This window comes from Pseudoalteromonas sp. 20-92, from assembly GCF_030847595.1.
GTDB lineage: Bacteria > Pseudomonadota > Gammaproteobacteria > Enterobacterales > Alteromonadaceae > Pseudoalteromonas > Pseudoalteromonas fuliginea.
Genome location: NZ_JANJGQ010000003.1, coordinates 173,014 through 288,356 on the forward strand (window position 1 = coordinate 173,014; position 115,343 = coordinate 288,356).

The 115,343-nt window shown below is 38.7% G+C and carries 112 protein-coding genes, 1 tRNA gene and 1 pseudogene (2 of these 114 only partly in view); 23 read left to right on the forward strand and 91 right to left on the reverse strand.

Features of this window, described 5'->3' with window-relative positions; all coding sequences use genetic code 11:
- From NRL14_RS04525 to NRL14_RS04640, 24 genes are all read right to left on the reverse strand, one after another.
- On the reverse strand, positions 1-1,478 hold the 5' portion of the coding sequence (locus NRL14_RS04525; RefSeq protein ID WP_008136743.1) for a chemotaxis protein CheA. It extends 727 nt beyond the left edge of the window; the window shows 1,478 of its 2,205 coding nt (coding positions 1-1,478); it begins with the start codon at positions 1,476-1,478; its stop codon lies beyond the left edge, outside the window.
- A 15-nt stretch (positions 1,479-1,493) separates the two neighbouring features.
- The gene (locus NRL14_RS04530; RefSeq protein ID WP_007377942.1) at positions 1,494-2,261 is read right to left on the reverse strand and encodes a protein phosphatase CheZ; all 768 of its coding nucleotides are present in this window, start codon (positions 2,259-2,261) and stop codon (positions 1,494-1,496) included.
- Positions 2,262-2,278: 17 nt separating this feature from the next.
- The gene (gene cheY / locus NRL14_RS04535) at positions 2,279-2,662 is read right to left on the reverse strand and encodes a chemotaxis response regulator CheY (RefSeq protein ID WP_007377943.1); all 384 of its coding nucleotides are present in this window, start codon (positions 2,660-2,662) and stop codon (positions 2,279-2,281) included.
- Between the two features lie 40 nt (positions 2,663-2,702).
- Complete coding sequence (locus NRL14_RS04540) at positions 2,703-3,413, reverse strand: RNA polymerase sigma factor FliA (protein WP_033015920.1); 711 nt, start codon at positions 3,411-3,413, stop codon at positions 2,703-2,705.
- A 26-nt stretch (positions 3,414-3,439) separates the two neighbouring features.
- Positions 3,440-4,300, reverse strand: coding sequence for a MinD/ParA family protein (locus tag NRL14_RS04545; RefSeq protein WP_007377945.1), 861 nt, complete (start codon positions 4,298-4,300; stop codon positions 3,440-3,442).
- Complete coding sequence (gene flhF / locus NRL14_RS04550; RefSeq protein ID WP_306724106.1) at positions 4,293-5,777, reverse strand: flagellar biosynthesis protein FlhF; 1,485 nt, start codon at positions 5,775-5,777, stop codon at positions 4,293-4,295. Before flhF ends, NRL14_RS04545 begins: the two co-directional genes overlap by 8 nt.
- Before the next feature lie 20 nt (positions 5,778-5,797).
- Complete coding sequence (flhA, locus tag NRL14_RS04555) at positions 5,798-7,909, reverse strand: flagellar biosynthesis protein FlhA (RefSeq protein ID WP_007377947.1); 2,112 nt, start codon at positions 7,907-7,909, stop codon at positions 5,798-5,800.
- A 73-nt stretch (positions 7,910-7,982) separates the two neighbouring features.
- On the reverse strand, positions 7,983-9,113 hold the full coding sequence (gene flhB / locus NRL14_RS04560) for a flagellar biosynthesis protein FlhB (RefSeq protein WP_033031473.1): 1,131 nt from the start codon (positions 9,111-9,113) through the stop codon (positions 7,983-7,985).
- Between the two features lie 9 nt (positions 9,114-9,122).
- Positions 9,123-9,902 (reverse strand): flagellar biosynthetic protein FliR, encoded by a 780-nt coding sequence (gene fliR, locus NRL14_RS04565; protein WP_033023775.1) that lies wholly within the window; start codon positions 9,900-9,902, stop codon positions 9,123-9,125.
- A gap of 2 nt (positions 9,903-9,904) precedes the next feature.
- On the reverse strand, positions 9,905-10,174 hold the full coding sequence (locus NRL14_RS04570) for a flagellar biosynthetic protein FliQ (RefSeq protein WP_007377950.1): 270 nt from the start codon (positions 10,172-10,174) through the stop codon (positions 9,905-9,907).
- 40 nt (positions 10,175-10,214) lie between these two features.
- Positions 10,215-10,955 carry a flagellar type III secretion system pore protein FliP gene (gene fliP / locus NRL14_RS04575; protein ID WP_007377951.1) on the reverse strand — a complete coding sequence of 247 codons (741 nt, stop codon included), beginning with the start codon at positions 10,953-10,955 and terminating at the stop codon, positions 10,215-10,217.
- 4 nt (positions 10,956-10,959) lie between these two features.
- Positions 10,960-11,343 carry a flagellar biosynthetic protein FliO gene (fliO, locus tag NRL14_RS04580; protein ID WP_007377952.1) on the reverse strand — a complete coding sequence of 128 codons (384 nt, stop codon included), beginning with the start codon at positions 11,341-11,343 and terminating at the stop codon, positions 10,960-10,962.
- Positions 11,340-11,738, reverse strand: coding sequence for a flagellar motor switch protein FliN (gene fliN, locus NRL14_RS04585; RefSeq protein ID WP_007377953.1), 399 nt, complete (start codon positions 11,736-11,738; stop codon positions 11,340-11,342). The genes fliO and fliN overlap by 4 nt, the downstream gene beginning before the upstream one ends.
- A gap of 20 nt (positions 11,739-11,758) precedes the next feature.
- Positions 11,759-12,847: a flagellar motor switch protein FliM gene (gene fliM / locus NRL14_RS04590; RefSeq protein WP_007377954.1), complete on the reverse strand. Its 1,089-nt coding sequence runs from the start codon at positions 12,845-12,847 to the stop codon at positions 11,759-11,761.
- Positions 12,848-12,856: 9 nt separating this feature from the next.
- A complete protein-coding gene (gene fliL, locus NRL14_RS04595; RefSeq protein ID WP_033031477.1) occupies positions 12,857-13,387 on the reverse strand; it encodes a flagellar basal body-associated protein FliL in 531 nt (176 codons plus the stop codon).
- A gap of 57 nt (positions 13,388-13,444) precedes the next feature.
- Positions 13,445-15,370, reverse strand: coding sequence for a flagellar hook-length control protein FliK (locus NRL14_RS04600; protein ID WP_306724107.1), 1,926 nt, complete (start codon positions 15,368-15,370; stop codon positions 13,445-13,447).
- Positions 15,371-15,463: 93 nt separating this feature from the next.
- Positions 15,464-15,910, reverse strand: coding sequence for a flagellar export protein FliJ (fliJ, locus tag NRL14_RS04605; RefSeq protein ID WP_007377957.1), 447 nt, complete (start codon positions 15,908-15,910; stop codon positions 15,464-15,466).
- Positions 15,910-17,244 carry a flagellar protein export ATPase FliI gene (gene fliI / locus NRL14_RS04610; RefSeq protein WP_007377958.1) on the reverse strand — a complete coding sequence of 445 codons (1,335 nt, stop codon included), beginning with the start codon at positions 17,242-17,244 and terminating at the stop codon, positions 15,910-15,912. Before fliI ends, fliJ begins: the two co-directional genes overlap by 1 nt.
- Positions 17,245-17,262: 18 nt before the next feature.
- The gene (gene fliH / locus NRL14_RS04615; RefSeq protein ID WP_007377959.1) at positions 17,263-18,069 is read right to left on the reverse strand and encodes a flagellar assembly protein FliH; all 807 of its coding nucleotides are present in this window, start codon (positions 18,067-18,069) and stop codon (positions 17,263-17,265) included.
- 3 nt (positions 18,070-18,072) lie between these two features.
- Positions 18,073-19,113, reverse strand: coding sequence for a flagellar motor switch protein FliG (gene fliG / locus NRL14_RS04620; protein WP_007377960.1), 1,041 nt, complete (start codon positions 19,111-19,113; stop codon positions 18,073-18,075).
- Complete coding sequence (gene fliF / locus NRL14_RS04625; RefSeq protein WP_007377961.1) at positions 19,106-20,821, reverse strand: flagellar basal-body MS-ring/collar protein FliF; 1,716 nt, start codon at positions 20,819-20,821, stop codon at positions 19,106-19,108. The genes fliG and fliF overlap by 8 nt, the downstream gene beginning before the upstream one ends.
- 20 nt (positions 20,822-20,841) lie before the next feature.
- On the reverse strand, positions 20,842-21,174 hold the full coding sequence (gene fliE, locus NRL14_RS04630) for a flagellar hook-basal body complex protein FliE (protein ID WP_007377962.1): 333 nt from the start codon (positions 21,172-21,174) through the stop codon (positions 20,842-20,844).
- A 155-nt stretch (positions 21,175-21,329) separates the two neighbouring features.
- Positions 21,330-22,769: a sigma-54 dependent transcriptional regulator gene (locus tag NRL14_RS04635; RefSeq protein WP_007377963.1), complete on the reverse strand. Its 1,440-nt coding sequence runs from the start codon at positions 22,767-22,769 to the stop codon at positions 21,330-21,332.
- Positions 22,766-23,878, reverse strand: a complete 1,113-nt coding sequence (locus tag NRL14_RS04640; protein ID WP_008136714.1) for a PAS domain-containing sensor histidine kinase — start codon at positions 23,876-23,878, stop codon at positions 22,766-22,768. The genes NRL14_RS04635 and NRL14_RS04640 overlap by 4 nt, the downstream gene beginning before the upstream one ends.
- Before the next feature lie 130 nt (positions 23,879-24,008).
- On the opposite strand from NRL14_RS04640, the gene NRL14_RS04645 reads away from it, so the two are divergent.
- On the forward strand, positions 24,009-24,605 hold the full coding sequence (locus NRL14_RS04645; protein WP_007377965.1) for a DNA-3-methyladenine glycosylase I: 597 nt from the start codon (positions 24,009-24,011) through the stop codon (positions 24,603-24,605).
- A 242-nt stretch (positions 24,606-24,847) separates the two neighbouring features.
- Here the strand turns inward: NRL14_RS04645 and NRL14_RS04650 are convergent, their stop codons facing one another.
- Together NRL14_RS04650 and NRL14_RS04655 are read right to left on the reverse strand one after the other, a co-directional pair.
- The gene (locus NRL14_RS04650) at positions 24,848-26,284 is read right to left on the reverse strand and encodes a sigma-54 dependent transcriptional regulator (protein WP_007377967.1); all 1,437 of its coding nucleotides are present in this window, start codon (positions 26,282-26,284) and stop codon (positions 24,848-24,850) included.
- Between the two features lie 161 nt (positions 26,285-26,445).
- A pseudogene (locus NRL14_RS04655) lies at positions 26,446-27,229 on the reverse strand (flagellin).
- Between the two features lie 186 nt (positions 27,230-27,415).
- Here NRL14_RS04655 and pseB point away from each other — a divergent pair.
- The 3 genes from pseB to NRL14_RS04670 are packed head-to-tail and all read left to right on the forward strand — an operon-like array spanning position 27,416 to position 30,438.
- Positions 27,416-28,417 carry a UDP-N-acetylglucosamine 4,6-dehydratase (inverting) gene (gene pseB, locus NRL14_RS04660; protein WP_008135978.1) on the forward strand — a complete coding sequence of 334 codons (1,002 nt, stop codon included), beginning with the start codon at positions 27,416-27,418 and terminating at the stop codon, positions 28,415-28,417.
- 15 nt (positions 28,418-28,432) lie between these two features.
- Positions 28,433-29,584, forward strand: a complete 1,152-nt coding sequence (pseC, locus tag NRL14_RS04665) for a UDP-4-amino-4,6-dideoxy-N-acetyl-beta-L-altrosamine transaminase (RefSeq protein ID WP_008135977.1) — start codon at positions 28,433-28,435, stop codon at positions 29,582-29,584.
- Positions 29,581-30,438 (forward strand): aldo/keto reductase, encoded by an 858-nt coding sequence (locus tag NRL14_RS04670; protein ID WP_008135975.1) that lies wholly within the window; start codon positions 29,581-29,583, stop codon positions 30,436-30,438. Before pseC ends, NRL14_RS04670 begins: the two co-directional genes overlap by 4 nt.
- On the opposite strand, the gene NRL14_RS04675 is transcribed toward NRL14_RS04670, so the two are convergent.
- The 31 genes from NRL14_RS04675 to NRL14_RS04825 all read right to left on the reverse strand — a co-directional run bounded on the left by NRL14_RS04675 (position 30,430) and on the right by NRL14_RS04825 (position 60,937).
- Positions 30,430-31,173, reverse strand: coding sequence for a WbqC family protein (locus NRL14_RS04675; RefSeq protein ID WP_306724108.1), 744 nt, complete (start codon positions 31,171-31,173; stop codon positions 30,430-30,432). The two genes, NRL14_RS04670 and NRL14_RS04675, sit on opposite strands and share 9 nt — an antisense overlap.
- Positions 31,164-31,808 (reverse strand): class I SAM-dependent methyltransferase, encoded by a 645-nt coding sequence (locus NRL14_RS04680; protein WP_138950654.1) that lies wholly within the window; start codon positions 31,806-31,808, stop codon positions 31,164-31,166. The genes NRL14_RS04675 and NRL14_RS04680 overlap by 10 nt, the downstream gene beginning before the upstream one ends.
- Positions 31,789-32,724 (reverse strand): DegT/DnrJ/EryC1/StrS family aminotransferase, encoded by a 936-nt coding sequence (locus NRL14_RS04685; RefSeq protein ID WP_306724109.1) that lies wholly within the window; start codon positions 32,722-32,724, stop codon positions 31,789-31,791. The genes NRL14_RS04680 and NRL14_RS04685 overlap by 20 nt, the downstream gene beginning before the upstream one ends.
- Positions 32,715-33,383 carry a class I SAM-dependent methyltransferase gene (locus NRL14_RS04690; RefSeq protein WP_008135968.1) on the reverse strand — a complete coding sequence of 223 codons (669 nt, stop codon included), beginning with the start codon at positions 33,381-33,383 and terminating at the stop codon, positions 32,715-32,717. The genes NRL14_RS04685 and NRL14_RS04690 overlap by 10 nt, the downstream gene beginning before the upstream one ends.
- Positions 33,376-34,338, reverse strand: coding sequence for a glycosyl transferase (locus NRL14_RS04695; RefSeq protein WP_306724110.1), 963 nt, complete (start codon positions 34,336-34,338; stop codon positions 33,376-33,378). The genes NRL14_RS04690 and NRL14_RS04695 overlap by 8 nt, the downstream gene beginning before the upstream one ends.
- Entirely contained in the window at positions 34,331-35,701 is a 1,371-nt protein-coding gene (locus NRL14_RS04700) for an NAD(P)-binding protein (protein WP_306724111.1), read from the reverse strand. Before NRL14_RS04700 ends, NRL14_RS04695 begins: the two co-directional genes overlap by 8 nt.
- 2 nt (positions 35,702-35,703) lie before the next feature.
- Positions 35,704-36,759, reverse strand: a complete 1,056-nt coding sequence (pseI, locus tag NRL14_RS04705; protein WP_008135962.1) for a pseudaminic acid synthase — start codon at positions 36,757-36,759, stop codon at positions 35,704-35,706.
- 17 nt (positions 36,760-36,776) lie between these two features.
- A complete protein-coding gene (locus NRL14_RS04710; protein ID WP_306724112.1) occupies positions 36,777-37,529 on the reverse strand; it encodes a glycosyltransferase family protein in 753 nt (250 codons plus the stop codon).
- Positions 37,529-38,854 carry an aminotransferase class III-fold pyridoxal phosphate-dependent enzyme gene (locus tag NRL14_RS04715; protein WP_306724113.1) on the reverse strand — a complete coding sequence of 442 codons (1,326 nt, stop codon included), beginning with the start codon at positions 38,852-38,854 and terminating at the stop codon, positions 37,529-37,531. The genes NRL14_RS04710 and NRL14_RS04715 overlap by 1 nt, the downstream gene beginning before the upstream one ends.
- 119 nt (positions 38,855-38,973) lie before the next feature.
- Positions 38,974-39,453 (reverse strand): GNAT family N-acetyltransferase, encoded by a 480-nt coding sequence (locus tag NRL14_RS04720; RefSeq protein WP_008135957.1) that lies wholly within the window; start codon positions 39,451-39,453, stop codon positions 38,974-38,976.
- A gap of 5 nt (positions 39,454-39,458) precedes the next feature.
- A complete protein-coding gene (locus tag NRL14_RS04725; RefSeq protein WP_306724114.1) occupies positions 39,459-41,654 on the reverse strand; it encodes a 6-hydroxymethylpterin diphosphokinase MptE-like protein in 2,196 nt (731 codons plus the stop codon).
- A complete protein-coding gene (locus tag NRL14_RS04730; RefSeq protein WP_306724115.1) occupies positions 41,572-41,847 on the reverse strand; it encodes a hypothetical protein in 276 nt (91 codons plus the stop codon). The genes NRL14_RS04725 and NRL14_RS04730 overlap by 83 nt, the downstream gene beginning before the upstream one ends.
- Positions 41,837-42,265 (reverse strand): flagellar export chaperone FliS, encoded by a 429-nt coding sequence (fliS, locus tag NRL14_RS04735; protein ID WP_008135950.1) that lies wholly within the window; start codon positions 42,263-42,265, stop codon positions 41,837-41,839. The genes NRL14_RS04730 and fliS overlap by 11 nt, the downstream gene beginning before the upstream one ends.
- Before the next feature lie 44 nt (positions 42,266-42,309).
- Entirely contained in the window at positions 42,310-43,716 is a 1,407-nt protein-coding gene (gene fliD / locus NRL14_RS04740) for a flagellar filament capping protein FliD (RefSeq protein ID WP_008135948.1), read from the reverse strand.
- 26 nt (positions 43,717-43,742) lie between these two features.
- Entirely contained in the window at positions 43,743-44,159 is a 417-nt protein-coding gene (locus NRL14_RS04745; RefSeq protein ID WP_008135947.1) for a flagellar protein FlaG, read from the reverse strand.
- A gap of 85 nt (positions 44,160-44,244) precedes the next feature.
- Positions 44,245-45,213: a flagellin gene (locus NRL14_RS04750; RefSeq protein WP_008135945.1), complete on the reverse strand. Its 969-nt coding sequence runs from the start codon at positions 45,211-45,213 to the stop codon at positions 44,245-44,247.
- Positions 45,214-45,377: 164 nt separating this feature from the next.
- Positions 45,378-46,349 (reverse strand): flagellin, encoded by a 972-nt coding sequence (locus tag NRL14_RS04755; RefSeq protein ID WP_008135943.1) that lies wholly within the window; start codon positions 46,347-46,349, stop codon positions 45,378-45,380.
- Positions 46,350-46,854: 505 nt separating this feature from the next.
- On the reverse strand, positions 46,855-47,823 hold the full coding sequence (locus tag NRL14_RS04760) for a flagellin (protein WP_008135941.1): 969 nt from the start codon (positions 47,821-47,823) through the stop codon (positions 46,855-46,857).
- A gap of 321 nt (positions 47,824-48,144) precedes the next feature.
- Entirely contained in the window at positions 48,145-49,377 is a 1,233-nt protein-coding gene (gene flgL, locus NRL14_RS04765; protein ID WP_306724116.1) for a flagellar hook-associated protein FlgL, read from the reverse strand.
- A 2-nt stretch (positions 49,378-49,379) separates the two neighbouring features.
- The gene (locus tag NRL14_RS04770; protein WP_306724117.1) at positions 49,380-51,383 is read right to left on the reverse strand and encodes a flagellar basal body rod C-terminal domain-containing protein; all 2,004 of its coding nucleotides are present in this window, start codon (positions 51,381-51,383) and stop codon (positions 49,380-49,382) included.
- A gap of 1 nt (position 51,384) precedes the next feature.
- The gene (flgJ, locus tag NRL14_RS04775; RefSeq protein WP_306724118.1) at positions 51,385-52,380 is read right to left on the reverse strand and encodes a flagellar assembly peptidoglycan hydrolase FlgJ; all 996 of its coding nucleotides are present in this window, start codon (positions 52,378-52,380) and stop codon (positions 51,385-51,387) included.
- A 133-nt stretch (positions 52,381-52,513) separates the two neighbouring features.
- Positions 52,514-53,608 (reverse strand): flagellar basal body P-ring protein FlgI, encoded by a 1,095-nt coding sequence (locus NRL14_RS04780; RefSeq protein ID WP_007378703.1) that lies wholly within the window; start codon positions 53,606-53,608, stop codon positions 52,514-52,516.
- Positions 53,609-53,620: 12 nt separating this feature from the next.
- The gene (flgH, locus tag NRL14_RS04785) at positions 53,621-54,304 is read right to left on the reverse strand and encodes a flagellar basal body L-ring protein FlgH (protein ID WP_007378704.1); all 684 of its coding nucleotides are present in this window, start codon (positions 54,302-54,304) and stop codon (positions 53,621-53,623) included.
- A gap of 16 nt (positions 54,305-54,320) precedes the next feature.
- Positions 54,321-55,109, reverse strand: a complete 789-nt coding sequence (gene flgG / locus NRL14_RS04790) for a flagellar basal-body rod protein FlgG (RefSeq protein ID WP_306724119.1) — start codon at positions 55,107-55,109, stop codon at positions 54,321-54,323.
- 21 nt (positions 55,110-55,130) lie between these two features.
- Positions 55,131-55,874: a flagellar basal body rod protein FlgF gene (locus NRL14_RS04795; RefSeq protein ID WP_008135926.1), complete on the reverse strand. Its 744-nt coding sequence runs from the start codon at positions 55,872-55,874 to the stop codon at positions 55,131-55,133.
- Between the two features lie 176 nt (positions 55,875-56,050).
- On the reverse strand, positions 56,051-57,412 hold the full coding sequence (gene flgE, locus NRL14_RS04800; RefSeq protein WP_008136000.1) for a flagellar hook protein FlgE: 1,362 nt from the start codon (positions 57,410-57,412) through the stop codon (positions 56,051-56,053).
- A gap of 60 nt (positions 57,413-57,472) precedes the next feature.
- The gene (locus tag NRL14_RS04805; protein ID WP_306724120.1) at positions 57,473-58,150 is read right to left on the reverse strand and encodes a flagellar hook assembly protein FlgD; all 678 of its coding nucleotides are present in this window, start codon (positions 58,148-58,150) and stop codon (positions 57,473-57,475) included.
- Positions 58,151-58,163: 13 nt separating this feature from the next.
- Entirely contained in the window at positions 58,164-58,595 is a 432-nt protein-coding gene (gene flgC / locus NRL14_RS04810; protein ID WP_306724121.1) for a flagellar basal body rod protein FlgC, read from the reverse strand.
- Between the two features lie 5 nt (positions 58,596-58,600).
- Positions 58,601-59,008 (reverse strand): flagellar basal body rod protein FlgB, encoded by a 408-nt coding sequence (gene flgB / locus NRL14_RS04815; protein ID WP_306724122.1) that lies wholly within the window; start codon positions 59,006-59,008, stop codon positions 58,601-58,603.
- A gap of 142 nt (positions 59,009-59,150) precedes the next feature.
- Positions 59,151-59,984, reverse strand: a complete 834-nt coding sequence (locus tag NRL14_RS04820) for a protein-glutamate O-methyltransferase CheR (RefSeq protein WP_007378711.1) — start codon at positions 59,982-59,984, stop codon at positions 59,151-59,153.
- A 20-nt stretch (positions 59,985-60,004) separates the two neighbouring features.
- On the reverse strand, positions 60,005-60,937 hold the full coding sequence (locus NRL14_RS04825) for a chemotaxis protein (protein WP_007378712.1): 933 nt from the start codon (positions 60,935-60,937) through the stop codon (positions 60,005-60,007).
- Between the two features lie 141 nt (positions 60,938-61,078).
- Here NRL14_RS04825 and flgA point away from each other — a divergent pair, with 141 nt between their 5' ends.
- The 3 genes from flgA to flgN all read left to right on the forward strand — a co-directional run bounded on the left by flgA (position 61,079) and on the right by flgN (position 62,607).
- Complete coding sequence (gene flgA, locus NRL14_RS04830) at positions 61,079-61,786, forward strand: flagellar basal body P-ring formation chaperone FlgA (RefSeq protein ID WP_306724123.1); 708 nt, start codon at positions 61,079-61,081, stop codon at positions 61,784-61,786.
- A 76-nt stretch (positions 61,787-61,862) separates the two neighbouring features.
- Positions 61,863-62,183, forward strand: coding sequence for a flagellar biosynthesis anti-sigma factor FlgM (gene flgM / locus NRL14_RS04835; RefSeq protein WP_306724124.1), 321 nt, complete (start codon positions 61,863-61,865; stop codon positions 62,181-62,183).
- A complete protein-coding gene (flgN, locus tag NRL14_RS04840) occupies positions 62,176-62,607 on the forward strand; it encodes a flagellar protein FlgN (protein ID WP_306724125.1) in 432 nt (143 codons plus the stop codon). The genes flgM and flgN overlap by 8 nt, the downstream gene beginning before the upstream one ends.
- Positions 62,608-62,652: 45 nt before the next feature.
- Here flgN and NRL14_RS04845 read toward each other — a convergent pair whose 3' ends face one another.
- Positions 62,653-63,111, reverse strand: coding sequence for an LPP20 family lipoprotein (locus NRL14_RS04845; protein ID WP_033032085.1), 459 nt, complete (start codon positions 63,109-63,111; stop codon positions 62,653-62,655).
- Positions 63,112-63,241: 130 nt separating this feature from the next.
- On the opposite strand from NRL14_RS04845, the gene NRL14_RS04850 reads away from it, so the two are divergent.
- Entirely contained in the window at positions 63,242-64,435 is a 1,194-nt protein-coding gene (locus tag NRL14_RS04850; RefSeq protein ID WP_306724126.1) for a flagellar assembly protein FlgT, read from the forward strand.
- Here the strand turns inward: NRL14_RS04850 and NRL14_RS04855 are convergent.
- The gene (locus NRL14_RS04855) at positions 64,432-65,334 is read right to left on the reverse strand and encodes a LysR substrate-binding domain-containing protein (protein WP_007378718.1); all 903 of its coding nucleotides are present in this window, start codon (positions 65,332-65,334) and stop codon (positions 64,432-64,434) included. The genes NRL14_RS04850 and NRL14_RS04855 overlap by 4 nt on opposite strands.
- A gap of 112 nt (positions 65,335-65,446) precedes the next feature.
- Here NRL14_RS04855 and NRL14_RS04860 point away from each other — a divergent pair, with 112 nt between their 5' ends.
- From NRL14_RS04860 to NRL14_RS04880, 5 genes are all read left to right on the forward strand, one after another.
- On the forward strand, positions 65,447-66,175 hold the full coding sequence (locus NRL14_RS04860; protein ID WP_007378719.1) for a glutathione peroxidase: 729 nt from the start codon (positions 65,447-65,449) through the stop codon (positions 66,173-66,175).
- 54 nt (positions 66,176-66,229) lie between these two features.
- Complete coding sequence (locus NRL14_RS04865) at positions 66,230-67,678, forward strand: dihydrolipoyl dehydrogenase (protein WP_306724127.1); 1,449 nt, start codon at positions 66,230-66,232, stop codon at positions 67,676-67,678.
- A gap of 147 nt (positions 67,679-67,825) precedes the next feature.
- A complete protein-coding gene (locus NRL14_RS04870) occupies positions 67,826-68,758 on the forward strand; it encodes an exopolyphosphatase (protein ID WP_306724128.1) in 933 nt (310 codons plus the stop codon).
- Between the two features lie 676 nt (positions 68,759-69,434).
- Positions 69,435-69,932: a GNAT family N-acetyltransferase gene (locus NRL14_RS04875; RefSeq protein ID WP_306724129.1), complete on the forward strand. Its 498-nt coding sequence runs from the start codon at positions 69,435-69,437 to the stop codon at positions 69,930-69,932.
- A gap of 192 nt (positions 69,933-70,124) precedes the next feature.
- Positions 70,125-71,555, forward strand: coding sequence for an MBL fold metallo-hydrolase (locus tag NRL14_RS04880; RefSeq protein ID WP_306724130.1), 1,431 nt, complete (start codon positions 70,125-70,127; stop codon positions 71,553-71,555).
- A gap of 256 nt (positions 71,556-71,811) precedes the next feature.
- Here NRL14_RS04880 and NRL14_RS04885 read toward each other — a convergent pair.
- The 11 genes from NRL14_RS04885 to rppH form a co-directional block, all read right to left on the reverse strand.
- Positions 71,812-71,886 (reverse strand) — tRNA-Arg (locus tag NRL14_RS04885).
- Positions 71,887-71,957: 71 nt separating this feature from the next.
- The gene (locus NRL14_RS04890; protein WP_007377505.1) at positions 71,958-72,629 is read right to left on the reverse strand and encodes a FlgO family outer membrane protein; all 672 of its coding nucleotides are present in this window, start codon (positions 72,627-72,629) and stop codon (positions 71,958-71,960) included.
- A gap of 7 nt (positions 72,630-72,636) precedes the next feature.
- Entirely contained in the window at positions 72,637-73,332 is a 696-nt protein-coding gene (locus NRL14_RS04895) for a FlgO family outer membrane protein (protein WP_306724131.1), read from the reverse strand.
- A gap of 13 nt (positions 73,333-73,345) precedes the next feature.
- On the reverse strand, positions 73,346-73,939 hold the full coding sequence (locus NRL14_RS04900; RefSeq protein WP_306724132.1) for a FlgO family outer membrane protein: 594 nt from the start codon (positions 73,937-73,939) through the stop codon (positions 73,346-73,348).
- A gap of 139 nt (positions 73,940-74,078) precedes the next feature.
- Positions 74,079-74,756 (reverse strand): SPOR domain-containing protein, encoded by a 678-nt coding sequence (locus tag NRL14_RS04905; RefSeq protein WP_306724133.1) that lies wholly within the window; start codon positions 74,754-74,756, stop codon positions 74,079-74,081.
- A 550-nt stretch (positions 74,757-75,306) separates the two neighbouring features.
- On the reverse strand, positions 75,307-76,185 hold the full coding sequence (gene galU / locus NRL14_RS04910) for a UTP--glucose-1-phosphate uridylyltransferase GalU (RefSeq protein ID WP_007377510.1): 879 nt from the start codon (positions 76,183-76,185) through the stop codon (positions 75,307-75,309).
- A 21-nt stretch (positions 76,186-76,206) separates the two neighbouring features.
- Positions 76,207-77,058 (reverse strand): thymidylate synthase, encoded by an 852-nt coding sequence (locus NRL14_RS04915; protein ID WP_007377511.1) that lies wholly within the window; start codon positions 77,056-77,058, stop codon positions 76,207-76,209.
- 10 nt (positions 77,059-77,068) lie between these two features.
- Positions 77,069-77,872: a prolipoprotein diacylglyceryl transferase gene (gene lgt / locus NRL14_RS04920; protein WP_306724134.1), complete on the reverse strand. Its 804-nt coding sequence runs from the start codon at positions 77,870-77,872 to the stop codon at positions 77,069-77,071.
- Positions 77,873-77,884: 12 nt separating this feature from the next.
- Complete coding sequence (locus tag NRL14_RS04925) at positions 77,885-78,694, reverse strand: sulfite exporter TauE/SafE family protein (RefSeq protein WP_033029013.1); 810 nt, start codon at positions 78,692-78,694, stop codon at positions 77,885-77,887.
- 90 nt (positions 78,695-78,784) lie between these two features.
- Positions 78,785-81,049: a phosphoenolpyruvate--protein phosphotransferase gene (ptsP, locus tag NRL14_RS04930; RefSeq protein WP_306724135.1), complete on the reverse strand. Its 2,265-nt coding sequence runs from the start codon at positions 81,047-81,049 to the stop codon at positions 78,785-78,787.
- Between the two features lie 30 nt (positions 81,050-81,079).
- Positions 81,080-81,598, reverse strand: a complete 519-nt coding sequence (gene rppH / locus NRL14_RS04935; RefSeq protein ID WP_033029011.1) for an RNA pyrophosphohydrolase — start codon at positions 81,596-81,598, stop codon at positions 81,080-81,082.
- Positions 81,599-82,024: 426 nt separating this feature from the next.
- On the opposite strand from rppH, the gene mutH reads away from it, so the two are divergent.
- Positions 82,025-82,696: a DNA mismatch repair endonuclease MutH gene (gene mutH, locus NRL14_RS04940; RefSeq protein ID WP_007377516.1), complete on the forward strand. Its 672-nt coding sequence runs from the start codon at positions 82,025-82,027 to the stop codon at positions 82,694-82,696.
- Positions 82,697-82,895: 199 nt separating this feature from the next.
- Here mutH and eno read toward each other — a convergent pair whose 3' ends face one another.
- From eno to rlmD, 5 genes are all read right to left on the reverse strand, one after another.
- The gene (gene eno, locus NRL14_RS04945) at positions 82,896-84,194 is read right to left on the reverse strand and encodes a phosphopyruvate hydratase (RefSeq protein WP_007377517.1); all 1,299 of its coding nucleotides are present in this window, start codon (positions 84,192-84,194) and stop codon (positions 82,896-82,898) included.
- Between the two features lie 276 nt (positions 84,195-84,470).
- Entirely contained in the window at positions 84,471-86,105 is a 1,635-nt protein-coding gene (locus NRL14_RS04950; RefSeq protein ID WP_033015319.1) for a CTP synthase, read from the reverse strand.
- 154 nt (positions 86,106-86,259) lie between these two features.
- Positions 86,260-87,054 carry a nucleoside triphosphate pyrophosphohydrolase gene (gene mazG, locus NRL14_RS04955; RefSeq protein ID WP_306724136.1) on the reverse strand — a complete coding sequence of 265 codons (795 nt, stop codon included), beginning with the start codon at positions 87,052-87,054 and terminating at the stop codon, positions 86,260-86,262.
- 2 nt (positions 87,055-87,056) lie between these two features.
- Entirely contained in the window at positions 87,057-89,213 is a 2,157-nt protein-coding gene (relA, locus tag NRL14_RS04960; protein WP_008134814.1) for a GTP diphosphokinase, read from the reverse strand.
- Between the two features lie 8 nt (positions 89,214-89,221).
- Positions 89,222-90,547, reverse strand: coding sequence for a 23S rRNA (uracil(1939)-C(5))-methyltransferase RlmD (rlmD, locus tag NRL14_RS04965; RefSeq protein ID WP_007377522.1), 1,326 nt, complete (start codon positions 90,545-90,547; stop codon positions 89,222-89,224).
- A 124-nt stretch (positions 90,548-90,671) separates the two neighbouring features.
- On the opposite strand from rlmD, the gene barA reads away from it, so the two are divergent.
- Positions 90,672-93,458, forward strand: a complete 2,787-nt coding sequence (gene barA, locus NRL14_RS04970) for a two-component sensor histidine kinase BarA (RefSeq protein WP_306724137.1) — start codon at positions 90,672-90,674, stop codon at positions 93,456-93,458.
- Between the two features lie 27 nt (positions 93,459-93,485).
- On the opposite strand, the gene pdxJ is transcribed toward barA, so the two are convergent.
- The 10 genes from pdxJ to rpoE form a co-directional block, all read right to left on the reverse strand.
- Positions 93,486-94,217, reverse strand: coding sequence for a pyridoxine 5'-phosphate synthase (pdxJ, locus tag NRL14_RS04975; RefSeq protein ID WP_007377524.1), 732 nt, complete (start codon positions 94,215-94,217; stop codon positions 93,486-93,488).
- Between the two features lie 22 nt (positions 94,218-94,239).
- Positions 94,240-94,932 carry a DNA repair protein RecO gene (recO, locus tag NRL14_RS04980; RefSeq protein WP_007377525.1) on the reverse strand — a complete coding sequence of 231 codons (693 nt, stop codon included), beginning with the start codon at positions 94,930-94,932 and terminating at the stop codon, positions 94,240-94,242.
- Positions 94,933-94,952: 20 nt separating this feature from the next.
- A complete protein-coding gene (era, locus tag NRL14_RS04985; RefSeq protein WP_007377526.1) occupies positions 94,953-95,885 on the reverse strand; it encodes a GTPase Era in 933 nt (310 codons plus the stop codon).
- Positions 95,875-96,552: a ribonuclease III gene (gene rnc / locus NRL14_RS04990; protein ID WP_007377527.1), complete on the reverse strand. Its 678-nt coding sequence runs from the start codon at positions 96,550-96,552 to the stop codon at positions 95,875-95,877. The genes era and rnc overlap by 11 nt, the downstream gene beginning before the upstream one ends.
- Positions 96,553-96,554: 2 nt before the next feature.
- Positions 96,555-97,490 carry a signal peptidase I gene (lepB, locus tag NRL14_RS04995; protein ID WP_033040038.1) on the reverse strand — a complete coding sequence of 312 codons (936 nt, stop codon included), beginning with the start codon at positions 97,488-97,490 and terminating at the stop codon, positions 96,555-96,557.
- Between the two features lie 16 nt (positions 97,491-97,506).
- Positions 97,507-99,294: a translation elongation factor 4 gene (gene lepA, locus NRL14_RS05000; protein ID WP_007377529.1), complete on the reverse strand. Its 1,788-nt coding sequence runs from the start codon at positions 99,292-99,294 to the stop codon at positions 97,507-97,509.
- A 275-nt stretch (positions 99,295-99,569) separates the two neighbouring features.
- Entirely contained in the window at positions 99,570-100,019 is a 450-nt protein-coding gene (locus NRL14_RS05005) for a SoxR reducing system RseC family protein (protein WP_306724138.1), read from the reverse strand.
- Between the two features lie 20 nt (positions 100,020-100,039).
- Entirely contained in the window at positions 100,040-100,990 is a 951-nt protein-coding gene (locus NRL14_RS05010; RefSeq protein WP_033040040.1) for a MucB/RseB C-terminal domain-containing protein, read from the reverse strand.
- Positions 100,991-100,994: 4 nt separating this feature from the next.
- Entirely contained in the window at positions 100,995-101,609 is a 615-nt protein-coding gene (locus tag NRL14_RS05015) for a sigma-E factor negative regulatory protein (protein ID WP_033028990.1), read from the reverse strand.
- Between the two features lies 1 nt (position 101,610).
- The gene (gene rpoE, locus NRL14_RS05020; protein ID WP_007377533.1) at positions 101,611-102,192 is read right to left on the reverse strand and encodes an RNA polymerase sigma factor RpoE; all 582 of its coding nucleotides are present in this window, start codon (positions 102,190-102,192) and stop codon (positions 101,611-101,613) included.
- A gap of 246 nt (positions 102,193-102,438) precedes the next feature.
- Between rpoE and nadB the strand changes: the two genes are divergently transcribed.
- A complete protein-coding gene (gene nadB / locus NRL14_RS05025) occupies positions 102,439-104,049 on the forward strand; it encodes an L-aspartate oxidase (protein WP_008134820.1) in 1,611 nt (536 codons plus the stop codon).
- Here nadB and NRL14_RS05030 read toward each other — a convergent pair.
- A complete protein-coding gene (locus NRL14_RS05030) occupies positions 104,024-104,380 on the reverse strand; it encodes a hypothetical protein (RefSeq protein ID WP_007377535.1) in 357 nt (118 codons plus the stop codon). The two genes, nadB and NRL14_RS05030, sit on opposite strands and share 26 nt — an antisense overlap.
- Before the next feature lie 55 nt (positions 104,381-104,435).
- Positions 104,436-104,687, reverse strand: coding sequence for a succinate dehydrogenase assembly factor 2 (locus NRL14_RS05035; protein WP_008134821.1), 252 nt, complete (start codon positions 104,685-104,687; stop codon positions 104,436-104,438).
- Positions 104,688-104,851: 164 nt separating this feature from the next.
- Here NRL14_RS05035 and ygfZ point away from each other — a divergent pair, with 164 nt between their 5' ends.
- Both ygfZ and NRL14_RS05045 read left to right on the forward strand, forming a co-directional pair.
- On the forward strand, positions 104,852-105,763 hold the full coding sequence (gene ygfZ / locus NRL14_RS05040) for a tRNA-modifying protein YgfZ (RefSeq protein ID WP_306724139.1): 912 nt from the start codon (positions 104,852-104,854) through the stop codon (positions 105,761-105,763).
- 12 nt (positions 105,764-105,775) lie between these two features.
- The gene (locus NRL14_RS05045; protein ID WP_007377538.1) at positions 105,776-106,261 is read left to right on the forward strand and encodes a peptidylprolyl isomerase; all 486 of its coding nucleotides are present in this window, start codon (positions 105,776-105,778) and stop codon (positions 106,259-106,261) included.
- A gap of 41 nt (positions 106,262-106,302) precedes the next feature.
- Here NRL14_RS05045 and NRL14_RS05050 read toward each other — a convergent pair whose 3' ends face one another.
- Genes NRL14_RS05050 through NRL14_RS05060 form a run of 3 tightly spaced genes read right to left on the reverse strand, consistent with a single transcriptional unit; the run spans position 106,303 to position 107,998 of the window.
- On the reverse strand, positions 106,303-106,791 hold the full coding sequence (locus tag NRL14_RS05050) for a hypothetical protein (protein ID WP_306724140.1): 489 nt from the start codon (positions 106,789-106,791) through the stop codon (positions 106,303-106,305).
- A 26-nt stretch (positions 106,792-106,817) separates the two neighbouring features.
- A complete protein-coding gene (locus NRL14_RS05055) occupies positions 106,818-107,630 on the reverse strand; it encodes a DUF481 domain-containing protein (RefSeq protein WP_007377540.1) in 813 nt (270 codons plus the stop codon).
- A 47-nt stretch (positions 107,631-107,677) separates the two neighbouring features.
- Positions 107,678-107,998: an HI1450 family dsDNA-mimic protein gene (locus NRL14_RS05060; protein ID WP_007377541.1), complete on the reverse strand. Its 321-nt coding sequence runs from the start codon at positions 107,996-107,998 to the stop codon at positions 107,678-107,680.
- 254 nt (positions 107,999-108,252) lie between these two features.
- Here NRL14_RS05060 and NRL14_RS05065 point away from each other — a divergent pair, with 254 nt between their 5' ends.
- From NRL14_RS05065 to NRL14_RS05080, 4 genes are all read left to right on the forward strand, one after another.
- Positions 108,253-109,050, forward strand: coding sequence for a crotonase/enoyl-CoA hydratase family protein (locus NRL14_RS05065; RefSeq protein ID WP_306724141.1), 798 nt, complete (start codon positions 108,253-108,255; stop codon positions 109,048-109,050).
- A gap of 63 nt (positions 109,051-109,113) precedes the next feature.
- Complete coding sequence (locus tag NRL14_RS05070; RefSeq protein ID WP_007377543.1) at positions 109,114-109,467, forward strand: CidA/LrgA family protein; 354 nt, start codon at positions 109,114-109,116, stop codon at positions 109,465-109,467.
- Positions 109,460-110,203, forward strand: a complete 744-nt coding sequence (locus tag NRL14_RS05075) for an LrgB family protein (RefSeq protein WP_306724142.1) — start codon at positions 109,460-109,462, stop codon at positions 110,201-110,203. The genes NRL14_RS05070 and NRL14_RS05075 overlap by 8 nt, the downstream gene beginning before the upstream one ends.
- A 38-nt stretch (positions 110,204-110,241) precedes the next feature.
- The gene (locus NRL14_RS05080; protein WP_306724143.1) at positions 110,242-111,078 is read left to right on the forward strand and encodes a mechanosensitive ion channel family protein; all 837 of its coding nucleotides are present in this window, start codon (positions 110,242-110,244) and stop codon (positions 111,076-111,078) included.
- A 54-nt stretch (positions 111,079-111,132) separates the two neighbouring features.
- Here NRL14_RS05080 and NRL14_RS05085 read toward each other — a convergent pair whose 3' ends face one another.
- Positions 111,133-111,615 carry a winged helix-turn-helix transcriptional regulator gene (locus NRL14_RS05085; protein ID WP_033015324.1) on the reverse strand — a complete coding sequence of 161 codons (483 nt, stop codon included), beginning with the start codon at positions 111,613-111,615 and terminating at the stop codon, positions 111,133-111,135.
- A 170-nt stretch (positions 111,616-111,785) separates the two neighbouring features.
- Here NRL14_RS05085 and putA point away from each other — a divergent pair, with 170 nt between their 5' ends.
- Positions 111,786-115,343 carry the 5' portion of a bifunctional proline dehydrogenase/L-glutamate gamma-semialdehyde dehydrogenase PutA gene (putA, locus tag NRL14_RS05090; RefSeq protein ID WP_306724144.1) on the forward strand. It continues 246 nt past the right edge of the window, so only the first 3,558 of its 3,804 coding nucleotides appear in the window; its start codon is at positions 111,786-111,788; its stop codon lies beyond the right edge, outside the window.

The window sequence follows — 115,343 nt, forward strand, 5'->3', positions numbered from 1 at the left end:
GATGCTGATAACGTAACAGTACCTGTTCTTGGTTTTCCAGCAGCCTCACGAAAATCTGGCATTTCAATACCGTGATCAACAGAGTTACGCACTAAATGCACTAAAGGGTCGGCTAATGCCTCAACCAAATTTTTATCTAAATCAGTCTCTTCACCAACTAATAATAGATTAATGTCTTTATTTAAGCTGCGTGCTAAATCACGAACAACTCGAGGAAATCGGCCAAACACTTTTTTAATTGGTTGCATGCGGGTTTGCATAACCGCACCTTGAATATCAGCAGTAACAACATCTAAGTTAGATATAGCTTTACCCATTGCTTCGCTTTCAGAATTCGTAGCCAAGCTAACTAAGCGGTTACGAACAAGTACCAATTCACCGACCATATTCATAATTTGATCTAAGCGTTTAGTGTCAACACGCACTGTCGTTTCAGCAGTTGGTGCAGTAGCCTTTTTTGGAGCTGCAGCAGGTGCTTTAGCAGCTGTTTTTTCAGCAGGTTTTGCAGGTACTGGTTTTGATGCTTCAACTTTTGGTACTGGGGCTGCTTTGGGCTTAGGAACAGCTTGTTTTGCGGCTGGTTTTTCAGCAATCGCAGGAGTGCTTTCTAAAGATTTAGGTGCAGTTCCCTTACCATGAAGTTCATCTAACAGTGATTCAAATTCATCATCACTGATATCATCGTTCGATGAATCTGTATTGTTAGTCGAAGGCGATGGCTTTTGTACATCAGGTGTAACATTACTTTCTTGCGCTGCAACAGAGCCGAAACTGCCAACACCATGAAGCTCGTCTAGTAAATTATCAAACTCATCGTCTGTAATATCACCATTCAAATCATGACTATTTGTGGGGGCTTTTACTGCCGATTCTTGGCTTGTACCATGTAATTCATCAAGTAGGTTTTCAAACTCATCCTCTGTAATTTCATCAATTTGAGAGTCAGTTTCAGATGAAGTTGGACCACTAAACAGCTCATCAAAAGCAAAAGGGTCCGCACCATCAGTACTGGGAGTTTGTGCTTCAGCGGCTTCTTCTTGAGGCTGTTCTACAACAACTTCAGGAGAAGTACCTGATAACTCGTCTTCTGTGGGGGGGAGACCTAACTTATGTAAAACTTCAAGTAGTTGAGGATCCGCAGGTTCTGGTTTATCACGATTTTGAATCGTCGCAAACATTTCATTGATAGTATCAAGTGCTTGTAAGATAACATCCATTAGCTCAGAATTAACAGAACGAACGCCCTGCCTTAACAAGTCGAATACATTTTCTGCGCCGTGACATGCGTCAACAAGCTCAGTCATAGCTAAGAATCCAGCACCGCCTTTTACGGTATGAAAGCCTCTAAATATAGCATTTAGCAACTCGGTATCTTCTGGATTGTTTTCCAGTTCAACTAACTGTTCAGATAAAAGCTCAAGGATTTCTCCTGCTTCTACAAGAAAGTCTTGTAAAATATCTTCATCGACTTCAAACATGCAGTTACTCTCCTCTTAGAAGCCCAAACTTGATAAAAGATCATCGACTTCATCTTGATCAGACACAACATCATTACGTGATTCTTTATCAATAATAGGCCCTTCAGGACCTGCTAATGTTTCTGGGTCAACTGGGTCATCTATTTTTTGTGGTTTTAGGGTGACTGCTTTACTGATATCTTGTTCAGAAAAAGCAGTTAAAAGATGAAGTAAGCTTTCTTCAACTTCCCTAACAAGTTCTATAATTCGGCGAATTACTTGACCTGTCAAATCTTGATAATCTTGGGCCATTAATATGTTAGTCATGAAGCTTTGTAACTCATCAGTTTTATGATGAGAACTGCTCATGAATTTATCAATGCTGTGGCACAGTACTTTAAATTCACCGAGTTCAATTTCACGACTCATTAGACGGTCCCATGTCGGTTTGATATGGGATATTTCATCCGCTAACTGTTGTGCTATCGGTAAACTCGCCTCAACCGCATCCATGGTTTTATTTGCAGCATTTTCTGTCATCTCAATGACATAATTAAGCCGTTTTTTAGCATCAGGTATAGCGTCGTTAGTGAGATCTGTTAGGCGCGTGTCTAGCTCAAAGCCTTTTAAAGCTTCATGTAGTTGACGCGTCAACTTTCCCACTTCGTCAAATATTTCTGACTGCTCTTTAGATGCAGTATCTAAAATTAGTTGATCAGCTTTATCATGTTCGCCATTTTCTAAAAAAGTGACGAGCTGACGAGCTTGTTCTAACGTTATCCGAGGCGCAGCAGGTGCTGGCATAAGCCTTTCCCCTATTATTAACCTAAGCGTTCGAACACTTTTTCTAATTTAGTTTTTAATGTGCCAGCTGTAAATGGTTTTACAATATAGCCATTAACACCAGCTTGAGCCGCTGCTATTATTTGTTCTTTTTTAGCTTCAGCTGTCACCATTAAAACAGGAAGGTGTTTTAATTTATCGTCAGCCCTTATCGCTCTCAAAAGATCAATACCTTGCATTCCTGGCATGTTCCAATCTGTTACCACAAAATCAAAAACTTGATTTTGTAACATGGGTAAGGCTGTAGAGCCGTCATCCGCTTCTTGGACGTTGGTAAAGCCTAAGTCGCGCAATAGATTTTTAATAATACGTCTCATTGTCGAAAAATCATCAACAACAAGAATTTTCATGTTTTTATCCAAAACATCCTCCAGTGAGGTCTTAACCTGTATTTACTTACTACTAGTTTATCCAGTCATTGATTTTTGCTTTTAGCTTAATCATCGCCTGACCATGTATCTGACTTACACGCGATTCACTTACATCGAGTATATGTCCAATTTCTTTTAAATTCATTTCATCGTTATAGTACAAAGAAAGTACCATTGCGTCTCGCTCTGGTAATGACTTGATAGCATTTAATAATGATTCATTAAATCGTTCATTTTTAACGTTATTAAACGGTTTGTCTAGCGTTAAATCTTGGCCCGCCGTGGTAATAACATCTTCATCGACCCCGAGGTCTTCGATGCCTAACACTTTACTTGTGTTTACATCGTTTAAAATATGATGGTACTCATTTAACGAAATTTCAAGTTTTTCAGCAACTTCTATATCGGTTGGTTCACGATTCAAGCTACTTTCTAATCCAGCAATCGTCTCGGCTACAAGACGGCTTTTTCTATGAACCGACCGAGGAGCCCAGTCACCACGGCGCATTTCATCAAGCATGGCACCGCGAATTCGTATTCCCGCGAACGTTTCAAAACTTGCGCCTTTGGTTGCATCAAAGTTTTTTGATGCTTCAATTAGGCCTATCATACCCGACTGAATTAGGTCATCGAGTTGGACACTTGGAGGCAAACGAGCAATTAAATGACATGCCACTTTTTTGACTAGCGATGCATGTTTTTCAACAATCACATTTAAATTTTGTGTTGATTGATATCCCATAGCTCTATTTACCAATGTTGTCATAATTAGCCGTTAACTAGCTTCTCAATAAAAAACTCTAAATGTCCTGAAGGTTGGTTAGGTATAGGCCATTTCACTGCTCTTGTCGCCAGTGCTTTAAAGGCAACTGAAGCAGGAGAACTAGGAAAAAGTTCTACAATCACTTTTTGACGGCGAGTTGCCTTACGCATATTTTCGTCATAAGGGATTGTTGCAACCAACTCCATTGACACATCTAAAAATCGGTCCGTTACTTTTGAAAGTTTTGCAAATAACTCATGACCTTCACGCATACTACGAACCATATTAGCTACAATTTTGAATTTATACACCCCATGCTCACGACTTAACACTTTAATAAGTGCATAAGCATCTGTGATTGAAGTCGGTTCGTCGCACACTACAACCATTACATCTTGAGCAGCACGAGAAAAGCTCAGTACCATATCTGAAATACCCGCAGCGGTATCTACAATTAAGATATCAAATTCGGTATTTAATTCGCTAAAAGCGCGTATAAGGCCTGCATGTTCAGACGGTGATAATTCCACCATACTCTGAGAACCAGAGGTCGCTGGTACAATTTTAATTCCTGCAGGACCTTCAACTAAAATCTCATCGAGTTCACACTCACCAGAAAGTACATGTGATAAATTACGTTCAACCCGTAATCCGAGCATCACATCACAGTTCGCTAGACCTAAGTCGGCATCAAGTACTAAAACTCGATTACCTTGCTGGCCTAATGCTATTGCCGTGTTAAGTGAAACATTTGTTTTACCTACACCACCCTTGCCACCAGTAACAGCGATAACTTTTACGCCGTTGTTATTGTTTTGACTCATTTTGCGCAGGCCGCTTGCTTGATCTAATACTGTGTTAATCATACATCCCTACTGTGCTCGACGCCACTGCTTGGTGTCGTGAATGTTGTGCTTTTATTCTTTTCAAATACAATTGCTCAGCTTTTTTTACTAGTTTTTCTGCATTTGCAACACGAATGTCTTCTGGAACTCGTTGACCATTAGTAAGATACCCTATTGGAAGGCGATTTTGAATCGCAATACTAATAATCTCACCTAAACTTAAAGATTCATCCAACTTGGTGAAAATACAACCACTTAACTGCACTTTTTTGAAATGTCGTACTGTTTCTTGCAAGACATTTATTTGCGCTGTTGCACTTAATACTAAATAACTACGAATATCAACACGTTGATTGCGCATAAGCGTATTCAATTGCTCTGTTAAACGTAAGTCTCGTTGACTCATACCTGCTGTATCAATTAATACTAGACGTTTATTTCGTAAATGGTATAAAACTTCAGCTAATTCATTAGCATCTTTAACCTGCTTTACTCCACAACCGATAATTCGACCGTATGTTGCAAGTTGCTCATAAGCACCAATTCTGTATGTATCGGTGGTTATTAGCGCCACTTTATCTGCACCGTATTTCTGTGCGCCTAAAGCAGCCAACTTTGCAACTGTTGTCGTTTTCCCCACACCAGTAGGGCCTACCAAGGCGTAAACACCACCTTGACGTAGTATTTCATTATTCGTAGTTTGCATCTGGTCTTCGACCATTGTTAACAAAGCCTTCCAACCTTGTTGGCGAGATACGTCATCAGGTACAAAACACGCCATTTGTTCTGCAACTTCTTTATCGATTCCCATACCAACTAAACGGTCAATCATACAAGCACGTGTGGGGTCACGGCGTGCCATATCTTGCTGCATTAAACCTGACACTTGGTGCTCTAGCAATTGACGAATAGCGTTCATTTCTTCACGCATTGACGTCATTTCTTCACTTTCATTATTTTTAACGTGCGCTTGAGGTGTTACGGGGCTATCTAGATCATCAAAATCACGATCTAGGTCATCAAAACCTAAACTATCGGCTTGGGTCTGTGGACGTGTTGGTGCAATATCTTCGCGAGCAAACATATTCGCTGAGCGAGGTTTGACAACTGGCTCTTGATAATTATCGGTCGTTTCAATACCCGATTGAGAAAACATTGATGCTAATTCAGGTGAACGTGGGCGAGGAGATTGACGCTCTAGTAAAGCTTCTAAACTATCTGCAACCCTAGCTTGGGGGGCTGCTTTAGCGCGTTGAGGCTCTGGCTTTACAAAATTATGTATACTGTGTGATTGTGCTGAGTCATCCGCACGCGCTAAAATATTTTGCGGCTGTGCAGCTGATTTAGGGGCCGCTTTTTCATAATCAACTGCGGCTACAATCTCAACGCCATTAGCCAGCTTTTTGTTAGACATAATAACCGCATCAACACCAAGTTCATCTTTCACTTCTTTAAGTGCTGTACGCATATCTTTAGCAAAAAAACGTTTAATTTTCATTATTCAACCTCTTTAAAATCTTATTGTTGGCCTACAGAGCTGACAATTTTTATCTGTCTTTCGTCTGGCACCTCTTGATAAGACATCACCCTTAATCCTGGTATGGTGTACTTAACAAAACGAGATAACACAGTACGTAACATTCCTGACGTTAACAGTATTGAAGGTTCACCGGCCATTTCTTGATTTTGATGCGCTTCATTCAATGACACTTGAAGTCGCTCTGCAAGTCCTGGCTCTATACCGGCACCTTCATCGCCTGCATTTTGTAATGACTGATGCAACATCTGTTCCAACTCAGGCGCCAAGGTTATGACAGGTATTTCAGATGACATTCCAACCGCATCTTGAACAATTAATCTACGCAGAGAAATACGCACTGCAGCCGTTAATACATCAGGGTCTTGGCTACGAGGACCATACTCAACAAGGGTTTGTACAATTGATCGCATATCGCGAATAGCCACCCCTTCATTCAATAAGTTCTGTAGTACTTTTACAATAGCGGTTAACGGCAATACATCAGGGACAAGTCCTTCAACCAAACGAGGATGACTCTTTCCAAGCATATCAAGTAAGTTTTGAACTTCTTCATGCCCTAGTAACAACGCTGCGCTGTTAGTTAACAACTGACTAATATGAGTTGCAACCACTGTGGCAGAATCAACAACGGTATAGCCTAAAGATTGAGCTTCGTCTTTTTGATCAGGTTTAATCCAAACCGCGTCTAATCCAAATGCAGGATCTTTAGTTTCAATTCCTTTTATTGGACCAAATACTTGCCCTGGGTTAATAGCCAGCTCATCACCATGCTTAAGCTCCCCCTCACCAGTAGATACTCCCATTAGCGTTATTCTGTAAGCATTAGGGTCTAGTTCTAAATTATCGCGAATATGAACAGGAGGAACTAAAAATCCAAGCTCTTGAGAAAGCTTTTTACGCACTCCTTTAATCCGGTTGAGTAGTTCACCACCTTGTGATTGATCAACCAGCGGAATTAATCTATACCCTACTTCTAATCCTATTACATCAACTTGCTGAACATCATCCCAACCAAGCTCTTTTTGCTCTTGTTTATTCGCAACACCTGTCGCGGTGCTTCCGCCATTTGCAGCCTCTTCAGCTTCGGCTGCAGCAGCTTTGATTTTACTTTGCTGCGTGTAATAGGCTAAGTAACCAAGTAGTGCGCCTAAACTCAAAAAAGCAAAATGCGGCATACCAGGGACTAACCCCATGATGATCAAAATACCTGAAGCAATAAAGAGTGACTTTTCGTTACCAAGTTGTTTCTTGAATTGGTCACCCATATTAAGCGACTCATTTTGACGTGTTACTACAATTGCCGTGCCAATTGAGAGCAATAATGATGGAAGCTGAGCAACCAGACCGTCACCAATGGTTAGAAGTGTATATACTTCCATTGCATGGCTAAAACTTAAATTATGCTGGATCATCCCAACAAATAAGCCACCTACAATATTAATAATTAAAATAACGATACCGGCTATTGCATCGCCTTTTACAAACTTACTCGCACCATCCATTGAACCGTAAAAATCGGCTTCGCGAGTTACTTCCTCGCGACGGTCACGCGCTTGCTCAGCACTAATAAAGCCCGCATTTAAATCGGCATCTATTGCCATTTGTTTACCTGGCATTGCATCAAGGGTGAAACGTGCAGATACCTCAGAAATACGTCCAGCACCCTTTGTTATTACTACAAAGTTGATAATGATAAGAATTAAAAATACAACTAAACCAACTGCATAGTTACCACCAATTACAACTGAGCCAAATGCTTCAATGACCTTACCTGCAGCATCACCACCGTTGTGACCCTCAAGTAACACAACTCGAGTACTTGCAACGTTGAGCGCTAAGCGCATAATCGTAGCGATAAGTAATACAGCGGGGAACATACCAAATTCAACTGGTTTCATCGTGTAAACAGTCACGAGTAATACAACTAATGCGAGCGCAATATTAAACGAAAAAAGGATGTCGAGTAAAAATGGCGGTAATGGTAAAATCACCATTCCCAGTGCAGCAAGCACAAGCAAAGGAGTCCCTACTCCTTTGGCATATTCTTTTTTGTCTCTGTTAAGTTGTTGTAATACCGCTTTAAAACTCATAATTCTACAATTTCAAAAAATTGACACTATATAGAATTAGCAATAACTATTCCAAGTTAGTAAATTTGCGATATTAATACTTGTAGGCGTCAGGGATGGGGAGTTTATTACTAAGCTTTGTAGGGCGTTTTCCTCGTCCCTTGTTAAAACGTTTTAGCTGAAATACATACGCTAGCACTTGTGCAACAGCCGTAAATAACTGATCAGGTATTTGATCGCCAACTTCAGCCGTATGATAAAGTGCTCTAGTTAGCATGGGGGACTCTACAATGGGGACTTCATTACCAATTGCTACTTTACGAATTTGCATTGCCATCTCGTCAATACCTTTGGCTAGTACAATAGGCGCTCCTGCACGCTCCGTATCGTACTTTAAAGCGACTGAGTAATGAGTTGGGTTAGTAACAATAACATCTGCATCAGGCACATCTTGCATCATGCGTTTTTGCGACATTTGCCTTTGTGTTTGCCTAATACGTGCTTTTATTTGTGGGTCACCTTCCGAGTTTTTATACTCATCTTTAACCTCTTGCATTGTCATTTTAAGTTGCTTGTTATGGTTATAACTTTGAAATGGCGCATCAATTGCTGCAATAATAATTAAAGTGCATGAAAGCCCTAAAAACATCCACGCTAAAATCTCTAAGGCATGAATAATATTACTCGGTGCACTTTCTAAGCTTAAGTGCAGTATTTCATCAAAAAAAGTATCAATTAAAAACACTGCAAAACTTGCAACTAAACCAAATTTTAAAAGTGACTTTATAAGCTCAACAGCCGCTTGCGGGCCAAACATTCGCTTAAAGCCCTTCATTGGTGACATTTTGCTTGCTTTAGGCGCGGCAGCTTCCCAGCTAAAATTAAAACCACCTAACAATGTATTACCAATAAATGCGGCTAAAACAATAATTAATACAAACATGGCCATCGGGAACATTAAAGCGTCAGCAACTTCTCCCCAAACGGCAAACATTTTAGTTGTATCAAATGCTTCGTTACGGTTTAAGCTAAGTGTACGGCCCATCACATTATATAAACCTTTGCCAATTTCTGGTCCATACATCAAAAGAGATATAGCCGAAAAAATAAGCACAAACATGGTACCTAACTCTTTTGAGCGCGCTATTTGACCTTTCTTTTTAGATTCGTCAAGTTTTTTGGATGTGGGTTCTTCTGTTTTTTCCTGCCCTGAGTCTTCAGACATGACTTTCTCCTAAGGTGAACAACCAACTAAAGTACACATTAGCTCAATCATTTTTAACCATTGAAACTCAAACTGAGTAACAAAGTTGCCTAGTGTCGCCCAAATAATAATAAGTCCCGCTACCAAGGTAAACGGAAAACCAATAGAGAAAATATTTAATTGCGGCGCTGCACGCGTCATAATACCAAACGACATATTAATAACGAGCATAGCTGTGAGCGGTGCAAGTGAGAGTACAAGTGCTGTAGTAAACATCCAGCCGCCCCAGGTCACTATGTCCCAGTAATGATCTACAGACCACCACGTGCCATCAATCGGTAACACTTGAAAACTATGGACCACCATCTGAATCATCATTAAGTGGCCATTAAAAACAAAAAATAGAAGTGTCGCTAAAATCAGAAAAAACTGTCCAACAGCAGGCACACTTGCACCATTAGAGGGATCAATAACTGAAGCAAAACCTAAACCTGTTTGCATTGCTAATATTTGCCCAGCTAACACAAAGGTGTTTAATAAAAGTATAGATGCAAAACCAATCGCAATACCAATCAACATTTGCTGGATAACAACTAAAATCATTTCAAACGAAAACAAATTAGTGAAGGTGGCCGGAGGTAATACAGGTATAACAACGAGAGTTACTACAACCGATAACCCCATTTTTATCCGAGTAGGGACGTTTTTAGCACCCAAACCAGCCATAATCATTATCATTGAGCTGATGCGAACTAAGGGCAACAAAAAATCACTCAACCATTGAATTACGACTGAAAACGGATACTCCACTTTTAACCTGCTATTTCAGGAATGAGCAATACTAAACGAGTGAAAAAATCCATTAACTCTTGAGTAAGCCAATGGCCACCCACAATTAGCGCACTTATAGTGATTAATAAACGAGGTAAAAAACTGAGTGTTTGTTCATTGATTGATGTTGCAGCCTGAAATACAGCAACAATTAAACCAATAATTAGGCCTGGTACTACAATTGCAGACACCAACTTAATAACCAAAAACAAGGCATCACTTAGAATATCAACAAAAATTTCCGGTTCCATGTTGTACTCCTATTGTTGAATTACATTAATACTTTGCATACTAAGTCCCTAAGCCAAAGCTTTTGGCTAAGGTACCCATCACTAAGCTCCAACCGTCAACAAGTACAAATAACATAATTTTAAACGGCAAAGACACTATCATAGGAGAGAGCATCATCATACCCATCGCCATTAATACCGAGGCAACGACTAAATCAACAATTAAAAATGGAATAAAAAACATAAACCCGATTATAAATGCGGTTTGCAGTTCACTGGTAACAAATGCAGGGATCAATACAATTAATGGTGTATCTTTTGGCGAGTTAAGCTGGTCGTACCCGGCAATTTTAGCAAACGTTTCTAGATCTTTAAGACGAACTTGAGATAGCATAAAGGCTTTCATAGGCTCTTTTGCAAGCTCTAAAGCTTGCACTGAAGTAACTTGCTCATTTAAATAAGGTTCTATGGCCTGCTCGTTCACCTGCTGGTAAATAGGAGACATTATAAAAATACTTAAAAAAAGCGACATGCCTAGTAACACTTGATTCGACGGTGTTTGCTGCAAACCAATTGCTTGGCGTAAAATAGCAAGCACAACAATAATACGTGTAAATGAGGTCATCATGATTATAGCGGCTGGTATAAAACTCAGCGCCGTCATAATCGCTAAAACTTGTAACGTTACTGAGTAATCTTGTGTGCCATCGGCGTTTGTTGTAATGGTTAGCGCATCAATACCCTCAGCACTGACACTTGGTACAAATACCATGGCGAAAATAATAAGCAGCCACTTTGTCATAGGTCTAATTCTTTTTATTTTGGTTTGATTGCGGGTTTAAAAGTTTACCAAATCGTTTAGCTAATTCAGGAAGTTCTTTTTCGCTTAATGGGGTTTCTAACTTGTGTAAGTAATTAATACTGTGAGGCGTTACACCAAGCAAATGCTGCGCATTGTCTATTTCAACAACCATTAAACGCTCACGAGAACCCAAAGGTAGGCTTCTAACTACTTTAAACTCATCGCTGTTTGCTAGATTTGGATTAAGCTTCTTTACAAAAAATGCCAGCACGATGATAAGTACTAGCACCATTACGAGTGACAGCACCATAGAGAGTATATCTCCAGTTGGTGTTGCCACATCTGCTTTTGAAAAAACGGAACTCGTTAAAGCAACTAATAAGCTCATCGTAATTTTTTGATCCGCTCTATTTGGCTTATTACATCAGTTAAGCGAATACCAAACTTGTCATTTACTACAACAACCTCTCCATGAGCAATCAAAGTGCCATTAACCAAAACATCCAATGGCTCACCCGCAACACGATCGAGCTCAACAACTGATCCTTGGTTAAGCTGTAGTAAATTACGAATATTTATTTTAGAACGGCCAACTTCCATAGAAATGGTAACGGGGATATCTAAAATCGTATCGAGTTTACGTTTTTCATCGCCGCTGATTTCGTGCTTTGAATCACTTAACTCGTCTAATTCTGCAACATGCGCCTCAGCACCTTCATCTGGGGTATCGGCTTCTGCAAGCGCAGCAGCCCACTCGTCCATAGTATCTTGATCATCACTCATACTTTTAACCTTTTAATCAATTACCAGTCTAAATCTACACCATCAGAAAGGTGTAAATCATCCTCTAATTCTGCTAATTCTGCATCTGAGTCAATTTTCTTGCCGCCTTTGGTAAATACATGCAGCTCAGATTTAACTGAATCAGGTCGTTTAATTTTTTCGCTAATCTGTAGGGCAACACTATCACGAGAGCGGCCCATTTTGGCTCTGAATGTAGGTAACTCTTCGACAAATACTGTAATGTGCTCAGGCATTTCAACAGGGATTATATCGCCTGCTTTGAGTTCCATTATTTGCTTTAAAGACAAATCAACTTCAAGTAATTGAGTTGATAATCCAACTTCTACATCCATAATCTCATCGCGAAGCGCTTTACTCCATCGTAAATCGGTATCTTCAGTATCCGACTGCACACCAGCATCTAACAGCTCTCTGATTGGCTCAAGCATGGAGTAAGGTAATGCTATGTGAAAATCACCACCACCACCATCAAGCTCAATATGAAAAGAGCTAATAACTACAACCTCTGTGGGGCTCACAATATTAGCCATGGCAGGGTTGACCTCTGAGTCGAGGTATTCAAAAGATACATCCATGACAGGCGCCCATGCTTCTTTATAATCTTCAAAGATTATTTTAAGTAGCATTTGTACAATACGACGTTCTGTTGGTGTGAACTCGCGGCCTTCTATTTTTGCATGATAACGTCCATCGCCACCAAAAAAGTTATCAACCAGAATAAACACAAGTCGTGCTTCCATGGTGATTAGTCCGGTGCCTTTTAGTGGTCGAAAGCGGACCATATTTAAGCTGGTAGGTACAAAAAGGGTGTGAATATATTCACCAAATTTAATCATTTGCACACCATTTATCGATACTTCAGCAGTACGGCGCATCATGTTAAATAGGCTAATTCGCATATGCCTAGCAAAACGTTCGTTAACAATTTCAAGTGTCGGCATGCGACCACGCACGATTCGATCCTGCGAAGAAAAGTCGTACTGAAGTGTACTACCTCCGCCGTCTTCACTATCGTGCTCTTCCTCTTCGACATCATCAACACCGTGTAATAACGCATCAATTTCGTCTTGGGATAATAAATCGCTCACGCTAACCCCTTATTGCATCACAAAGCCGGTAAACAGAACCCGCTCAATTACTTTACTACCTTCAACGCCAGCTAAAGCTGTTTGTACTTTTTCAAGCGCAGAAAAACGCAATGTTTCTTTGCCTGCACTCGTACTTAATTCATCAGCTGTAGTTGTAGAAAATACACTTAATAACGTGCCTTCTATAAGTGGGATATGTTTTTTTGCAGTTTCTTCATTGACTTCACCACGTACCAATAACTGCACTTTAATTTGTACAATCCTATCACGACTTGAACCTGGTACATTAAATACAAAAGGTCTGGGCATAGCAACATACAGTGCACTGCCAATCGAAGCAGATGAGCCAGAAGCAACAGGAGCCTCAGCCACTATGGCTGTTTCTTCATCTAACGTTTCTGCGGGGACCTCATCAGAACCTGACATTAAAAAATAACCTGCGGCGGCACCAACAACAAGTACAACGGCAACAATAATAATTATCAGCTTCTTTTTACTTTTACCTGTTTCTTCAATTTCTAAATTAGTGTCTTCAGCCATTGTATTTCCTTTATTTGCAAAGGTACTTACTTGTTTTAGTTATTATAATAGCAGTACTTAGGCATAGTAATCTATTGCTGATGAAGTTTGTTGTCGAGAACTTTGTAGTTGAGCCTCTCCTGAATCGGCATTTTCTTCGTTAATGGTATTTTTATTAACCAAACCGTTTTTTGAATCATCGTCATTTTGTTCTGTGGTTTCGTTCTTAGAATCGCCATATGAAATACTGCTATCGCCTAATTCAATACCTTGTTGTGCGAGCATTTCACGCAAACGAGGTAATGATTGTTCTAACGCCTCTTTTGCTTGCTGATTTTGTACTACAAAATTAATTTGGGCTTGCTCAGCATCACTTCTAATACGTATTTGCATACTGCCCATTTCAGGTGGATCTAAGCGTATTTCAGCTTCTTTATTGTTAATACTTAGCATTGAACTGACGCGCTCTTGCAAGAGCTTAGCGGCATCACTTTTAATAATATTAACCGCCTGCATAACACCCGGATCAATACTCATTTGCTTACCTTGCGCAGTGCTTTGTAATTGTTGAGATTGCAACACTTGCGTATCTAGTATTGCTTGTTCATAGCCTAAAGTATCGTAATTACTTAATCCGCCCCTTTGCAAGGTATCAAGTGCGCCTGTGATTTGTGTAAATAGCTGCATAGAACGCGGGGTTAGCTGTTCTGCATTATTGATTTTAGAGCCATCTTTTTGAATCATGTCTAGTTGTTTTATCAAATCATCGTCCGCCTCAGCTAATTGGTCTGGCGGAATACTATTTTCATTTATTGTCGATTTCACACTCTGCTTCTGCGGATTGTAAACAGTATTTGGAGTTTCACCTGCAACAAAAGTAGTTATTTTATTATTTGGTTGTTCTAAATTGATTGATGTTTCAAGCACACTTACCGCTTCTTTGAGATAAGTTAACTGAGCACCTTGTGGCTGTTCGGTTTTAATATAAGTTGTTAACTGAGACAATAACGCTTGTTTTTCAGTCGTCGTTAACGCGCTAATTTCTGCATTAAAAGATTGTTTAGGTACTAAAGCTTGTGGTTTATTATTTTCAGTCACAAACGCATTAAGCATTTGTTTTAAAGCCGTAATATTATCATTGTTAGTTGATTTATTTACGGTTTGAGATTGAGTAATTAATTGTTCACGCTGCTCAGGAGTCAAACTTGACAATATTTTATCTAACTTTATTGCACTATCATCTTTACTTAACAACGTTTCAACTGCAGCACTGTTACTGCTTTGAGAATCCACATTACTTACACGTTGAGTATTCGTGATTTCACCTTTTGGCGTTTGCTTGTTGTCTACCAAGGCAGGTTTAATTTGTGATTCATCAGCAGCAACACGTTTGGCGACGCCTGGTTTATCTATAATAGGCCCCTCTTTATCGTGTTCATTTTTATCAACGACTGGATTTAATTGCTCATCAAGCTTCTCTGCGGCAAAACCTTTATTTATATTACTTTTATTTAATGCTGGAGCATCTCTAGTACCTTTGTCAGTAGCTTGCGATTCAGTACTTTTTTGTTCAGCGGCCTTTTGCCCGATGTTTTGTGATGCACTTGAAATTATATTATCAGCGGATTTACTTTTAGTTTTATCTAAATCAGTCTCAATAGTATCAGAACTCTGTTCAGAGTGTTTTTTAACTGATATATCAATAGCTTGTGCAGAGTTAATTTGAGCCAGCATACTATCTCCAGATAAATTAGTATTATCTTGGTTTTCTTGCTCATTTTCTACAATATCGGTTTTGGCCTGTTTAGGCTCAGCGGCACGAATCGAATCTTTCGCATCACCTGAAGAGCTACGTTTACTTGCCGCTTCAATTGAATTATGCGCACTGTGTAACTGATTTAGAAACTCGGTGTCATTGCTTTCTTTATCTTTAGCTAAACGATTGTCTTTAGAGGCTAAATAAGAATCTTGCTCAGACGCAACCAAACTAGAAATATCATTCATCACCATAAACCACCTAACATTATTGCGGCAACACGCCACCGCATATTGCCAAAAATTAAAGACTGCCTAAATAAAGCAATTTACGTGCCTAATTTATAAAACTTTACGACGCTGAAAAAATTGGTTGGATGAAAACTCATCTAACATTTTTTGCTCACTTTTCGCAATAAGCACATCAGCTTTTAATTTTTGGTTTTCAATTAACTTCGCAACAGCTTTAGCTTTAATTTGTTGCTTTAACCAAATTGCTTTTCGTTGACTGACTACTTGCTTAGCCGTATTAACTGTACTTGCCTGTTGGCGAATTGCTTCTTCTATTTTTGCTATAAAAGCATGATATTGACTAAATCCTGCACTTGATAAACCTGACTGGCCTTTTACATGTAACTGTTGCATGTATTCCATTCGAAAATCATTCAGACCTTGTAATTTTTGTTGATTGGCCTGCAAATTCTGATTTGCTTGTAGGTAACTCATGCGCAAGTTTTCTTCTTTGTCATTTTCAAGTTTGAGCAACAAATGCAGCTTATTCTTAGCCATTATGCTTGTCCTAATAGTTGTGCTAAGCCTTGTAAGCCATCATCGTAACTAATCACATCACGCATACCTTGCTGTAAAAAAGTATTAACTCTGGGCATCATATTAATAGCTTGATCAAGCATTTGGTCAGTGCCTTTTTGATAAGCGCCTAAAGTGATCATATCTTTATTTTGCTGATACATAGAATATACCTGCTTAAGCACACGAGCTTGTTGCATATGCTTTTGTGAGACAACTTGAGGCATCACTCGTGAAATCGACTTTTCAATATCAATTGCCGGATAATGACCACTGTCAGCTAAATCACGGGAAAGTACAATATGGCCATCTAAAATAGCCCGTGCAGCATCAGCAATGGGATCCTGCATATCATCACCTTCGCTTAATACTGTGAAAAAAGCAGTAATTGATCCCTGCCCTTCCCCGCCGTTACCGGCGCGTTCCACCAGCGCCGGTAATTTAGCAAACACTGATGGCGGATAACCTTTTGTAGCTGGAGGCTCGCCAACAGCAAGTGCAATTTCACGTTGTGCCATTGCATATCGAGTAACTGAATCTAGTAGCAACAATACATTTAAACCTTGATCACGAAAATACTCAGCAATTGTTACAGCACTTTCACAGCCTTTTAAACGCATAAGAGGAGATGAATCAGCCGGTGCAGCAACAACAACTGAACGTTTTCTCCCTTCTACACCAAGAATCTCTTCAATAAATTCTTTTACTTCTCGGCCACGTTCACCTACTAGTCCAACAACAATAACATCGGCCTCACTGCCGCGTGTCATCATACCTAAAAGCACCGACTTACCGACACCAGAACCTGCAAACAAGCCCATGCGCTGGCCTTGACCTACAGTAATGACCGAATTTATAGCACGCACTCCCACATCCATAGGCTGGCTTATCGGACGTCGAGAAAGTGGGTTTATAGTATTTTGTGCAAATTTTAAATAATGTTCCGCATTTATTTTACCAAGACCATCAAGTGGGCGACCTAATCCATCAACAACGCGGCCTAACAAACTCATTCCAACGGGTAAACCTAAGTTATTGACCTGAGGGATCACTCGAGCACCAGGTAATACTCCTGAAATATGATCATTAGGCATTAGGTAAAGAGTTTGCTCATTAAAACCTACTATTTCAGCATCAACAAAACCATTCATAGTTTCTATTTTGCATTGGCTTCCAACAGGCGCACGTAAACCTTTTGCTTCAAGTGTGAGGCCTACGACACGTGTTAAAATACCCGCTACCGCGAGGGCTGGTGTATTAATATGCTGTTTATATTGAGATAAGCGTTCGCTTAAAGATGCACATTGTTCAGACATGACATGCCAATAAAGTAGTTAGATACCACTATTATGCAAAAAACTATCCAATGTTTCTTTGACGCGAGTTTTCAAGGTCATATCGAGTGAGGATTGGGCTGTTTTAACCTCGCAACCGCCACGTTCAAGTGTAGGTTCAGCGATTAGTTGCCAATTATTATCTGCGATGGTTTGTTCTCCATAGCTGTTTTTTATGAGTTCTAAATCTTCTGGGTGTAAATGTATACGTACCTTTTCTTGCTCAGCATTAAGCGAATCTATACTTAGTTTAAGTGTATGTAAAATAACATCAGGAGAGGTTTTTACTTCTTGATAAATTATTGCTTCAGCAAGCATTACTGTCAATTGGACTAATTGTTTTTCAACTTGTTCATCCACTTTATTCAAAGGAGTAGTTAAATTATCTAATATGCTACGCAAACCCGTGAGTTGTTCTTCAATTAATGGTTTTACGTCCTCATGACCTTGAGTTTTACCTAGTTCAAGCCCCTCTTTATAACCGGCCTCTTTTCCCTCTGTAACGCCTTTATCAAAACCATCAATATAACCTTGCTCATGCCCTTGTTTAAGACCTTCTTCATAAGCATCTTGTCGAATTCGCTCAAGTTCAGCCATAGTAATAGAAGGTAATTCAGGTTCCTGAGGTTCCTCTACAGGTACCTCTTCGGCCATTTCTTTTTTGTATAAATCCGAAAGTGGTGTGCCAAAAGCAGTTGAACGATCTCCAAAACTTCTTTCGTCCGGAGCCATATTGGGCACTGACCAGTTTCTTAATAATTCATCTGCTTCTTCTGCATTGAGTGGACGACCTTTTAACTTACTCATGCTTTACAGGAACTCCTCACCACCACCGCCACCTAGCTGAATCTCGCCAGAATCAGATAAACGACGTGCAGTTGATAAAATTTCTTTTTGCGCAGCTTCAACTTCACTAATTCTTACAGGTGCCATTGCTTCTAAATCATCAGCAAGCATTTCTGCTGCACGTTTAGACATGTTACCTAATATTTTCTCTTTAAGAGCATCGTCTGTGCCTTTAATCGCTTTCATAAGTACATCTTGTTGTACTTCACGCAAAATTGCTTGAATGCCACGGTCTTCAACATCCATTAAGTTTTCGAATACGAACATTAAGTCTTGAATTTGCTGTGACATCTCTTCATCGTGCTCACGAATAGAGTCCATTAACTGCCCTTCTACATTTGTATCAAGGTAGTTCATAATATCAGCTGCAGCTTTTAAACCGCCCATTTTAGCTGCTTGCGCACCCGCTTGACCTGCAAATTGTTTTTCCATAATCTCATTGAGCTCTTGCAATGCCGCAGGTTGCACTTCTTCAAGATTAGCAATACGCATAGTTAAATCTAAACGTACTTTTTCAGGAAACTGTGCCAATATTTCAGCAGACTGCTCTGGCTCTAAATAAGATAAAACAATGGTTTGAATTTGCGGATGCTCATTACGAATAATATTCGCTACCTGCTTAGAGTCCATCCACTTAAGAGAATCAAGTCCCTTAGCGCCTGATCCCATAACAATTTGGTCAATAAGGCTGGCTGCTTTATCTTCACCCAATGCAGCTGTAAGTGCTTTTTTGATAAAATCTTCAGATTGGAAGCCTATCGTACTAAAACTCTGAATTTGTTCAATAAACAAATTATGCACGGCACTTATTTTAGCTTGAGACAAGTCATCTAAGCCCGCCATTGCCATACCCACTTTTTGTACCTGTTTAGGTTCTAAATGCTTGAGTATTTGCGCCGCATCTTCTTCTGATAAACTCAAAAGTAATATAGCCGCTTTATCTACACCATCGAGCTTATCAACATCAAATGCTGTTGGCAGTTGTTTTTGTTCTTGATCAGTCATCTTCTGTTAACCACGCTTTCACTACTTGTGATGATAGTTCTGGTTCGTTAGCTACAAGGGCACGAATTGCTTTTAATAAGTCCTCGTCACCATGTAGGTCTGGTAACTGTAGTGTACCATCGCTAGAGAAGCCAATTGAAGCAGAATCAAAGTCTTTATTTAGCATATCAAGTGTACTGTCACCAATATCAACCCCTGAACTCAATGCATCTTCATCATACTCTTCCAAGGTATTATCTGGGTAAATTAGACGTTTAAGCATTGGTTTAACAACGGCCATAATAAGAACAATAATTACTAAGGCACCTAGACCCAGACGCACATACTTCACAAACCAATCTTGCTCCCACATTGGGACTTCAAGGTCTAAACCTGTCGTTTCACGCACAAATGGCACTGTTACCACTTCAAGTGCATCGCCACGCTGCATATCAAACCCTACACCGCCTTGTAATAAACGACGAATATTTGACAATGCCTCCACTGATCGTGGTGTCATGGTCGTTTCGCCGTTTTCATCCACTTTTGGAATATAATCAACAGCAACCGATACACTTATTCTGCGTATTACCCCCGTTTGCTGGCGTTTATGCGAAATAGTAGTATCAAGCTCATAGTTTCGCGTAGATTCTTTGTGATTACGAGTTGGCGAAGTGCCTGTTCCTGCACCACCTTGTCCTGCTACTTCTGGAATATTCGAGTTTAGTGGAGGCTGATTCGTAAGCGCACCTGGAATACCAACGGCTAAACCGCCTATGTTATTTTCTTCAAATGTGGTTTCACTTCTCACTGCAGGTAAATCTGGATTGTAGCGTTTTTGTGTTTCTTCTATCGCACTAAAGTCCATACTTAAATCAACTTGGGCTGTGTAATTTGCAAGCCCTACGACAGGTATTAAAATGCTGTCTATTTTTTCTAAATATTCTTGTTCTCGTTTACGTTCTAAGTCGTACTCTTTACGAGAGCGTGCTGCTAATGAGCTTTGCGAACCTGAATTTAATAAGCGACCATTTTGATCTGTAACAGTCACCCTAGCTGGCTCTAAGCCTTGTACTGCTGAAGCAATCATATCAACAACAGAGTCTATCTCTTCACCATTAAGAGAGCGCCCACGTTTAAGTGTTAACACAACGGTGGCAGATGGCTTTTTCTCTCTGCGCGCAAATACGTTCTCTTTTGGTATCGCAAGCAATACTTTCGCACGAGTAATATTATTAAGCTCTTCTATAGTACGTGCTAATTGCTGCTCTCTGCCATGTTTGAGGCGCTCACGTTCAAGACGCTGACTAACCCCAAACCCCATATCTTGCATGATAATATCTGATCCCGAAGTAGGTCCTTGGTCTAACCCTTCGCGAGTCATTAATAATTTTATATTTTGATATTCACTTTCATCAACCGATACGACATTACCATCAAGTTGATATTCTATCTTTTGTGCATCTAAAAAATCGAGGGTTTGAATTAACTCTTCTGTTTGCATTTTACCCAATGGGCGCATATCTGGCTGACGTGCCCAAATAATGATAAAAATGGCAATAGCCAAACAAATAGCCAGAGCTATAACCAGTGTCACTTGGCGTAATACATCTGTACCATTTAAAGCACTTAAATAGCCTGATTTCTGTTCTTGTTGATCATCACTATCACTTTGGTCGATATCACCACTAGCAAGTGCAAGGTCTGTAGATTGGTTAGATTGCGCCACGATAATTCTCCACTACCTAGTTAAACAGGCATGTTCATGATTTCTTTGTAAGCTTCTACAAGTTTATTACGAACCTGTACTGTAGCTTCAAATGCAACCGAAGATTTCTGAGAAGCAATCATCGCCTCAGCAAGCGATACACTTCGGTCACCCATTTCAACTGCTTTTACTTTTTGGCCTGTATCTTGTTGTAACTCATGCACTGTATTTAGCGCATTACTTAGCATATCGCCAAATTGTGCAGTAGAAGTAGACTGCACTTGAGTTGGCAATTTATTAATTTGATTATTACGGCCAGCTTCAAGGGCCATTGATTGCATTTCTTGAAAGACAGCGCTATTTTGAATTTTCATAATTTTTCTCTGACAATGCAGTTAAGCTTATAAAGATAATAAAGCACAAACCATGCCAACTAAAAACACAATAAAAACAATTGGTTACAGTTAACTTGTGAGTCAGAGTTTTGACAGCCCCGAATTAAATTAATTAAATTTGGGGCTTAGAGGGATTATGCAGGAAGTGAAATACCTAAATCGCGCATTTGCGCTAGCTTATAACGTAATGTTCGAGGGCTAATACCTAATGTTTCTGCTACATCTTTGCGCTTACCTTGACAGCGAGCTAATGTTTCTAAAATAATACTATGCTCTTTGTCTTTAAGTTCATCTTTATAGCTCCCGGTGTCAACCGCAAGTAAATCTTGCTTTGGCTCACCAACCATAGGCATTTTTTCATCGTAATATGCCGTGCTTAAGCTATTTATAGCTTCGTTTGACGTTGCTGTTTCCAATACTTCTGTTGGTGTAATTACAAAATCGCTTGCTACTAAGTTTTCGATAAAAATAGCATGTTCATTTATTGTATTACCACTTCGTAGTATCAGTGCTCGCTGAATTACGTTATCCAGTTCACGAACATTACCAGGCCATGCATGAGCAAGTAGTTTTTGCTCTGCTGCTTTATCTAAGTAGGCCATAGGCTCTTTACTTTTATTTATATGGCGTTCTATTAAATGCTTTGCGAGTATAATTATATCACCAGGGCGCTGGCAAAGAGGTCGCCACATTAATGGAAAAACATTAAGTCGGTAATATAAGTCCTCTCTAAATTGGTTCTTAGCGACCGCTTCTTTTAAGTCACGATTACTCGTTGCTAATACACGAACATCTAGTTGGATTGTCTTACGAGCACCTAAACGCTCTACTTCCCGCTCTTGTAGCACTCGTAGTAGCTTTGCCTGTAATCCTAAATCCATTTCAGTGATTTCATCTAGTAAAATTGTTCCGCCTTGCGCTTGTTCAAATTTACCAGGGCATGCTTGAATAGCACCTGTAAACGCCCCTTTTTCGTAACCAAATAAAGTGGCCTCAAGCATATTTTCAGGGATCGCAGCACAATTTATAGCAACAAAGGGTTCATTGCATCGACTCGATTTATCGTGAATATAACGCGCGAGCACTTCTTTACCTGAACCACTAGGCCCGAGCACCATTACACTCGCATCAGAGCGTGCAACTTTACTTGCAAGTTCGAGTAATTGAATGCTACTTGGGTCGGCAACAATAGGGCCATCTGTCTCTCTCGCTTTTTCAGGCAAATAGCGACTCACCATATTTAGCAGCACTTCAGGTGCAAATGGTTTAGCCATATAATCAATAGCACCTAAACGCATAGCTTCAACAGCATCATCAATCGTGGCATAGGCCGTCATCATCAATACAGGTAAATCGGGATAATTTAATTTAATACTTCGCAGTAAGTCCAAACCACTCATGGTTCCCATTTGCACATCACTTACGACTAATGAAAATTGCTCTTTTTTAAGCAATAACATCGCTTGCTCTGCGCTATTAGCTGAAACGCATTCAATACCTGACATCTCCAGCGTATCAATTAAAGCTTCACGGAGCCCCGCATCATCTTCTACGACTAAAATAATATTACTCATAATGATTCCTCTAATTTAGATGTCGCGCGTATTGGCAACAGTAAACTAAAACAAGCTCCACCATGAGCATTGTTACTAACGTCAACACGTCCTTGATGCGCATTAATCACCGAACTTACAACAGCAAGCCCTAGACCAGTGCCTTGGCTTTTTGTAGTAAAAAAGGGTTCAAACATTTTATCAGCCTGACTTAAATCAATACCGGGACCATTATCGCTTACACTAATACGCACAAAATCGTGATCTTGTAAATCAGTCGCGGCACTCAAATGCACTTTAGCCCCAGAACCAATCACTTGAATGCTATTGTGAATAAGGTTTTGAACAGCACTGGCTAGCGCTGTCTTATTCCCCACTATTACAATATCTGGTTCAGGAAGACTTACATCCAGCTCGCTTTCATTAAGTGCGACCATGGCATCAGCACCGGTTTTCACTTCTGTTAATAATTGCTGCATAGAGACTTGTTCAACGACTTGCTGCTCACCGCTTTTAGCAAATAACAGCATGTCATTAACCTGCGTTTCTAAATCTTTTAATCGTGACATCAATTTAGTTTGGAAATTATCGCGAGATGCTTCTGGCAAGCGCTTTGAGCCTAAGTTAGCAGCATAAAGCATTGCTGCAGATAGAGGCGTGCGTACTTGATGCGCAAGAGACGCCACCATTTTACCCAGCGCACTTAATCGCTGCATATGTGCAACACGTTTTTGTAAACGTCGCGTCTCAGTTAAGTCCGTCATTAAAATAAGTTGTCCCGGCTCTGGGGCCAAAGCGGTGATATCGAGCTTAATTAAACGCCCGTCTTTTAATGATACTTCGTGTCCATCATCTTGATGTGGTTTGAAAGACCGCTGAATAACATAAAACCACTTTTCACCTTCAAGTGGTTCACCAAGCATATCAATCGCAATTTGGTTCGCTTTAGCAACCATGCCTTTACCATCAAGTACAACAACACCAGTGGGCATTGTATCAACCAAGTGCGAAAGCCAACTTGCCTGCTTACGAAGATCACTTAGCTCACCAATGTACTCCTCTTGAAGTAAACATGGGTTATACTTATTTGCAGAAATAAACTGTGGTTTTAGCACGCTTGCAAGGGCCATAATCAAATCTCAAACTAATGTAGATACAGAGTTAAATGCACAATTTGTACCAAAGTTTATTTATATATTTATCATTAAGTTACATAAGAAAAACAAGCGACATAAAAATGACGCACGCTAAGGAATAATAATGAGTGAGCAAATAGAATGCCGTTGTCCATGGCTAGACACGACTAAACCTGACTACGTTACTTACCATGATGAAGAATGGGGGGTGCCACTTTATGATGACCAAAAACTATTCGAATTTATAACTCTTGAATCAGCACAGGCGGGTTTGAGTTGGTACACCATATTAAAAAAACGCCAAGGTTATAAAAAGGCATTTGCTAATTTTGATGTAAAAAAAGTAGCTGAATTTACATCAGATGACATTGAGCGTCTAATGTTAAATAAAGAGATTGTTCGTAACCGTTTAAAAATTGCAGCAACTGTTAATAACGCAAAATGTTTTATCGATATTCAAAAAGAGTTTGGTAGCTTTAGCAACTATCAATGGCAATTTGTGAGTAATAAGCCGCTTGTTAGTCACGTGAATAATATTGAGGACTACCCTGCTATAACTGAACAATCAACTGCATTTGCTAAAGACTTAAAAAAGCGAGGATTTAAGTTTTTAGGCCCAACAACAGTCTATGCACACATGCAAGCCTGCGGTATGGTTAACGATCACAGTAATGACTGTTTTAGAAAAGAAGAAATTATTAAGGCTTTTAGTGGTGAGTAAGCAGGTAAATAGGTAGGTAATTAAAAGCTTCGCTTTTCACGCGAGCAAGCTCAGCGTCTACGCCAAAGTTTTGATTTGAGGTTGCTTTGTAGACGCGCTGCTTACAGGCGTTCAAAAACGTAGTTTTTTGGATGGGTGTTTAAATAATTAAAAGCTTCGCTTTTCACGTGAGCAAGCTAGACGTCTACCACCAAAGTTTTTGAGGTTGTTTTGTAGACGCGCTGCTTGCAGGCGTTCAAAAACTAATCTCTTGAAAGGTTATACTTTTTCATTTTTTCAACTAGCGTGGTTCTGCGTACACCTAATATTTCTGCTGCGCGAGCCACAACGTAATCAAAGCGCTCTAACGCTTGCGTTATTAAGCTAATTTCAAGCTCGGCTAAGTAATCTTTAAGTTCAATACCATCATCGGGCAACAACCCACTTCCAACTTGGTTAAACTCTGCTTCAGGTTCGTTTTCGTAATCACTGAATCCTGTGCTAAATATATCGTTAAACGCGTCTTTTTCCATTAACTCTTCTGGGTACTCAGGCTCATATGCTTCTACCTCAATATAGCGGTATTTATTGGGTAAATCGGGAATATCGACTACCTTTTCAGGAAACATAATAACCATTCGTTCCACTAAATTAGCTAGCTCACGAATGTTACCAGGCCAAGCATGCTCTTTTAAGCTCTCCACTGCGCGCTCAGTAAACTTAGCGGTAGAACCTGTTTGATCGTTAACACGGCGCATCAGTTCTTTTAAAAGCAGTGGAATATCATCTGCGCGCTCACTTAATGACGGGTTTTCAATAGGAAATACATTTAATCGATAGTACAAATCTTCACGAAAACTACCTTCCTCAATCATATTTTCTAAATTTCGGTGCGTTGCAGCAATAACACGTACATCAGCTTGAATCGCCTTTGTACCGCCAACTCGCTCGTAACTGCGTTCTTGTAATACGCGCAGCAACTTAACCTGCATTTGCAACGGCATATCACCTATTTCATCTAAAAACAGCGTACCACCTTGTGCAAGTTCAAAGCGTCCTTTACGAGCGGATATTGCTCCTGTAAATGCCCCTTTTTCATGGCCAAATAACTCACTTTCTAATAACTCCGCCGGAATAGCACCACAGTTAACAGGCACAAATGGCCCATTGTTACGCTTAGAAAGCAGGTGTACATTACGAGCAACGACTTCTTTACCGGTTCCTGACTCACCTAAAATTAAAACATTAGCGTCCGTTTTTGCCACTTGCTCAATTAAAAAGCGTACATCTTTTACTGCATCTGTTTCACCCACTAGCCCGTCAAAGGTTTTAAGGGGTTTGGTATGTTTATGTCCATTTGGTAACATTCGCTGATATTGCTGACAATCGTGAAGCAACTGTGTTGTTACTTCATGACTAAACGGTTCGCAAATGAGGCCAACCACATTAGCAATGCTTAGTAATGGTTTAAGGGTTTCGCCTATTAATAAAAAAGGTAAGGTTGGGTAGCGCTTAATTAAACCTTCGTGATCAAGAAACTGCAATGCACCTAAAATGATCATGCATTCTTTTTGTTGGTACTTTTCACACTCTTGTTCAAAATTTGTTTCATTTAACAATTGTACTGCTTCACCAATAAAAGTAAGCGATGCATTTAAACCTATTGCGCGATTGTTATTATTATCTAAAATCAAGATCATATTTAGCGAGCCGTACTTTCACTCATTTATTTAATTACCTAAATTGTAAGCCAGTTCGCCATGGATGCAAGCGATAGCGGCATTTTTTTGACATAAACGCCAAAAAACAGACAGCTAGTTAAAATAACAATACTTAAGAATTAATCATTAAGTATCAAAAATTAAAGTAATACTAAAATAGCCTCAGCGGATTGGTTAGCTTGTCCACGAAGCGCAATTGACGCTTGCGTTAGAAAATCGTTAGATATCTGCTGAGAAATTGCCTTTGCGTAGTCAGTATCTTGAATTCGGTTTTTACTAGCGGAAATATTTTCATTTTTCTCATCTAAACCACGGATTGTATTTGATAGCGTATTTTCAAATGCCCCCAGTTCAACACGCTGATTATTTATTTCAGCACCCACTTTATCGCTAATATCAATTGCTGCCCGCGCACCATCTTGAGTCGAAATATTGATGCCAGAAATAACACTTGCAATACTACGATCAATAGCTGTGAAACTATGTACTGCATTTACATCTTGTCCAATTTGAAATGACACAGATTGCCCATCAAAAAGAGTTTTACCGGCGAATGATGCATTCTCAAACGTGTCTGTTATCTGGCTTTGTAATTGTGCTACTTCATCTTGTAAAGCATCACGGTCATTATTAAATGCACCATTACCCGCTTGAATAGACAACTCACGTATACGTGAAACCGCATCATTAACCCCCAATAGATTAGAATTCAGTAACCTGCGAATAAGAAATCCCATCGTGAGCATTGCTTACTGCTTGCCCGTAACCATTTTGTTGGGAGATCAATCTATCTATAATTTGCAATGTTGCAACGTTATCGGCCCCGGAATTTACTTTTTTACCAGAGGCAAGTTGCTCAGACCGCTTATTACTCGCTTCCAGTGCTTGGTTTAAAAAACTAGCTGTGGGCCATTCAATCTTCATAATAGGCTCCGACAAACTTATTGATTAAAATTATAGCTTAATTTGCGAAATTTTGCGCTTTGTACCATGGTTAGACTAAATTAACTTGGCACTTTGCTTGCTTAGTGGTTAAAGTATTGAGGTGTGTATTAAAAGATCACGTTTGCGTGTCATAAAACGCTAATAATAAATAATTTGGGTAGCACTATGTTCGATAACAAAACAATTTTAATCACCGGTGGTACCGGTTCATTCGGAAAAAAATACGTAAAAACGCTACTTGAGCGTTATAATCCTAAAAAGATTATTATTTTTTCGCGCGATGAACTAAAGCAATTTGAAATGCAACAAGAGTTCGACCAGCCTTGTATGCGTTATTTTATTGGCGATGTAAGAGATAAAGACAGATTAATACGTGCCATGCGAGGGGTGAATTTCGTTATTCACGCTGCGGCATTAAAGCAGGTACCGGCCGCTGAATACAACCCTATGGAATGTATAAAAACAAATATTAACGGCGCTGAAAACGTGATTGATGCAGCCCTTGATAACGACGTAGAAAAAGTGATTGCTTTGTCTACTGATAAAGCCGCGAACCCCATTAACTTGTATGGCGCCACTAAATTGGCGTCAGACAAACTTTTTGTTGCCGCTAATAATATTGCAGGTGGCAACCGCACTACTTTTTCTGTTGTGCGCTATGGTAATGTGGTTTGTTCTCGAGGTTCTGTTGTGCCAGTTTTTCAAAAATTTATTGATGAAGGGCGCGACCATATTCCAATAACACACAATGAAATGACTCGTTTTTGGATAAACCTTCAACAAGGCGTCGATTTTGTACTAACCAATTTTGAACGTATGTTAGGCGGTGAAATATTCGTTCCTAAAATCCCTTCAATCCGTATTACAGACCTTGCAAAAGCGATGGCTCCTGACTTACCACTAAAAATAATTGGTATTCGTCCTGGTGAAAAACTTCATGAGGTTATGTGTCCTGCCGATTTATGTTTTGAAACCTACGAGTACAACGACCACTTTGTTATTGCTCCTGGCATTAAATTTAGTAGCCGTAGTAATGACTTTACCGTTAACGCAATTGGCGAAAAAGGCAAAAAGGTAGAGCAAGGATTTGAATATAACTCTCTTCATAACTCGCATTACATGACGATTGATGAGATTAAAGAATTTAACACTCAGGCATTAAGTTAAAGCTGAATTAAATAAATGATTCCATATGGTAAACAACTAATAAGCCAAGCAGATATTGATAGCGTTGTGGCTGTTTTGCAGTCTGATTGGCTAACTCAAGGGCCAAAAGTACCCGCTTTTGAGGCTGCTATTGCAAAATACTGTAATGCTCAATACGGTATTGCTGTTAATAGCGCGACTTCTGCTCTACATATTGCATGTTTAGCATTAAATGTAAGCGAAGGCGATACTGTTTGGACATCGCCAATTTCATTCGTAGCCTCAGCCAATTGTGCGCTTTACTGTGGTGCTGCAGTGGACTTTGTAGATATTGACTTGGCAACTGGCAATATGTCAGTGTCTGCCCTTGCTGATAAGCTTATTAGCGCAAAACAAAATAATTGCTTACCTAAAGTCGTTATCCCTGTTCACTTGGCAGGTCAATCGTGTGATATGGAAGCTATTTACGATTTATCAAAGCAGTATGGTTTTAAAATCATTGAAGATGCATCGCATGCTATTGGCGCACAATATAATGGTAATAAAGTCGGTTGCTGTGAATTTTCAGATATCACTGTATTTAGTTTTCACCCGGTAAAAATAATTACCTCTGCCGAAGGCGGTATGGCGGTTACTAATAATCAACAGCTTGCAAAAAAATTACAACGCTTAAGAAGTCATGGGATCACTAATGATCCAAATGAAATGACTGAGCAAAGCCATGGTCCTTGGTATTACCAGCAAGTAGAGCTTGGCTTTAATTACCGAATGACAGAGCTACAAGCTGCACTTGGCCTCAGCCAACTTGATAAACTTGATGAATTTGTGACTACCAGAAACGCACTCGCTATTTCATATTCTAATGCGTTTGAAACTATGCCTCTTTCGCATTTAACACAACTCACAAAATGCTATTCAAGTTACCATTTATACGTAGTTAAACTTGCTGACGAACATAGCTACCTTCATAGGCATATTATTGAGCAATTGAGAAATAAAGGGATTATTAGTCACCTTCACTATATTCCAATACACACTCAACCTTTTTATAAAAAAATGGGCTTTAAAGACAGCGACTTCCCCAACGCAATGAAATATTATAAAACAGCATTCACTATCCCTTTACATCCTCAACTTACAGAGCAAGAGCAAAGCTATATTATTGATGAGATTGGTAAATTACTGTGAAGCTAGCGCTAGGTACTGTTCAATTTGGTGTTGACTACGGAATAAGCAACACACTAGGCAAAACACATCAGAAAGAAATAAAAAAAATACTTAACCTTGCCAAAAGCGAAAATATAACGACCATTGATACTGCATCAGCCTATGGTAATGCTGAAAAAGAATTAGGCCAGTGCCCACTAAGTTCATTCAATATAGTTAGTAAAATTCCTCCTATATCTAATTTAAGCAATGTTAATGATTTTATAACAGAAACTGTTAAACAGTCTCTTCGCGACTTAAATTGTGACGCTTTATATGGATTACTACTTCATCGCTTTGAAGATTTTAGTCAATTCCCTATTGCACTTGACTGCTTAAAGCAAATTAAAGCAGATAATAAAGTAAAAAAAGTGGGAGTATCTTTATATTCCCCCGAGCAGATCAATAATGATGTATTAGCATTTGCAGATCTAATTCAGTTACCACTTAATATTCTTGATCAACGCTTCGTTCAATCAAATTCATTAAAACAACTAAAAGCTGCAGGTATAGAGATTCATACTCGTTCAGCCTTTCTTCAGGGATTATTGCTAATGCAAAGTGGCACTTTCCCAGATTATTTTAAACCTATTGCTCCTTTATTAGAAAAGCTTACCACGCTGAGTAATCACTTAAATGTCTCAAAGTTATCGCTAGCATTAAATTACGTGGTTAATATTAATGAAGTAGACAAAGTGGTTGTAGGTGTCAACAACGAACAACAGCTTAATGAAATTTTAAGCTGCTTAACTTCAAGCTTATCCAATATTGATTTATCTGAGTTTAACCTACCTGATGAGCGCTTTATTAATCCAGTACTTTGGCAATCAAACTGATAGAGATTGATAGTGAGTATGTGCTCTCGTGCATGTATTAATTAATTTAACTGTTTCAACAGGCCCAACGTTAAATAAGCAGTCAATCACACTCAAATGAGAGATAAACTCCCCCTTAACTTGTGGGTATTTAGGGTGGATAAAGTTTTGATAAAAAACATCAATGCCATTTTTAACTAATGCCCCGCCTGGGGTCTCTTGTTCAATGTAAGCCTGCGCGCCTACTGGTGATAAATAAGTATTACATTCTAGCTCATTACAAATAGATACTAGCCGAGCATCTTTAACACCAGACACGTCTTTAAGCTGAGAAGCTATAAATGTTGGTGTGGTTATATTCATGAACACCATCAATACTCTAATGATTTTAATATTCATTTGAGCCAAGCAAGTAATGCTCTCATCTTTATAAATGGAATCTAATAGGGGAAATAACGAACTAAAAAACGGTGCTTTTGCGTAGCTTTCAGCAATGCTTTTAAGGTGCTTTCTTCGCCAAGGATTTTCACTAACAAATTGAGTATTTTCAATTGTTGCTGTCATTCTTCCTTTAGGGGTACTTACCGGACAAGTCAGCATAAGTTCTTGCTTACCCGATTTAATTTTATTTCTAACATGCCAATCACTTTTTTCAAGCTTTACGTTGTCTAAAAATACGAATCTATCGGCGCTATTAATTAACCCAAAATAACCTAACCAAGGTAAGTAAGTAGGCTGCATTATACTCAGTAACATGTTATTTCGCTTTTACTTAATTGCATTGTAAATTCATAAGGGTAACCACCTGGCTTAGTAACGTAGTCATGCTTTAGGGAAACAAAAGGTGTCATTGTTGTTTTGCATAATTCAAATAATTCTAGGGGGGAGACATAAAAAAGAGCCTCATTTTTAAATTCTACAAATGTCGATAACGCATTAAAAATAACCGACTGCTTACACTGCTGAATACTTTTTTGTAGGGTAAGTGTTAGAAAGCCCATGTTATCAGTCATTTTATTATTGAACACACCGCTAATAAGCACATGGTCATAGCCTTGTGCTATCTCATCCTCATATATATCAAACACTTTGAACTGAGCTTTTGTATCAGAGCTAAACTTGGCATTTGCGGCGTCTATAAACTCCGGCACAAAGTCATAACCTAAATACTCACCGGTAAAACCGTTATTTCTTAGATACAAAAGCATATCACCCAGCCCACAGCCTAAATCAATAACTCGGCTACTTGATGAAATCATATTCAGAAATATCGCAAATCTTACATTTTGTGATTCTTTTGATACATGCTGTACTGATTTGTGGCTGTCACCATACTCTTTATACAGAGACTGATAATACGACTTTAAAGTATTACTTGTCTTGGAAGTCATTTATAAACATTACCATATTGGTTAATTGCTCTTGAGGTGTTTCGGGACGGACAAATAAATTTATAATTTGATCATCAATCAATGACGCATTTGGATAATGTCCATTGGTTTGTAATTCACCTAACGATTTATAATGCTTAGTAAAAATAATGCCATTCTCTTTTGCCTTAGCTAAAAAGTGAGTTCTATTTTTTATGAGTAAAGGGTAGCGCCAATACGTTACTTCAGCATCAAAACTTGCTTTTACAAAAAGCGAATTAGTGATGTGATTTTGCAGGTAATCTACATTCTCTTTTCGCACTTGCATTTGCTTATTTAAATTTAAAAAGCGCTCATTTAATATTTCTAACTGTTTTACGTCACTAAATTGAGCCATTTTATTCTCGTTTAAAAACCCCTTAGCGCATTCAAATAACCGCTCAGAGTTAGTTAAAATAGCTCCACCATATTGATTATCAATAGGTTTATCATACCCAAAACTTAAAATAGAGAAGTCGCCAAAGCTACCTAACGGTTTGCCTTTGTATTTACTGCCATACGCCAAACATGCATCTTCTATTAGTGTAATGTTGTTGTGTTTTGCAAACTTTGCTATTTCATCAATTTTACAATAGTGTCCGTAACCATGAACGGCCACTATTACTGATACAGAATCATTAAAAACAGCCTCTATATTAGTGACCTCCATAGACAAAGAGCACAACGAAACATCAGCCAAAATAACGTTGTAACCTGCCATTTGAATAGCAAAAAAAACAATCGGGCAACAGCTTGCTGGCATTATTACTGAGCTACCCTTTGGAGCCGGTGAGGCGTTGAGTGCAGTTATAAGCGCAAAGCTGCCAGAACTAGTCAATAATGCATGCTGGCGGTCAAATGCAGTAGCAATAAGGCACTGTAATTGAGTTAAACCCATAACCTCAAATCCTTGCGATAACGAGATAAAGGAAAGTCTTCTGGTTGAATAAGTATTTCTACTTTCTTAACACAGTGCTGTAAATCGGTTTTTAATTGCTCAAAAGAAAAAAAGCGCCACTGAGAATACCGATGTATTAACGGGATCGTTTTTTCATATTCTAGATCACTTGCACTTTTTATATCATGCTCAAAGTGTTTATCGAGTATATCGCCAATCAAAATTACACCACCTGGCTTGCATACCCGTATCATTTCTTTAATCACATCAAGTGCATATTGATAGCTTGGGAAGTAATGAAAAATACTGTAACTGAGTACTCTTTCAAACTCATTGTTGTCAAACTGAAGAACACTCGCTTGTGATTGATAAAAAACGCCTTGAGGAAGTAATTTTTTTGCTTCATCTATCATTGCTTGAGAGTAGTCAACACCTGCATACTGCGAGCATTTGTGTAATTTTGATAATAGTAAGCCGTTGCCACACCCTACATCTAAAATACTATTACCTTGCGCTGAAAACATGAGTTTTTGCTCAACATCATCGATGAGCGCCTGCCAAAGTGTATCGTCAAAGGGGCGCCCGACCTGTGCTTTAAAATCACTGTTTATACGAGCAATTTCATCCCACTCTACTTGTTTAGAATTAAACTCACTCATTTGATACCTTTATAATTTCTTGTGCGAATTGCTCGGTCGAATCGAGATAATATGATGATAACATTGCGTCTCTTTGCGCTAGAACACCGGTGTGTAAAAACCCCTCAATGTTTAATGTTAAGCTTTCTATCGTTGCATCTTCAGCAAGACCCAAATCAAAGGTTAAATGTGCTCTGGCAAGTTCTAAAGTGTCTGTATGTTGTTCTCTCGTTTGTGAAATAGCACAGTTAGGTATAAGGCAAAAACCAGCTTCATACTTTGTTAATCCCCCACCATTAATGATTAAATCGGCTTGTTTGTAAACAGCAGACATATCATCAACAAACTCTAATGCTTGGTAAGTATTATTTTTTAAACTAATAGAAGGGGCTTTTTGATCTAATAAAATAATTTTTTTACCTACCACTAGCTTATCTAAGGCATTTACAACATGCGTAGCGACATCAAATCGATCATTACCGCCAATAAAAACCAAAATAGTATTAATACTATTTTGAAAGTGCTCCTGTGAGCGACTTCGCCTTAATGATAATAACTCTTGGGCAAATGAAAAGTAACGCAGCCCTAATCTATGTTTGGTTGTTGAGCGAAAAAACGCCTCTGCGTTAAATCTAAAATTCACAATAAGATCTATAAAATTGTAATTGTATTGATCAAAATCGTCGATGATGCATAGCTTCAACCCTATTTTTTTTAACTCAAATAATTGCTCACAGGTAAAATGATAGCTATCAGCAAGCACCGTCATATTTGGCTCAAAAATAAAGTCACTGCCTGCTACGGTGAACCCAAAATGATTAATTCGCTGGGTAGAAAATTGGTCAAAGTCGCCAAAAAAAACAATATTACTATAAGGCTGTAATGCAAAAGTCGCCCTTGCAACATTTAAACACCTTGATAAATGCCCAAAGCCTGTTTTTATAGTTCCATTGCAATAGAAAATAAAATTAGCCAACAGTGCAATACTCTTTTAATTCTTTATGAGCAAGAACAAGCACATCAGATAACAACCAGCAACGACCACTAAACCTACCCGACACAATAATATTTTTAAAAGAATTTGTTAATGTTTCATAATTAATCTGTGTTGTAGTACAAAAATCATGTGTAGGCACAGGAAAAGTATTATCAATTATTTGTACACATCCACTTTTCATTTTGGTATTAGACGTTATGATTCCCATATTTTTTAGATCAATAACACCCTGCTCTAATGTGTATGTAGGATCTGCTTTGTACCTTAATACCTCTGCTGATACTTGATACTTATCGCTTTGCCTTAAATTGTTATACAGTGTAACCCTGAAAATATCCGAGCATGGGTCCCAGTTCCAAAGGTAATGCGATTCTTTATTTAAAGGCTGCTTATCAAACGTAAAATGTAAGATATTTGCGGTCCTAAATATCGGTTTATAATTTGCGATCGGTAAATTAGCGGCCTTTAGTGCAAATACGGGCGGCGCACTCCAAAATAACAAGTCACACTTAATATGTGAGCCATCATTAAGGCTAAACGCAGTAACTAAATCATCTTGATATTCAATATCTAACACTTGACTATTACAGCGAATTTCAATCCCTAAAGACTCAGCTTTTGCCTGTAATTGATCAATCCAAGTCTGCGCGCCTTTAGAGCTATTTGGGTAGTAATAATTAGGAAGGTATGAACTTTGCTCTGCTAGTAATGCTTCAAATTCAGCAGCACTATGATAGCCAAGCTTTTTGTCAAACTCTGGATGTTGCTTTAACACTCGTGACAAAGATGCATTGAATGCTTTTATTCTTGTAGTACCAAAATAATTAATGCTGGTATTTTTAGCTAAATCAGTAAATGCTACATCACTGCCATAAAGCTTATTAATAACCGGTTTTGCAAGGTACTGATAAAACACTACACCTAAAGTTTCACATAAATATTGCTCAATATTATCGGCCTCAGACCCTGATACGAGTGACATAAACTCACCAATACCTTGTTTATAAAGTGCTGAATCTAATTTTCTTGCATCAATTGTTTGTGTTTCTAAATCCCACTTACCTGCAAAGTAATTCCCTGTTTTGAGTTGTTTAAATGTATGCCAATTTTTAGAAAAGTGAGGGTAGTTGAATAGTATCTCGTCTATTTCAGTAATACCGGTGCTAGCTGGAATATGTGTGCCTTGGTCGTAAAAATTACCAGCATCGTCAGTGACTGAGTTCAACAAGCCACCTAACGATTCAGACTGCTCGATTAATACAACGCGATCGTAATGCTTGCGCAACAAAATACTTGCCGTTATACCACAAATTCCACCACCGACCACTGCACATGTTTTCATAGCTAGCCTCTTAACTCATTTGTTAACGCAAAACTAACTCTATCACCCAGCTCTACATCGCTTGTTAAACGCAGCCCTAGAACATCGTCAAAATGCTTAGTGTGTAAGCCAAAGCCTGGCCTAACCGATTTAATATCGTGTTTTGTAATAACATGGCCCTTTGGTAAATCTTTAGCAAAATAGAGTGAGCGCCTAGCTAACATATTTTTTTTCGCTGAATCTGTTATGTCATAGCTCACAGTACCTATCGCTTTTTCTGCGTCTCTTACTGACTTAACGAGTGATGAAAATTCGTATTTATCTAATGAGAAAAAGGCATCTACTGAGTCGTCAGATTTATCAATAATAAAATGTTTTTCAATTATTTTTGCACCCAATGTAACACTTACTATCGGTGAAATAATCCCTTGTGTATGATCAGACAAACCAGAAATACAATTAAATCGTTTAGCTATATCGGAAATTGTTGCTAAGTTGCATTCTTCTAATGGGGTTGGATAGGCTGTCGTACACTTCAAAATTGCAATACTGTCACACCCATTATTGCGCAATGTAGTAACCGCAAGTTCAATGTCAGCTAACTCCGCAATCCCTGTAGAAAGAATCACAGGTTTGCCTGTTGCCGCAACATATTTCAAAAGGGGAATATCTGTTATTTCCGGCGAGGCTATTTTATATACCGGTGTATTTAATGATTCGAGTAAATCAACGGAAGATTCATCAAATGGGGAAGAGAATATATCAATTTCGCAACGTTTGGCCTCTTCGAACAGCGCCTGATGCCATTCCCAAGGTGTAAACGCTTTTTGATAAAGTGAGTGCAAAGACACATGTTCTTGCCAAGGGTTGTCGCTAGGCAAACAAAAATCTGGCTTTGAACAATTTAGTGTAATTGTATCTGCCGTGTAAGTTTGTAGCTTTACAGCATCTGCCCCGGCCAACTTAGCTTCAGCGATTAATTTTTTAGCTTTATTAATGTCTCCACCATGATTAGCAGACATTTCAGCTATGATGTAACACGGACTATTTTCATCGATTGTTTTATTGTTAATTTTCATAATAAGTCCAAAGCTAATTAATGTTGTTCATTTTGTAATGAAATAGCTAACCCTTCGTTACGAATAACTTGGCTATTAATCTGTTTAATGTGAGGATGAGCATCAAGTATATTTTTTATATTTTGATAGTTAATGTTAACAGTATCGTTGGTAAAACGTGCTAATTCTATGATAACTTGCCAATCTTCAGGTGTATCTAATGTAAACCGATAGCTGCTGTCATCTGTTGTGTTTTGCATTTCATAGGTAGAGAATTGGTTTAGTTTATTTTCGTAAAAATGTAACGTCACGTGTTCACGTTCAGACTCTCTGAGTTCAGCCGTGTTTAATGATGATAACGCGCTCGTTTTAAAAACTTCACAATCAACGCCTTCGGCAAATTGTTCACTCAAAAAAGCATAATCAACCTGTTTTTCAAAATATGTCCGCAATAATAAATCACAAACGCCAGCATCCACAAAAGGTGAATCGCCTGTTATTCTCACAATATGGTCTGAGGGATACGCCTGACTAGCTTGCTGAAAACGCGCTAAAACATTTTCCTCTGAACCTCTAAACACGTTGATATTATGGCGTTTAGCTAACTCAACCAACTCATCATTTTCTTCGTTAAAAGAAGTAAGAAGAACAATATTATCAATGTACCTTGATTGTTTTAAACGCATAACAATGTGCAAAATAACGGGGATCCCATTTACTTCTTTTAACACCTTGCCTGGTAATCTAGACGATCCCATTCTTGCTTGAATAAAGGCGGCAACTGATTTCATTAATTTAACCTTTGAAAGCCACTGTGGCATACTGGGCCATTAATTAGGCTTTCTATATCTGCATTGCTGTCTAGCGACTGCTGAAGAAAATAAAAAACACCTCTCATTGCATCAATATATTTATCGCAAAGCTCATCGGTATGGGCGATCGAAAGGTAAATAACATTACTCGCTAAAAACCCTCTTTTAAGCATTTCTTGAGTAAATAGTGTTTTTAATGCCAATGCATGCTCACCTGGAAATATAAATATAGGGACACTATCAATACCTATAATTTTTAGGTTAAAGCCTGTTTGAGTGACCACTTCTTCAATACGAGATTTTAGTCTTGCGCCAGTTTCATTTAAGCGTTTGGGAATATTATCTCGTTGAAATATTTCTAATGTTTTTAACGCAGCTGTAAAGCCAACTCGTTCGGTCCAATAAGAACTACTAATGAAGGATTGCTGCGCTGCATCCATCACTTCAGAGCGACCTATTATAGCCCCTATTGGATGGCCGTTACCCAGTGCCTTTCCTAACACACAAATATCTGGCTCTATCGATGTTAAAAGATGAGACGCCCCTGTGTTAAGTCTAAACCCTGATGATATTTCATCAAAAATTACAACAATGTTATGTTCAACAGCTAAATTTTTCACAGCTTGAAGAAAAGCAACATCCGGCAATCCATGGCGAAAAACTTCCATCATAACAACGCCAAGGTTATCACCGTGAACATCTATGATTGCCTTAAAGCCATCAATATCACCTTCCTTAAATGGCAGCACAGTATTTTGTAATTGCTTAGGTACACCAGCAGGCCTTAAACCAGGTAATAATTGCTCATCTAAATTTTCAGCGTCAGTTATATTTGTTGCTAAGTACCAATCATGCCAACCATGGTAGCCGCAAAAGGCAACAACATCTTTTTTACTATAAGCACGGGCAATTCGCACTGCTAACGCACACGATTCGCCACCAGTACGTGTAAAGCGAACCGCTCCCGCCCAAGGGTGTATTTCAATAAGTTTTTCTGCTAATTCAACTTCTTCATGGCAATTCAAACTACTCATACTTCCGTTAGAAATCGAACTTATCACCGCATCGTTAATTTCATCATTAGCATAACCTAAAGAACTCGTACCAATTCCCATAATAGAGAAGTCATAGTAATGATTATTATCTAAATCCCAAACTTCACAGCCTTTAGACTTTTTATAATATGCAGGCCATTGATCGGGTAAAAACATTTCGGCACGCTTAGAAAGTAGTTGGTTTCCGCCAGGAATAATTTTTTTTGCTTTTTGCCAAAGCTCAGCACCCGAATTGCTTTTTAATGACATGTAGTATCCTTAGGAATAATAAGTTTAAATTATTTATTAGCCATTATAATGAAATTTTGTTTACGCCCTAGTAACTTATCGGCAATTTTAAAAAAAGACTTAGGAAGAATAGATGTTTTTTATAGAAGTGACTTTTTCATAAGCAAACCTTTATCAGTTTGCTGACTAATTTCAAAACCCAGTTTTTTATATGCAGTAAGTGCTGGGAAATTACCTTTATCGACTCCAAGTAAAATAGATTCAATGCCTTGGCTTTTAACTAAAAACTCAGCGCTAGCAGAAATGACCTCGGCAGCTACGCCTTTCCCACGCCACTGAATTTCTCCCAACAAGATGCCCATGGTTGCAGTTTTATTAACTAAATCGATAGGCTCGTACTTTATATTACCTATATGCTCATCACCAGCAAAAATACCCAACAAAAGACATGTTGAGTCGGCATTTTTGGTTGCTATATAGTCTTTTAATTCACTTAAAGAAGACGATGTATAACTAATAAACTCTTTAGTTTTACTGTCTTTAAACCAACTGAGATAACGGCGCGAAGCGCACTGCTCGGTTAAGAGCCTAAGTGTAAACCTTTCACTCTTAATTATCATAGGAATTAACTTACAGATGGCTTTGAATAATCGAAGCTGTAATCGCTTAGCTCATTCCAGCGTTGTCTATATTGCTGTGGTGCATCAGCAATAAAATCGATCCAAAGTTTTTTAGCTTTTTCGTAGTAAGGGATAATACTTGTTTCATCACCAAAGTTATAAAGTAACGAAATAAGCACAGATGTAACATAAAGTGATTCACCTTCAAGCAGTAAGAACAAATGTGTGTATCGAGGATGATTTTTAAATGAAAACAAATACCTTAAGCTCTCGAGTAACTGCTTCAAAGCCTCTTTTCTATTTGAAGTCGGTTTATTGAGAATATCAGCCATTGTATTACAAAGTTGCTCAAATTCGTCAAAATCCAAATAATCTGTTAAACAGACATTTTCATCTAAACCAGAAAATGCCTGCTGTTTTATATGCCCAATAACTTCGTTTTTAGAAAAGCAAAACTCTTCCAACAAAATATCATCCGATTTCAAAGGCATGCTGCCCTTAATCGCACTACCATCACTGCAGTTAAAACAGTTCATTCCAATATCAGACTTAGACTCTAAAAAACGCTCCATTTGCACTTTACCTGTATGCATAAAGTGGTCAGTAATGATATTTCCACCAAAGTTGCCTGGCACTACCAGCTCTCCACCCATTTTTAATGGGGCATGAATAGTTTCGCCTTCACCAGAATAATAATAACTACCTTTTGAATGATGGTGATTCGGATCTTTGTAGCCATTATCTGTACCAAATAAGTAAATGTTTTTAAACTCCATACTGCCAAAAAAGCTAAGCGCTGTATTACCAACTAGCGGGTTGCTGTACCCTATTGTTGTTGTGATACGATTGTTTTTCAAAAATTCTGAAATATGAAATAGCGATGTACCCGCTTCATTACCTTTAAGCGCAACACCGCACCAACCAAATAAATCTAAGACCTTAGGGTACATAACATTCAAAACAAGTAAATTTATTTTCTGTCGTGTTTGTTCGGGTATAAAAGCTGTTAAAAAGTCCTCTGTTGCTTTTGTTCTTTCAAGTGCAACATGGAAGTCAGGGGTTATGCCTTGCTTTAACAATGCTGTAGTCGCCGAATTACACGCAACAATTATAACCTTTTCTTTAAATTTTTTAATATTTTCAATATCATTATCCAAAGAAGGTCCATTTGCGACAATAAAAATAGGATAATGGTTATATTTTTCTACAATTTTTTGCGAGGGTTTTAGAAGATTAATACTCTTTTGAGAGTTGTTTACCGTGTGAGCGATACTGAGCAATGCATCATCAAAAAAACCCCAGCCCATGAAAAACTGATGGAAGTTATCTTTAAATTCAGCAATTAGTTTATTTACTGCTTCAGAAGGATAGTGTTGAAAGAACAATGCACTAGCAACACTGAATGCGCCAATATCATTTGCTCTACTGTAAAGAGCCTCGTACATCTCTTGTTCTGGAACGCCAATTGAAAAATATAAATAACTACCTGCTTCATCAACTTTACTAAGAAAATCAACCCAGTCAAAAGTAAATAAACTAGCAAAAAAGTAATCTTCATTAGGCTCAAATACACTAATGTAAGCTGCATTGAAATTATCAAAAAAATTATCTAAATAATACCCCAAACCAACCCCAAAAATAATAGCACTAGGGACATATTCTGCAAGACTACTTGCTTTCTCTAGACCTCGCTGGGCCTCATTATAAATAGAACCAATACCTGCCATCAAATCAATATGGATAAAGTTTGTCTCGTTTTTTATAAATTCTAACTGGGTATGATCGACTTTCCCTAAAATAGGGTTTTTAAGCATACTTTTAATCTGCTCTTTAGACTGAGTATGGGGGTCATCGCTATATATTGGTACCCCTGTATCATAATCAACAAAGTTAGCTGTACCATTTGGGTTCAGGAACAAATTGAATTTATTATCTGGTTCATGTGAAATAAACTTATCAGCTATCTCAGGAAAGTATTTTCTAAATGCATGAATATTATTTTCAAAAATAACATTCGCTTTTTCTACAAAAGCATCTTCATTTTGCTGTTTTTTAGAAATCGAATTCAGGGTTTCTTCAATCTCGTTTATAGACTTTTGAGCTTTGTGCAGATCATTTTTAGACATGTGTATATTTCTTAAGGTTTTTTTGATTTTTATTAAACTGGGTAATATTTTTATGAACCTGTTTTTTACTGACATCGACTTTATTGACTATAAAACGATGTCTTTCAACAAGAGACTGCAAATAAACTATATTTTCATTTAAAAGAGCTTTATCCATGCTATTCATGTTTTCTAATAACTGTTTATCTAATTTTGTTGCAAGTTCTAAATTTTCATTATCAATCGCAATCTCTAACTGTTTGATTAATGATTCAAACTTATCCTGCATGTGCGTCAATACCATTCTCAGACAACGTTTTTTCTCTTACGTCATATGGAATTTCATCCCATGCTGATTTTATCTCTTTTAATAAGTTAGAAACCTCCGTCACAATCTCAGGATCGTTTTTTATGCTTGCATCTAAGAGGCGATCAACCATGTAGCTATACAAAGAATATAAGTTATCAGAGACATCACCACCTGCGTCAAAATCAAGACAGCCGCGTAAAGCACTAATAATTGCCGACGCCCTTGAAATATGCTCGCTCTTAGCTTCTAAATGTTTTTTTTCAATGGCAACTTTTGCTAAAACCATCTTTTCTATCGCACCAGACATCAACATTTGAATAATTTCATATCTATCTGCACCTGCGACTCTCGTTTTTAGGGCTTCTTTTTGATAGTTTTTTACTTTAGCGTTATACATAATTCACCTATTTTATATGAATGCTTATTCAATTCTTAAAATGTTTAGTTATCTGAACGAGTAAATCCTGGAAGGCTCGCCAATTGAGCACTTAAGTAGGTTTGAGTTGATTGCATTTGAGCAAGTAACACATCTAAGCCAGCATACTGTTCACGTAGCCTTGCCTCCAAAGACTCCATCCTATACTGATGATTCTCAACATCATCTTCTAATTCCGATATTTGCCCGTTCAAACTATCTTCACGCTGCTTCATGATGCCGTCTGAATCTATGTAGTTATTAAGCAACGTTTCAAATTTTGTGGCTATACCGTTCTCACCTGCAAAAGCCTTGCCAATATCATCAAAATTATTATCTAATGCATCATTCAAACTGCGAACTAAAGATGACTTTTCTAAATAACCCTCTTTGTCAACGCCAATGCCTATATCAAAAATACTCTCAAATGGGCCTGCATCGGTCAAATTAGTAGACAAAGCATTAACGAGTTGTGAACTCAAAGATCGAATAGTAGAATCGCTATTTAGTGGTTTACCTACGCGCGACTGAAACCCTAATTGGCCAATAACATTGTTATAATTAGTAATAAGCTCATCAACTAGCGTCGTTGCGCTATCTCTATCAAAATCAACAGATAGCTTAGCTACTTCACCACCAACGCTTGCACGCTTAGCTGTAATAGTCATATCTTGCACAGCATCTTTAAAGGTATTTGTGTCATTCGTTATAGTGATACCGTCAACTTTTATTACCGCATCCTTTGCGGTATTCTCTGCTGCAATGCCAATACCACCTGCACCGCCTGCGTTACCTATAGTTGAAACATTATCAAGTTCAGCGTTATCATTAGTAATAACAAGATCGTTTCCTGTACCCGTTACTGTTGAAGTTAGGACAAGCTTTGCTTCTGTACCGGTGTTAATTATATTCGCAGTAACGCCAAAATTATTATCTGAGTCATTAATCGCATCACGTAAGTCAGAAAGCGTCGCGCCCGCGTCTAGCGTTAAATCAAAGGCTTTATCAGGCCCTGCCGAAAAAGACAATGTCCCGCCAGAAGCACTAACTACTTCTTCATTAGACGCAAATAATCCATCTTCAGATAATGCACGGCTGCCTTGAGCAATCTCAATAACTTCAATTTTAAAATCACCAGGCGTAATGTTTGAAGTAGGTGTGACAGAAATTAAATCTCCATCATCACTGGTTGGTTGAGTTATATTAGCAACTCGCTTATTAAAATTGTCAGGATCTGCTAGTTTTTCTATAGTGTCTTGTAACTGAGACAATGCAGATTTAACTTCACCGATAGCTGATAACTCAACTTGAAGCGCCTCATCCTTTGCAGCAAAGGCATTCATCTTAGGCACGTTTTCAGCATCCACCGAAGCTGAAATAATACTTTCTAAATCAAGGCCTGAGCCAATACCCGCAGATGTAATAAGAGGCATAATATAATCCTAAATAGCTGAATGGCTTAGACTGTTTTATTAAACAGTAAACCCTTATTAATTAGTTTATCGGCAAATTCATCTAAAGCTTTAGCTATTTCCCTGAACTCTTCTGTAGGGATTTCTCTTATTATTTCATCGTTACTTTTATCAAGTACTTTGATAATAGGAAAATCCCCTCGTTCATCAAACTCAAATTTTAAATTAGTTGATGTTAAAGGGATATACTCATTTAGCTTTTCTAAATTTTCTTTTACTTCAACAAATAAATCATTATCTTTTTTCTCTTCAAGCTTTTGTGCAGTTTTAATATCAACAGCTTCTCTAGCTGTTAAATCAGTACCTTTTTCAAGCTTTTCTTTCTTTACTGCTTCTTTGGTAACAAAATTACTCGCAGTATGTAATCCATCTGTTGTTTTTTGTGTAGAGTTTAAATCAATCATTTCGGCACCCTCGAAACATTTATAAGTACTATAAGCCACATTTGGACTATTTGCTTAATCTAAAGTGGCCTATAGTTCAAATCAGTTAGCCTAAAAGAGATAGAGCAGCCTGTGGACGCTGATTTGCTTGGCTTAAAATTGTTTGACTAGCTTGTTGTAAGATTTGCATCTTAGTTAAGTTAGCTGTTTCTTGCGCGAAATCTGTATCCTGAATACGTGACTTAGCCGCTGATAAGTTTTCAGAGATATTTGATTGGTTGCGAATCGTTGATTGGAAACGGTTTTGAACCGCACCTAACTCAGCACGCTTTTTATCAACTACAGCGATAAGAGAATCCATACCTGCGAATATTACTTGTGCATTTGCTTGGCTAGATACACTAATAGCTGTTGCTATGAATGACGCGGCAAATGTATCTGTAGCGAGTGCTGCACCACCGATATCAGAAGCACCTTCAGCGAGTCCTGATAAGCGATTACCTGTAACAGCACTTGCCACAACAGCAATACCAGACATTGTAAAACCACCATTAGCTGATACACTGTTTACACCTGCAGTAGCACCTACATTTTGCATACTAAAACCAATAGTTTGCACTGCATCAGCACCAACTTGAAATTGAGCGTCATAGCTACCATCTAACAGGTTTTGACCACCGAACGTTGTATCTTCTGCAACACGGTTAACTTCTGATGATAGTGAACGAATCTCTTCTTGGATAGCTAAACGGTCTTCATCAGTATTCGAGCCATTTGATGCTTGTTGAGCAAGTGTACGGATACGCTGGAACATTGATGTTACTTCGTCAAGCGCTCCCTCAGCAGTTTGCGCAAGTGAAATACCATCGTTAGCATTTCGATTCCCTTGGTCCAAACCATTAACTTGCGATGTTAGACGGTTTGAAATCTGCATACCTGCAGCATCATCTTTTGCACTATTGATACGCATACCAGACGATAAACGTTGAAATGATGTATCTAACGCATTACTAGAGTTACTTAGTTGTCTTTGTGCGTTCAAAGAACTCACATTACTATTTACATATAAAGCCATAATAGCCTCCGCTTCAAAGTTCGATGGATTATAACGGGATACCCCTACCCTGTTATAATCCGAGATTTAGAGTACTGGATTTTTAGTCCTCTAAATCATTTATCGCCCATTAAAGCAAAAGCTTTAGCTTTATTTGTATTTAATTTTTATTTACGCCTATATTGTTAACCTTGAAGTAAACTAAGCGCCGCTTGAGGACGTTGGTTAGCCTGCCCTAAAATAGTTTGACTTGCTTGTTGTAATATTTGGTTTTTGGTTAAATTAGCCGTTTCCATCGCAAAATCAGCATCTTTAATACGCGATTTAGCTGCAGATAAGTTTTCAGAAATATTAGCTTGGTTACGAATAGTTGACTGGAATCTGTTTTGCACAGCACCTAACTCTGAACGCTTTTTATCAACAACTGCAATAAGTGCATCCATACCGGCGAAAACTAATTGCGCGTTAACTTGGCTTGAAACACTTATATTACTTGCGATAAATGTTGCCGCAAAAGTATCTGTTGTTAAAGCGGCCCCACCGATATCAGATACACCTTCAGCTAACCCCGATAAGCGCTGTCCTGAAACCGCACTTGCGATACCTGCGATACCTGACAAAGTAAACCCACCATTAGCTGACACACTATTAACTGCTGCAGTAGCACCAACATTTTGCATGCTAAAACCTATAGTTTGCACTGCATCAGCACCAATTTGAAAGCTTGCTGAGTAACTACCATCAAGTAAACTTTGGCCACCAAATGTCGTATCTGTAGCAATACGGTTTACTTCATCAGATAATTGACGTATTTCTTCTTGAATTGCTAAGCGGTCTTCATCTGTATTCGAACCATTCGAAGCTTGTTGTGCAAGAGTACGGACACGCTGAAAGGTAGACGTAATTTCATCCATTGCACCTTCTGCCGTTTGGGCTAAAGATATACCATCATTCGCATTTCGGTTCCCTTGATTAAGGCCAAGTATTTGCGATTGTAAACGGTCTGAAATTTGTAATCCAGCAGCATCATCAGCTGCACTATTTATGCGAAGACCCGAAGAAAGGCGTTTAAAAGACGTGTCTAAATCTCCACCGCTTCTATCAAGTTGTCTCTGTGCATTTAGTGCGCTCACATTGGTATTTACATATAAAGCCATAATATACTCTCTTCTTATCTGTCAAAGTTAAGTCACTATCTCATTCGAAAGAAAGTGGATATTTGACAAAGTGACTAGATATGTACGCATAACTCATGCCTAGGGGCAACTATCTGCCACTTTGTAAGTTAATAATAAACTTACAAATACATAAGCAAACATTAGGCCAACTTTAGTTAACTAAAATAAAGAAGTATACAAGCAACCATTAGACAACGCTTGGTTTGTGATTGGGCAGGCTAAAATAGTAGTATTATAATAAAAAAGAGTAATAAGGCCCTTACGGGCCTTATGATTTGATAAGTTTGAGAGTGGGTTAACTTTCATAAACTAATGGCATAGTTTATGCTTATGTTTATGTGTTCTGCAAATGTAAGAACTGTTGGGATTTAAAGCCTCCGCTTGAAAAATCCTGTAGCGCCTTTGTTAATACCCCATTAAACAAAGGCGCTTTTATTCTTCTTCGTCAATACTTTGACTAATCTTTCTGTTAAACCTTCACCGATTAACCTAGTAAGCTTAATGCAGCCTGTGGACGCTGATTTGCTTGACCTAAAATTGTTTGGCTAGCCTGTTGTAAAATCTGCATCTTGGTTAAATTAGCTGTTTCTGCAGCAAAGTCAGTATCTTTAATACGAGAACGTGCCGCTGATAAGTTTTCTGATATATTCGATTGGTTACGAATCGTTGATTGAAAACGGTTTTGAACCGCACCTAACTCAGCGCGTTTTTTATCTACTACCGCAATTAAAGAATCCATGCCTGCAAATACTACTTGTGCATTTGCTTGGCTAGATACACTAATAGCTGTAGCTACGAATGACGCGGCAAATGTATCTGTAGTTAGTGCTGCACCACCGATATCAGAAGCACCTTCAGCAAGTCCTGATAAGCGATTACCTGTAACAGCACTTGCCACAACAGCAATACCAGACATTGTAAAACCACCATTAGCTGATACACTGTTTACACCTGCAGTAGCACCTACATTTTGCATACTAAAACCAATAGTTTGCACTGCATCAGCACCGACTTGGAAATTAGCATCATAACTACCATCAAGTAAGTTCTGACCACCAAACGTCGTATCTTCTGCAACACGGTTCACCTCTGATGATAAAGAGCGAATCTCTTCTTGTATCGCTAACCTATCTTCATCTGTATTAGAACCATTTGATGCTTGTTGAGCAAGTGTACGAATACGTTGAAACATTGATGTTACTTCGTCAAGTGCTCCCTCAGCAGTTTGTGCTAAAGAAATACCATCGTTTGCGTTACGGTTACCTTGATTTAAGCCATTAACTTGTGCGGTTAGACGGTCTGAAATTTGAAGTCCCGCTGCATCATCTTTTGCGCTATTGATGCGCATACCAGATGATAAACGTTGGAATGATGTATCTAATGCGTTACCAGAATTGCTTAATTGTCTTTGTGCGTTTAATGCACTAACATTTGTATTTACATATAAAGCCATAATATCTCTCCCGAAGTAAACTTATCATTTACTCTCAAACTTACTAGATTAAGCAGTAGTTGTTATTTCAACGCTTTGCTTGGTTAATTAAGTTATCGGTCCCTTTAAAAAATCCTTTAGCTTTTTTTTAATTTTTTTATTCTTTATTTTTAACTAACTGTAATTTAATGGTTTTACCTATTTCAGTAAATTAAATAACACGATAGAAAACACTTGTTTATTTTTAATAATAAAAACCAAGTAGCTAAATTTAAAGGGGATAATCTTAAAAAGAAGGGAAAGATTCGAATAAGGCAAGTTGTTGCCTTATTCTTTGTAAAATTATAGATAATCAAATAATGAAAGGTTGGCTAAACGGCCAAAGGTTGCCTGAGATGCTTGAAGAGCTGTTTCTTGCTTTGTAAGTTCTGTAATAGCTTCAGTTATATCAATATCAACTAAGCCAGATCTTGACGATTTGTTATTGATATCTAAATCAGTATTTGACTGCTGTACTTTGTCTGCTGTATTAATTCGACCTCCAAGACCTGCTTGAGTAAGCGATACATTGTTCTTTGCATTATTTATCTGTACTAGTGAGTCAGCAAGAACTTCCTTAAATTCTTCTTGTGTTAGGCTAGGGTTCGTTAATCCTGCAATTAATTCATTCATTGAATTTAACACATTCTCTTTTTTAGGAGCTTCTAACGCAAAATCAACTTGTCCGCTGGCAACTGGAGATATACTAATTTCTAGACCTGCAAAACTAATCTTGGAACCACCAAAGTCACCTGCCGCCAATATTGTTCCACTCTGTTCAATTTGATAAGTATTTGGAGTACCCACAGTTGTTATAACATTTATTGTATTTGAGCCAATAGGAGCCGCGGGATCTGGGTCAAAATTAGATTTATGAAATAAGTCAAATTGCCCTTGTTCTGTTACAAAGACTTTAGCACTCGTTATACCACCAATCACAGTTCCGTCATTTGATGTAACATTTAATCGAGCGTCCACTTTTTCAAATGCATCAAAACCATTATCGCTCGATTTTATATCAACACCTTCAGTTATTTTTATCTTGTGTTCACCTTGATCCCCACCATATACATATATACCTGTTGATGACTCAAGTGCATAAGTCTGAGTATTATCTTGATAGCCTGAAAATATATATTTTCCATCTTCTGTTTTAGAATTCATTAAATCTAGCACGCTACTTTGAAGTGCTTTTATTTCTTCAGCTATAGACTCTCTGTCGACATCATCATATGCGCCATTACCTGCTTGAATAGTCAATGTATGTGCTTTTTCAAGTGCACTTTTAATTCCTTTGAGAGCTGCTTCCTCTATATTTAAACGGCTAGTGAGCATTGTAATATTTTTAGTGTATTGCTCATTACTTTGTATACGATCTGTATACTGCAAAGCACGAGCCGAAGCCGACGGATCATCCGAAGCTGTTAAAACTCGCTTTTGTGTATTAACTTGCTCTTGCGCTTTGTTTACGCTTTGTTGATTATTTAAAATTGAATTCAAACTATTTTGATACATTAAATTATTTGATAAGCGCATAACTACCTCGCAGCACTAAGTAAAGTGTCAAAAATGGTACGGGCCGTCGCTAAAACTTGTGCTGAGGCTGCATAAGATTGTTGAAAACGTAATAAATTAGCAGCCTCCTCATCTAGATTCACTCCCGAGAGTGATTCGTACCATGCTTCTGATTGTTGAGCGAGTGCTTCAAACGCCTCACCATTTGTTTTCGCCTGGCTGGTTACCACACCAATATCACTTACTAATCCCGCGTAAGCTTGATTAAATGTTTTATGGTTATCTGCATTCGTACCCGAAACCACATTTTGACGAACTAACTCTCCACTTTGTAATTCAGCAAGCTTTAAACCATTTCGATTATCATCAAAGCCACCTTCGTTAAATTCTAATGTGAAGGTATCACCCGTAGCAGTTGTGCCTTCTAAATCAAAATCGAAACCATATAATTCAAATCCATTACCTGCTTGCTGTAACATATTCTCTGCCGGAGGCGTTATCGTAAATGTACTGGTATTAACTCCATCTGATACTGTATATTCATCCAAGTTGGCTGTTTTAACTATCGAAATAGGCCCATTTGTAAGCCCAACTGGAGAAGAACTAAAACTGCCTGTTGTAACATCCGTAACTTCACCCACAGTAATTGTTGCAGAACCTGTATTATTAATATCGTTGGCGGTTCTAATTGGTGCGGCTAATGCTAAATCTTCACCACGCCCTGTTGTCAAAGACATACTTGCAGCAGCTTCTGAATTAAGCTTTATTTGAAACTGATCACCTGTATTTCCGGTCCCCGACACATTAATCTGTAACCCATATGACTCACCACTGGTAATAGTAGATGAATCTATAACTCCAGCAACTATATTTGCTGTTGAAGGGTTACCCAGCGGTTCACCTTTATTATCAACCGGCTGAATTTCTACTGTTGTGCCACTAGTATATGTAACTATGAAATCACTTGCCGGCAATTCACTACCCTTACCTGGCTCGAGCGTTGCTGTCATGGTTGAACCACCAGTATTGGCTGCATAAGCATAACCGCCGACTGCAGGTATATTAAATATATTGCCACCTAACTCACCATTAGCATCCATACCAAGCTTATTTTGCTCATTAAAAGAATCTGCAATAGCCAATCCCATTTGACCAATTTGATTTTGTGCTGGTACTAAAATATCGTCTCTAAATGCAAGTAAGCCGCCAATTTTTCCTTTCAATTTACTTGTATCAACTTCGAGAGGCACAACTTTACCACCATTAACATCAAGCTTAAGCTCTTTAAAATTAGGATCTGGGTCACCTCGCATGGAAAATAAATTAAAAGACCCATTCTGCATAACTACTGCTTCACCTGTACCCATAAAAACAAGCTTTTCACCGTTGGGGCCATCAAGTGTTTCTATATCTATAAGTTCTGACAGGTCACGAATAGCTTTATCGCGCTCATTATATGTAGAGCTAGCATCAGCTGCATTATTAGTACCATTTACAGCAGCAATATCTTGATTCAACGTGCTTATTTTCTGAACTAACCCATTAGCTTCATCAGTGAAAATTTCGAGCTGTTCGTTTACTATATTTTTTTGATCGAACACAATTCCTGAAAGCCTATCCATTTGATTTATTAAATTTTCAGCATCAGTCATCACTAGCGAACGCGAAACCGTTGAAGATGGCTGGTTAAGTGCTCCTTGAACATTGTTAAATAAAGAGTTAACGCTTGTAGATAAACTATTCGATTCTTCAGAAAATAAAGTATCAACACGATTAGCTTCTACCACAAATTGCTCAAAGAAAGTTTTATTCGATGTATCTCGGTTTAATTGTTCCTGAGCAAACTGATTCAGTAATCGGTAAGTTTCACCTCGACCAACCTGATTATCAATCATGGTTGAATGCTCCGTTCGTTCACGAACATAACCTTCAGTATTTACATTTGCGATATTTTTGCTTGTCGTCTGCAGTAGCTCTGAGTTAGCCCTAACTCCAGAACTGGCAATACTTAATAAATTAAACGACATATTACTTTACTCCTTGGCTAATAACGTTTGCCGCAATATCTTTTAATTCAGTACTTTTCAGTACTTGTTTTATTTTGCTAGCATAATTTGGATCGGTTGCATAACCCGCTTTTTGTAACGAATCTAAAAAGTCGCTTGGCTTTGCTGTATTTTTTAATGCCTCTTGATAGCGTGGGTTTTGTGTCAAAAAATCAACAAAGTCATTTACACTTTCTTTTATTGAGTCATACGCCCTAAAGCTTGCTTTCTTTTTGACCGCTGTACCTTGCTCAAATTCGAGTGTGACTTTACTGGCTTTTTCACCTTCCCAGCTTTTATCTGATTTAATATTAAATAAGTTATTTGAACTGTTACCATCACTTTTATTAATGATATGTTTACCCCAACCAGTCTCAAGCGCTGCTTGCGCAACCATTACAGCCGGGTTTAAACCAATTTTCTTTGCTGCCGTTTTAGCGTGTTCCCACACAGAGCTAACAAACTCTTCAGCCGATTCAAATACCGGAGTCTCTATTTTTGATTCTGTAATATCCACGTTCATGTTCGTACTTACAGGCTCTACTGATTTATTATTATTTTCATGAGGAAGTTCTGAGCCCACTCGCTTATCACTTAAAAAGTCCGCTGTTGTTCTCAAAACAGATCCGGGCATAAAGTTTTTACCATCAGGGGATAACTGTTGAACGATTAAGTCTGCAAGGCCTAAAGAACCATTTGATGATAGTTCTGTCGATAATTGTTGATCGTGCATTTCTTCAAAGAACTTAACCCCACTAGAATTAAATGGGCTTTCTTTGTCCTCAAATGCTTCGTTTGCCTTGCGCATACTTTTAAGTAACATTTGAGTGAAAATTGCTTCAAATTGTGCAGCGGCTTTTTTTAGCGCAGCCTTTGATGCATCAGTCGATGAATCACCACTGGTTAAGGCTTCTTTACGAAGTGAATCTAAGTTGCCTAAATCAAAAAAGTTTTGCTTATCGAGATGATTTGTTTCCATCAGCTTTTTGACACAATAATGAGTAATGCAATTAAAATGCAAAAATTGAGCCAGTTGACTAACTTTAAATTAGATATATTGCGAGGGGGATGATTTTGCCCTAGTAAAAATGTTACTAGGGCGTATTTAAATACTAAATAACAACTAGTTGACCGTTTATTGCACCAGCCTCTTTTAGCGCTTCAAGAATTGCCATCAAATCACCTGGTGCAGCACCAACTTCATTGATTGCTCTGACTAAATCGTCCAAGCTAACACCTGGATTAAATACAAATGCACGTGAATCATCCTGATTCACATCGATAATACTTTGATTAGTAACGGCGGTTTCACCTTCACTTAATGCATTAGGCTGAGATACATTTTGTTGCTCTGTAATCGTCACAGTTAAACCACCATGAGTAATTGCGGCAGGCTGTAGCTTTACATTTTTCCCGATTACAATCGTACCCGTACGAGAGTTAACAATAATTTTTGCTGCGTTATCCGCAGGGGTAAACTCTAAGTTTTCAAGTGTTGATAAATACGATACACGTTGTGATGCATCTCTTGGGGCAATAACACGAATAGATGCAGCATCAATTGCCTGTGCGCTATTGGGACCAACTAAGTCGTTTATCGTACTTTCTAAACGTTTCGCTGTTGTAAAATCTGGGCGATTTAAATTAAAAGTAATATAGTCGCTTTGCATAAATGGACTTTTAACGGCACGTTCAACAGTAGCACCATTGGGAATTCGACCGACGGTGGGTGTATTTATAACAACCTTGCTGCCATCCAACCCCTCAGCTCCTAAGCCGCCAACAATAAGGCTACCTTGTGCTATAGCGTATACATTCCCATCAACACCTTTTAAAAATGTTTGAATTAAAGTACCACCGCGCAAACTACCGGCGCTGCCAATAGACGACACGGTAATATCAATTGTTTGTCCTGGTTTTCTGAACGCAGGTAACTCTGCATGCACAGCAACAGCAGCCACATTTTTAATTTTAGGGCTTAAATTAGCCGGCAGTGTAATACCAAAATTACTTAACATGCCCTTGAAACTCTGTTGGGTAAACTTACTTTGCTCGCCAGTCCCAGGTAAGCCAACAACTAACCCGTAACCCACTAATTGGTTAGAACGCACACCTTCAACCATAGAGATATCTTTAATACGCTCTGCATGTGCCGAAAATTGGCATCCCAGCAAAACAATTAAACAAAAAAACTTAAATACATTCATATTGAATGTCCTCTAAAAAGGAAAGAGCGAGCTACTAAAAAAGCGCGTTAACCAACCAGCACTTTGTGCCTCTTGGGTTTGCCCTTTTCCTGAATATTGAATCCGTGCATTGGCTATTCGGTTTGACTCAACCGTATTATCTGAGCCAACATCTTGCGGGCGCACTAACCCTTCTAAGCGAATAAACTCTTCGCCTGTATTAAGAGTTAACCATTTTTCACCTCGAATAACTAAGTTACCGTTTGGTAAAACACGCATCACATTAACCGATATATTGCCAAATAAACTATTTGATTGATTTGATTTAGAGTCACCAGAAAACGATGAATCACTGCCAATTCCAAATTGAATACTGTCGCCACCGATATTAACCGGAAGTCCCCCCAAACCAATTACAGGGTCAAGGCTCGTGTCAGATTGCTTATCTGTTTCTGTTTTTGCCGCTTTTGTAGCTTGGGTAGATTCTTGCAATTTAACCGTAATGATATCGCCGGTACGCAGAGCTTTTCTGTCCGCGTATAAATCGTTCGACACATTCGTGTTAAATAAAGAGCCAGTTGCTACAACAGGTTCTATATTTGGTTCTGGGTACATTGGCGCATAGTAAGGATCGTCTTGCACTATTTCACTATTTTGTGTTGATACACACCCACTTAAAAATAGAGTGCCTGCCGCAAATAACATAATATTACGCATATTCTGCCCCTAAACCTTACAGTTGCTGATTGATATAACTCATCATTTCGTCGACGGCTGAAATTACTTTTGAATTCATTTCATAAATACGTTGAGTTTCGATAAGATTTACCAGCTCTTCTGTGACATTTACGTTTGATGTTTCAAGAGAGCCTTGAATTATAGTACCTAACCCCTCAACCCCAGGGTTACCCTGCACTGGAGCACCACTCACTGCTGTCTCGGTATATAAGTTTTGCCCGATAGGCTCAAGGCCCGATGGATTAATAAAGTCACTAATGGTAATCTGACCAATTACTACGTTATCGGCTTGACCTGCAACACGCACAGATACTTCTCCGTCTTGCGAAACAGTAATTGACTGTGCATCATCAGGTACATTCATTTCAGGTTGGACAACATAGCCAGCACCCGATGTAACAACTCGCCCGTCACCGTCCGTAGTAAATTGGCCATTACGTGAGTAAGCAATATTGCCATCTGGTTGTAATACTTCAAAAAAACCAGGGCCTGAAATCATCCAGTCAAGTGAATTTTCAGTAGTTAGCATATTACCTTGCGAAAAGTTTTTTTGATTCGCTACAACTTTGGCACCCGCCCCTAGCATTAAGCCCGATGGCATTTCGGTATCTTGCGATGAACGACCGCCAGGCTGATTAATATTCTGATAAAGTAAATCTTCAAATATAGCGCGGCTTTTTTTATAGCCCACCGTACTGGCATTTGCTAAATTATTTGAAATAACCGAAATATCAGTTTGTTGAGCATCAAGCCCTGTTTTACTAATCCATAATGCAGGATTCATAATAATGTCCTCATTTTAAAGTTAAACTATGCGTAACAACTGATCTTGACGTTCGTCAATTTCTTCAGCTGTCTTCATCAGTTTGACTTGTAGTTCAAATTGGCGTTGATGACTTATCATATCGACCATTTCATGAACTGGGTTCACATTCGACATTTCTAAGGTTCCACTCAATACTTTTACATTAGCAGAAGTATCAACAACTTGATTTGGTTTTGGTCTAAATAAGCCATCATTACCTTTTTCAAGTTGTGAGTTATTTGCTTCAACTACTTTTAAGCGATCAACCTCTTCTAAAAAATTCGCTGGTGCGCCTTGCGGACGAACCTGGATAGCACCATCTTGGCTAAATTCAATTTTTTCAATCGGTACAGGCAGTATAATCGGACCACCTTCGCCAATAACTTGGCGGCCATGACTTGTTACCAGCATACCTTCTGCCGTGATATTAAGCGTACCTACTTTAGTGTAAGCTTCATTACCCGACGCATCTTGCACACTCAGCCATGCGTTATCGCTCATTGCAATATCTAAATCTCTGCCTGTTTCAACTATGCCACCCGATGTCATATTTGAACCTGGACGTTCTTGCATCGAAAATACACGGGTTGGCAGCCCTTCACCAAACGCTTGCATAGAACGCGCTTGAGCAAAGTCTGATTTAAAGCCTGTAGTATTAGCATTCGCCAAATTATTGGCTTTAAGGGCAAGCCCCTGTAGGCTCTGCTTAGCACCAGAGGCCGCAATGTAGACCATTTTGTCCATAACATCGACTCACATAAAAAAATCTATAACTATACAAATGCAAAATAGATGCCAGATCACGATTGACGTAAAATTAAGGTAATAAATAAACATTTCTTGCAGTAGATGATTCACAGACTAAAAATAAAAAGGCTGCAAAATGCAGCCTTTTTATTTTTAGTTTAATGAATCTTAGCTTATCGAATCTGCAGAATACTTTGCTGAATTGTTGAGTTAACTTCAAGCGCTCGAGAGTTAGCTTGGAAATTACGCTGAGCACTTATTAAATCAACAAGTTCATTTGTTAAATTAACATTTGATTGCTCTAATGCGGATGAATTGATAGAACCTAATGTACCAGAGCCAGGCTCACCAGCAATAGGCTCTCCCGATGTTAAGCTCTTTTTCCAAGCTGTATCACCAACTTGTTGTAAGCCTTGTGAATTTGAAAAACGCACCATAGCAACCTGTCCTAAGAAAGTTGAATCACCATTACTATAAGAAGCAACAACTTTCCCATCAGAACCAATATCAATACCCGCTAAACGACCTACAGTTGCACCATCTTGTTCTAAAGCTTTCACCTCAAAGCGGCTTGCATACTGAGTTGGTACTTTATTTGCTGTACCTGCTTCGTCGCGCCAGTTCAGCTCAACACCTGTATCTGGAAAAGATGCACCATTAGTTAATAACGTAGATAATCCAGTTGTGGCACCTGCTGGTAAAACTAGTTCATCAAAAGTAGTAGCGCTTGTGTTAGCAACTCCATTTGTAGTTTCAGGTAAACCATTTGAACTAAAGCCAATCGTCGTTAAAGCGGTGTACGGGGTTGTAGTTTGCTCTCCACCAGAGGTGGGATCAATAACTTTACCATCTAAGGTAGCATGTATATCCCATTCGTTAGGGTTGGTTGTAGGGTCTTTTTTTACAAAAAAGTATTGCAAAACATGTGCCTCACCTAGCGAATCATACACAGTCGTCGAAGTCGATGAATTATACGTAGCACTTTCTGCTGGATCAAAAGCAAGTGTAGGTGCATCAACACGCGAATCTAAATTAAATGAGCTGTAGACGCTCGAAGTTGCACGAGGCGATCCAGAAGAATCTGGTATTTGCAATGCTGATGAAGTACTCAAACTTACTGAAGTCGTATCACCTGTGGCCTCATCGACTGGAAAACCCTGTAAAAAGTTTCCTTTAGCATCAACGACAAAGTTATCTTTATTTAGCTTGAACGCACCAGCACGTGTGTAAGTAAAATCTTGTGCTCCAAGATCTTGACTCATTGCGAAATAGCCTTCACCTGTAATAGCCAAATCGAGAGAATTATTTGTGAATTGCAATGAGCCTTGGTGAAACTGCTGAGCAACCATGGTAGTTTGCACACCGTCGCCATTCTTAGTTTTCCCCGAACTGAAAACTGATGATGCATATACATCAGCGAACTCTGCTCGCGATTCTTTAAAACCAGTTGTATTTACGTTTGCTATATTATTTGCTGTAACGTCTAAATCTTTTTGAGCGGCAGCTAGGCCGGTTAGTGCAATATTGAAGCTCATAATTCACCTTTAACCTGTTAATCTTTAGCCTGCTGGCAGGCGAAGTATACTTAAAATCTATTACGCGATTTCTGCAACATCTGTCAGCCTAACCGCACCTTCTTTAGTGTTAATTATGATGCCATTTGCACCATTGATATTTACACTCTCAATATTTTTAAAAGTGGCAATTGGTAAGCTAGAGAATTCACCATTAGTACTACCTTCAGCTTTTATAGTGTACTCACCTTCAGGCAAACGCTCACCATCCTCATTTTTTCCATCCCAAGCAAAGCGAACAGCTCCAGCAGATTGTGCACCTAACTCAATACTTCTCACTAATTGCCCTGATTCATCAGTAATTCGGAGCGTTAAATTTTCAACCGCATTTTCGGCGACAACAGAACCTCTCGCATCACCTACTGCATTTAAATCTAACGTATCTGATTCTAATAATGCCTGCTTACCCACCAAAGTAGATGCCTGTAAAGCTGAATTTGAAGTCATTGACGCCGCAAGTGACTCAAAATTACTATTGAGATTCGAAATTCCTTCGGCCATAGTAAAGCTAGTCATTTGCGCAATCATTTGATCATTGTCCGCAGGTTTACTGGGATCTTGAAACGATAATTGCTGAGTTAACAACGAGAAAAAATCTTCTTGTGTTAACTCATCACTTTTTTCTTCTGTTGCAACTTGACTATCTTGCCAGCGCAAAGAATCTAAATAGGATGAAGATGTATTTATATCGTTGTTCATAACCTACCCTCCGTTACCGCTGCCCTAGCAGAAGCGTTTTACTTAACATTTGCTTTGCTGCATCAGCAACTTGCACGTTTGTTTGATAAGAACGAGAAGCAGAAATCATATTAGCCATCTCCTCAACAACATTAACGTTGGGTTTATAAATATAGCCATTTTCATCCGCACTGGGATGATTTGGATTATACTCAATCTGTAATGGAGCACTGCTTTCAACAATGCCTAAAACTTTAACACCAACGGAGGAGCCCTGTGGATTACTTGCTGATGCTGAAGCTTTGGTAAGCTCAGCTGCAAAAACAGGTTGTCGCGCTCGATATGTTTTGTCTTGAGAAGAACTAATCGTATTTGCATTGGAGATATTGCTCGCAGTGGTATTTAAGCGTACATTTTGTGCGCTCATACCTGAACCAGCAATATCAAATACATTGTATAAACTCATAATTTTTATCCTTGACTACCGAGTGCTTTTTTCAGACCTTTAAATCTACCGCTTAAAAACTGCAAGCTGGCCTGATACTCCATAGCATTCTGTGTATACAAGTTTCGTTCCACTTGTATATCAACCGAGTTACCATCACCCGTATCCGCTTGATTTGGTAGGCGAAACAATTCTGAATCACTCATACTACGAGTACCACCACCGATGTGTTTATCGTTAGTTCGTACCATTGTATTGCCGCTTTGCTGGTTTGATCTTGCCGCTTTTAATGCAGAGGCAAAATCAATATCTTTTGCTTTGTAGCCCGGCGTATCAGCATTCGCAATATTAGTTGCAATTACTTCTGCTCGTTGTGAACGGATCAACATAGCCTGCGGATGCACACCTAATGCCTTATCAAAACTGATAGCCATAACCATCTCCAAAAAATTGACTTACCTTGAATAAAGCAAAAAATACGCCATTAATACTAGAGTGGTGATTATTTATATAAGGGTATGTATTAAAAAGAAAAATGACGCTAGGCGCGTCATTTATATAGGGAAGGAGTTACTATTACAGCTTTTTTTGATAAATAATGCCAGGGTTGCATCGTACCATGTCAAATTCACTGCTTAAGCCTGTCATTGACTCTGATGCACCCAAAAATAAGTAACCTTTAGGATTCAGCGCTTGAGCAAATTGACTAATAATTTTAGCTTTGACTTCTGGGGCAAAATATATAAGTACATTTCGACAAAATATAATATCGAATTTACCCATGAGTGCGTAAGAATCAAGTAGATTTAAATGCCTAAAGCTAACTTGCTTTTTTATTGAATCATTTACTTGGGCCATACCATTGCCGCTATCTTTAAAAAACTTTTTACGGCGCTCCGCAGAAAGACCTCGTGCTAAAGCCAATGCATCGTATTCACCATTTTTACACATATCAAGCATCGTATTAGAGATATCGGTGCCAATAATTTGCGCCCCCATCCGTAACACATTAGGCTGCTTTGCTTGAAACTCAGCAACAGACATTGAAATAGAGTATGGTTCTTGACCAGAAGAACTCGCTGCCGACCAAATTTTTAGTGGTCTTCTTAGCTCCTTAAATTCCGGGAAAAGCTTATTTTGAAGCAATTCAAACGGGTATTGATCTCTAAACCACAACGTTTCATTCGTAGTCATTGCGTCTACAACCGCAGCTCGAAGCTGTCGCTCATGAGGACCCAGCGTTTTGCTAACCAGCTCTGATAAAGATTCTACATTAAATCGAGTCATTAACGGCGCAAGTCGGCTTTTCACCAAATATTGTTTATTTTCACCTAAAACGATCCCGCATTGCTGCTCCAAAAACGAACGAAACTGATCGTATTCACTTTGCTGCAAATCTTTATTATTCAAATTAGTAACACCTATTTTTATTAATCACAATGAACCCATTTTTTCACAGCAGTTGCTAGTTCATCTGGGTTAAATTTTGCAATAAAGTCATCAGCCCCTACTTTTTCAATCATCGCCTGATTAAAAACACCACTCAATGAAGTATGTAAAATAACATGTAAAGGGGCGAGTTTAGGATCTGCTTTAATTTCTGCCGTTAACGTATAGCCATCCATTTCAGGCATTTCAACATCAGATATAAGTAAAGCGACACGTTCGGTAATATTGTCTTTACAATCTAGTTCAGCTATTTCTTTTAACCTTATTAAGGCTTCTTTACCATTTTTAGCTAACTCAGTTTGAACACCAAGTGGCTCTAGCGCACGTTTAACTTGGTTACGCGCAACAGCTGAATCATCAGCAATAAACACAATTCGCTCACCCAAGTCTTTTTGAATATCACCGCTAGCTGCTACATCAGCACTTACTTCTGTGTTTACAGGGCAAATTTCGTTAAGAATCTTTTCTACGTCTAATATTTCGACCAGTTCATTTTCGATTTCGGTTACAGCGGTTAAATATGAATATCGGCCAGCACCTGATGGAGGCGGCATTATTTTTTCCCAATTCATATTAACAATACGCTCTACCCCACCCACTAAAAAACCTTGCACTGAGCGGTTATATTCAGCAATGATAATAAAACTGTCTGTTATGTTTTCTATTGGTCGCCCACCCACGGCCATAGAAAGATCTATCACCGAAATAGTCTGGCCGCGAATATGTGCAACACCACGAATATAGGCGTTTGACTTTGGCATACTTGTTAGTGGAGGGCATTGCAATACTTCCCTCACCTTAAATACGTTTATACCAAAACGCTGCCGACCCCTGAGCTTAAATAATAGTAATTCTAGGCGGTTCTGCCCAACCAACTGGGTGCGCTGGTTTACTGAGTCTAAAATGCCTGCCATTCAAATCTCCTAAAGAAAACAAAAAATACGGAATGATAATTGCTTTCTATTTATAAAGCTTACATAACATCACGGGAGCGTCTTATTTTTGACGCAAAATATTTATACCCTGTTTGAAACCATAAGCATAGTCGAAACATTATGAGTTTGTTAAAAAAAGTCAGAAGATACAGTGTTTTTTATTTTGTTGCTAGCCTCAGCTTCGCTTTACCCCTGCACGCAAAAGTCTTTAATAAAGATTTATTACAAGAGATCGCAATAAGTTATGTCGCCGATCAGATTGGTTCTACAGAAAATACTAAAATACAATTAAGTGCTTTACCACTTGATAGTCGTATTCCTGATCGAACCTGTCAAAATGCACTCGAGTTACTAATCCCAAGTGAGCCACCATTTAATCGACAAGTTACATTACAAATAAAATGTAACGATACTCAAAATTGGTCTCAGTACGTGCATGTAAGAATAGTTGAAATGGCACCTGTTGTGATCGCTAACGCAAATTTAGTGCGAGGTGAAGTTATAACAAGTTCTCACTTAAGTATTAAAATGAAACCAACGCATTTTGTTAGAATGCAGTATTTAGATAACCCAGAAGTACTTATTGGAAGTAGGAGCAAACGCAACATAAGAAGCGGGATGCCTATATTACTTAGCCAAATATGTATGGTGTGCAAAGGCGATTCTGTAAATATTTTAGCCAACCTTAGAGGGTTGAAAATAAAGACAACAGGAGTTGCATTGGAGGACGGAACAATTGGAGAACAAATACGCGTTAAAAACAAAAAAACAGGTAAAGTTTTAAATGCACGAGTAGATGGTGTAGAGTCAGTGCAGGTAAACATTTAATTCAAAATTATGCTAAAGTATTCTACGTAGATGCCGATATATTGGTATAAGTTGGGTAATATACAGGTTTATTATTATGGTCAGTCAAGTTAATTCAGGTAATCAACAAACTGCTGCTTTAGCTAATACTAAGCAACAAAAAGTTGATTTACAAAGAGATAATGCTAATACGCAAGCAACTCAGTCGGCTTCACCTAAGGCGGCCAGTGATTCAGTAAGTCTAACGCCGCAAGCGAAGCAATTAAAAACGCTGCAAGAAAAAGCGCAGCAATCATCTGGTTTCGACAGTGATAAAGTTTCAGAACTAAAAAAAGCAATTACTGAAGGTAAGTACCAAATTGACAATGAAAAGTTAGCTCAAAATTTAGCTAACTTTGAGTTTGACGTATATGGCTGATCATAACAGTTTAATTATCGTCAAGCTGAACGAGCAAGAAAAATGCTTAGATTCATTAGCCACCTTATTAAACGATGAGCTGACCGCGATTGCGTCTCGACGTGGCGAAGGTTTGAAAGAAATTGCTCAACAAAAAATGTCTTTCTTAATTAAGTTAAATTCTCTTGATAAAGAATTAAATAAACTTATTGCTAATAACGACGAACAGTCAGATGAAGTTCCTGATTTAATTTCAGTTGTACGTAGCAAGCTTGAAAAATGTAAAAAACAAAATGATGTAAATGCACATGCTGCGCACCAAGCACAATTGAGCGTTAAACAATTGAAAGAGATTTTAATTGGTGCTCCTTCTTCAATGACATACGATCAAGCCGGTAGCGAAGTAAACACCAACAGCCAACTTGTACGTAACCTAAAAGCCTAAATTGATTGGGTATAATAAAAAGTCATCATCCCTAATTAAATAAATTTAGTAATACGTTACCTTCTTTACTTCTCGAGGCTTAACTTCACCTATATATAAATCGTGAACACGTTTCATATTTAATTCAAGTTCAGTTACATAAGTATCATCTACAGCATACGTTTTAATTACTTGCGCCCCTTTTATAATCCCCTGCACTTTACTTTGTAAATAGTCATCTTGCGCTATTGAGCCTGCAACACTAGTTCCGGCGGTAATTTTTTGCCCGTAAACTTGTTCTGTTAATTCTCGATAAGCCTCCAGCTTTGACGCTTTAATAGCCATTAGTTGCTTTTGCGAACGGTTAGCGCCCTTTTGCAAGCTGATAGGCGCATAGCCAATCGCTTTTATAATAGGGTAATTATTTGGCGCTACATATTTATATTCAACATGTTTATCAAACACGCTACTGCAACCACTTAGTGCTAAGCACCCCAGTGTGATAGATAATGATATTGCTCGCATTGTACATCGTCCTAATAAACTAATTAAGCAACTATATGCACGTTTAATGCCATTTATAGTATTAAAAACAACGTTGGTATAGTCCTTGCTCTAAACACACTACTAGCTAAAGTTTAATTGGAGTAAGTGTATGAAATCGTTTCTATCATCAGTATTTGTAGGATTAAGCGCAACTGCTTTATTAACGTTTTCACCTTTTACAAAAGCGCAGTGGTATGAATCGACTGGGCACGCACTTGTTCAAAATGGGGATATGAGCGCAGCCAAATCTGCTGCTATAAAAGACGCAATAACCCAAGCTTTAGTATTTTCAGGCGCAAGAGTAAGCTCAGTGCAAACCTTGGTAGATGGCGTGTTAATGCAAGATCAACTTAAAATCAGTAGTCACGGTGAAATTCAAAAAATTGAGCTTATAAGCGAAAATAAATACGACGATAAATTTGCAATCACACTGCGCTTAGACATTTTCGCTCAAACAGAACAATGCCCGCAAAACAGCTTTAATAAATTTTTAGCTGTAACCCAAAGCCAGCTTAATCATCGCGAGCAAGCAAAAATGGGTCAAATTTTTGACATAGATAAAGCGGTTAGCAAAAATATTTTTTCGGCGCTGCAAAAATCAAAAATGAGTGCAATACCAGTTGCCTATTACAAAAACGCTATCAAAGTTGATAAATATTTTACTCAACAACATGATTACTCCACTGCCCAGTTAGAAGAAATTGCAACTCGCAGCAACGCTCAATATGTTTTATTAAGCCAAATAACAAACCTATCGACAAGTAATAAACTCAATAGTGAATATGCGTTTTGGCAAGATGAAAGCTACCAGCGTAGCTACCAAATAGAATTAACATTGTTTGATGGCACAACGTACGAGCAACTTTGGCAAAATAGCTATCAAAGCCAAGCAATTTGGCCATTCGAAAAAACAGCCATAATTGATGTAAACAGTGATAGATTTTGGCAATCACCTTTTGGGCAAAGCATAAGTGAAATAAATCACTCTTTAAGTTACGACATACAAGCTGCAATGGCGTGTTTACCAACGCAAGGTAAAATAATGCACATTGAAAACAGCAAAATTGTTATTAATTTAGGTAAAGCACACGGTTTACAAAAAGGCCAACTGCTCAGCATTGCACATCATAATTACTTAACGGATGCAGCGGGTAATGTTATGCCGCATAAAGTAACCACACTTAACACCATTCGCGTTGAACAGCTTTATCAGCAAACCGCAGTAGCAGTCAGTATTGATGACAAACCACTACCTGGCGTACAAATTAACGATGTAGTAGAAATAATCAGCCAAGATCTTTAATTAACCTTTTTAGTTAATTTAGCTTTTAAATTAGGGTGAGCAGACAACCACTCGCCCAATTGTTCTACACCAGATAAATGCGGATAATGCTTTCTGCATGCAAATACCACATTACGCTGCTGATTAGGAAATATAGGCATGTAGTCAATACCCGCCCGCTCTGTGCAAGCAAGCTTTGGTACAAATGTAATACCGTCATCCATGGCCACTAACGCTAATAATGTTTCTAAACTATTACCTTTATACTGATTAGATACATCGACTCCTGCAGAAAAACAAAACTTTTGGGCTTGATCTTTAAAGCAATGGCCATCACTTAACATTAGTAGGCTGCATCCTTGAAGGTCGCTTAACGCCACTTTTTTATGCTTAGAAAGCGCGTTATCTTGTGATACCGCCACTAAAAAATCTTCTTTGTATAGAGCAACCGTATGATAATTAATAAGTTCTGGCACATCGGCTAAAATAGCAAAGTCGAGTTCGCCATTATTTAAAGCTTCTAAAATTGTTGCTGTTTGCATCTCAATAAACGAAAACTGACTATCAATAAATGCCGCTTTCATTGATGTTAATAACGCAGGCAACAAGTAAGGCGCAATGGTAGGAATTATACCAATGGTTAATTTGCCTTGCAGGGGTTCATTTGATGTCGCGGCTAATTCTTTCAGTATTTGTGTTTGCTCTAAAATCAGCTCTATTTGCGCCAATAAACGAGCGCCTTTACTCGTAAGAGTAACTTGCTTGGTGGAACGATCAAATAAAACAACACCCAGCTCTTGTTCAAGTTTTTTTACTTGCCCACTTAATGTAGGCTGGCTAACAAAACAGGCATCAGCAGCTTTACGAAAATGTTTATAGTGCGCGATTGCTTTTACATATTCGAAATCTTTTAAGTTCATATTCAGCTCCACCTGATAGTTTATAGCTATCAGTTTAATACAAACAAACGATTGGAACTATATTTAATTATTCACCATAATGGCTATCAACAAATCAAGAGGAACAAAAACTATGTTAAACAATATCGAAGGTCAAACAATCCCAAGTGTTACATTTGCAACTCGTGAAAATAACGAATGGAAATCAGTAACAACAGATGACATTTTTAAAGGTAAAACGGTTGTAGTGTTTTCACTACCAGGTGCATTTACACCAACATGTTCATCAACTCACTTACCGCGTTACAACGAATTAGCAGGCGTACTTAAGCAAAACGGCGTTGACGAAATTGTATGTTTATCAGTAAACGACACCTTTGTAATGAACGCATGGGCTGAACATCAAGAAGCGCAAAACATTACTTTATTACCAGACGGCAACGGCGAATTTACTGACGGCATGGGCATGTTAGTAGACAAAAATGACCTAGGCTTTGGTAAGCGCAGCTGGAGATACTCTATGCTGGTTAAAGATGGTGTAATTGACAAAATGTTCATCGAACCAGATTTACCAGGCGACCCGTTTGAAGTATCTGACGCAGACACAATGCTTGACTACATCAACCCTAAGCAAGCTAAACCAGAACCAGTAAGTATCTTTACTAAACCTGGTTGCCCTTTCTGTAAAAAAGCGAAAGAGCTACTTGCAGAAAAAGGTTTCGCCTATGAAGAGATTGTTATGGGTGCAGGTGCATCACTAACAAGCCTTAAAGCTGTATCTGGTCGTGATACTGTTCCACAAATATTTATTGGTGGTAAACACATTGGCGGCTCAGACGATTTAGAAAAATACTTTGCTTAATTAAGTAAAAATTAACAGGGGCCTATTGCCCCTGTTTAATAAAGGATACCTACTATGAAAGAATTGCAAACCGATGTTGTTGTTATAGGCGCAGGTACAGCTGGTTTAAGTGCTTATCGTAATGCTAAACAGTTCACACAAAATGTATTAATGATTGAATCAGGCCCATACGGCACAACATGCGCACGTGTTGGTTGTATGCCTAGTAAATTATTGATTGCAGCCGCCGAAGCCGCACACGCAATTGAAATGGCACCTGCATTTGGTGTGCATAGCTCAAAGCCAGTCATTGACGGCAAAGCAGTTATGGCACGCGTAAAAAGTGAACGAGATCGTTTTGCAGGATTCGTAGTAGAAGCCGTAGATGAATTACCAGATGGAGATAAAATTCGTGGTTACGCTAAATTTTTAGACGCAAACCGCGTACAAATAGACGATCATACAATTATTACAGCAAAACGCTTTGTAATTGCCACCGGTTCACGCCCTTCATACCCTGGCGTATTTAATAACTTTGGCGACAAACTTATTATAAACGACGACGTATTTGATTGGGATGACCTACCAGAATCAGTCGCTGTATTTGGCCCTGGTGTAATAGGTCTTGAAATTGGCCAAGCACTTAGCCGACTAGGCGTAAATGTAAAACTATTTGGTGTAGGCGGCGCAATTGGCCCACTTACAGATCCAGTAGTAAAAGACTATGCAAACACTGTGTTCGCTCAAGAATTTTTTGTAGATACCGACTCAAACGTATCTGACATGATGCAAGTTGGCAACAAAGCACAGCTAACTTACACCGACAAACAAGGTGAAAAACACACCGAACAGTTTGACTACGTACTTGCAGCCACAGGCCGAGTACCTAACGTAGATAAACTAGGCCTTGAAAACACCGGTATTGAACTTGATGAACGCGGCGTACCGCACGCAGACACACACACAATGCAATGTGGTGAGTCGAACATATTTATAGCAGGCGATGCCAGCAACATGATCCCATTGCTACACGAAGCATCTGACCAAGGTGCTATTGCGGGTCAAAATGCAGGGCGCTTTCCAGATGTGCGTATAGGTCTGCGCAGAGCTAAAATTGCAGCTGTATTTAGCGACCCACAAATAGCAATGGTAGGCGAAAGCTACAAGCAAATTACTGACCGATTAGGCCCATGCGGTTGTTTTGAAGTAGGCGAAGTGAGCTTTGAAAACCAAGGCCGAAGCCGAGTAATGCTTAAAAACAAAGGCCACATGCGTGTATACGCAGAGCAAGGCACAGGCTTATTTTTAGGTGCTGAATTTATTGGCCCACAAGCCGAACACATTGCTCACTTATTAGCATGGGCTGTTCAAAACAAAATGACCGTACCACAAATGCTTGATATGCCATTTTACCACCCAGTAATTGAAGAAGGCTTACGCACCGCCCTTCGCGACTTAAACGCCAAACTTAAATTTGGCCCAGACATTGTAAACTCATGTATGGAATGTGGCCCAGGCGCATAAACTGCTCATTGCACATACACTTGCTAACAAAGGCCAAAGTATTTACTTTGGCCTTTTTATTTTTATAAATTTTTTAAAGCAGACCTCTCAAATAATATATTTACTGTTACACTCAATTGATAACTCAATTAAAATGATGGAATAGCTATGTCCAATAATAAATTTAGACTTGTTACACGCAGTGATTTTGATGGCCTAGTATGCGCCGTCCTTTTAAAAGACTTAGACCTAATTGACGACATTTTGTTTGTTCATCCAAAAGACATGCAAGATGGCAAAATAGACATTACCGAAAACGACATTACCACCAACCTTCCCTACGTTGCAGGTTGTCATATAGCGTTTGATCATCACCTTAGCGAAACCGTACGTAACTCAAACGACATTAAAAACCATATTATTGATCCGCAAGCCCCTTCGGCTGCACGTGTAGTTTATGACTATTATGGTGGCGCTGAAAAATTTCCGAATATCTCAGTTGAAATGATGGACGCCGTAGACAAAGGTGATGCTGCTCAGTTTTCAAAAGACGAAATATTAAACCCAACAGACTGGGTATTAATGAACTTCATTATGGATGCACGCACAGGGTTAGGCCGTTTCCGTGAGTTTAAAATTTCAAACTACCAATTAATGATGAAACTCATTGACGCCTGTAAAGACCAAAGCATTGAACAAATACTGCAAATAGAAGATGTAGCCGAACGTGTTGCTTTATATAACGAGCATAACGAAAAAGCAAAAGAGCAAATTACTCAATGCGCCACTGTCCATAAAAATTTAGTGGTACTTGATTTAACCCAAGAAGAAACTATTTACGCTACCAACCGCTTTGTTATTTACGCCATGTACCCCAACTGCAACATCTCAATTCATAAACTGTGGGGCCTTAAAAAGCAAAACGTAGTGTACGCAATTGGTAAATCAATCACCAACCGTACCTCAAACACCAATGTTGGCGAGCTATGCTTAGAATATAATGGTGGCGGGCACTTAAATGCAGGTACTTGCCAAGTAGAAACCAGTAAAGCAGAAGCCGTACTTAGTGAGTTAATCGATACAATTACAAGTGATGGTTAGGCATTAAAATTTAGCGTTTTTTAAACTATTAATAGAGCGAGTAAATTGACGTTTACTCGATTTTTTGTGTATAAAAATAGTAAAGCATGCTTACAAAGCTATTACGATGGAGAACTCATACTCGAAGTAAAAGGCTTGTAGCTCGCTAGTAAAGCGGCTTTTACAAGGTAGTAGCACTAGGCATTGCACGTGGAAGGTAGAAAAAGCATAACCTAAAGCTATAACGTATTAGCTAAAGCTCATCACGTTCAAATAAAATTGCAGTTAAATGCAACCTTTCAAATAGTTAAAGACCTTACTAAGCTCTAGCTCATGTTAAACACCAAGAAAAAGCCAAAAATTATCTTTAGCTAGCTACTTACCGGAATGGCAAAAAGGATCTTACTTGGCGCTCTGTAAATAACTGTACTGAATAAAATAGTAACCATTCTCGCTTTCATAGTCAGTATTGGGCGATGAGCTGTCAGTCAGAGTTCCTCTGTATGAAGTGAAGTTTTATGCGTTTGACTATCAGCTTGTTGGCGATTTTTTCAATTCATTCTTAAAATTTATTTTGTTGTTATTCTTGAGTAGTTATCGTTTAATAACATGATGTTCTTTAAAGATAACGACTAGCAAACCTTCATCTCTTTAGTGAAAGCTAATGTCGGACCACATATAAGGAAATAGGTATAAAATGGACACTACAATACGGAAAGCTGAATCAACCGATATCCCTGCAATAAAAATGCTGTGGCAGTTTTACCAATATCATCAGAGTATATTTGACTTAGAAGATGTTGGTTTAGATGGTTGCTATGATATTGATGAAGGATATTTAGAATGTGTAGTTCGTGGTGAGGAAGACTGCATTATTTATCTTGTACTCGTTTCTAACCAAATTGCTGGTTTTGCTACCGTAGAACCAACTGAGATCGCTGGCAAAGAAATACCTGAGTTGGCTGATATTTTTATTCTACCCAAATATCGCAAACAAGGCATTGCCAAATTCGTTATTCAAAATTTGATGCCTGTTGAAACAAATCAGTGGCATGTAGCAGTTCACTTAAACGATAGTTTAGCGTTGAAATTTTGGAATAGTTTGTTTGCTAAATTAAATGTTGTGCGTGTTGATAAAGTTGATCCTCCTGAAACAGAAGGTTACCACGAGTTTGTTATCACAAATGCCCAATAAGATTACAAGGTCTTCTGAGCTTTAGTCAAATTCGGTAAAGAGCGAAAAGCAGACGTTTACTCTTTTAAATAATTTATTATTTATTGAGGTTAAATCTAGCTCAACTTGTTGTTAATTTTTAGGGCGGGGGATTGTTTGTTTATTTATGCTATCTTGTAAATAAATATTTAACTAGATATAAGGGATTATTCAGTGAGAAAGTACTTAAAAAGTGTCATTTTTTTATTTCTTGCAGTTACAAAACTTGCATACGCAAGTGAAGCTACAACTTTCATTAATACGCTAAAAACTCACTATCAAAATACATCTTCTATAAAAGTATTTTCTTTAACTCATAGCTATCTAGGGCGAAGTGACCCATTCCAGTCTTGGGACTTTCAAGCACCCACTCGATATAAGGCTTTTAAGGTTACGGATATTGATATTAATAATCAGCATTACTATCAAAATGTAGTTCATCTCTTTACTGGCGGCTTATATTTTGACGAAGTACATTTCCAAAATAGTAAAGAAAGTTTGCGTTATGAGCGCAATGGAATTTCTTTAGGGAAAAGTGTAATTGAACAAAACATGAATAGCTTTAACCGTTATAAAAACCTAACTTTAATGAATTTAGACTTCTTTGCTATCATGCCATTAATTAGCGAAACGAATATCGAAGAAAAAATAGAATTTCAACAAGGCTCCCCATCTGGAAAAGTAACGTTAACTCATCAAACATCCGAAAAAATAACAATAGAATATGTATTTAACACTAAGCCTTTACAGTTAATATCAATCAACAATAAAAATAGAAAACGAATCTATCTATACGATGATTATAGATATACTAATGGCTACTATTTCGCCCACTCTCTCATTAAGAAATACAATGGGGATATTACCCCTAGCTTTATAACAAGAATTGAAAATTTTGAAAAGATAGAACTAATTGAAACAGAAAAGCTAAGGCTTCCAAGTGATTACTACAAAAGTGTATCAGATAATAGCTCGGCTTTAACAACAACATCTATAACCAAAAACCTTTACCTTGTTACAGACGGTTCAGCTTTAAGAAATATACTGTTTAAAATAAATAATAATGATATTACAGTGTTTGGTGCATCAAAAAATAGTAAATCGTCAAATCAAGTTATCGACACAATTAAGCAACGATTCCCAGATAAAAAAATTACTGCGGTCTTTGTTACTCATCCATATAGCGACCATATTTTAGGTCTTCTACCCTTTGTAGAACAAGGTGCCAAGATTTATGCAGACGCTTATACTGTCAAAGCAATAAAGGCTTTTCCTCGATTTAATGACAAAATACATAAATTCAACTTTGAAGAGATTAAAAATAGACAGGTTATTAATAATGTACGCTTTTATGTTTTAGAAAATGCGCGTTCAAAACGCCAAAGCTTCGCTTATTTTGAGCAAGATAGCATCGTATATCAAACTGATTTTTTAGAAGTCGCTTCTGATAACACCATTGCTAATATACTGCCAAGTTACAGTAAACAATTTATAGAATTTTTGAGAAGTGAAAAATTGAAAGTTAATCGCATTGTGGGTTTTCATCGAAATAATAATATATCGCCTGAAGTTATGGATAGGTCTTATCAAACCAATACTATGTAATGGAGATGAAAAAAATCCCTTACAGTTGCTTAAACGTAAAAATAAAAGTGGGTCATCGCCTCGCGATTATAGCTAAATTTTTTTTCGCTAAGCAAGGCTTTCAATGTCTGCTCCTGGCACAAAGCAGACTGAATGTAATTTGGCTATTTTAATAAAAGAGCAGCGCTAAATTCTCTACATTTCAATTTACGATGCTATAAATATGCTATAAAAAACAAGCGAAAGAAAAAGAAAGCGCATAACTCATTGATTTAATTGGTAGCCCCTGCAAGAATCGAACTTGCAACTGCCCCTTAGGAGGGGGCCGTTATATCCATTTAACTAAGAGGCCACAAATAAGCGTGTGCTTAGAGGTGTGAATTATAACGGTATCTGGTTTTTTATATCAAGCGACAACTGAACTTAATTGCTTGATAAGTATATATCTTCTTTATTTAGTACGTATAACGGTATTAATTTTCGGCTAGTGGCAACAACTTGCTTGGTGTCTATGTTAATAACACGCGCATTGACCGCAACCCCATTACGTCGATAAATTAAAGTACCTGCAAGTACGTGGCTGGCCATTTGGTCTTCATTAAGTTTTGCTATATCACGCGATAAAACAAAGTCGCCACGGCTATTTACGTCTATGGTTTCTGTGGTTTTAAAATCAACAACACCATAACCAAATTTTTGTAATTGATGGATTAAGGTTTCAGATATTTGATTTCCAAGCTGATTTGTGTTGTTCAGTGTGGCATCTAAATTAACTAAGGTTGTAACCGCAATATTTAAATGCGCATTAGTATCATTACCTGATTCGAGGGTGTCGACTAGATCGAGGGCCATTTGCTCTACATAATTAACCAATGTTTGATGGTGGTTAAGGGGCATAAATTGTTGTGATGAATCGTATTCGTCATGTACATCTACTTTAGCCGACGACAGCATTTCCGGTGTTTGCTCATGCTGTGTGTTTACATCTACGCGGGTATTTGTGTTTTGTTGCTGTTGAGTAATATGTGTCATAGAACACCCAGCCAATGCTAGCATGCTAAAAGCGCTAAGCACGCTGTTTAATGTATAACGCATAATCACCTCACTCATCCGCTTGCTTAAGCATTATGCCATCAGTTCGGTAGCTGCTGTTAAGCGCATCAACAACTGACTGAGGAATAAAGCCTTGTGCACTGCCTACAACAGCTTTACTTTTCAAACCAACAATACGAGCATTTACTAATACCCCCCCTTGGTGGCTCACTAAGGTACCGGCTAGGACGTAGTTAAAATTTTGATCTTGATTTAACTCTAAATAGTCGCGACTAAATACAAAGTCACCCGCCGGTGTTACTCGCATAAAGTCGGTTGTTTTAAAATCAATGACCGGTATACCAAAACTATGCAGTTCGTGCATAAAGCTTTCTGATATCTGATTTCCTAATAAACTGCCATCGTTGTAGTTATCATCTAAAAATACAAAGCTTGAAACAGCAAGTGGTGTTTTATCATTTACGTACTGTAAGTTTTCGACCATGTCTTGCATTATGCCACGCACGTAATGGTTAATATTTTTACGCTTGGCGGGCATTGATTTGGTGTAATTATTTTGCTCAACCAAACCAGACTGAAAAAGTTGATTATTTACAATAGGCGACGCAACTTCGCGTTGCTCACTTACAAGCATTACAGGGCTATTGCTTTGCGGTTCTTCTACTTGTTCTGACTCCATGCCATTAAACATTTGCGAACAGCCAAATCCCAATGGCAAACATAATGTAATTAGTAGGTTTCTCATTTTGTGCTCCAAATTAGTATTCGCTGCGGTATAAAAGGCCGTCGCGCTGCTGAATTTTTTCATTTCCCCACATTACATTAATAGGGATCTCGGTACTGCCTGCTGATAAAACTTGTTTGCTGTTTATATTAACTAGTCGCGCATTTACTATATATGCATGCTGCTGACGAGTCACAGTACCGGTAACTATCAAGTCAATTTTTTGACGTTCACGTAATTTATTTAAATCGCGACTTAGTACATTATCGGCATTACTCGATAATGTTATATTATTGTCTAATCTATACTCTACCGTATGGTAACCAAGCTGGGTCATTTGGGTTAATAGACTTTCTTGGATTTGTTGGCTAAGCCCTGAAGCTTGCTCTGTCATTAACTTGGTGTCGAGCCCATCAGCAAAATAAAAGCTACTTACACCAATGCGGGAATTACGACTTAACGGCTCTTTTAAATGACTAAGCAGCACTGTTAGCGTATTTACATAATCATTAACTGTGTAAGGTGCCATAGCCGCTTTAGGAGCGTGTGTGCTTATACTTGGCGCTAGTTGCGGTATCAAACTGCAAGCGGCTAAGTTAACTAATAATAGGGGTAATAAAAGGCGCATAATTGCCATCCTCTTTCAAATATACAAAAGATAAAGCAATTATTATGCCTAAAAGATTTTTGAATTATTTTGCTAGTTAACCTACACCAATGCTTAACCTAAACCCGATTAACATGCCTACCTCAACTATTTGTTTAAACTATAGTTTAATGGGTTTATCTGTGTAACTACTTACTATGCAATCGAGTTTATAAAGTTTAAATACTTCGCAATCTGCTTTGGCGTTATTTAACTTTTGATATGAACCCAGTTTTAAGCGGTAAAATATTTTATCGTTAATACGGATTTGCTCTACGTTAGTCTCTATTTTTTTTCTAAACAATGGAGCTGCCTGTATGTTCAGGTTTTGCCATACTTTTTTTAAGCTTGGCTCAGAGCTAACTGATGCCACTTGTAATGAAAATGAATGCTTAAGCGTATTTAATTTTACAGCTTGTTTTTTACTGTAGCTATGTTTAGGCGCTTTCGAAAGCGCTTTTATGGTATGAGCAGCTATAGGATTGCGTGTATCAGCACGAGTATAACGTTGGTTGGATTGCGTTATCGCTTTAGTGTTAATAATGTCGATATGGTCAACTAAATAAGTGATCTCTTTTTCGAGCCTTAAAATACGCTCAAGGCCCGCTCTAGCTTGTTGCCATTGCATTGCTGCATCTTTTAACTGAGCAAGCTCTAAGGCCGTGATTGACACATATTCTGGTAAATTACTTGGTTTTTCTAACTGGTTTACTTCTGACGTAGAAGCACAGGCAGTACAAAATACAAACGTTAAAAGACTCAGAATTATATTTTTATTATTATTTTTATGTTTAAACATGTATTCGTTATCCTGAAAGCAGTGTAATTACACTTACATTTCAGCTAAACATTCTTATAAATTATACCAATTCGCTTAATTAAACATTATTGCAAGTTGGTACTAAGTGTTTAACTTTAAATAGGCCATGGGAACAACTCATTTCAGCGTTAATTGTGTTTTAAAAAACAATTAACGCGGGTCCCTTTATCCTTAAGAAAACATTTAATACAAATTTAGTGCCAATTAACAAAAAAACAACAATATAACTTAAAAACCGCGCATTTAAACATATTCAATCCTTAAAATAACAACAGTTTTTGAGTTGTTGTATTTTTAGATACTACGTTTGCAACAGTGTATTTAACCCACAATTTCGATAATAACTTCATCCCCAAAAGCTATTGACGTGTAAATTAGCCTTGTTTTCACTGAAAACCTCTGGCTAGAGAAAATAAATTTAAATATCACCATAATTCAATATGTTAGTATATCTCTTAACCAGAGCTCTGGTTAAACATTAAAAAAGGCGCCATGTTGGCGCCTTTTATTATTAACGTTATCTTTTAAATTAAATCAACGCTTTAATAAATGCTTTTAGTTCATCTGCAAATTCATCACGGCGTAGTGCGAATTCAATAGTCGCTTTTAAATAACCAACTTTACTTCCACAGTCGTGGCTACGGCCTTTTATAGCGTATGCATCTACTTTTTCGTGTTCCATTAGCATCGCAATTGCATCTGTTAACTGAATTTCATCGCCTGCCCCTTGCGGAGTTTTTGCAAGTAAAGGCCAGATATTTTCACTTAACACATAACGACCCACTACCGCTAAGTTTGATGGTGCTTCGTCTACAGGTGGTTTTTCTACCATATTCATAATTGGCGAGCTTTCGCCCTGCTTTAACTCAACGTCACCTAAATCAACTACACCAAATTGGTTTACTTGTGCCATTGGTACTGGCTCTACCATAATTTGGCTGTGCTTGGTTTCGTTAAAGTGTGCGATCATTTCTGCTAAGTTATCTTTTTTAAGATCGCTCTCTACATCATCAATAATTACGTCTGGTAAGATAACTACGAACGGTTCGTTACCAATAATCGGTGCCGCACAGCTAATAGCATGCCCTAGGCCTTTGGCTTCACCTTGGCGTACGTGAATAATGGTTACGTCTTTAGGGCAAATAGCTTGCACTTCGGCAAGTAATTGCCGCTTAACACGCTTCTCTAAAGTTGCTTCTAGTTCAAAACTGGTGTCAAAGTGATTTTCGATTGAGTTTTTACTTGAATGCGTTACTAGCACTATCTCTTTAATACCGGCAGCAACTGCTTCATTAACTACGTATTGAATTAAAGGACGGTCTACCACTGGCAGCATTTCTTTAGGAATTGCTTTTGTTGCTGGTAACATGCGAGTACCAAGGCCCGCTACGGGGATCACTGCTTTCATTATGTTTTCCTTAATCTTTTATTATACTGAAAATGGATATTGAATCGCTTCGTGGCATTGATAGCCTGTTACTTCGAAATCGTCTCGTGTTACCCACGTTTCTATATCTTCTAACGATTTAATTTTTGGATTAATTTTTAATTGAGGCGATGCAAATGGCTGACGTGTTAACTGCACATCTCGCATCAACTCAAGTTGGTTTTCATAAATGTGTGCATTGGCAATTTTATGGTATGCCTTACCCGCTTTATGACCAGTAATTTGAGCTACTAACGCCAATAATACAAAGCATTGTATTTGATTAAAGTTCAAGCCAAGCGGCACATCACAGCTGCGCTGATAAGACGTTAAATATAAGGTATCGCCAAGCAACGAAAAGGTGTGCGTATGCATACACGGGCGCAAACAACCAAGCTCAAATTCGCCTGGGTTATAAAACGTGATTATCTCACCACGGTCATCAATGCCATTTTTTAAGTTATTAATAACTTTAGCGAGCTGATCAAGTGTTGAACCATCTGGGCGTTGCCAACCACGCCCTTGTACGCCGTAAACGCGGCCCATGTCGTCCTCACCTTTACGGTTAGGATTATTAAGCCATGCGTTATTATCGTTCGCATTAGCATCCCATGTTTTACAGCCAATATCACGAAACTGCCCAGCACTGTCGTAACCACGTAAGTAACCTAGTAATTCAGCAATCGCTGCTTTGTAGTAACTTTTTCGTGTGGTGATCATCGGAAACTGATTATTAGCTACATCGTATTCTAAATCAGCATTAATTACAGTTAAACAACGCGTGCCTGTACGTTTGTTTTCTACCCACTGCCCTTCGTCAACAATACGCTGACATAACTTTAAATATTGTTTCATGTTTTTTGTATTATGCCTTAGCTGTTGTAACGTGTTGTGGTTGCTTATAAGCCCAAATTAATAACCCTAATCCGCCTACTATCATAGGAAGCGAAAGTATTTGCCCCATTGAAATAAAGTCGGCAAATAAACCGAGTTGTGCATCTGGTTGGCGGAAGTATTCAATACAGAACCTAAACACGCCATAACCTAATAAAAACACACCGGCAACGCTGCCTGCCGGACGAGGCTTTTTAATAAACCATTGCAAGATTAAAAAAAGCACTAAGCCTTCAAAAAATGCTTCGTATAATTGCGATGGGTGACGCGCAAGCGGCCCGCCCGTTGGAAATACCATTGCCCATGGCACGTCGGTAACTCGGCCCCATAACTCACCGTTTATAAAGTTACCAATACGTCCGGCTAAAAGCCCTACAGGAACCAATGGTGCAACAAAGTCGCCTACTTGAAGAAGCGATTTTTTGCGCGTCCACGAAAAAATTGCGGCGGCGGTTATAACGCCAAGTGTTCCACCATGAAACGACATGCCGCCCTGATCTATTCTAAATAAATACAGTGGGTTTTCTATAAAGTAACTAAACTGGTAAAACAATACGTAGCCAATACGCCCGCCTAGTATTACCCCTAACATGCCGTAAAACAGTAAATCGCTAACTTGATCTTTAGTCCAACCAGAGTTTGGTTTTGACGCTTGACGATTTGCAAACCACATCGCAAATGCAAAACCTATTAAATACATTAAGCCGTACCAACGTACGCTAAGTGGCCCAACTGAAAAAATTATTGGATCGATTTGAGGAAACTCAAGTGCCATAAAAATAAACCTTTAGCTAAAAACCATTTTAATTGCGATAACTACAAGCAGCACCGCGAAAACTTTCTTAATTGTATTAACAGGTAAATAATGAGTTGCTTTAGCACCAATAGGTGCAACAAACCACGACGTTAATACAATACCAAATAACGCAGGAAGATACACAAATCCTGCAAAACCATGTTCTAAATCAGTCACGTGCCAGCCGGCACTGACATAGCCAACAGAGCCAAATAATGCAATAACAATTCCGCAGGCTGCGGCACAACCAATTGCTTTTTTTATATCAACCGAAAAATAATTAAGCATAGGGACTATTAATGCGCCGCCACCAATACCTATTAAACCTGATAACCCGCCCATTATTGCCGAAATCCCGCCTAAAATAGGACCTGCTGGTAACGGTTTTTCTGACATTGGTTTATTACGAGTTGAGAGCACCATTCTCCCTGCTATAAATACAACACTTACAGAAAACACAGTGCGCAATATTTGCTCTGGAATAAGGCTAGCTGCAAAGCCGCTAATAAGCGCGCCTAAAGCCACACCCGACATAACCCAAGGCGCAATTGCCCAAGGCACATTATCATTTTTATGATGAGCCAACGCTGAAGAGGTGGAGGTAAATAAAATAGAAGCAAGTGACGTTGCAATAGCAATCACTAATACATGATCTGCTGAGGTTACATTAAATGACAGCAGTAACGCACTGAGTACTGGGACAATAATTAAACCGCCGCCAATGCCTAGTAAACCCGCTAAAAACCCGACAATACAGCCTAGTAGTGCGCAGCTTGCGACTAACAAACCTAAGTCATACATAGTAATCTCAAATACCCTTTGGAGACTTATATATTAAAGGATTATAAAACTAATAGCATCTTCGTATTTAAATTAATTCGACGCACTTAGTTATTTTGGCGTGTAAAACAAGTCACCTAAGTGATGTTCTAACATAAAATTACGTGTTAAACGCAGTACTTGCTTTGCAGTCGACTGCGCCAAACATGCAGTTAGTAATTGTTCCATATCACTTACACTTAAACGTCTAAGTACCCACTTAACTTTATTAAGTGATGATAGATTCATGCTTAAACGTCTGTATCCCATAGCAATAAGGAGTATTGCACCTTCAGGATCGCCGCCTAACTCTCCACATAAACTAAAAGGTAACTCATACTGTTCGCACTCGCAGGCTATTTTATTAAGCACTCTAAGTACGCCAGGGTGATAGGGATTAAACAACTCAGCAACTCGGGCATTTGCTCTATCTACCGCTAATAAATACTGCGTTAAATCGTTACTGCCTACGGAGCAAAAATCAACTTTTTTAGACCACTCTGGCAGCATAAATACGCTTGATGGCACTTCAAGCATAATACCTATATCGGGTCTTTCTATTTGTTGTTCTGGGTATTTTTCACTTAGCTCAAAATAAGCCTGCTCAAACAATGCGAGTGACTCGTCTACTTCTTCGGTTCCGCTGATCATTGGCAGCATTATTTTTAAATTACCTAAACCTATATTGGCTTTAAGCATGGCTTTGAGTTGATCTAAAAACAATTCAGGGTGATCAAGGCTGATACGAATACCACGCCAACCTAAAAATGGGTTTTCTTCGGTTATGTTAAAGTAATCAAGAACCTTATCGCCACCTATGTCTAATGTTCGCATAACCACAGGATTGGGATGATAGCTAGTTAGTACTTCTCGATACCAATTTTCTTGCTCTGATTGCGAAGGAAACTGACCTTTTTGCATAAACCACGCTTCGGTTCGATAAAGCCCTACACCGTCACAAATATGTGAACTACTTTGCTCGGTATTAAGCTCAAGGCCTGCGTTCAATAATAAGCTAACATGCTCACCGTCAAGCGTAATTGATTCTGAGTCTTGCTCTGCTAAAAAGCGATTATTAAGTAGATTATCTTGATGCTGTAATTCGGTGTATTCATCCATTAACATTTGCGATGGCGATATGTATAAACGCCCTGCAAATGCATCTAAAATCATTGATTTACCGTCAAACTGCAATAAAGGTAAATCCTCTATACCCCAAATAGCAGGAATACCCATTGCACGCGTTAATATAGACGCGTGACTATTTGCTGAGCCATTTACACTAACGACACCGGTTAAATGCCCTTTTGGTACTTCTGCAAGCATTGCTGGTGTTAACGTATTGGCAATCAAAATTGTATTGGGAGGGTAATTTTTAACAGCATGTTCGGTATTTACAAGATGATGCAGTACCCGCAAGCCAATGTCTTTAACATCAACGGCGCGCTCTTTTATGTAAGGGTCTTGCATGGCATTAAATTGAGATATTAAACGCTCTATTACAATTTTTAATGCACTTTTAGCACACCAGCCTTCTTGTAATTGCATTTCTACATTGTGGCCTAAACTTTTTGTATCAAGCAGCTGTTGGTAAACATCAAATACAGCAAGAGCTTCGTGCGGAATAGAATCACTTAGCGTCATCGAAAGGGTACTAAATTCTTTACGCGTTGCAGCTACGGCTTGTGTAAACAAACGGCGTTGCTCTGTTGTATCATGATCTTTTTTGAGTTCAATCGATTTAAAATCAAGTTTAGGCAAAAGTACAAATGCCTGTCCAATACCGATACCCGGCGCACTCGATACGCCTTTTAATACCGATGTTTGATGAGATGATTCATCTTGGCGCAAAACTTCTTTAATTTCGGCATGTGCTAACTGTGAAGCCAGTTGAGCAGAAAGCGTAATTAAAAATGACTCTTCATCTTGGCTAAATACACGCGCCATTTTTTGTTGAACGACAATAACACCCAATACTTTTTTTTGATGAACAACGGGTACAGATAAAAAAGCGTTGTAGCCTTCTTCATTTACTTCAGGGGAGAGCTTAAAACGCGGATGCGATTTAGCAAATGCAATATTAATAGGTTCTTCGCGTTGCGCTACTAGGCCAACTAAACCTTCGGTAAAACCAATTCTAAACTTACCTACCGCATCGGGGTTTAGTCCTTCGGTTGCCATAAGTACAAAATTGTCTTGGCTGTAATCTGCAAAATAAATGGAGCAGCACTGGGTTTTCATGGCATCTTTCACCATTTGCACAAAGCACACTAATGCGCTGTCTAAATTCGCTTGCCGCGATACAGACTCCGCAATAGATCTCAGTGTAGCCAGCATACCCTGCTCCTTTATTGTATCGAGAAATTACTACCTTTTACTTCGCCAATGATCTTTCTGTTGTTCTCTCTTATTAAAAGGCATGGCGAAAGGAGCAAACTCTTTCATTACTCGTCGATAAACATCCCGTTTAAACGATACAACCTGTCTTACAGGATACCAATAACTTACCCAGCGCCAATCATCAAATTCAGGATGATGGGTTTTAAGTAAATTTACATCTTCGTCTTTACAGCGTAATTTTAGTAAAAACCATTTTTGTTTTTGCCCAATACACACCGGACTAGAGTCTCGGCGGATTAATCGTTTGGGTAATTTATAGCGTAACCAATGTTTTGAACTTGCGACTATTTCTACATCTTCTGGTCGCAGCCCTACTTCTTCGTGTAACTCGCGGTACATGGTTTGTTCTGCTGTCTCACCATCATCAACACCACCTTGGGGAAATTGCCAAGAATGTTGACCATAGCGTCTGGCCCAAAACACCTGTCCCTGATTATTGCAAATTACAATTCCGACATTGGCACGAAAACCTTCGGCATCAATCACCTTAGTGCCTCATTTGTAAGTCGATTTTTTATGATTGTTCCACATAACCCGCAATACGGCAAATACTATTACGAGTTTTACTCTGCTTACCCACAGCTTGTGCATAACTTTTGTAAAACACGCTCATTTTGCAAACAAATCCACAATATGAGATCTAAAAACTGACTTTCTCCACAGAATCTGTGGATAAACTTGTTCATACATCTGTATTTATCCCTGCAACTCTAATCTCACTTAATTAAAGCTGAACTATAAAACACAAAATTACAAAGCAGTTCAGTTACTTAAGTTAATTCGCTCACTTTTTAGCGTGTGTAAAATTACAGCAAACACCTCATGTACAAAAAACACACAAACGCAAAGATATCCACGGCTTAGCTGATTTGCTATCATGACAAGGGTATTTATTCAACTCAAATTAGTGATATGCGACCAACAAAACCACATTCAATTAATGACCTAATAAAGCGGGTTGATAATATTGCAGGCCTGACACTTGGCCAATTAGCCAATGAGTATAACTTTAAAACGCCTGACGATTTACTGCGAGAAAAAGGCTGGACGGGACAATTAATAGAATACGTTTTAGGTGCAACTGCAGGCTCTAAACCACTACCCGATTTTGAAGATTTAGGCATAGAGCTAAAAACACTCCCTATTTCTTATAAAGGGAAACCACTGGAAACAACATTTGTATCTGTAACGCCACTAATGAACGTGACGGGGATGACGTGGCATACCAGCAGCGTTCGCAAAAAGCTTAATCACGTTTTATGGCTACCTATTTTAAGCGAGCGTGATATTGCTCCATTTGATAGAACAATCGGCAGTGGCTTTTTATGGCAACCCACACCTGAGCAGGACGCTTTATTACAGCGCGACTGGGAAGAGCAAATGGAGTTAATTGCACTTGGCCGAATTGACGAAATATCGGGCCATTTAGGCGATGCAATGCAAATACGCCCAAAAGCGGCCCATAGCAAAATAGTCACTGATGCCATTGGCCCTAATGGGCAAATAATAAAAACCCTGCCCCGTGGCTTTTATCTAAAAACCAGTTTTACTGGCGAGATTTTAAAACAGCAATTTCAGCTTTGAGTGCTCTGTAAAGTAGTAAGATTTAAACAAAGAGTTATTATTTGTGAATCTTCCTTTTAGCACTGCGTGCGCGTCAGCAAGCTTAACGCCTACAACTTATTTTCATCTCTTTGAATAAAAGTAGCAGGCATAAAAAATCCCCGCTTGTGCGAGGATTTTATCATCTAAAATTAAAAATTAGATTCTATATAAAATAGAATTACTGACCTTTAACTTCTTTAAGACCGTTGTACGGTGCTTTATCGCCTAATTGCTCTTCAATACGTAGCAATTGGTTGTACTTTGCAACACGGTCAGAACGGCTCAATGAACCTGTTTTAATTTGACCTGCAGCAGTACCCACTGCTAAATCAGCAATTGTTGAATCTTCAGTTTCACCAGAACGGTGAGAAATAACAACAGTGAAACCAGCGTCTTTAGCCATTTTAATTGCTGCTAACGTTTCAGTTAAAGAACCGATTTGGTTAAACTTAATTAAGATTGAGTTAGCAATACCGTTGTCGATACCACGTTTTAAAATCTTAGTATTTGTTACGAATAAATCATCACCTACTAATTGGATTTTATCACCCATTAGCTTAGTTTGATGTGCAAAGCCATCCCAATCAGACTCATCAAGACCATCTTCGATAGAAACGATTGGGTACTGTTCAGTAAGATCTTGTAAGAAAAAGTTAAATTCTTCAGAAGTGAATTTTTTGCCTTCACCCTTAAGGTCGTAGATGTTTGCTTCTTTGTCGTAAAACTCAGAAGCTGCACAATCCATCGCTAAAGTAATATCTTTACCTAGCTCGTAACCTGCGTTTGCGACAGCTACTTTGATTGCAGCAAGAGCCGCTTCGTTAGATGCAAGGTTAGGCGCAAAACCACCTTCATCGCCAACTGCTGTTGAATGGCCATCAGCTTTAAGTACTTTAGCAAGGCTATGAAATACTTCAGCGCCCATACGTAGACCTTCGCGGAAGTTAGTAGCGCCAACAGGTTGGATCATAAACTCTTGGATGTCTACAGAGTTATCTGCGTGCTCGCCACCGTTGATGATGTTCATCATTGGAAGTGGCATTGAATAAACACCCGGCGTGCCGTTTAAGTCAGCAATATGTTCATAAAGCTCAACCTTTTTAGATTGTGCAGCTGCTTTTGCTGTTGCTAGTGATACAGCTAAGATTGCATTGGCACCTAATTTTTCTTTATTTTCGGTACCATCTAAATCTAGCATTACTTTATCAACAGTACTTTGCTCTAATGCATTTTGACCAGCTAAAGCGTCAGCAATTTCTTTGTTGATATAACCAACTGCTTTTAATACGCCTTTACCTAAATAACGCGTTTTGTCACCATCACGTAACTCTAATGCTTCGCGAGTACCTGTAGATGCACCAGAAGGTGCTGCAGCACGGCCCCATGAACCATCAGCTAAATGTACATCAGCTTCAACAGTTGGGTTACCACGCGAGTCCATAATTTCGCGACCTATTACTTTTACGATTTTTGACATCTTGATTCCTCTATATTCCCAAAATGGTGAGTTCGACTAACTTTACTACGTTTTATATAGTTTATACCAATTGCATTAAATTAGTGAGCTATTATAGCGCTAAGAAAATAGCTCAATAACAAGGCAGAAATTATGACATATAGTTGTTCTATATGAGTAATTTTTAACGCAGTGAGTGAGTTATTTAATGCGATACAATGCTCATGTTTTTAATAAAATGGGTATTAGTCAGCCCTTAAAACAAAAAAGCCGTGCAATATGCACGGCCTTTTTAAATTACGATGACGCTTTTTGGTGGATATGAGCGGCTGCTACAAACCCTTCAAATAGCGGGTGACCATCACGTGGTGTTGACGTGAATTCCGGGTGGAACTGCGCGGCAATAAACCAAGGGTGATCTTTATTTTCGATAATTTCTACCAGTTTTTTATCTTCTGATAAACCGGTAAAGCTTAAACCTGCTTTTTCTAACTGCTCTACAAAGTTGTTGTTAACTTCGTAGCGATGGCGATGACGCTCAACAATTTCATCACTACCGTATACTTCATGTACTTTAGAGCCCGGTGTTAAATGACATTTTTGAGCGCCTAAACGCATTGTGCCACCTAAATCAGATTCAGCATCACGCGTTTCAACATTGCCTTCTGCATCTAGCCATTCAGTGATTAAACCAACAACAGGTGCTGCAGATTTTGCATTAAACTCGGTTGAGTTTGCATCACTAAGGCCTGCAACATTTCGTGCATATTCAATAAGCGCTACTTGCATACCTAAACAAATACCTAAGTAAGGCACTTTATTTTCACGCGCATATTTAGCCGCTAATATTTTACCTTCAACACCACGACCGCCAAAGCCGCCTGGCACTAAAATAGCATCTAAATGCGAGAGTAACTCAACACCTTTACTTTCAAGATCTTGTGAATCTACGTATTCGATATTAATTGTTAAACGGTTTTTAAGGCCCGCATGCTTTAATGCTTCGTTAACCGATTTGTACGCATCTGGTAATTCAATGTATTTACCAACCATACCAATTGTCACTTCACCTGTTGGGTTAGACTCTTGATAAAGTACTTGTTCCCACTCAGCTAAATCAGCTTCTGGTGGATCTAAGTGAAAACGACGACATACAAAATTATCTAATTCTTGCGACTTTAATAATGCTGGAATTTTATAGATGCTGTCTACATCTGGCAGTGAAATAACCGCTTTTTCTTCTACGTTTGTGAATAATGAGATTTTTGCACGCTCATTATTTGGTAGTTTACGGTCAGAACGACAAATAAGAATATCTGGTTGAATACCGACTGAGCGTAACTCTTTAACAGAGTGCTGAGTTGGTTTAGTTTTCACTTCACCGGCAGGGCCTAAGAATGGCACTAACGTTAAGTGAATAAATAGCGCGCGTTCGCGACCAATTTCAGTTCCCATCTGACGAATTGCTTCAATAAACGGTTGTGATTCTATATCACCTACTGTGCCGCCAATTTCTACAATAGCAATATCATAACCTTCAGCACCGTCGTATACACGTTGCTTAATATCGTTAGTGATATGTGGAATAACCTGAATAGTTGCACCTAGGTATTCACCACGGCGCTCACGACGTAATACGTCTTCGTATACACGGCCTTGTGTGAAGTTATTACGACTAGTCATTTTGGTACGAATAAAACGCTCATAGTGACCTAAATCAAGGTCAGTTTCTGCGCCGTCTTCTGTAACGTATACTTCACCGTGTTGAATTGGGCTCATTGTGCCTGGGTCAACGTTGATGTAAGGATCCAGCTTTAAAATGGTAACATTTAAACCACGGGCTTCTAAAATAGCTGCCAACGATGCTGCTGCAATACCTTTACCCAACGAAGAAACAACTCCGCCAGTAACGAAGATAAATTTTGTACTCATGCGAACCCTAGAATATCAGGAATTAAAAGGAATATAACACCCAAAGAAGAGCCTAAGGGTATATCATCAAGACGGGGCGAAATTGTACCAAAACACGGCTTATCAATCCAGCTAAAAATAGCAAATGTGCGCACAAAAAATGTGCATAATTTAATTACAATTTTTTAATCGCATCCCATGCGCGATCCATTTCTTCAAAGGTGGCAGTATCTAAACTTTTGCCTTGTGCATTTAAATACTCTTGGACTTTTTCAAAGCGCGTTGAAAACTTATCATTGGCACTGCGAAGAAGTTGCTCAGGGTCGCGTTTTACATGGCGTACTACATTCACGGTTGCAAAAAGTAAGTCGCCAAGTTCTTCTGCGGTATGATCCGACAAAGGGTCCTGTTCAATCGCTTCTTTTACTTCAAGCACCTCTTCGCTCACTTTATCAAGAGCACCATGATACGTTGGCCAATCAAAACCAAGAGAAGCCACGCGTTGTTGGATTTTTTTAGCTTTGCTTAAACTTGGCATATTTGCAGGAATACCTTGCCAAAAGGAAGGTGATTCGCTTTTTGCTCTGGTACTGCGTTCTTGCGCTTTTATTGCTTGCCACTGCTGCGATAATTGCTCAGCAGTGAGTACTTTTTTATCGGCAAATACATGTGGATGACGACGGATCAATTTGCTGTTTAATTGCTCAACTACATCATTAAAATCAAATAGGTTTTGCTCTTGAGCTAGTTGGGCATAAAACACGATTTGAAATAACAAATCACCGAGCTCACCTTTAAGCTCACCTAAGTTGCCTGACTCAATACAGTCAGCAACTTCGTATGCTTCTTCTAATGTATGCGGCACAATAGATTTAAAATCTTGCTTGAGATCCCACGGACAACCGCCCTTGGGATCTCGCAGTGTGTTCATTATGCTAAGAAGTTGTGTAAGCGCTGCATTATCATTCATGGTTAATGACCACGCTTGGCATCGTGTACACCTTCAATTTGGTGTAACTTAGAAAGAACACGGTTAGTACCCGATAAGTCATGTACTTCTATTTGCATTGTGAACACTGCTAACTGATTATCTTCAACTGTATTTACATTCATATTAAGTACGTTGACTTTTTCGTTAGCAAGTACTGAGCTTATATCGCGTATTAGCCCTGAACGATCGGTTGCTTCTATTTTAATACTTAGTGCATATGAACCACTAATATCGTCTGACCAACTCACTGCAATAACACGCTCTGGGTGTTGTGCCTTAAGGTGGTTAAATGAGTCACAATCTTCACGATGCACCGCAATACCACGCCCTTGCGTAATATAGCCGATAATTTCATCGCCAGGTACAGGGCGGCAACATTTTGCAACATGGCTCATTAAACTACCAACGCCATCAACTACAATGCCGTTTTTATCACCCGTTACTTTACTGGGTGCTTTAATACGAATTACCGGTTCGTCTTCTGTGCGGTCGGTAACAAAATTTAGCATTTGATTGAGGCGTACATCACCCGCACCAATGGCAACCATTAAATCGTCAAGCTCTTTAAAGTTAAACCGCTTTATTGCTGGCTCTAGAGCTTTATAGCTTAAACCTAATTTTTGCAGTTCATTATCAAGTATTTCTTTACCAGCACTTAAGTTTTTGTCGCGATCAAGTTGCTTAAACCAATGATGTATTTTAGCTCTTGCACGCGATGACTTAATGTAACCTAGTGACGGGTTTAACCAATCTCTACTCGGATTAGGTTGCTTTTGTGTCAGTATTTCTACTTGATCCCCAGTTGTAAGTTGATGCGTAAACGGCACTATTTTGCCAAATACTTTTGCACCAATACAGCGGTGGCCAACGTTCGAATGAATATAATAAGCAAAATCAAGCGGTGTAGCGCCAAGTGGCAAATCAATAATATCGCCACTGGGTGTAAATATGTATACGCGGTCTTCAACCACCTGATTTTTAAGCTCTTCAGCTAAATCGCCGCCATCAACTACTTCTTCTTGCCATTGCAGTAATTTACGTAGCCAGCTAATTTTTTGCTCATAACCCGAGCCACGCCCTGGTAATGCGCCTTCTTTATATATCCAATGCGCTGCCACACCCAGCTCTGCATCTTGGTGCATATCTTGGGTACGTATTTGAATTTCTACAGTTTTACCTTCAGGGCCAAATACCACGGTATGAATAGACTGATAGCCGTTTTGTTTCGGCGTCGCGACGTAATCGTCAAACTCTTTATTAAGATGACGCCAATTGGTATGCACAATACCCAACGCACCGTAGCAGTCTTGCAAGCGCTCAACCACAATACGCATAGCACGAATATCAAACAGTTGATCAAATTCGTAGTTTTTTTGCGCCATTTTTTTATAAATACTGTAAATGTGTTTAGGTCGACCGTAAACTTCAGCCTCTATGCCTGCTTCACTCAAACGGCTTTTGACTTGCTCCACCATATCTTCCATATAAGCTTCGCGTGCTAAACGTTTATCATCGAGTTGCTTAGCAATATTTTTGTAAATATCAGGACGAAGATACCTAAACGATAAATCTTCAAGCTCCCACTTTAATTGCCCAATACCGAGTCGATTAGCTAGTGGGGCAAAAATATCGGCAGTTTCTTTTGCAGCAATAACGCGATCTTCTTCGCCAGCATCTTTTACGTTACGTAAATGGCAAACCTGCTCAGCTAACTTGATAACCACTGCACGGACATCTTCAACCATGGTTAACAGCATTTTTCGAATGTTATCGACTTGCACCGTGCCTTTGCCTTGATGCGATAAAGTGCTAATAGTCGCCATTTGCGCAACGCCTGTTAGCAGTATGGCCACATTACTACCTAGCTGCTCTTCGATCACTTCTAAAGGCACTAAGCCATCTAAAAAATATGGGGTTAAATACGCCGTCGCTAACGATTCAGCATCAAGATTTAACTCAACTAAAATCTCAACCATTTCAATGGCTGTATTTTGTCGACTCTGACTATTACTGTTAACACACAGTGCTTGCGCTTGATTAAGCATCTCCGCCTTTTCAGCACAAAGTTTGAGTACTTTAAGACGAGTCGCAAAATCACCTGTTTCAACTTGCTGATGTGATTGACGTGTAGCTACCATAATGCGCTTTACCTCCGTTGAAATAACGCCATAGTTTCGATATGTCCTGTATGAGGAAACATATTCATTAGCCCTATTTTATTAAGCTCAAAGCCTGCTTGCGAAATAATAGCGCTGTCACGGGCTAAAGTAACAGGGTCGCAAGAGACATATAAAATTGTTTTAAACTGCTTTAAAGGTAGTTGCTCTAAAACAGCCATTGCACCAGTACGAGATGGGTCTAACACTAATACATCTAAATCTTTACTAAACCACGGCGCATTTTGTATTTTTTGCGTTAAATCAAAGCAATAAAACTCGGCATTGGTAATAGAGTTAGTTTGCGCATTTTGAGCCGCCATTGCAACCGCTGAAGTAACACCTTCTACGCCAATAACTGTTTTTGCTTGTTTTGCCAACACGAGTGAAAAGTTACCAATGCCGCAAAATAAATCTAATACGCTTTCATCGCCATTTAAATTAAGCCAGTCTGCGGATTGCTTTAGCATAGCTTGATTAACTTGCGCGTTTACTTGGATAAAATTACCTAAACCAAATTCAAACTTAAGATCAAATTCTTTTAAATAATAATACGGCATCGCAAAGTGTGAATGTTCAATCACGTCACTTTCACTTTGCCATACAATCTCATATTTATGACTTGCAGTAGCCTGCTCGACTAATATTTTAAACTCGTCGGGGATTGTTTTTGTATGACGAATAACAACAAAGCTGTGCTCGTCGCTTTCACACAATTGCAAATGACTGATACTGTGCAGCGATTTATGTTGATTAATTAAACTATCAAAAAGTGTAAATACATCTGCGAATGCTTCACTCAATACTGCACACTGGTTAATACTAACAATATTTTTAGAACCACTCGCCCTATAACCCACGCGTATTTTTTTAGCCGCTTTATCAAACATAACAGCAATACGGGCGCTGCGCCTGTAATGCGTTGACTTGCTTAATAATGGCGCCTCCCAATTTAAGTTTTTTTGTTTGGCGAACTTTTCAAATAACTGGTTAACAGCCGTTTGTTTTTCAATAACTTGTTGGCTTGTCTCTAAATGCTGTAATTGACAGCCACCGCAGTGATTATAATGTTCACAAAAAGGGGTTACGCGTGCATCACTTGCTTTAATAATCTTTTGCGTTGCCGCGCTACTGTAGCGGGCTTTATCATCGATTATTGTTGCTTTAACTTGTTCGTTAGGTAAAGCACCACTAACAAAACACACTTTATTATTATGCTTAGCTATACCACGCCCTTGATGATCCATTGCTGTTATATCAAGTACCACTGACTTTTTTTGTAGCGGCTGTTTTTTAGCTTTAAAAATTTGTGCCATTTGGCATTACCTTAAATAATTATTGGTTAAAACAATTGATCTTCAACGATGGTAGATGCTTTGAGAATAGGTGTTGATCCGTATATACTCAAAGGATACTAATAATGATAAAAATGCTTCCATTATGACCAAATTAGGCTTACGCGATTCTGTTTTAACACTGACCCTGATCCCGACGGTGATCATTGGATTGTTACTTGGTGGGTATTTTACAATAAATCGTTACATTGAGCTTGATGAAATTTTATATCAACAAGGGACTACTATTTCAGAGCCTTTAGCAATTGCGCTTGAACAACCACTACAAGAAAAAAACAAACAACTGCTTAATCGACTAATTAGCTATACCCATAATAAGCACTCACCCACAGTAAAATCGATTGCCATTTTTGATGATAATAATCAGCTCATCATGACCAGTAATTATCATCGCTCTTTTGATAAATTAATTAATCAAAAAGCAATGCAAAACTTAAAGACTACTCAAGTGCAAAAGTCAGATGAACTCGTCACGTTTTTTACCCCCATTTTTAATCACACTAGCCAAGATTTGAAATGGGAACCGACTCAATTACAATCACCTTTAGGCACGGTTATTTTACAGCTAAATAAAGATCAAGCTGTAATAGGCCAACAACGTGCGCTATTAATAAGCGGTATTGTTATTATTCTATCTTTGGTGTTTGCCGCTATTTTAGCATTAAGACTTAGTCGTATGTTTATGACGCCACTTAATAAACTCGTACTTGCCACCGACAAGTTGGTTGAAGGAAAAAGAAATACGGGACTAACTGATACCATGATCGGTGAGTTTGAACTATTGCGGGAAGGTTTAAATACGATAGCCCATACAATGGTAATGCAAAAAGATGAAATGCAAAAAAACATCGATCAAGCAACCAGTGATTATCGTGAAACATTAGAGCAGTACGAAACTCAAAATATCCAGCTCACGATGGCAAAAAAAGAAGCGCAAGATGCTAACAGAGTTAAGTCTGATTTTTTAGCTAAAATGAGTCACGAACTACGTACCCCTTTAAATGGGGTGATTGGTTTTACACGACAACTTTATAAAACACCGCTAAATAAACATCAAAAAGATTACCTCGACACTATTATGCTTTCTGCAAATAGCCTGATGACGATTATTAGTGATATTTTAGATTTTTCTAAATTAGAAGCCGGTGCAATGGAACTTGAATCAATTCAGTTTCAACTTAGGGATGCCATAAACGAAGTAATGACATTGCTCGCTCCGAGTGCTCATGATAAGCAACTTGAATTATCTATTTATATTAATCAACAAGTCCCTGATGACTTAACTGGCGATCCAACTCGTTTTAAACAAATACTTATAAACTTATTAAGTAACGCTATAAAATTTACTGAAAAAGGCTCTATAAAAGTAGATGTAAGTTACCGATTACTTGATGAAGAGCGTGCTTCTTTATTAGTTTCAGTAACTGATACGGGTGTTGGTATTCCTATGAATAAACAAGACTCACTGTTTACCCCATTTGGCCAAGCTGATTCAAGTATTACCCGAAAATTCGGTGGCACGGGCTTGGGGCTTATCATTACCAAACATATTGTTGAAGCAATGAATGGCCGAATAACACTCAACTCAGCACCTGGTAACGGCACGTGTTTCACATTCAACAGTATATTTAGATTACCGAATCACGTATTTACCAACGATTTACCGAGTAAATCTCTCATTGGTAAACGTATTTTATATTTAGAACCGCATGAGCATACTCATCACGCTGTTCTATCGTTATTAACACAGTGGCAAACATCAGTTACAGCCTGCTTTAACGAAACCAGTTTTTTAGACGCTGTAACAAATAAAGAGCATAAATACGATATTTGCTTAATAGGCCACATGGCTTCTGTTGATGATATGCAGCAATTAAAAAGCTATGTAAAATCAGTTCGCGAATCGACTGACTACTTATATTTAATGTTAAATACAGTTTCGCACAATATGCGAGAAGCGTTTATAGGCAGTGGTGCTGATGCGTGTTTAAGTAAACCACTTAACCACCGAAAACTGTGTGAAGTACTTGCAGCACCATACAGACTAGACCACCCTGTTCATAATATTGAGCAGAATGAACACCAGTTACTTCCACTTAAAGTACTTGTCGTTGATGATAACGATGCTAATTTAAAGCTTCTCCATACTTTATTAAGTGAACAGATTGAAGTAATAGAAACCGCTCATAACGGCTCACAGGCTTATAGTTTAAGTAAAAGCCATAAATATGATGTCATCTTTATGGATATACAAATGCCAATTATGGACGGTATTACTGCATGTAAACTTATTCAAGAGTCATCTCTAAACGAAGATACACCAATCATTGCAGTGACTGCTCATGCACTGAATAGCGAAAAAGAGCAGCTACTTAAAGATGGCTTTAAAGGTTACCTAACCAAGCCTATTGATGAAGACATGTTGAAACAGATAATCAGCGAACATAGCCCGCAGACACCTGTTAATCGTGATAAAACAAAAAATGAAGTACCACAAAGCCCTGCTCCTTTCGAAAGTAATCGTATAGATTGGGCATTAGCACTGCAACGTGCTGGTGGTAAAAATGAGCTTGCTCTTGAAATGCTCAACATGCTGTTATCAAGCATACCTGAAACACTTAGCTTACTTGCAAAAGCAATTGATGACACCAGTTGTAAACAAGTGCTAAGCATTGTCCACAAGTTCCATGGAGCGTGTTGTTACACAGGTGTACCAAGACTTAAGTCATTGGCAGAGACCATCGAAACATCACTTAAGAGCGAATGTATACTTGAGAGTATAGAACCAGAACTTTTTGAGCTACAAGATGAACTTGAAAGCTTACTTCTCGATTCAAAATCAGCTGAAAAATCTGAAGAAGACACGCTATAATAAGCGTGTCTTTTTAACTAAAATAACTTAAGTTCGTGCTTCAAGCATTAGGCGTTTCATATCGCGGACTGCTTTTTCCAATCCATCAATCGCGGCGCGAGCAATGATAGCATGACCTATATTAAGCTCGTAAATTTCTGGCATTGCTGCAATCGGTTTTACATTATGATAATGAAGTCCATGTCCCGCGTTAACAATCAACCCCAAACTCGCTGCGTATTTAACACCTTCACGAATGTGCTCTAACTCTTTGTGTAAATCGGTATCATTTGTTGCATCAGCATACGCGCCTGTGTGTATCTCTACATAAGGAGCACCACATTCTTTGGCTGCATCTAATTGCACTTTATCTGCATCAATAAATAACGATACTTTAATGCCTGCGTCAGTAAGCGTTTTTGTTGCGGCTTTAATTTTATCTATATTACCCGCTACATCTAAGCCACCTTCGGTTGTTAATTCTTCGCGCTTTTCAGGTACTAAACACACGTACTCAGGTTTTACTTCAAGCGCTATTTTTATCATTTCATCGGTAACAGCTGTTTCAAGATTCATGCGTGTTTGAATCGTTTTAGCCATCACGTAAACGTCGCGGTCTTGAATATGGCGACGATCTTCACGTAAGTGAATTGTAATGCCGTCGGCGCCTGCGTGCTCAGCAACACTGGCTGCATGAGCAGGGTCTGGATATGTAGTTCCACGCGCTTGGCGAAGCGTTGCAATATGATCAACGTTTACACCCAAAAGAATATCTTTCATTATTTTACCTGTAAAATTACGATTATTGAGAAGCACTAAAAAGCTCACGGCTCTTTAATGGCTTATTACCTAACAAAGGCTTTAATAAATATCGACTTAATTGTTTTGCCATATATAACACATCAGTTTGGCTAAAGTCATGATTTGCTATCGCATTTAGTTGTAAACCGCTAAAGCCAGAACGCGTATCTTCTTGCACTAAAAAACCAAACTCAGGAAAGTAACTATACGTTTGCGTCTCGTCTATTGGTTCACCACTGGCATCAAAACTAAAATCGACGCCATAGCCAAGTAGCTCTAATAATTGAAACTCGTATGAGCGAAGCACAGCTTGTAAATTAGCCCCACTGTTTAGGTTTTCTAAATGCGTTTTATAAAGATGAAAAACCTGTTCTATAGGTTCATTAATAGGCACTATTCGGTTAGTTAATTCATTTAAATAAAAGCCACAATAAAGCTCATCACCTTTTAAAAAAAGTGGTGTGCCATGTAGCTCAAACTTATTGATGTATTTTAGATCGTATTTACCACTGTAATGGACAAGTAGTGGTTGAAAAGGTTGTAACTGAGCTTTATGTTTAGTGGCCTGGCGGCCACTAATGCGTGCAATCATTCTAAGTTGCCCAACGCCTTCTACAAGCATATCAAGCATTACTTGTGAGTCACTGTAAGGACGTCGATGCAATAAATAAGCAGTGTAGAAGTCGCTATCCATAGATAATACTAATTATTGGTTTAGTCTTCACCATAACCTAAGCTTCGTAGTGCTCGTTCATCATCAGCCCAACCAGATTTAACTTTCACCCAAAGCTCTAAAAACACTTTGTTATCAAGCATTTCCTCTATGTCTTTACGGGCTTCACGGCCAATGGTTTTTAGCTTTTCGCCTTTATTACCAATAACCATGCGTTTTTGTGTTTCGCGCTCAACAAGAATTAATCCGTTGATATGCCAAATACCGTTGTCTTGCCATTTAAACTGTTCAATTTCAACAGTAACAGAATACGGTAATTCTTCACCCATGAAGCGCATTAATTTTTCACGGATAACTTCAGCCGCCATAAAGCGCATTGAGCGGTCTGTGACGTAATCTTCAGGGAAGTAAAACTCACACGGTTGTAAGCGCTTAGTTACTTCAGCTTTGATTAAGTCTATATTTTTTCCCTGTTTTGCAGACACAGGCATAATACCAACAAAATCAAACTTATCGCCTAACCACTTCATATGAGGCAATACAAGATCGCGGTCTTTAACTTGGTCTATTTTATTAATAACCAATAATACTGGCTTACCACTTTGCGATACTTTGTTCAGTACCATGTCGTCATCAGCATTCCAGTGAGTGCCTTCAACTACAAATATAATAAGCTCTACATCACCGATTGAGCTAGACGCTGCACGGTTCATTAAGCGGTTAATAGCACGCTTTTCTTCAACGTGTAGCCCTGGCGTATCGATGTAAACAGCTTGATGTTTACCTTCGGTATGAATACCCATAATACGATGGCGCGTTGTTTGTGGTTTACGTGAGGTAATACTTACTTTTTGCTCAATGATCTCATTGAGTAAAGTCGATTTACCAACATTTGGACGTCCTACAATTGCGACCATGCCACAAAACGTATCTACATCACCTTCACGAGGCTGTATTAGGGTATCAAGATTCATTTTTAATTATCTTCAATGCTTTTTCGGCAGCTTTTTGTTCAGCCTTGCGGCGTGAGCTACCAACAGAAATTATGCTATCCATTCCATCAACAATACATTCAACCGTGAATGTTTGATTATGTGCCTGGCCTTTAGTATCAACCACAGTGTAACCTGGAAGAGGCAACTTACGGCCTTGTAGATGCTCTTGCAGCAGGGTCTTCGGATCTTTTTGATTAAGCCCTGGTGAAATAGCATCCAAGCGAGATTCATACCACGCTAATATAAGCTCGCCACAGCGGTCGATACCTGAATCTAAAAATGCAGCACCAATAATTGCTTCTACTGCATCGGCAAGCGTTGACTCACGACGGAATCCGCCACTTTTAAGCTCACCCGGACCTAAGCGTAAATAATCGCCCAAGCCAAATTCAAGACCAAACTCGGCAAGAGTTTGACCTCGTACAAGTGTTGAGCGCATACGGCTTAAATCACCTTCACGCGCTTTAGGGAATTTGGCATAAAGTGCATTAGCAATCACAAAGCTCAAAATAGAGTCACCTAAAAATTCTAGTCGCTCATTATGTTGGCCTTTATGGCTGCGGTGCGTCATTGCTTGTTCAAGTAAACCTTGATCAGTAAATACATAGCCAATTTTGTCATATAATTCTGTTACATTTTTTTTCATTGTTACTGAATATTACCTAGGCGCTCAAAGCGAACACCAGTTGGAACCCATCCTGGTAAAATATCATCAGGGCCATTCTCAAATTCAAAACTCATCCATATAAAGACAGCTTTACCCACCAAGTTTTCTTTTGGTACAAAGCCCCAAAAGCGACCATCTTGGCTGTTGTCGCGGTTATCACCCATCATAAAATAATGATCAGCAGGAACAGTCCATTCATCAGAAGGCGTGCCCGGTTGCTGGTAATAACGCCCTTTTCTTTCAGGCGCTTGTGGGTTGATTAAAATATCATGCGTAACTGTTGTTAAATTTTCATTTACGCGAGCTAGAGGCATTGGGCCTTGTTTAAATTCGTTATCATTAATTAATTTAAAATCAATTTTATTGAATTCATTACATAAAAGCTCACCCTGCTGGGTTTCGCCTTCTTTACAATTAGGCTGAATATATAAACGTTTATCACGATAAACAACTTTATCGCCAGGTAAACCTATTGTACGTTTAATATAGTCAACTTTTTCATCTAACGGGTATTTAAAAACAACAATATCACCACGTTCAGGTTCACCCATATCAACTAATTGGGTACGCCAAACAGGGTCTTTTATTCCATATGAGTACTTTTGCACTAAAATAAAATCACCAACTAGCAGCGTAGGCATCATTGAACCCGATGGAATTTGAAACGGTTCAAAGATAAATGATCTAAAAATAGTAATCGCAGCAATCATCGGAAAAATCGACTTTGCCGTTTCTGTTATTACTGGCTCTGGCGCTATTAATGCAGCTGTTTCGTCATCTAACGGCGCACCTGCAGACTTTTGCGCTATATCTAAAAGCACTTGCCTTTTAGGTGCATACAGTAAGTGATCTATTAACCATATTAAGCCTGAGCCCAAAGTTAATAGCACCAATAAAACTGAAAAATAACCAGCCATTTATAATCCTTTGTTTTTATTTACCAACTTTTAAAATAGCTAAAAACGCTTCTTGAGGCACTTCAACATTACCTACTTGCTTCATTCGTTTTTTACCATCTTTTTGCTTTTTAAGTAATTTTTTCTTACGACTCACATCACCGCCATAACACTTAGCGATTACGTTTTTACGTAATTGCTTGACTGTGGTACGTGCAATAACATGCTGTCCAATCGCTGCTTGAATCGCAATATCAAACATTTGACGTGGAATAAGTTCTTTCAATGCATCAGCTAACTGACGACCACGAGATTGTGCACCATCTCTGTGAACAATAATCGCAAGTGCATCAACACGTTCACTGTTGATCAAAATATCAACACGCACCATGTCTGATGTTTGGAAGTGCTTAAAGTTATAGTCAAGCGATGCAAAACCACGGCTTGTAGATTTTAATTTATCAAAAAAGTCCATGACCACTTCAGCCATAGGTAGCTCATATGTAACAGCTACTTGCTTACCGTGATAAGTCATTTTTGTTTGACTACCACGTTTTTCAATACATAAGGTAATAACATTACCTAGGTATTCTTGTGGTACCAAAATATTTGCTTCAACAATTGGTTCACGAATCTCTACAATATCGTTTACAGCAGGTAGATCAGACGGATTATCAATCTGAAATGTACCTTCTTTAGTAACTATCTCATAGATTACCGTAGGTGCAGTTGTTATTAAATCAATATCGTATTCACGCTCTAAACGCTCTTGAATGATTTCCATGTGTAGCATGCCTAAAAAGCCACAGCGGAAACCAAAACCTAGTGCGGTTGAATTCTCTGGTTCAAAGAATAACGACGCATCGTTTAGGCTTAATTTGTTAAGTGCATCACGGAATGATTCATACTCATCTGATGCAATTGGGAACATACCCGCATAAACCTGAGGCTTAATCTTTTGAAAGCCAGGTAAGCGAAGTGGAGCTGCATTTTTTTGATGAGTAATAGTGTCACCTACTGGCGCACCATGTATCTCTTTAATGCCCGCAATAACAAACCCTACTTCACCTGTTCTTAAAATACCGGTGTTGGTTTGCTTAGGTGTAAACACACCCACTTGGTCGGCAGTATGGATATGCTCGTTCGACATTATTTTTATTTTATCGCCAGTGCGTAATTCACCGTGCTTAATACGCACTAGTGATACAACGCCTTGGTATGGGTCAAACCAAGAATCGATAATAAGTGCTTGTAAAGGTGCATCTTTGTCGCCTACTGGTGGCGGAACATCTTTAACAATCATTTCAAGTACTTCAGCAATACCTACGCCTGTTTTAGCACTACACTGCACAGCATCTAGGGCATCAATACCAATAATCTCTTCAATTTCTTCTGCAACACGTAAAGGGTCTGCTTGCGGTAAATCGATTTTATTAAGTACTGGAATTACTTCTAATTCCATTTCAATAGCGGTGTAACAGTTAGCTAGTGTTTGTGCTTCAACGCCTTGGCCTGCATCAACAACGAGTAGTGCACCTTCACATGCAGCTAAAGAACGCGACACTTCATACGTAAAATCAACGTGTCCTGGAGTATCAATGAAATTAAGTTGGTAGGTTTCGCCGTCGTTCGCTTTGTAATTCAACGTTACACTTTGCGCTTTAATGGTAATACCACGTTCGCGCTCAATATCCATTGAATCCAAAACTTGTTTTTGCATTTCACGGTCGGTTAAACCGCCACAAACTTGGATCAAACGATCTGAAAGGGTCGATTTACCATGGTCAATATGGGCGATGATCGAAAAATTACGGATATGCTTCATAAACTGGATTCTATACTTCTATTTTAATGGACTAAATATGAATACCTAAGTGACTTGAAAATACTTGCTTTAGGATGCCATAAGCTCAGTTTGTAAATTACAGACTTAGCCCACGCTTTTTAAGATGGGTTATAATCATTTTATTTAATGAATAACAATAAGTTATGCTTAATAAACTTAAATAAGTCAGTCAGATAAAATAATTTTAAAAACCACAATTCCCTGTATTTCCAAGTTACTTTGGTATAAAACGGCAATTTTACATTTAATTGGCGTCAATCACCATCTATTTGAGTTAAAGGGATACTAATTGGATGAATTTTTATTACTTTTATATCGTGCTTAAGTGATTTAACACGAGTTTTAGCAATAAAAAATCCAGTAATGCCACCTAAAGCCGCCGCTAAGATTTGCCAACCCTCGGCCATTAAAAGTAACTCAGAAGCAATAAATGCAAACGTTAGACTTAAAAGTAAAGGTAACATATATACAGCAAAAGCATGTTTAACAACGAGGCTATCATCAAGTGACAAAGTAACTTTTTGACCGACCTCGACTGGTAAATCGAATCTATATGGAAAGGTTTTTTTTGCGGTGCCGAATAACTTGCCAAACACTTGTGATCCACAACGACCATTACAGCCTTCGCAAGCTTGCTTTTGTTGCGCTTCTAAATGAGCAATGTGGCCATCAAGGGCCACAACTGTGAGGGTTTGTTCAATCATAACAATCCTTACGGAATCGCCTATAGTGCGCGGGTAACTGACTCTGCAATTGCTTTTGCGGTCATACTCGGTACATTACCAACAACCGATACATCAAAATTACCGCCATTATGCACATATACCGTCGTTGCACCAGATGTTAATGCACCGCTTAAACGCTTACCAGGTAAAGGTCGCTGTATAAATATAGAGATCTCAACAAAACCATCAGAAAATAAATAATAGTCTGTTAACTCATTATTTAAATCGAGTTTATGCCTGTCAGATTTTAATAATTCAAAGCCATTAGGTAACCAGTTTATATTCCAATTCTTTGCTGTATTCTCTGCACCACCTAAATCACTTTCTGGTAGAGGCGTTGGAAAGTTACGATTGAGTACTTCCAACAGCATACTAGCAGGCTGTTCAGTAACACTAACATGAGTTAGCTGTAGCTGTTCAAGCGCCTCACCTTCGTGGTTCACATACGCTGCTTTTAAAAGTAAAGACGACTCCATATCAAGCCAAATCCAGTAGTTATATTTGAATTCATCTTTGGATTCAATTCGAACTAATTGAGCCGCACGCCCTGCAATGCGCCCTTTACCACCCATTACAAAATCATAATGTGCGCTCAAACGCTCAATGTCTTTAAATAACACTTCAGGAATGGGGCCAGCAATCGAATCAGTTTTAAGAGAGTATGGCTCTGACTGCGGTTCAAAATAAGTGACTTGATTATTAACACGAACCATTTCAAGGCCTGCGCCATTGAGTAAACTTAAATGCTCAAGCTCTGTGTCGCCTTGTTTGGCATGGACCCAACGATATGGTTCCATTGTTTTACCCTTAACAACCACAAATGAAGCATCAAAATTACGGTTATGTACGGCATTAGCCATTTTAAGTAATAAATCTTTGGCAGGATTTATATCGTTGGCAAATGCAGTAAAGCTAACTACCAACGACAGAATAAAAGTGATTACTTTCATTTAATTAGTTTTTTTCCTCTTGCGCTTTTATACTATTTTGCGCTGTTTGAAGCGAGTTAGCAACACGTGCTTGTCGTTGATGCTCTAAAACTAATGCGCCAATACGTTGTTGCTGCAATTCACGTAAGCCTTGTTCAGCATTTTCAAGCGCTGGCTCAGATGAGTAACTTACTGGCGAAGCCATACCTGTTAAAGGGGTAGTTTGCAGTAAAGGGATTTCGCTTTGCTGCTGATTGTTACTTTGCGGAAGTGTATTAACGCCCACAATAGCAAACATTGCCACACTTGCTGCAATCGCTAGTTGGGCAACAGGTTTGCGCCAATTAAAAGCAACTACATTATTTTTTACAGTTTCAGTGACTGCTTGAGGCTCTGTGTTTGGCTGGTTGAAGTCAGCATAAACAGGCTCGCTTTCTAATGCTAATGCAACGCGATCGCTAATATCAATATGTATGTCATTATTATTTTTTTGAGCACGCATTGCATCACCAATTAACGCATAACGGCCAAACGTGGTTACATCTTGCTCTGCAATTTTTGCATCAGTTAGATGTTGTTCGCCATCAAGTAATGCCGATAACACTTCGTTATCTAACTTGTTAAGGTGTGCTTTCGTCATACTAAGACTCGCCTATTAATGGGTTTAATTTGTTATCAATTGCTTCTCGGGCACGAAAGATACGCGAACGCACCGTCCCGACAGGGCAATCCATGACCACTGCTATTTCTTCATAGCTCATCCCTTCGATTTCTCTTAGGGTTATCGCAGTTTTAAGATCTTCAGGCAAACTATCAATCGTATTAAAAATAACAGCGCGTACTTCTTCGCTTAAAAGTAGATTTTCAGGGGATGCATTTGAACGCATCGAATCCGCACAGTCATAAAATTCAGCTTCTTCAGCGTCGATATCATTTGCTGGCGGTTTACGGCCCTGTGCTACTAAGTAATTTTTAGCACAATTAACGGCAATACGGTATAACCAAGTATAAAAGGCACTATCACCTCTAAAGTTTGGAAGTGCACGATAAGCTTTTATAAATGCTTCTTGTGCTACATCTGCAATATCACCTTGGTTTGATACATAACGTGATATCAAACCTGCAATTTTATTTTGATACTTCTTTACTAATAGATTGAAGGCGTTTTTATCACCCTGCTGAACCCTTTTTACTAGCGCTAAATCTAATTCCTGCTCGCTCATTCGAGCCGGTACTCCTATGTCTGATTTTTGCTTGTTATTCATAGTGTCGCTATTGTTCACAAATACTCTGACCTCTACATGAATAAAAAGTTCTGTTTAATATTATTTTTTTATAAAATAGTTCATAAATAACAGCGTTAGGCTATTAAAATCACTACGTAGTAATATGACAAATATGATACAACTACAGATATTGAAAACAAATATTGCTCTATACGAGCATTGTAACCGCAAAGTACCTCTGACATGAACCAAAATAAACACCACATTGCTGATGTCGCTATTATCGGTAGCGGCGCAGCAGGCTTATCACTAGCTTTATCTTTAGCTAATTTTTGTAACGTTACCGTAATTAGTAAAGGGGCTCTGACAGAAGGCTCTACATTATATGCTCAAGGCGGTATAGCTGCTGTATTTGATAAACAAAATGACAGCATAGAATCCCATGTAGAGGATACACTCGATGCTGGCGGCGGCTTGTGCAACAGAGAAGCCGTCCACTACACTGCAAGCAACGCCCATGATTGCCTGCAATGGTTAATTGATCAAGGCGTGCCTTTTGATATGGAATTTGATAGTAAAGGCAAAGAGCGCTTTCATTTAACGCGCGAAGGCGGTCATAGCCATCGTCGTATTTTGCATGCAGCTGATGCGACTGGCAAAGCAGTACAAACTACATTAATAAGCCAAGTAAAAGCGCATAAAAATATTACACTTTTAGAGCAATACAACGCAATTGATTTAATTACTGATAAAAACACCGAAAAAACAGCTTCGCATATTCACGGTATGTATGTGTGGAACAAAAAAGCTAAAAAGGTAGAAACCATTTCGGCAAAATTTGTTGCCCTGGCGACCGGCGGGGCAAGTAAAGTGTATTTGTACACCTCAAATCCTGACGTATCAAGTGGCGATGGTATTGCAATGGCGTGGCGGGCGGGCTGTAAAGTGGCCAATATGGAATTTAATCAGTTCCATCCAACAAGTTTATATCACCCTGAATTACAAAACTTCTTAATTACTGAAGCTATGCGTGGTGAAGGCGCTTATTTAAAACGCCCTGACGGCACTCGCTTTATGAAAGACTTTGATGAGCGTGAAGAACTTGCTCCACGCGACATTGTTGCACGCGCAATCGATTTTGAAATGAAACGCCTCGGCGCAAACTGTGTTTACCTAGATATTAGCCACAAAGATAAAGATTTTATTATTGAGCACTTTCCTACTATTTATGCGAAATGCTTAAGTGTAGGGCTTGATATAACCAAAGAAGCAATCCCAGTTGTCCCCGCTGCCCACTATACTTGCGGCGGTGTAATGACCGATTTTAACGGAAAAACCGATTTAGATAATTTATACGCTGTGGGTGAAGTAGCTTATACAGGCCTTCACGGTGCAAATCGCATGGCTAGTAACTCATTACTTGAATGTATTGTGTTTGCCCATGCTGCTGCAAAAGATATTTTAAGTAAAATAGAGCATGCGCCAGAGCCTATAGCACTTCCATATTGGGATGAAAGCCGAGTTAGTAACTCCGATGAAGAAATTGTAATTACCCATAACTGGCATGAACTACGATTATTCATGTGGGATTACGTTGGTATTGTTCGATCAACTAAGCGTTTAGAGCGTGCACTGCACCGAGTTGAACTATTACAGCAAGAAATACATGACTACTATGCTAATTTTAGAGTCAGTAATAATTTGTTGGAGCTACGTAATTTAGTGCAAGTAGCTGAATTAATCATTAGAAGTGCAATGGAACGCAAAGAAAGCCGTGGCCTTCATTACACTATTGATTACCCTGAGCAAAACGAAAATCCAACACCAACTATTTTGACCCCGCAGCGCCACTAATAGCGCTAAGTGTTGCACGTTTTAATCGAGCATAGCTTTGTTCGTTAACTCCATTGGCTGAAATAATTAGCCAATGGTTTTTACTAAAGCCTTTAATATAAAGCCATACACTGCTACCAAGTATGCGACTTTGAGTACTTATTTCACCTTGAATTTTTAGCGACTGACTTTCAAATCTAAATAGGTTTGGCTCTAAAATAACAACTCCCCGTATCGGGTGAGCAGCTAAAACTTTTCGCCAAACAAATAATCCAGCCACTGTATTTACTACAACACAAAAAAGCATTGCCAGTACAGAACTTAAAAATAAGCATAATATCAAAGCCAGCATACAAAAAAAGACCACAACTGGTTTATGGTCTGCTTTATTATCTGTAACTGTAAATCTATACACGAACTCTATCTAAAATAAGTGAAACCATTGTATTTAACTGCTCATCTTTACACTCTTGATGCCCCATAAACCATGCAAATAAATCAGGGTCTTCTTCTGTTAGCAAACGCTGAAAGATAGCTTGCTGCTCTGTGCTCAAAGAGTCGTATGCTTCTTCTACAAACGGCATAAACAAAACATCTAGCTCTAACATGCCACGACGGCAAGCCCAACGAATACGTGCTTTACTATGAATTTCAACCATTTTAAACCTCATACTTAATTGACTCGAGTTTAACAAATGCGTGTCAACTTATCAGCTATTAATCGCCGATTAAAATAATAATCCACGCCAATTAGCGCTTGTCTGTACCATACGTAACAACTGCGTTATTATGTCACTTCATTTATATTGCAAAGAAGGTTTTTATGTCGAGCGTTTATGCATGTCCGTTATCTCATCAACTTATTAGCCTTAGCGGTGCTGATAAATTATCTTATTTGCACGGGCAAATTACTCAAGATCTCAATAAATTAACCAGCAGTAACTATTTATGGACTGGCCATTGCAGTGCCAAAGGAAAGCTTTGGGGTGTATTTAAATTATTTTCTCATCAAGATAACTATTACCTTACAGGCAGCGCAGCCGAAGTAGAAAAGTCGTTAGTTGAACTTAAAAAATACGCTGTATTTGCAAAGGTCGATATAAATGTCTCCTCTGAGCGTTTAATTGGCTTAATCGGCGATGACTTAACAGACGTACTTGCTCAGCTTAGTATAACATTTGAAGACGATGCTACTGCGTGCGACTTGAGTTATGGTAAAGCATTAAAGTTAGCAGATAATCGCGTGTTATTGATGGTTGATAGCCAATTTAGTATTCCTGATAATATATCGACTCTTGATAACGATGCGCCCTGGAAACAAGCAGCAATTTTAGCCGGCGAACCACAATTAAGTAGTGAAGCTATTGGGGAATATGTTCCGCAGATGGTTAACCTACAAGCTATTGGTGGCATTAGCTTTAAAAAAGGATGTTATACAGGTCAAGAAACTGTGGCCCGTATGAAATACCTTGGTAAGAATAAACGCGCAATGTATATCGTTTCAGGACAAAGCGAAGGGCTACTTTCAGAGCTTGATCTGGAAACCCAGTTAGGCGAAAACTGGCGCCGTGCGGGTAAACTTATAACGCAAAGTTTTGATGAGCAAACAAATAAACTAACAGGCCTCGTTGTGTTGCCAAACGATACTGATGTAACTCAGGTACTTCGTGCAAAACACACACCTCAGGTGGAGCTAAGCATTCTGCCTCTACCCTACTCTCTTGAAGATGAATAAATAGGAATGACTATGATCGTTGCGGCAAACAAAGTGGTAAAAATGCATTATTCGGTAATGGATAATGATGGCAATAGCATTGATAACTCGTTCGGTGGTGAGCCACTACACTTTATCATTGGCACAGGCTATTTAATTTCAGGCCTAGAAAATGCTTTGCTGGGCAAGCAACCAGGCGACACGCTTAGCGTAAAGGTTGAACCTGAAGAAGGTTACGGCGAGCGCCACGACAACCTAATGCAAGCGGTACCTAAATCAATGTTTGAAGGTATGGAAATTGAAGTTGGCATGCAATTTCGTGCATCAACAGATGATGGCGACCAATCAGTAATGATCATCGATATTCAAGATGAAGAAGTGATTGTAGATGGTAATAACCCGCTTTCAGGTATAACACTTAACTTTGATGTAGAAATTCTAGAAGTGCGTGATGCAACACAAGACGAATTAACTCACGGCCACGTACATGGCGAAGGTGGGTGTGGCCACGACCACTAATATTGTATACAGCAGATAAAAAAGCGCCTAAGGCGCTTTTTTTATATCATATTGTTGCGCTTAACCACTTCAGTTTCGCTTTTTTTCTTACTAGGAAGTGCTATTGATACTTTATTTTCTTTCAATGCGGCTAGTAAACCTTTTTGATCGTTTGTACCTACACGATACATAGTGCCATCCTTAAGCGTTAGCTGTATTGCACTAAAACCAGATACTGTATACACCCAACCATCGTGAGTAATACGGATACCTATACCATGGCGATATGAATTTTGTACTGCTTTTACTTCAGTAATCTCGCTAAGCAAAATACTTTGCCCAGCAACACCAGGCCCAAACGCCCAACTTATTTTATTATCATCAACTTTTACTGTTAAGCCATGAAACAAAAAGCCCACCAGCACTAAAATACCAGTAAATATCATTAAAGGTCCATCTGCACCTAATAAGTTCCACGCTAGTGCAACAAATCCGCCTATCCATGCTAATACAAAAAAAATGAACACCGCGTACTGCTTATGCTGATACATAACACTCTCTAAAATTAAATAAATACTTAAAAGTTATAAACCAAGGTTGCACTAAGCTCTGAATCAAACTTAAGTTTATCATCCTCGGGTTTTGAATTATAACGGTACATATACGCAAACTTAAGTGATACAGCACCAACGACTTGGCTTATTAATGCTGTTTCTGATTTAAAACGAGAATTAAGACCCGAGAGCGATTGCTCTACACTGACATCTTGATTAAAACGAGTTCGCTTAGAAACCAAACGCTCCCATTGCATTGCAACTCTGACTAAATAACCCGTTTTATTTATATCGTCCTCACTTACATCTGACTCTTCATCAGCAACGGAGCGATATAAACCGGGTCCTACATCAATATCAACTTTGTTTTTAACACCTTGATATACACGAGTACCGTAACCGGTTGCGATTGTGCTTTTAAAATCTAAGCCGCTAAATTCATCTTCTTCGTAATCGCCGTAAATAAAAAAGGATGAGTTTTTCACACCCACTTTATAATTACCCTGTGCAGAGACAAACACACGATTAGCTGTTACATCGCTGTCGCCTGTTTCATCGTTTTCATCGCGCTTATAAAGGGAGTCTATTTTGAATTGATTACGCCACTTCTCAAAGTCTTGATATAAATTACCTTTGAGCTTAAAACTGGTCGAATTAGCGTTGCCTTTGCTAAGAATAAAGCCAAACTCAGTATCCCCATAAAGCATTTCACCTTTGTGTAACTCATGGATCTCTTCATCCGAAAGCTGTCCATATTCATGAAAATCTTCAAAAGGATCAACAGCCCAGCTTGGGCTACTAATCAATAAGAGAATTAAAAATAAATACTTACGCACAAATACGCTCTCTTGCACACAATTATAAACAAACAAGCAATATGGGCTTATTCACTTTCTTTCCATAAAATATGACAAAACGGCGCGTCTTTATCACGACTAATTAAAATTTTTGCAAATAAGGCATCTTCATTTTCAAATTCTAAACCGACTAACACTTGAATAAAGTGCTCTGGTTCAATTTCAAGTGCCACAAAATCTTGCCATTGGTCATCTGGCTCATCTTCTTCAATAAAGCCAAGATCTTCTCGGTATTGATTAAAGTCTTCAACATCTTTATCGCTCAAGTTATTTGGCGCTAGCTCTAAAAAAATATCATAGGCTTGATGAGTTGCTTCTTCTATCGTGTGTAAACGTGGGCCAGACATGAGTGATTAACCTCTAAGCTTTTAAGTGACATCATAATAACAAAACTAGCATCTATATAGATAAAAAAACGCTTAAATACCTTACTTTTTTATCATCACTGCACTCATTTCGAAATATTTATATTGTTATTAGCAAGATCAACAATATAAGACTTTGAATTACTCAATTAATTCATTTTTTGTGTAAAAACTTTCTCTCTTTACTTAGTTAACTTAACAACATAAGCTCAAGTAACAGGTCAGAGGAGTGTGTAATGATAAAACTAGAAAAACAACATGGCATTGCTACCGTCACGCTTAGTAGAGCAAAAAAGCAAAACGCATTAAGCTTTCAAATGTTTGTCGAGCTAAACAAAGCTATTAAAAGCATAAAAAGAGATCGCAGTATTCGTGCTGTAGTAATAAAAGGCGATGGCGAGCATTTTTGTGCAGGCCTTGATATATCAGCTGTCATGGCGGCACCATTGAATATTATAAAATTATTGCTCAAATGGTTACCTGGCAATCAAAACTTAGCGCAAAAAGTAGTATTAGGCTGGCAGTCACTAAGCGTTCCTGTTATTGCACAAATTGATGGCAACTGTTTAGGAGGGGGATTACAAATAGCACTAGGTGCCGATTACAGGATTGTTCATGTTGATGCCAAGCTTGCCATTATGGAAGCACGCTGGGGGCTGTGCCCCGATATGGGCGCAAATGTAATGATGAGCGGTTTAGTTAAGCGTGACCAAGCACTTTGGCTTGCAAGCCACGCAAACCCTATCACAGCACAACAAGCAAATGAGCTAGGTTTGGTTACTCAGCTTACCGATGATACTCAACAAGCCACGCAAAACATGCTCAATACATTACTTGAGCGCTCACCCGATACGCTTGCTGCTATTAAACGTGTTACACAACTTAGCTATAAACCAAACCAACGAAAAATACTCGCTAAAGAAACCTTCAGCCAAATTCGCTTATTGCTAAACCCAAACACTAAAAAAGCAATTGCTAAAGCAAAAGGAAAAGGAAAAGCGGACATAACCTACGCAAATACAAAGCACTGGTAGACAATGCATAAAAGAGTTTGATTTGTTAAAGTTAAGCTCTTATCTTTTCTGTGAGCCACTTTGATGAAATATCTGCTCAGTAGCGCTATTATTTTACTATGTTTAGCCTGCGCTAAACTCATTATGCACTTTATTGGTGGAAGCTTTCCTGCACCGTTACTCGCTATGGTTATTTTATTAGTTTTACTCTTATCGGGTATTGTAAAAGAGCAACATGTAAAACCATGCGCCTCCCCTATTTTAAATATTATGCCTATATTTTTCATTCCTGCGGGTGTGGGATTTATTGAACATCTCGGCCTTATAAAATCGCACTGGGCATTTTTAGCATCAGTTGTGTTGCTAGTTCCTATAACTACCTTATTGCTTGTTAGCAGTGTAATTGCGTACTTTAAGGGAAAAGAAAATAATGACTGATTTTACTTTTTCCGCTATTTCAGAGCTACAGCCTACTTTATGGTGGCTAAGTATCCCTTTTATTATTGTATTGTTTTTAGCACTAAGGGCCGTAAACCAAAGTATAAAAAACAGCGTATTAAAATCGCTCACCAACCCCGTATTTTTAAGTATTAGTATTATCGCTTTATTACTCGTTAATCTAAATTTGCCTTATACGCAATTTGCCTCGAACAGCAAACTACTAAGCTGGTTATTAGAGCCCGCAATTGTCGCTTTAGCGCTTCCTTTGTATCAGCAGTTTACGCATGTACGAAAAAACCTATTACTCATAGTCGCAACATGTAGCCTAGGAATTGTTAACGCAACCGTTGTGGCATTTTTGCTAAGCATATTATTTAATGCGCCAGCGCAGCTAAGTGCATCGGTTGCCGCACTCAGTGTCACTACACCTATATCTTTAATCGTCACTGATTCATTGGGTGGAATCAGTTCACTTGCTGCAGCTTTAGTTATTTTTATTGGTTTACTAGGGGCTTTATTTGGTTTTATGCTTTTTAAACTCGTTAATATTTTTAATCACGAATCTCAAGGCGTTGCCATGGGCACAGCTTGTCATGCAATTGGGACTGCCGCTGCTATTGCCGAGCATCCAAAAGTTGGCGCTTACTCATCGGTTGCAATGGCGCTCAGCGCTTTACTAACAGCGATTATAGTACCACTGTTATATCCATTTTTAGTCAACATTTTGCTATAGTTGGAAAAATACAACATAGCCCTAACATAGAGCGCTTTATGATCAGTTCTGAAATCGAACAGTTTGAAAAATATTACACCATGCTTACTGAGTATATGGTTACCTACAGTATGCAAATTGTCGGTGCTATTTTTATCGTCCTCATTGGTTTGTGGATAGCGCAAAAGCTTGCCAAATTTGTAGCTGCGTTAATGACCCGCCATAATGTTGACATTACGCTCACTAACTTTGTCAGTAGCGTGGTAAAAGTACTGCTAATTGTAATGGTTATAATTATTGCACTTGGCAAAATAGGTATAAGTGTTACTCCCTTTGTAGCAGCTATAGGTGCTGCGTCTTTAGGTGCAGGTTTAGCACTACAAGGAATGCTCTCTAACTATGGTGCAGGCCTTGCCATTATAGCCACTCGACCTTTTGTTGTTGGTGATACTATTGAAGTTAAAAATGTAAGCGGCCAAGTTAAAACAATTGAGCTTGGCTACACAATTTTAATCAATGAAGAAAAAGTAGAAATTACTATTCCAAATAAACATATTGTGGGCGAAATACTTCACAACTCGTTTAGTTACTCATTGGTCAAAGGTGAAATAGACATAGCTTATAGTGCATGTTCTGATAGCGCCATTAGTCTTATTGAAGAGGTACTTAAAGCGCACAAACTGGTCGCGCAAAACCCATTATCGCAGGTCGGTATTGAACGTTTTGCCGATAGCGGTGTTACAATCAGCTACAGATATTGGGTGCCTACTACTAAAATTATCGAAACCAAACTGGCTATTAACGGCGGTGTTTATAAAGCAATTAACAACGCTAAGATTGAAATTCCATTTCCTCAACGCATTATTACAATTAATAAAAACGGTTTAGAAAGTTAATTTAGTTTTAAGTGTGAGCCTGCTTAGCCGCAAGCTCACACATTTTAGAACAAACTAAATATCAATTAGTAAACCATCGTCTTGTTTAATTTTTTCAATCACCATATAAGTGTGGTGCGTACCGACTCCCGGTATATCAACTAAATCCCCCAATACTTGTCTATACTCTTCCATGTTAGACACGCGTATTTTTAATAAATAATCATAGCCACCAGCAACCATGTCGCATTCAACCACTTGCTTAATTTTTAAAATATGCTCTCTAAACACTTTAAATACGGCTGTATTTGAGGTAACAAGCGAAACTTGCACATGAGCAACTAAGCTTTGATTTAGCTTAGCTTCACTAAGTTTTGCATAATAGCCTTCTATGTAGCCCTCTTGCTCTAAACGTTTAACACGATCAAGGCATGGGCTAGGGCTCAAGTTAACCTGTTTTGCCAGGTTAACATTAGAAATTCTGCCGTTCTTTTGTAGAACGTCTAGTATGGCTAAATCGATACGATCTAGCATGCGTAATCTATTTGGAATTGTCATAACAGAATTTTATGCGGATAAGTTAAATTTATGCCCTGTAAATTATCGTAAATCGCGAAATTTAACCAGCATATTCTGCGGAATTTTAATTAGAATGCACTCACAATATCACTGATAATTTATTGGTAATTAATTTTACTTTAAATCCTAAACACTCCTGAGGGTTGCTTATGTTATTCAACGGCGATTTAACTACTAACTGTCCTATTAGACAGAAAATTCGTGACTTTTACCGCATAGACGAAAATGCGGTTATCGATCATATTTTACCGCTTGCAGAAGTGGGCGTAAAAGCACGAAGCCGTGCATGGGAAAGAGCCCGCCAGATTGTTTTAAACATTCGTAAAGAGCAAGATGGACAAGGCGGTGTTGACGCACTTTTAAATGAATTCTCACTCTCTAGTGAAGAAGGTGTTGTATTAATGTGTTTGGCCGAAGCTCTGCTTCGCGTACCAGACAAAGCAACTCAAGATGTACTTATTCGCGACAAGTTGGCCAAAGGTGATTGGAGCTCTCATTTAGGCAGCAGCGATTCTTTATTTGTAAACGCGTCTTCTTGGGGATTATTAGTTACCGGTAAAATGGTTAACTACACAGATAAAACGAAAGAACAACAGTTCGGCATGCTTAAAAAGACCATTGGTCGTTTAGGTGAGCCAGTTATTCGTAAATCCGTAAATTTTGCTATGAAAATTATGGGCAAGCAATTCGTTATGGGCCGTACCATTGACGAAGCAATTGAACGTGCTGCCGATACAGAGCAAAAAGGCTATGTATATTCTTACGATATGCTAGGCGAAGGCGCGCGCACAATGAAAGATGCAAAGCGTTACTTTGACAGCTACATGAATGCTATACACTCAATTGGTAAAGCGGCCAATGGTCGTGGCCCAATTAAGAGCCCTGGTATTTCAGTTAAACTTTCGGCTATTCATCCACGCTATGAGTTCACTCATAAAGACCGTGTGATGGAAGAAATAGTCCCTAAGTTAAAAGAACTTGCTCTTGCCGCTAAAAAATACGATATCGGCTTTACCGTTGATGCCGAAGAAGCTGACCGTTTAGATATTTCATTAGATGTAATTGAAGCGGTATTTAGCGATGAAGATCTTGGTGATTGGCAAGGATTTGGCTTAGCGGTTCAAGCGTACCAGAAACGTGCTATTTTTGTAATTGAATGGCTAACCGAGCTTGCGACCCGCGTTGGTCGTAAAATGATGGTCCGTTTAGTTAAGGGTGCTTATTGGGATACAGAGATTAAAAGCACACAACAAGATGGTTTGGATCACTACCCCGTATTTACACGTAAAGCCACAACCGATGTTTCCTACAAAGCATGTGCAATTAAAATGCTTGAAGCGCGCGATGTGCTTTATCCGCAATTTGCTACACATAACGCTTACACTGCTGCGACTATTTTAGAAGTAGCAAAAGGCGACAACACTGGTTTTGAATTCCAACGCTTGCACGGTATGGGTGAATCATTATTCGATCAAATCGTTAACGAAGAAAAAATTCAGTGCCGCGTATATGCCCCTGTTGGTCAACACGAAGATTTACTTGCTTACCTTGTTCGTCGTTTATTAGAAAATGGCGCTAACTCATCATTTGTAAATGCCATTGTAGATACATCTAAACCTGTTGAATCGCTATTACCAGATCCTGTAGAAACACTACAAGGCTTACGTAACAAGTATAATACGCAAATTAAAATGCCAATTAATTTATACGGTGAAGAACGTGCTAACTCTAAAGGCATGGATTTAACCGACATTAACGTTATTACCCCTTTCAAAGAGAATCTTGAAAGCTGGTTTAATGAGCATTTAATTGAGCAAAGCCAAGTACCTGAAGGCTCATTAGCCGTTAAAAATCCAGCGAATCATAAAGAAATCATCGGCCACGTTAAATTACAAACTGGCGAAGAGATGAAAGTATTACTGGCTAACGCAGAAGCAGCTTTTGAATCATGGTCGCAAACATCAGTAAAAGAACGTGCAAATTTACTGCGTCGCGTTGCTGATATTTTAGAGCGTCATCACGACGAACTAGTCGCTATCTGTATTAAAGAAGCGGGTAAAGTAGCACAAGACGGTATTGATGAAGTGCGTGAAGCGGTTGATTTTTGTCGTTACTACGCGGCGCGCGCTGAAGAGTTATCGCAAGATGAACGCTTTGAAGCCCGTGGCGTTATTTTATGTATCAGCCCGTGGAACTTCCCGCTTGCAATATTCTTAGGCCAAGTGGCTGCTGCCATTGTTACAGGTAACACAGTAATAGCAAAACCTGCTGAACAAACAAGCTTAATTGCCCTTCGTGCAATTGAACTAATGCTGTCTGTTGGCTTACCTGAACATGTTGTTCAACCGGTTATTGCTCGTGGTAGTGAAGTAGGTAAAACAATTGTTCCTGATGAACGCATTCAAGCAATTATGTTTACCGGCTCTACTGAAACAGGCACATTAATTTCTCAAACACTTGCTACACGTAACGATATTCAAGTTCCGTTAATTGCAGAAACTGGTGGCCAAAACTGTATGATTGTTGACTCAACGGCGCTTCCTGAGCAAGTAGTTGACGATGTGATCAGTTCTGGTTTTCAAAGTGCTGGGCAACGTTGTTCGGCTCTTCGTGTTCTATTTATTCAAGAAGACGTAGCTGATGGCATCATCGATATGCTTAAAGGGGCTCTAGCTGAGTTACACATTGGCGATCCATCGTTACTATCAACTGATGTAGGCCCTGTAATTGATGAAAAAGCACTTAAAAACTTAAACGACCATGTTGAGTACTTAAAAGGTAATGCAACACTGCATTACGAGTGCAAAATTCCTGATAATACATTAAATGGTGCATTCTTTTTTGCGCCTCGTTTATATGAAATTAAGGACTTATCAGTACTTAAACGTGAAGTATTTGGCCCATGTGTTCATATTGTGCGTTTTAAATCGAGCGAACTTGATGATGTGATGGATCAAATTAACAACACAGGTTATGGCTTAACAATGGGTGTACATTCACGTATTGAAGAGCGCTGTGAATACCTTGCTAAAATGTCACGTGCGGGTAATGTTTACATTAACCGCAACATGATTGGTGCTATTGTTGGTGTGCAACCATTTGGTGGCCGTGGTTTATCAGGTACTGGCCCTAAAGCCGGTGGCCCTAACTACCTTCAACGTTTAGTAAAAGAAAAGGCATCACCAGATAACGTGCAAATGACAAACCTGACGCCAGATGAGCTTGATTTACACCACTACAGCGGTGCAAATGAACAAGTTAAAAAGCTAATGGCTAACTCAATGCGCGATGAAAAGATTTGGCGTGCAACACCGCTAAATGACCGTGTTTCAGCTGTACGTCAGTTGCTTGCTAAAATCGCGACGGTAGAAATTATCGACGATTTAGCAGACGATTTGGCATTAACACTATCAGAAGCTCGTGCACAGCTTAACCGCCTTGAAAAGCACATGCGTAAATTTACTACCCTGCCTGGGCCAACGGGTGAGTCTAATACACTTCATCTAGAAGCGCGTGGTTGCGTCGTGTGTTATGCAGATAAGAGCACATCATTTAACTTCTGGGCATTGTCTATCATTACCGCTATTGCCGCAGGTAATACGGTAATTACTGTAGCGTCTGAGCTGTTTTATGATGAAGCTGTTGCCTTTAAAGATAAATTTATCTCTACAGGTGTTGCTGAAGGTGTTTTCCAAGTTGCTAAACCT

Bases quoted from the DNA above. Each gene is read 5' to 3' on its own strand.
- NRL14_RS04725 (WP_306724114.1), bottom strand. From the start codon at position 41,654: ATGTCAGTAAAAAACAGGTTCATAAAAATATTACCCAGTTTAATAAAA.
- NRL14_RS04635 (WP_007377963.1), bottom strand. From the start codon at position 22,769: ATGAGTAATATTATTTTAGTCGTAGAAGATGATGCGGGGCTCCGTGAA.
- NRL14_RS04715 (WP_306724113.1), bottom strand. From the start codon at position 38,854: ATGTCATTAAAAAGCAATTCGGGTGCTGAGCTTTGGCAAAAAGCAAAA.
- lepB (WP_033040038.1), bottom strand. From the start codon at position 97,490: ATGGCTGGTTATTTTTCAGTTTTATTGGTGCTATTAACTTTGGGCTCA.
- NRL14_RS04645 (WP_007377965.1), top strand. From the start codon at position 24,009: ATGAGTGAGCAAATAGAATGCCGTTGTCCATGGCTAGACACGACTAAA.
- NRL14_RS04855 (WP_007378718.1), bottom strand. From the start codon at position 65,334: ATGAACTTAAAAGATTTCGAATATGTAAAAGCAATCGCGCACTATAAA.
- NRL14_RS05030 (WP_007377535.1), bottom strand. From the start codon at position 104,380: ATGCTGGCTTTGATATTATGCTTATTTTTAAGTTCTGTACTGGCAATG.
- NRL14_RS04825 (WP_007378712.1), bottom strand. From the start codon at position 60,937: ATGGCAGGCATTTTAGACTCAGTAAACCAGCGCACCCAGTTGGTTGGG.
- pdxJ (WP_007377524.1), bottom strand. From the start codon at position 94,217: ATGAAAGATATTCTTTTGGGTGTAAACGTTGATCATATTGCAACGCTT.
- NRL14_RS04540 (WP_033015920.1), bottom strand. From the start codon at position 3,413: ATGGGATATCAATCAACACAAAATTTAAATGTGATTGTTGAAAAACAT.
- NRL14_RS04640 (WP_008136714.1), bottom strand. From the start codon at position 23,878: ATGGCCCTTGCAAGCGTGCTAAAACCACAGTTTATTTCTGCAAATAAG.
- NRL14_RS05010 (WP_033040040.1), bottom strand. From the start codon at position 100,990: ATGAAAGTAATCACTTTTATTCTGTCGTTGGTAGTTAGCTTTACTGCA.
- NRL14_RS04845 (WP_033032085.1), bottom strand. From the start codon at position 63,111: ATGCGAGCAATATCATTATCTATCACACTGGGGTGCTTAGCACTAAGT.
- flhF (WP_306724106.1), bottom strand. From the start codon at position 5,777: ATGAAAATTAAACGTTTTTTTGCTAAAGATATGCGTACAGCACTTAAA.
- flgL (WP_306724116.1), bottom strand. From the start codon at position 49,377: ATGCGCTTATCAAATAATTTAATGTATCAAAATAGTTTGAATTCAATT.
- NRL14_RS05070 (WP_007377543.1), top strand. From the start codon at position 109,114: ATGAAATATCTGCTCAGTAGCGCTATTATTTTACTATGTTTAGCCTGC.
- barA (WP_306724137.1), top strand. From the start codon at position 90,672: ATGACCAAATTAGGCTTACGCGATTCTGTTTTAACACTGACCCTGATC.
- pseI (WP_008135962.1), bottom strand. From the start codon at position 36,759: ATGAAAATTAACAATAAAACAATCGATGAAAATAGTCCGTGTTACATC.
- NRL14_RS04860 (WP_007378719.1), top strand. From the start codon at position 65,447: ATGTTAAACAATATCGAAGGTCAAACAATCCCAAGTGTTACATTTGCA.
- ptsP (WP_306724135.1), bottom strand. From the start codon at position 81,049: ATGCTGGCTACACTGAGATCTATTGCGGAGTCTGTATCGCGGCAAGCG.
- NRL14_RS04690 (WP_008135968.1), bottom strand. From the start codon at position 33,383: ATGAGTGAGTTTAATTCTAAACAAGTAGAGTGGGATGAAATTGCTCGT.
- NRL14_RS04760 (WP_008135941.1), bottom strand. From the start codon at position 47,823: ATGGCTTTATATGTAAATACAAATGTTAGTGCATTAAACGCACAAAGA.
- fliO (WP_007377952.1), bottom strand. From the start codon at position 11,343: ATGAGCTTATTAGTTGCTTTAACGAGTTCCGTTTTTTCAAAAGCAGAT.
- NRL14_RS05060 (WP_007377541.1), bottom strand. From the start codon at position 107,998: ATGTCTGGCCCACGTTTACACACGATAGAAGAAGCAACTCATCAAGCC.
- flhA (WP_007377947.1), bottom strand. From the start codon at position 7,909: ATGAGTTTTAAAGCGGTATTACAACAACTTAACAGAGACAAAAAAGAA.
- flgC (WP_306724121.1), bottom strand. From the start codon at position 58,595: ATGAGTTTATACAATGTATTTGATATTGCTGGTTCAGGTATGAGCGCA.
- NRL14_RS04900 (WP_306724132.1), bottom strand. From the start codon at position 73,939: ATGCGCCTTTTATTACCCCTATTATTAGTTAACTTAGCCGCTTGCAGT.
- mutH (WP_007377516.1), top strand. From the start codon at position 82,025: ATGCGACCAACAAAACCACATTCAATTAATGACCTAATAAAGCGGGTT.
- NRL14_RS04875 (WP_306724129.1), top strand. From the start codon at position 69,435: ATGGACACTACAATACGGAAAGCTGAATCAACCGATATCCCTGCAATA.
- fliS (WP_008135950.1), bottom strand. From the start codon at position 42,265: ATGTATAACGCTAAAGTAAAAAACTATCAAAAAGAAGCCCTAAAAACG.
- flhB (WP_033031473.1), bottom strand. From the start codon at position 9,113: ATGTCTGAAGACTCAGGGCAGGAAAAAACAGAAGAACCCACATCCAAA.
- rlmD (WP_007377522.1), bottom strand. From the start codon at position 90,547: ATGGCACAAATTTTTAAAGCTAAAAAACAGCCGCTACAAAAAAAGTCA.
- NRL14_RS04870 (WP_306724128.1), top strand. From the start codon at position 67,826: ATGTCCAATAATAAATTTAGACTTGTTACACGCAGTGATTTTGATGGC.
- flgN (WP_306724125.1), top strand. From the start codon at position 62,176: ATGGCTGATCATAACAGTTTAATTATCGTCAAGCTGAACGAGCAAGAA.
- lgt (WP_306724134.1), bottom strand. From the start codon at position 77,872: ATGGCACTTGAGTTTCCTCAAATCGATCCAATAATTTTTTCAGTTGGG.
- NRL14_RS04650 (WP_007377967.1), bottom strand. From the start codon at position 26,284: ATGATCTTGATTTTAGATAATAATAACAATCGCGCAATAGGTTTAAAT.
- NRL14_RS04710 (WP_306724112.1), bottom strand. From the start codon at position 37,529: ATGAAATCAGTTGCCGCCTTTATTCAAGCAAGAATGGGATCGTCTAGA.
- flgE (WP_008136000.1), bottom strand. From the start codon at position 57,412: ATGAGCTTCAATATTGCACTAACCGGCCTAGCTGCCGCTCAAAAAGAT.
- fliH (WP_007377959.1), bottom strand. From the start codon at position 18,069: ATGAGTAAGTTAAAAGGTCGTCCACTCAATGCAGAAGAAGCAGATGAA.
- NRL14_RS04865 (WP_306724127.1), top strand. From the start codon at position 66,230: ATGAAAGAATTGCAAACCGATGTTGTTGTTATAGGCGCAGGTACAGCT.
- NRL14_RS04680 (WP_138950654.1), bottom strand. From the start codon at position 31,808: ATGACTTCCAAGACAAGTAATACTTTAAAGTCGTATTATCAGTCTCTG.
- NRL14_RS04570 (WP_007377950.1), bottom strand. From the start codon at position 10,174: ATGGAACCGGAAATTTTTGTTGATATTCTAAGTGATGCCTTGTTTTTG.
- fliL (WP_033031477.1), bottom strand. From the start codon at position 13,387: ATGGCTGAAGACACTAATTTAGAAATTGAAGAAACAGGTAAAAGTAAA.
- flgB (WP_306724122.1), bottom strand. From the start codon at position 59,008: ATGGCTATCAGTTTTGATAAGGCATTAGGTGTGCATCCGCAGGCTATG.
- NRL14_RS05005 (WP_306724138.1), bottom strand. From the start codon at position 100,019: ATGATTGAACAAACCCTCACAGTTGTGGCCCTTGATGGCCACATTGCT.
- NRL14_RS04720 (WP_008135957.1), bottom strand. From the start codon at position 39,453: ATGATAATTAAGAGTGAAAGGTTTACACTTAGGCTCTTAACCGAGCAG.
- NRL14_RS05075 (WP_306724142.1), top strand. From the start codon at position 109,460: ATGACTGATTTTACTTTTTCCGCTATTTCAGAGCTACAGCCTACTTTA.
- pseB (WP_008135978.1), top strand. From the start codon at position 27,416: ATGTTCGATAACAAAACAATTTTAATCACCGGTGGTACCGGTTCATTC.
- NRL14_RS04675 (WP_306724108.1), bottom strand. From the start codon at position 31,173: ATGTTACTGAGTATAATGCAGCCTACTTACTTACCTTGGTTAGGTTAT.
- NRL14_RS04890 (WP_007377505.1), bottom strand. From the start codon at position 72,629: ATGCGTTATACATTAAACAGCGTGCTTAGCGCTTTTAGCATGCTAGCA.
- NRL14_RS04745 (WP_008135947.1), bottom strand. From the start codon at position 44,159: ATGATTGATTTAAACTCTACACAAAAAACAACAGATGGATTACATACT.
- era (WP_007377526.1), bottom strand. From the start codon at position 95,885: ATGAATCTTGATACCCTAATACAGCCTCGTGAAGGTGATGTAGATACG.
- NRL14_RS04770 (WP_306724117.1), bottom strand. From the start codon at position 51,383: ATGTCGTTTAATTTATTAAGTATTGCCAGTTCTGGAGTTAGGGCTAAC.
- NRL14_RS04755 (WP_008135943.1), bottom strand. From the start codon at position 46,349: ATGGCTTTATATGTAAATACCAATGTGAGCGCACTAAATGCACAGAGA.
- fliG (WP_007377960.1), bottom strand. From the start codon at position 19,113: ATGACTGATCAAGAACAAAAACAACTGCCAACAGCATTTGATGTTGAT.
- NRL14_RS05085 (WP_033015324.1), bottom strand. From the start codon at position 111,615: ATGACAATTCCAAATAGATTACGCATGCTAGATCGTATCGATTTAGCC.
- fliI (WP_007377958.1), bottom strand. From the start codon at position 17,244: ATGTCTGAACAATGTGCATCTTTAAGCGAACGCTTATCTCAATATAAA.
- NRL14_RS05065 (WP_306724141.1), top strand. From the start codon at position 108,253: ATGATAAAACTAGAAAAACAACATGGCATTGCTACCGTCACGCTTAGT.
- NRL14_RS04600 (WP_306724107.1), bottom strand. From the start codon at position 15,370: ATGAATGATATTTCTAGTTTGGTTGCGTCTGAGCAAGATTCTTATTTA.
- fliD (WP_008135948.1), bottom strand. From the start codon at position 43,716: ATGCCTCTTATTACATCTGCGGGTATTGGCTCAGGCCTTGATTTAGAA.
- NRL14_RS04730 (WP_306724115.1), bottom strand. From the start codon at position 41,847: ATGCAGGATAAGTTTGAATCATTAATCAAACAGTTAGAGATTGCGATT.
- galU (WP_007377510.1), bottom strand. From the start codon at position 76,185: ATGAAAGCAGTGATCCCCGTAGCGGGCCTTGGTACTCGCATGTTACCA.
- NRL14_RS05050 (WP_306724140.1), bottom strand. From the start codon at position 106,791: ATGTATCAGCATAAGCAGTACGCGGTGTTCATTTTTTTTGTATTAGCA.
- fliN (WP_007377953.1), bottom strand. From the start codon at position 11,738: ATGAGTGATGATCAAGATACTATGGACGAGTGGGCTGCTGCGCTTGCA.
- NRL14_RS04685 (WP_306724109.1), bottom strand. From the start codon at position 32,724: ATGGGTTTAACTCAATTACAGTGCCTTATTGCTACTGCATTTGACCGC.
- NRL14_RS04950 (WP_033015319.1), bottom strand. From the start codon at position 86,105: ATGAGTACAAAATTTATCTTCGTTACTGGCGGAGTTGTTTCTTCGTTG.
- flgG (WP_306724119.1), bottom strand. From the start codon at position 55,109: ATGAATCCTGCATTATGGATTAGTAAAACAGGGCTTGATGCTCAACAA.
- flgJ (WP_306724118.1), bottom strand. From the start codon at position 52,380: ATGGAAACAAATCATCTCGATAAGCAAAACTTTTTTGATTTAGGCAAC.
- NRL14_RS04925 (WP_033029013.1), bottom strand. From the start codon at position 78,694: ATGTATGACTTAGGTTTGTTAGTCGCAAGCTGCGCACTACTAGGCTGT.
- flgM (WP_306724124.1), top strand. From the start codon at position 61,863: ATGGTCAGTCAAGTTAATTCAGGTAATCAACAAACTGCTGCTTTAGCT.
- NRL14_RS04795 (WP_008135926.1), bottom strand. From the start codon at position 55,874: ATGGACAAAATGGTCTACATTGCGGCCTCTGGTGCTAAGCAGAGCCTA.
- NRL14_RS04545 (WP_007377945.1), bottom strand. From the start codon at position 4,300: ATGATTAACACAGTATTAGATCAAGCAAGCGGCCTGCGCAAAATGAGT.
- pseC (WP_008135977.1), top strand. From the start codon at position 28,433: ATGATTCCATATGGTAAACAACTAATAAGCCAAGCAGATATTGATAGC.
- fliP (WP_007377951.1), bottom strand. From the start codon at position 10,955: ATGACAAAGTGGCTGCTTATTATTTTCGCCATGGTATTTGTACCAAGT.
- flgH (WP_007378704.1), bottom strand. From the start codon at position 54,304: ATGCGTAATATTATGTTATTTGCGGCAGGCACTCTATTTTTAAGTGGG.
- NRL14_RS04530 (WP_007377942.1), bottom strand. From the start codon at position 2,261: ATGCCAGCACCTGCTGCGCCTCGGATAACGTTAGAACAAGCTCGTCAG.
- NRL14_RS05080 (WP_306724143.1), top strand. From the start codon at position 110,242: ATGATCAGTTCTGAAATCGAACAGTTTGAAAAATATTACACCATGCTT.
- NRL14_RS04850 (WP_306724126.1), top strand. From the start codon at position 63,242: ATGAAATCGTTTCTATCATCAGTATTTGTAGGATTAAGCGCAACTGCT.
- recO (WP_007377525.1), bottom strand. From the start codon at position 94,932: ATGGATAGCGACTTCTACACTGCTTATTTATTGCATCGACGTCCTTAC.
- NRL14_RS05015 (WP_033028990.1), bottom strand. From the start codon at position 101,609: ATGACGAAAGCACACCTTAACAAGTTAGATAACGAAGTGTTATCGGCA.
- NRL14_RS04750 (WP_008135945.1), bottom strand. From the start codon at position 45,213: ATGGCTTTATATGTAAATAGTAATGTGAGTTCTTTGAACGCACAAAGA.
- eno (WP_007377517.1), bottom strand. From the start codon at position 84,194: ATGTCAAAAATCGTAAAAGTAATAGGTCGCGAAATTATGGACTCGCGT.
- NRL14_RS05035 (WP_008134821.1), bottom strand. From the start codon at position 104,687: ATGGTTGAAATTCATAGTAAAGCACGTATTCGTTGGGCTTGCCGTCGT.
- mazG (WP_306724136.1), bottom strand. From the start codon at position 87,054: ATGAATGATAATGCAGCGCTTACACAACTTCTTAGCATAATGAACACA.
- NRL14_RS04700 (WP_306724111.1), bottom strand. From the start codon at position 35,701: ATGAAAACATGTGCAGTGGTCGGTGGTGGAATTTGTGGTATAACGGCA.
- fliE (WP_007377962.1), bottom strand. From the start codon at position 21,174: ATGAAAATTCAAAATAGCGCTGTCTTTCAAGAAATGCAATCAATGGCC.
- relA (WP_008134814.1), bottom strand. From the start codon at position 89,213: ATGGTAGCTACACGTCAATCACATCAGCAAGTTGAAACAGGTGATTTT.
- NRL14_RS04805 (WP_306724120.1), bottom strand. From the start codon at position 58,150: ATGAACAACGATATAAATACATCTTCATCCTATTTAGATTCTTTGCGC.
- ygfZ (WP_306724139.1), top strand. From the start codon at position 104,852: ATGTCGAGCGTTTATGCATGTCCGTTATCTCATCAACTTATTAGCCTT.
- rnc (WP_007377527.1), bottom strand. From the start codon at position 96,552: ATGAAAAAAAATGTAACAGAATTATATGACAAAATTGGCTATGTATTT.
- NRL14_RS04780 (WP_007378703.1), bottom strand. From the start codon at position 53,608: ATGAATGTATTTAAGTTTTTTTGTTTAATTGTTTTGCTGGGATGCCAA.
- NRL14_RS04915 (WP_007377511.1), bottom strand. From the start codon at position 77,058: ATGAAACAATATTTAAAGTTATGTCAGCGTATTGTTGACGAAGGGCAG.
- nadB (WP_008134820.1), top strand. From the start codon at position 102,439: ATGAACCAAAATAAACACCACATTGCTGATGTCGCTATTATCGGTAGC.
- NRL14_RS04905 (WP_306724133.1), bottom strand. From the start codon at position 74,756: ATGTTTAAACATAAAAATAATAATAAAAATATAATTCTGAGTCTTTTA.
- rpoE (WP_007377533.1), bottom strand. From the start codon at position 102,192: ATGAGCGAGCAGGAATTAGATTTAGCGCTAGTAAAAAGGGTTCAGCAG.
- NRL14_RS04895 (WP_306724131.1), bottom strand. From the start codon at position 73,332: ATGAGAAACCTACTAATTACATTATGTTTGCCATTGGGATTTGGCTGT.
- NRL14_RS05045 (WP_007377538.1), top strand. From the start codon at position 105,776: ATGATCGTTGCGGCAAACAAAGTGGTAAAAATGCATTATTCGGTAATG.
- lepA (WP_007377529.1), bottom strand. From the start codon at position 99,294: ATGAAGCATATCCGTAATTTTTCGATCATCGCCCATATTGACCATGGT.
- flgA (WP_306724123.1), top strand. From the start codon at position 61,079: ATGAGTTTGTTAAAAAAAGTCAGAAGATACAGTGTTTTTTATTTTGTT.
- fliJ (WP_007377957.1), bottom strand. From the start codon at position 15,910: ATGGCTAAGAATAAGCTGCATTTGTTGCTCAAACTTGAAAATGACAAA.